At 60.1% G+C, this 111,111-nt stretch carries 107 protein-coding genes and 1 riboswitch (1 of these 108 cut by a window edge); of the genes, 42 read left to right on the top strand and 65 right to left on the bottom strand.

The annotated features are described in order from the left end of the window. Positions 1-47 precede the first annotated feature (47 nt). Complete coding sequence (locus G505_RS20215) at positions 48-854, top strand: alpha/beta fold hydrolase (protein ID WP_035384945.1); 807 nt, start codon at positions 48-50, stop codon at positions 852-854. Between the two features lie 90 nt (positions 855-944). Here G505_RS20215 and G505_RS0101340 read toward each other — a convergent pair whose 3' ends face one another. Continuing rightward, positions 945-2,687, bottom strand: coding sequence for a DUF885 domain-containing protein (locus tag G505_RS0101340; RefSeq protein ID WP_028107950.1), 1,743 nt, complete (start codon positions 2,685-2,687; stop codon positions 945-947). A gap of 156 nt (positions 2,688-2,843) precedes the next feature. On the opposite strand from G505_RS0101340, the gene add reads away from it, so the two are divergent. Continuing rightward, positions 2,844-3,845, top strand: coding sequence for an adenosine deaminase (gene add, locus G505_RS0101335; RefSeq protein WP_028107949.1), 1,002 nt, complete (start codon positions 2,844-2,846; stop codon positions 3,843-3,845). A 52-nt stretch (positions 3,846-3,897) separates the two neighbouring features. On the opposite strand, the gene hemN is transcribed toward add, so the two are convergent. The 5 genes from hemN to G505_RS0101310 form a co-directional block, all read right to left on the bottom strand. Beyond that, positions 3,898-5,313 (bottom strand): oxygen-independent coproporphyrinogen III oxidase, encoded by a 1,416-nt coding sequence (gene hemN / locus G505_RS0101330; RefSeq protein WP_084643709.1) that lies wholly within the window; start codon positions 5,311-5,313, stop codon positions 3,898-3,900. 309 nt (positions 5,314-5,622) lie between these two features. Next, positions 5,623-6,141: a Der GTPase-activating protein YihI gene (gene yihI / locus G505_RS0101325; RefSeq protein ID WP_028107947.1), complete on the bottom strand. Its 519-nt coding sequence runs from the start codon at positions 6,139-6,141 to the stop codon at positions 5,623-5,625. A 36-nt stretch (positions 6,142-6,177) separates the two neighbouring features. Continuing rightward, positions 6,178-6,813, bottom strand: a complete 636-nt coding sequence (locus G505_RS0101320) for a class I SAM-dependent methyltransferase (RefSeq protein ID WP_028107946.1) — start codon at positions 6,811-6,813, stop codon at positions 6,178-6,180. A 314-nt stretch (positions 6,814-7,127) separates the two neighbouring features. Continuing rightward, positions 7,128-7,283: a hypothetical protein gene (locus G505_RS22945; protein ID WP_157508951.1), complete on the bottom strand. Its 156-nt coding sequence runs from the start codon at positions 7,281-7,283 to the stop codon at positions 7,128-7,130. Between the two features lie 348 nt (positions 7,284-7,631). Beyond that, on the bottom strand, positions 7,632-8,261 hold the full coding sequence (locus tag G505_RS0101310) for a c-type cytochrome (RefSeq protein WP_028107945.1): 630 nt from the start codon (positions 8,259-8,261) through the stop codon (positions 7,632-7,634). A gap of 171 nt (positions 8,262-8,432) precedes the next feature. Between G505_RS0101310 and yihA the strand changes: the two genes are divergently transcribed. Further along, positions 8,433-9,059, top strand: a complete 627-nt coding sequence (gene yihA / locus G505_RS0101305; RefSeq protein ID WP_028107944.1) for a ribosome biogenesis GTP-binding protein YihA/YsxC — start codon at positions 8,433-8,435, stop codon at positions 9,057-9,059. Between the two features lie 776 nt (positions 9,060-9,835). Here the strand turns inward: yihA and polA are convergent. Further along, entirely contained in the window at positions 9,836-12,577 is a 2,742-nt protein-coding gene (polA, locus tag G505_RS0101300) for a DNA polymerase I (RefSeq protein WP_028107943.1), read from the bottom strand. 460 nt (positions 12,578-13,037) lie between these two features. On the opposite strand from polA, the gene elbB reads away from it, so the two are divergent. Further along, the gene (gene elbB, locus G505_RS0101295) at positions 13,038-13,694 is read left to right on the top strand and encodes an isoprenoid biosynthesis glyoxalase ElbB (protein ID WP_028107942.1); all 657 of its coding nucleotides are present in this window, start codon (positions 13,038-13,040) and stop codon (positions 13,692-13,694) included. Positions 13,695-13,863: 169 nt separating this feature from the next. On the opposite strand, the gene G505_RS0101290 is transcribed toward elbB, so the two are convergent. From G505_RS0101290 to G505_RS0101280, 3 genes are read right to left on the bottom strand one after another with little or no spacing between them, the layout of a single operon-like run. Beyond that, positions 13,864-14,295: a GNAT family N-acetyltransferase gene (locus G505_RS0101290; RefSeq protein WP_028107941.1), complete on the bottom strand. Its 432-nt coding sequence runs from the start codon at positions 14,293-14,295 to the stop codon at positions 13,864-13,866. A gap of 8 nt (positions 14,296-14,303) precedes the next feature. After that, positions 14,304-14,948: an HD domain-containing protein gene (locus tag G505_RS0101285; RefSeq protein WP_211219915.1), complete on the bottom strand. Its 645-nt coding sequence runs from the start codon at positions 14,946-14,948 to the stop codon at positions 14,304-14,306. Further along, the gene (locus G505_RS0101280) at positions 14,948-15,613 is read right to left on the bottom strand and encodes a 7-cyano-7-deazaguanine/7-aminomethyl-7-deazaguanine transporter (protein WP_028107939.1); all 666 of its coding nucleotides are present in this window, start codon (positions 15,611-15,613) and stop codon (positions 14,948-14,950) included. Before G505_RS0101280 ends, G505_RS0101285 begins: the two co-directional genes overlap by 1 nt. Before the next feature lie 239 nt (positions 15,614-15,852). Between G505_RS0101280 and moeA the strand changes: the two genes are divergently transcribed. Beyond that, positions 15,853-17,103: a molybdopterin molybdotransferase MoeA gene (gene moeA / locus G505_RS0101275; protein WP_028107938.1), complete on the top strand. Its 1,251-nt coding sequence runs from the start codon at positions 15,853-15,855 to the stop codon at positions 17,101-17,103. Then, entirely contained in the window at positions 17,103-17,849 is a 747-nt protein-coding gene (moeB, locus tag G505_RS0101270) for a molybdopterin-synthase adenylyltransferase MoeB (protein WP_028107937.1), read from the top strand. The genes moeA and moeB overlap by 1 nt, the downstream gene beginning before the upstream one ends. A gap of 60 nt (positions 17,850-17,909) precedes the next feature. Here the strand turns inward: moeB and G505_RS22620 are convergent, their stop codons facing one another. Both G505_RS22620 and G505_RS0101260 read right to left on the bottom strand, forming a co-directional pair. After that, the gene (locus G505_RS22620; RefSeq protein WP_028107936.1) at positions 17,910-18,077 is read right to left on the bottom strand and encodes a YqaE/Pmp3 family membrane protein; all 168 of its coding nucleotides are present in this window, start codon (positions 18,075-18,077) and stop codon (positions 17,910-17,912) included. Positions 18,078-18,119: 42 nt separating this feature from the next. Next, the gene (locus G505_RS0101260) at positions 18,120-18,782 is read right to left on the bottom strand and encodes a TIGR01621 family pseudouridine synthase (protein ID WP_245568314.1); all 663 of its coding nucleotides are present in this window, start codon (positions 18,780-18,782) and stop codon (positions 18,120-18,122) included. A 49-nt stretch (positions 18,783-18,831) separates the two neighbouring features. Here G505_RS0101260 and G505_RS0101255 point away from each other — a divergent pair, with 49 nt between their 5' ends. Further along, positions 18,832-19,185 (top strand): cupin domain-containing protein, encoded by a 354-nt coding sequence (locus G505_RS0101255; protein WP_211219914.1) that lies wholly within the window; start codon positions 18,832-18,834, stop codon positions 19,183-19,185. Continuing rightward, positions 19,178-19,570 (top strand): GFA family protein, encoded by a 393-nt coding sequence (locus G505_RS0101250; protein ID WP_028107933.1) that lies wholly within the window; start codon positions 19,178-19,180, stop codon positions 19,568-19,570. Before G505_RS0101255 ends, G505_RS0101250 begins: the two co-directional genes overlap by 8 nt. Here the strand turns inward: G505_RS0101250 and G505_RS20210 are convergent, their stop codons facing one another. From G505_RS20210 to moaA, 8 genes are all read right to left on the bottom strand, one after another. Continuing rightward, a complete protein-coding gene (locus tag G505_RS20210; protein WP_157508948.1) occupies positions 19,571-20,389 on the bottom strand; it encodes an ATP-binding cassette domain-containing protein in 819 nt (272 codons plus the stop codon). 2 nt (positions 20,390-20,391) lie between these two features. Beyond that, complete coding sequence (modB, locus tag G505_RS0101240) at positions 20,392-21,078, bottom strand: molybdate ABC transporter permease subunit (protein ID WP_028107932.1); 687 nt, start codon at positions 21,076-21,078, stop codon at positions 20,392-20,394. Further along, complete coding sequence (gene modA, locus G505_RS0101235; RefSeq protein ID WP_051215781.1) at positions 21,062-21,808, bottom strand: molybdate ABC transporter substrate-binding protein; 747 nt, start codon at positions 21,806-21,808, stop codon at positions 21,062-21,064. The genes modB and modA overlap by 17 nt, the downstream gene beginning before the upstream one ends. Then, positions 21,808-22,260, bottom strand: a complete 453-nt coding sequence (gene moaE / locus G505_RS0101230) for a molybdopterin synthase catalytic subunit MoaE (protein WP_028107930.1) — start codon at positions 22,258-22,260, stop codon at positions 21,808-21,810. Before moaE ends, modA begins: the two co-directional genes overlap by 1 nt. A gap of 2 nt (positions 22,261-22,262) precedes the next feature. Continuing rightward, entirely contained in the window at positions 22,263-22,511 is a 249-nt protein-coding gene (gene moaD / locus G505_RS0101225; RefSeq protein WP_028107929.1) for a molybdopterin synthase sulfur carrier subunit, read from the bottom strand. 1 nt (position 22,512) lies between these two features. Next, positions 22,513-22,998 (bottom strand): cyclic pyranopterin monophosphate synthase MoaC, encoded by a 486-nt coding sequence (moaC, locus tag G505_RS0101220; protein ID WP_028107928.1) that lies wholly within the window; start codon positions 22,996-22,998, stop codon positions 22,513-22,515. Then, positions 22,995-23,522 carry a molybdenum cofactor biosynthesis protein B gene (gene moaB / locus G505_RS0101215; RefSeq protein ID WP_028107927.1) on the bottom strand — a complete coding sequence of 176 codons (528 nt, stop codon included), beginning with the start codon at positions 23,520-23,522 and terminating at the stop codon, positions 22,995-22,997. The genes moaC and moaB overlap by 4 nt, the downstream gene beginning before the upstream one ends. 65 nt (positions 23,523-23,587) lie before the next feature. Then, on the bottom strand, positions 23,588-24,568 hold the full coding sequence (moaA, locus tag G505_RS0101210; RefSeq protein ID WP_028107926.1) for a GTP 3',8-cyclase MoaA: 981 nt from the start codon (positions 24,566-24,568) through the stop codon (positions 23,588-23,590). Continuing rightward, positions 24,557-24,690, bottom strand: a riboswitch (molybdenum cofactor riboswitch). (Overlaps the previous gene by 12 nt.) A gap of 210 nt (positions 24,691-24,900) precedes the next feature. Between moaA and G505_RS0101205 the strand changes: the two genes are divergently transcribed. Beyond that, entirely contained in the window at positions 24,901-26,532 is a 1,632-nt protein-coding gene (locus G505_RS0101205; protein ID WP_028107925.1) for an electron transfer flavoprotein-ubiquinone oxidoreductase, read from the top strand. A 48-nt stretch (positions 26,533-26,580) separates the two neighbouring features. On the opposite strand, the gene G505_RS22225 is transcribed toward G505_RS0101205, so the two are convergent. The 3 genes from G505_RS22225 to G505_RS0101190 all read right to left on the bottom strand — a co-directional run bounded on the left by G505_RS22225 (position 26,581) and on the right by G505_RS0101190 (position 29,955). Next, a complete protein-coding gene (locus G505_RS22225) occupies positions 26,581-27,633 on the bottom strand; it encodes a GGDEF domain-containing protein (protein WP_051215780.1) in 1,053 nt (350 codons plus the stop codon). Between the two features lie 4 nt (positions 27,634-27,637). Then, a complete protein-coding gene (locus tag G505_RS0101195; RefSeq protein ID WP_028107924.1) occupies positions 27,638-28,483 on the bottom strand; it encodes a PfkB family carbohydrate kinase in 846 nt (281 codons plus the stop codon). A gap of 137 nt (positions 28,484-28,620) precedes the next feature. Beyond that, positions 28,621-29,955, bottom strand: a complete 1,335-nt coding sequence (locus G505_RS0101190) for a coproporphyrinogen III oxidase family protein (RefSeq protein WP_028107923.1) — start codon at positions 29,953-29,955, stop codon at positions 28,621-28,623. Between the two features lie 306 nt (positions 29,956-30,261). Here G505_RS0101190 and G505_RS0101185 point away from each other — a divergent pair, with 306 nt between their 5' ends. Then, positions 30,262-30,822: a winged helix-turn-helix domain-containing protein gene (locus tag G505_RS0101185; RefSeq protein WP_084643707.1), complete on the top strand. Its 561-nt coding sequence runs from the start codon at positions 30,262-30,264 to the stop codon at positions 30,820-30,822. 88 nt (positions 30,823-30,910) lie between these two features. On the opposite strand, the gene G505_RS0101180 is transcribed toward G505_RS0101185, so the two are convergent. From G505_RS0101180 to G505_RS0101165, 4 genes are read right to left on the bottom strand one after another with little or no spacing between them, the layout of a single operon-like run. After that, complete coding sequence (locus tag G505_RS0101180; protein WP_028107921.1) at positions 30,911-31,891, bottom strand: formate dehydrogenase subunit gamma; 981 nt, start codon at positions 31,889-31,891, stop codon at positions 30,911-30,913. A gap of 44 nt (positions 31,892-31,935) precedes the next feature. Beyond that, positions 31,936-32,511, bottom strand: coding sequence for a formate dehydrogenase FDH3 subunit beta (fdh3B, locus tag G505_RS0101175; protein ID WP_028107920.1), 576 nt, complete (start codon positions 32,509-32,511; stop codon positions 31,936-31,938). 25 nt (positions 32,512-32,536) lie between these two features. After that, positions 32,537-35,401, bottom strand: a complete 2,865-nt coding sequence (locus G505_RS0101170; RefSeq protein ID WP_028107919.1) for a formate dehydrogenase subunit alpha — start codon at positions 35,399-35,401, stop codon at positions 32,537-32,539. Positions 35,402-35,419: 18 nt separating this feature from the next. After that, a complete protein-coding gene (locus G505_RS0101165) occupies positions 35,420-35,611 on the bottom strand; it encodes a twin-arginine translocation signal domain-containing protein (RefSeq protein ID WP_028107918.1) in 192 nt (63 codons plus the stop codon). 813 nt (positions 35,612-36,424) lie between these two features. On the opposite strand from G505_RS0101165, the gene G505_RS20200 reads away from it, so the two are divergent. Then, on the top strand, positions 36,425-36,727 hold the full coding sequence (locus G505_RS20200) for a DUF1496 domain-containing protein (RefSeq protein ID WP_051215779.1): 303 nt from the start codon (positions 36,425-36,427) through the stop codon (positions 36,725-36,727). Positions 36,728-36,748: 21 nt separating this feature from the next. On the opposite strand, the gene xerC is transcribed toward G505_RS20200, so the two are convergent. The 5 genes from xerC to lptM are packed head-to-tail and all read right to left on the bottom strand — an operon-like array spanning position 36,749 to position 40,554. Further along, on the bottom strand, positions 36,749-37,636 hold the full coding sequence (gene xerC / locus G505_RS0101150) for a tyrosine recombinase XerC (RefSeq protein ID WP_028107917.1): 888 nt from the start codon (positions 37,634-37,636) through the stop codon (positions 36,749-36,751). After that, positions 37,629-38,291, bottom strand: coding sequence for a DUF484 family protein (locus G505_RS0101145; RefSeq protein WP_051215778.1), 663 nt, complete (start codon positions 38,289-38,291; stop codon positions 37,629-37,631). The genes xerC and G505_RS0101145 overlap by 8 nt, the downstream gene beginning before the upstream one ends. Beyond that, complete coding sequence (dapF, locus tag G505_RS0101140) at positions 38,288-39,115, bottom strand: diaminopimelate epimerase (protein WP_028107915.1); 828 nt, start codon at positions 39,113-39,115, stop codon at positions 38,288-38,290. Before dapF ends, G505_RS0101145 begins: the two co-directional genes overlap by 4 nt. Before the next feature lie 35 nt (positions 39,116-39,150). After that, a complete protein-coding gene (gene lysA / locus G505_RS0101135; protein ID WP_028107914.1) occupies positions 39,151-40,395 on the bottom strand; it encodes a diaminopimelate decarboxylase in 1,245 nt (414 codons plus the stop codon). 9 nt (positions 40,396-40,404) lie between these two features. Next, positions 40,405-40,554 (bottom strand): LPS translocon maturation chaperone LptM, encoded by a 150-nt coding sequence (lptM, locus tag G505_RS22940; RefSeq protein ID WP_157508946.1) that lies wholly within the window; start codon positions 40,552-40,554, stop codon positions 40,405-40,407. 80 nt (positions 40,555-40,634) lie between these two features. Between lptM and cyaY the strand changes: the two genes are divergently transcribed. Then, positions 40,635-40,952, top strand: a complete 318-nt coding sequence (cyaY, locus tag G505_RS0101125; protein WP_028107913.1) for an iron donor protein CyaY — start codon at positions 40,635-40,637, stop codon at positions 40,950-40,952. Here the strand turns inward: cyaY and G505_RS0101120 are convergent. Further along, complete coding sequence (locus tag G505_RS0101120) at positions 40,949-41,590, bottom strand: flavin reductase family protein (RefSeq protein WP_035384944.1); 642 nt, start codon at positions 41,588-41,590, stop codon at positions 40,949-40,951. The two genes, cyaY and G505_RS0101120, sit on opposite strands and share 4 nt — an antisense overlap. Positions 41,591-41,644: 54 nt before the next feature. After that, on the bottom strand, positions 41,645-43,990 hold the full coding sequence (locus G505_RS20195) for a class I adenylate cyclase (RefSeq protein WP_051215777.1): 2,346 nt from the start codon (positions 43,988-43,990) through the stop codon (positions 41,645-41,647). Between the two features lie 223 nt (positions 43,991-44,213). Here G505_RS20195 and hemC point away from each other — a divergent pair, with 223 nt between their 5' ends. From hemC to G505_RS0101095, 4 genes are read left to right on the top strand one after another with little or no spacing between them, the layout of a single operon-like run. Then, positions 44,214-45,146, top strand: a complete 933-nt coding sequence (gene hemC, locus G505_RS0101110) for a hydroxymethylbilane synthase (RefSeq protein WP_028107911.1) — start codon at positions 44,214-44,216, stop codon at positions 45,144-45,146. Then, positions 45,146-45,871, top strand: a complete 726-nt coding sequence (locus tag G505_RS0101105; RefSeq protein WP_028107910.1) for a uroporphyrinogen-III synthase — start codon at positions 45,146-45,148, stop codon at positions 45,869-45,871. Before hemC ends, G505_RS0101105 begins: the two co-directional genes overlap by 1 nt. Next, a complete protein-coding gene (locus tag G505_RS0101100) occupies positions 45,871-47,199 on the top strand; it encodes a uroporphyrinogen-III C-methyltransferase (RefSeq protein ID WP_028107909.1) in 1,329 nt (442 codons plus the stop codon). Before G505_RS0101105 ends, G505_RS0101100 begins: the two co-directional genes overlap by 1 nt. Continuing rightward, positions 47,196-48,365 carry a heme biosynthesis HemY N-terminal domain-containing protein gene (locus G505_RS0101095; protein ID WP_028107908.1) on the top strand — a complete coding sequence of 390 codons (1,170 nt, stop codon included), beginning with the start codon at positions 47,196-47,198 and terminating at the stop codon, positions 48,363-48,365. The genes G505_RS0101100 and G505_RS0101095 overlap by 4 nt, the downstream gene beginning before the upstream one ends. 57 nt (positions 48,366-48,422) lie before the next feature. On the opposite strand, the gene rarD is transcribed toward G505_RS0101095, so the two are convergent. Together rarD and G505_RS0101085 are read right to left on the bottom strand one after the other, a co-directional pair. Then, the gene (gene rarD / locus G505_RS0101090; protein WP_028107907.1) at positions 48,423-49,316 is read right to left on the bottom strand and encodes an EamA family transporter RarD; all 894 of its coding nucleotides are present in this window, start codon (positions 49,314-49,316) and stop codon (positions 48,423-48,425) included. A gap of 65 nt (positions 49,317-49,381) precedes the next feature. Continuing rightward, the gene (locus tag G505_RS0101085) at positions 49,382-49,843 is read right to left on the bottom strand and encodes a thioesterase family protein (RefSeq protein WP_157508942.1); all 462 of its coding nucleotides are present in this window, start codon (positions 49,841-49,843) and stop codon (positions 49,382-49,384) included. A 151-nt stretch (positions 49,844-49,994) separates the two neighbouring features. Here G505_RS0101085 and recQ point away from each other — a divergent pair, with 151 nt between their 5' ends. Beyond that, complete coding sequence (gene recQ, locus G505_RS0101080) at positions 49,995-51,824, top strand: DNA helicase RecQ (RefSeq protein WP_028107905.1); 1,830 nt, start codon at positions 49,995-49,997, stop codon at positions 51,822-51,824. Here recQ and G505_RS0101075 read toward each other — a convergent pair. Next, positions 51,790-53,550, bottom strand: a complete 1,761-nt coding sequence (locus tag G505_RS0101075) for a tetratricopeptide repeat protein (protein ID WP_028107904.1) — start codon at positions 53,548-53,550, stop codon at positions 51,790-51,792. The genes recQ and G505_RS0101075 overlap by 35 nt on opposite strands. A 385-nt stretch (positions 53,551-53,935) precedes the next feature. Here G505_RS0101075 and leuA point away from each other — a divergent pair, with 385 nt between their 5' ends. The 5 genes from leuA (at position 53,936) to G505_RS0101050 (ending at position 60,264) form a co-directional block, all read left to right on the top strand. Then, the gene (gene leuA, locus G505_RS0101070) at positions 53,936-55,486 is read left to right on the top strand and encodes a 2-isopropylmalate synthase (protein WP_028107903.1); all 1,551 of its coding nucleotides are present in this window, start codon (positions 53,936-53,938) and stop codon (positions 55,484-55,486) included. Beyond that, positions 55,483-56,574 carry a 3-isopropylmalate dehydrogenase gene (gene leuB / locus G505_RS0101065; RefSeq protein WP_028107902.1) on the top strand — a complete coding sequence of 364 codons (1,092 nt, stop codon included), beginning with the start codon at positions 55,483-55,485 and terminating at the stop codon, positions 56,572-56,574. Before leuA ends, leuB begins: the two co-directional genes overlap by 4 nt. A gap of 9 nt (positions 56,575-56,583) precedes the next feature. Continuing rightward, a complete protein-coding gene (leuC, locus tag G505_RS0101060) occupies positions 56,584-57,981 on the top strand; it encodes a 3-isopropylmalate dehydratase large subunit (protein ID WP_028107901.1) in 1,398 nt (465 codons plus the stop codon). 9 nt (positions 57,982-57,990) lie between these two features. After that, positions 57,991-58,584 carry a 3-isopropylmalate dehydratase small subunit gene (gene leuD, locus G505_RS0101055; protein WP_028107900.1) on the top strand — a complete coding sequence of 198 codons (594 nt, stop codon included), beginning with the start codon at positions 57,991-57,993 and terminating at the stop codon, positions 58,582-58,584. Between the two features lie 411 nt (positions 58,585-58,995). Continuing rightward, complete coding sequence (locus G505_RS0101050) at positions 58,996-60,264, top strand: outer membrane protein transport protein (protein WP_028107899.1); 1,269 nt, start codon at positions 58,996-58,998, stop codon at positions 60,262-60,264. A 68-nt stretch (positions 60,265-60,332) separates the two neighbouring features. Here G505_RS0101050 and G505_RS0101045 read toward each other — a convergent pair whose 3' ends face one another. Then, positions 60,333-61,220, bottom strand: a complete 888-nt coding sequence (locus tag G505_RS0101045; RefSeq protein ID WP_028107898.1) for a LysR family transcriptional regulator ArgP — start codon at positions 61,218-61,220, stop codon at positions 60,333-60,335. A 109-nt stretch (positions 61,221-61,329) separates the two neighbouring features. Here G505_RS0101045 and G505_RS0101040 point away from each other — a divergent pair, with 109 nt between their 5' ends. Continuing rightward, the gene (locus tag G505_RS0101040; protein ID WP_028107897.1) at positions 61,330-61,932 is read left to right on the top strand and encodes a LysE/ArgO family amino acid transporter; all 603 of its coding nucleotides are present in this window, start codon (positions 61,330-61,332) and stop codon (positions 61,930-61,932) included. Positions 61,933-62,238: 306 nt separating this feature from the next. Further along, positions 62,239-63,261 (top strand): helix-turn-helix domain-containing protein, encoded by a 1,023-nt coding sequence (locus tag G505_RS0101030; RefSeq protein WP_051215800.1) that lies wholly within the window; start codon positions 62,239-62,241, stop codon positions 63,259-63,261. A 204-nt stretch (positions 63,262-63,465) separates the two neighbouring features. Here the strand turns inward: G505_RS0101030 and G505_RS0101025 are convergent, their stop codons facing one another. From G505_RS0101025 to G505_RS0101015, 3 genes are all read right to left on the bottom strand, one after another. Continuing rightward, a complete protein-coding gene (locus G505_RS0101025; protein WP_028107895.1) occupies positions 63,466-65,511 on the bottom strand; it encodes a S9 family peptidase in 2,046 nt (681 codons plus the stop codon). A 226-nt stretch (positions 65,512-65,737) separates the two neighbouring features. Next, positions 65,738-66,136 carry a nitrous oxide-stimulated promoter family protein gene (locus G505_RS0101020; protein ID WP_028107894.1) on the bottom strand — a complete coding sequence of 133 codons (399 nt, stop codon included), beginning with the start codon at positions 66,134-66,136 and terminating at the stop codon, positions 65,738-65,740. A 91-nt stretch (positions 66,137-66,227) separates the two neighbouring features. After that, the gene (locus G505_RS0101015) at positions 66,228-66,587 is read right to left on the bottom strand and encodes a DsrE/DsrF/TusD sulfur relay family protein (RefSeq protein WP_028107893.1); all 360 of its coding nucleotides are present in this window, start codon (positions 66,585-66,587) and stop codon (positions 66,228-66,230) included. Between the two features lie 59 nt (positions 66,588-66,646). Between G505_RS0101015 and G505_RS0101010 the strand changes: the two genes are divergently transcribed. The 5 genes from G505_RS0101010 to G505_RS0100990 all read left to right on the top strand — a co-directional run bounded on the left by G505_RS0101010 (position 66,647) and on the right by G505_RS0100990 (position 70,585). Continuing rightward, the gene (locus G505_RS0101010) at positions 66,647-68,065 is read left to right on the top strand and encodes a protein adenylyltransferase SelO (protein WP_245568313.1); all 1,419 of its coding nucleotides are present in this window, start codon (positions 66,647-66,649) and stop codon (positions 68,063-68,065) included. Beyond that, entirely contained in the window at positions 68,029-68,346 is a 318-nt protein-coding gene (locus G505_RS22220) for a DUF3630 family protein (RefSeq protein ID WP_051215776.1), read from the top strand. Before G505_RS0101010 ends, G505_RS22220 begins: the two co-directional genes overlap by 37 nt. Further along, positions 68,343-69,329 carry a serine/threonine protein kinase gene (locus G505_RS0101000; protein ID WP_028107891.1) on the top strand — a complete coding sequence of 329 codons (987 nt, stop codon included), beginning with the start codon at positions 68,343-68,345 and terminating at the stop codon, positions 69,327-69,329. The genes G505_RS22220 and G505_RS0101000 overlap by 4 nt, the downstream gene beginning before the upstream one ends. A 60-nt stretch (positions 69,330-69,389) precedes the next feature. Continuing rightward, a complete protein-coding gene (locus tag G505_RS0100995) occupies positions 69,390-70,001 on the top strand; it encodes a thiol:disulfide interchange protein DsbA/DsbL (protein ID WP_028107890.1) in 612 nt (203 codons plus the stop codon). A gap of 377 nt (positions 70,002-70,378) precedes the next feature. Further along, positions 70,379-70,585: a DUF1107 family protein gene (locus G505_RS0100990; RefSeq protein ID WP_028107889.1), complete on the top strand. Its 207-nt coding sequence runs from the start codon at positions 70,379-70,381 to the stop codon at positions 70,583-70,585. Between the two features lie 19 nt (positions 70,586-70,604). On the opposite strand, the gene G505_RS0100985 is transcribed toward G505_RS0100990, so the two are convergent. The 4 genes from G505_RS0100985 to G505_RS0100970 all read right to left on the bottom strand — a co-directional run bounded on the left by G505_RS0100985 (position 70,605) and on the right by G505_RS0100970 (position 75,045). After that, positions 70,605-70,865, bottom strand: a complete 261-nt coding sequence (locus tag G505_RS0100985; protein ID WP_028107888.1) for a cell division protein ZapB — start codon at positions 70,863-70,865, stop codon at positions 70,605-70,607. Positions 70,866-71,094: 229 nt separating this feature from the next. After that, complete coding sequence (locus G505_RS0100980) at positions 71,095-71,508, bottom strand: cytochrome c3 family protein (protein ID WP_245568312.1); 414 nt, start codon at positions 71,506-71,508, stop codon at positions 71,095-71,097. A 14-nt stretch (positions 71,509-71,522) separates the two neighbouring features. After that, positions 71,523-73,079, bottom strand: coding sequence for a flavocytochrome c (locus tag G505_RS0100975; protein WP_028107886.1), 1,557 nt, complete (start codon positions 73,077-73,079; stop codon positions 71,523-71,525). 319 nt (positions 73,080-73,398) lie between these two features. Beyond that, positions 73,399-75,045 carry an HAL/PAL/TAL family ammonia-lyase gene (locus tag G505_RS0100970; RefSeq protein WP_028107885.1) on the bottom strand — a complete coding sequence of 549 codons (1,647 nt, stop codon included), beginning with the start codon at positions 75,043-75,045 and terminating at the stop codon, positions 73,399-73,401. A 551-nt stretch (positions 75,046-75,596) separates the two neighbouring features. On the opposite strand from G505_RS0100970, the gene G505_RS0100965 reads away from it, so the two are divergent. Further along, entirely contained in the window at positions 75,597-77,132 is a 1,536-nt protein-coding gene (locus G505_RS0100965) for a sigma-54 interaction domain-containing protein (RefSeq protein WP_028107884.1), read from the top strand. Between the two features lie 130 nt (positions 77,133-77,262). On the opposite strand, the gene G505_RS0100960 is transcribed toward G505_RS0100965, so the two are convergent. The 9 genes from G505_RS0100960 to G505_RS0100920 form a co-directional block, all read right to left on the bottom strand. Further along, positions 77,263-78,396 (bottom strand): hypothetical protein, encoded by a 1,134-nt coding sequence (locus tag G505_RS0100960; protein WP_425402162.1) that lies wholly within the window; start codon positions 78,394-78,396, stop codon positions 77,263-77,265. A 175-nt stretch (positions 78,397-78,571) separates the two neighbouring features. Beyond that, on the bottom strand, positions 78,572-78,904 hold the full coding sequence (locus tag G505_RS0100955) for a DUF2956 domain-containing protein (protein ID WP_028107882.1): 333 nt from the start codon (positions 78,902-78,904) through the stop codon (positions 78,572-78,574). Positions 78,905-78,999: 95 nt separating this feature from the next. Further along, positions 79,000-81,198 carry an OmcA/MtrC family decaheme c-type cytochrome gene (locus G505_RS0100950; protein ID WP_051215775.1) on the bottom strand — a complete coding sequence of 733 codons (2,199 nt, stop codon included), beginning with the start codon at positions 81,196-81,198 and terminating at the stop codon, positions 79,000-79,002. An 89-nt stretch (positions 81,199-81,287) separates the two neighbouring features. After that, a complete protein-coding gene (locus G505_RS22935) occupies positions 81,288-81,491 on the bottom strand; it encodes a hypothetical protein (protein ID WP_157508941.1) in 204 nt (67 codons plus the stop codon). A 12-nt stretch (positions 81,492-81,503) separates the two neighbouring features. Beyond that, a complete protein-coding gene (locus G505_RS20185) occupies positions 81,504-82,229 on the bottom strand; it encodes a DNA-binding protein (RefSeq protein WP_035384943.1) in 726 nt (241 codons plus the stop codon). Continuing rightward, complete coding sequence (locus tag G505_RS0100935) at positions 82,226-82,765, bottom strand: hypothetical protein (RefSeq protein WP_028107880.1); 540 nt, start codon at positions 82,763-82,765, stop codon at positions 82,226-82,228. Before G505_RS0100935 ends, G505_RS20185 begins: the two co-directional genes overlap by 4 nt. Next, positions 82,698-83,393 carry a CbiQ family ECF transporter T component gene (locus G505_RS22215; RefSeq protein WP_051215774.1) on the bottom strand — a complete coding sequence of 232 codons (696 nt, stop codon included), beginning with the start codon at positions 83,391-83,393 and terminating at the stop codon, positions 82,698-82,700. The genes G505_RS0100935 and G505_RS22215 overlap by 68 nt, the downstream gene beginning before the upstream one ends. Further along, positions 83,380-84,678, bottom strand: a complete 1,299-nt coding sequence (locus G505_RS20175) for an ATP-binding cassette domain-containing protein (RefSeq protein WP_051215773.1) — start codon at positions 84,676-84,678, stop codon at positions 83,380-83,382. Before G505_RS20175 ends, G505_RS22215 begins: the two co-directional genes overlap by 14 nt. After that, on the bottom strand, positions 84,648-86,702 hold the full coding sequence (locus G505_RS0100920) for a TonB-dependent receptor (RefSeq protein ID WP_028107879.1): 2,055 nt from the start codon (positions 86,700-86,702) through the stop codon (positions 84,648-84,650). The genes G505_RS20175 and G505_RS0100920 overlap by 31 nt, the downstream gene beginning before the upstream one ends. A gap of 389 nt (positions 86,703-87,091) precedes the next feature. Here G505_RS0100920 and G505_RS0100915 point away from each other — a divergent pair, with 389 nt between their 5' ends. From G505_RS0100915 to ubiA, 5 genes are all read left to right on the top strand, one after another. Continuing rightward, positions 87,092-87,805, top strand: a complete 714-nt coding sequence (locus G505_RS0100915) for an HAD-IA family hydrolase (protein WP_028107878.1) — start codon at positions 87,092-87,094, stop codon at positions 87,803-87,805. 61 nt (positions 87,806-87,866) lie between these two features. Further along, positions 87,867-90,041 carry a DNA helicase II gene (uvrD, locus tag G505_RS0100910; RefSeq protein WP_035384942.1) on the top strand — a complete coding sequence of 725 codons (2,175 nt, stop codon included), beginning with the start codon at positions 87,867-87,869 and terminating at the stop codon, positions 90,039-90,041. A gap of 146 nt (positions 90,042-90,187) precedes the next feature. Beyond that, the gene (locus G505_RS0100905; protein ID WP_028107876.1) at positions 90,188-90,691 is read left to right on the top strand and encodes an aminoacyl-tRNA deacylase; all 504 of its coding nucleotides are present in this window, start codon (positions 90,188-90,190) and stop codon (positions 90,689-90,691) included. Positions 90,692-90,841: 150 nt separating this feature from the next. After that, complete coding sequence (locus G505_RS0100900) at positions 90,842-92,473, top strand: methyl-accepting chemotaxis protein (protein WP_028107875.1); 1,632 nt, start codon at positions 90,842-90,844, stop codon at positions 92,471-92,473. A gap of 74 nt (positions 92,474-92,547) precedes the next feature. Further along, positions 92,548-93,420 carry a 4-hydroxybenzoate octaprenyltransferase gene (gene ubiA, locus G505_RS0100895; protein WP_028107874.1) on the top strand — a complete coding sequence of 291 codons (873 nt, stop codon included), beginning with the start codon at positions 92,548-92,550 and terminating at the stop codon, positions 93,418-93,420. 72 nt (positions 93,421-93,492) lie between these two features. Here the strand turns inward: ubiA and fre are convergent, their stop codons facing one another. Together fre and ubiD are read right to left on the bottom strand one after the other, a co-directional pair. Further along, positions 93,493-94,188: an NAD(P)H-flavin reductase gene (fre, locus tag G505_RS0100890; RefSeq protein WP_028107873.1), complete on the bottom strand. Its 696-nt coding sequence runs from the start codon at positions 94,186-94,188 to the stop codon at positions 93,493-93,495. A gap of 101 nt (positions 94,189-94,289) precedes the next feature. Then, positions 94,290-95,756, bottom strand: a complete 1,467-nt coding sequence (ubiD, locus tag G505_RS0100885) for a 4-hydroxy-3-polyprenylbenzoate decarboxylase (protein WP_028107872.1) — start codon at positions 95,754-95,756, stop codon at positions 94,290-94,292. A gap of 124 nt (positions 95,757-95,880) precedes the next feature. Here ubiD and G505_RS0100880 point away from each other — a divergent pair, with 124 nt between their 5' ends. Both G505_RS0100880 and G505_RS0100875 read left to right on the top strand, forming a co-directional pair. Continuing rightward, positions 95,881-96,813, top strand: coding sequence for an SPFH domain-containing protein (locus G505_RS0100880; protein WP_051215772.1), 933 nt, complete (start codon positions 95,881-95,883; stop codon positions 96,811-96,813). Beyond that, entirely contained in the window at positions 96,810-97,268 is a 459-nt protein-coding gene (locus G505_RS0100875; RefSeq protein WP_028107870.1) for an NfeD family protein, read from the top strand. Before G505_RS0100880 ends, G505_RS0100875 begins: the two co-directional genes overlap by 4 nt. Before the next feature lie 586 nt (positions 97,269-97,854). Here the strand turns inward: G505_RS0100875 and G505_RS0100870 are convergent. Genes G505_RS0100870 through G505_RS0100850 form a run of 5 tightly spaced genes read right to left on the bottom strand, consistent with a single transcriptional unit; the run spans position 97,855 to position 100,486 of the window. Continuing rightward, positions 97,855-98,145, bottom strand: coding sequence for a cytochrome c3 family protein (locus tag G505_RS0100870; protein WP_084643701.1), 291 nt, complete (start codon positions 98,143-98,145; stop codon positions 97,855-97,857). Between the two features lie 26 nt (positions 98,146-98,171). Continuing rightward, positions 98,172-99,131, bottom strand: coding sequence for a cytochrome c nitrite reductase subunit NrfD (gene nrfD / locus G505_RS0100865; protein WP_035384941.1), 960 nt, complete (start codon positions 99,129-99,131; stop codon positions 98,172-98,174). Then, positions 99,131-99,796 carry a 4Fe-4S dicluster domain-containing protein gene (locus G505_RS0100860; RefSeq protein WP_028107867.1) on the bottom strand — a complete coding sequence of 222 codons (666 nt, stop codon included), beginning with the start codon at positions 99,794-99,796 and terminating at the stop codon, positions 99,131-99,133. Before G505_RS0100860 ends, nrfD begins: the two co-directional genes overlap by 1 nt. After that, entirely contained in the window at positions 99,793-100,260 is a 468-nt protein-coding gene (locus G505_RS0100855) for a cytochrome c3 family protein (protein ID WP_035384940.1), read from the bottom strand. Before G505_RS0100855 ends, G505_RS0100860 begins: the two co-directional genes overlap by 4 nt. A 46-nt stretch (positions 100,261-100,306) precedes the next feature. After that, on the bottom strand, positions 100,307-100,486 hold the full coding sequence (locus G505_RS0100850) for a hypothetical protein (protein WP_028107865.1): 180 nt from the start codon (positions 100,484-100,486) through the stop codon (positions 100,307-100,309). Positions 100,487-100,939: 453 nt separating this feature from the next. On the opposite strand from G505_RS0100850, the gene G505_RS0100845 reads away from it, so the two are divergent. Continuing rightward, positions 100,940-101,893 (top strand): LysR family transcriptional regulator, encoded by a 954-nt coding sequence (locus G505_RS0100845; protein WP_169628178.1) that lies wholly within the window; start codon positions 100,940-100,942, stop codon positions 101,891-101,893. A 57-nt stretch (positions 101,894-101,950) separates the two neighbouring features. Here G505_RS0100845 and rho read toward each other — a convergent pair whose 3' ends face one another. Next, a complete protein-coding gene (rho, locus tag G505_RS0100840; protein ID WP_028107863.1) occupies positions 101,951-103,216 on the bottom strand; it encodes a transcription termination factor Rho in 1,266 nt (421 codons plus the stop codon). 223 nt (positions 103,217-103,439) lie between these two features. Continuing rightward, positions 103,440-103,766 carry a thioredoxin TrxA gene (gene trxA, locus G505_RS0100835; RefSeq protein ID WP_028107862.1) on the bottom strand — a complete coding sequence of 109 codons (327 nt, stop codon included), beginning with the start codon at positions 103,764-103,766 and terminating at the stop codon, positions 103,440-103,442. A gap of 321 nt (positions 103,767-104,087) precedes the next feature. Between trxA and rhlB the strand changes: the two genes are divergently transcribed. From rhlB to G505_RS0100815, 4 genes are all read left to right on the top strand, one after another. Beyond that, positions 104,088-105,371, top strand: coding sequence for an ATP-dependent RNA helicase RhlB (gene rhlB / locus G505_RS0100830; RefSeq protein ID WP_028107861.1), 1,284 nt, complete (start codon positions 104,088-104,090; stop codon positions 105,369-105,371). Positions 105,372-105,444: 73 nt separating this feature from the next. Further along, positions 105,445-106,281, top strand: a complete 837-nt coding sequence (locus G505_RS0100825; RefSeq protein ID WP_245568310.1) for a Ppx/GppA phosphatase family protein — start codon at positions 105,445-105,447, stop codon at positions 106,279-106,281. Between the two features lie 169 nt (positions 106,282-106,450). Beyond that, positions 106,451-107,845 carry an L-cystine transporter gene (locus tag G505_RS0100820; protein WP_028107859.1) on the top strand — a complete coding sequence of 465 codons (1,395 nt, stop codon included), beginning with the start codon at positions 106,451-106,453 and terminating at the stop codon, positions 107,843-107,845. A gap of 60 nt (positions 107,846-107,905) precedes the next feature. Then, a complete protein-coding gene (locus G505_RS0100815) occupies positions 107,906-109,240 on the top strand; it encodes a CoA-disulfide reductase (RefSeq protein WP_028107858.1) in 1,335 nt (444 codons plus the stop codon). A 43-nt stretch (positions 109,241-109,283) separates the two neighbouring features. Here G505_RS0100815 and G505_RS0100810 read toward each other — a convergent pair whose 3' ends face one another. Together G505_RS0100810 and G505_RS20170 are read right to left on the bottom strand one after the other, a co-directional pair. Then, on the bottom strand, positions 109,284-109,646 hold the full coding sequence (locus G505_RS0100810) for a DUF3718 domain-containing protein (RefSeq protein WP_028107857.1): 363 nt from the start codon (positions 109,644-109,646) through the stop codon (positions 109,284-109,286). 299 nt (positions 109,647-109,945) lie between these two features. Beyond that, positions 109,946-111,111: the end of a hypothetical protein gene (locus G505_RS20170; protein WP_035384939.1), read on the bottom strand. Its footprint extends 1,480 nt past the window's final position; the window shows 1,166 of its 2,646 coding nt (coding positions 1,481-2,646); the start codon falls outside the window, past its right edge; it ends in the stop codon at positions 109,946-109,948.

The raw sequence follows: 111,111 nt of genomic DNA, 5'->3' as shown, positions 1-111,111 counted from the left end.
CTCTGGTAGGACCGCCCATTACACTGGGTATCTCACGGAGAGATCTCTTGAAGTTTGAACACTTTGGTCAGGGTAGCCCCGCCCTGGTCTTCAGCCATGCCAATGGCTTCCCCCCGGCAACCTATCGTCAGCTGTTTCAGGCCTGGGACGCGGCAGTGGAAGCCCCCCTGCTCAAGCCCCTGACCAGCCCGGTGGATGAGGCGGCCAGTGACATCTGGTGGCACATGGCCGAGGAGCTGGCCGATTGGTTGGAGGGTCAGCCCGAGCCCAGACTGCTGGCGGGCCACTCCATGGGGGCGGTGGTCAGCTGCCTGGCGGCGATGCGTTGCCCGCACAAGGTGGCGGGACTGGTGATGCTGGATCCTGTGTTCCTGCCAACCCGCTGGGTGGCGCCCATGCGGCTGATGCCCAAACGCTTCAAGGTAAAGCAGCCTCTGGTGGCCAAGACCCTGCGTCGCCCCCATCAGTTCGATGATCACCTTGGGGCCTTTCAGTTTCACCGGGGCAAGCGGGTGTTTTCCGGCATGAATGATGAGGCGCTCACCGATTACATCCATGCGGCGTTCGAGCCCAATGACCAGGGGGTGGCGCTGAGGTACAGCCGGGAGTGGGAAGCGCACATCTACCAGACGGCGCCCTGGATATGGCCCAGGCTGGGCAGGCTTAAGGTACCGACCCTGATCATCCGTGGGGCCAACAGCGATACGGTGACCCCGGGCAGTTGGGCGCGCATCGGCCGCCTCTGTCCCGACGCCAGCCGCATCGAACTGCCGGAGTGTGGTCACCTGCTGCCCATGGAGCGGCCGGAGGCGGTGGCGGCGGCCATTCGTCAGTGGCTGGATACCCTGGCGTAGCGAGTGTGACAACAGAAGAGGTGCCCCAGGGCACCTCTTGGGCTTTTAGTCCGTGCCGCTCCATAAACACTCGGCGAAGGTCAAGGTGCTTTAACCTTGCTGGCTGGCAATCCACTGGCGCACCAGTCGCTCCAGCTCAGCCAGGGGCACCGAGCCGTTGGCCAGTACCGCATCGTGGAAACCTCGGATATCGAAGCGGTCTCCCAGGGTCTGCTCCGCCTCATGCCGCAGACGCCACAGGGTCAGCTCGCCCATCTTGTAGGAGAGGGCCTGCCCCGGCCAGGAGATGTATCGGTCCACCTCTGTGGTGACGTTGTGCAGGGAGAGGGCGGTGTTACCGGCCATAAAGTCGATGGCCTGCTGGCGGCTCCAGCCCTTGGCGTGGATGCCGGTGTCCACCACCAGGCGGCTGGCACGCCACATCTCATAACTGAGACGGCCAAAGTCGGCATAGGCGTCCTCATAGTAACCCGCTTCCACCCCCAGCTTTTCCGAGTACAGCCCCCAGCCTTCGCCGAAGGCACTGATGTAGTGGTAGCGGCGCAGCGGGTGCACCTCGCCCAGTTCCCGGGTCAGGGAGATCTGCAGGTGATGGCCAGGCACTGCTTCATGCAGGGTGAGGGCGGGCAGGGCATAGAGGGGGCGCTTGTCCAGGGCGTAGGTGTTGACCCAGTAGTAGCCCGGCTGATGATCGCCGCTGGGACCGGAGTAGCGACCTGTGGTGTATTTGGGGGCGATCTCCACCGGTACCGCCATCACCCCGTAGGGAGTGCGCGGCAACTTGCCAAAGAACTGTGGCAGCATGGCGTCCGCCCTCTTGGCCAGCCAGGCCGCTTCCCGCAGAAGCTGCTCAGGTGTGTTGGCATAGAAGCGCGCATCGGTGCGCAGGAAGGCCAGGAACTCGGCAAAGTCCCCCTCGAACGCCAGCGCTTCGATGATCGTCTCCATCTCGGCGCGGATGCGGGCCACCTCCTCCAGCCCCAGCTGGTGAACCTCGTCCGGGGTCATGGGCAGGGTGATGAAGTGATTCACCCGGTTGGCGTAGTAGGCCTCCCCGTCGGGCAGCTCGCCGGCGGCGATGCTGGTGCGGGCGGCAGGCCGATACTCCTCAACAAAGAAGCTCAGGTAATCACGGTAGGCGGGCAGCACCTGCTCCCTGACCGCTTTGAGACCGGCGCGCGTCAGGGCCTGGGTGTCCGCTCGATCTTGGGGCAGGGTGGTGAAGGGCTGGTAGTAGAGACTTTCTTTGGCGTCGTCGGGCAGGTAGGCCTGGATGGAGCTCTCAAATCCCTCAAGTACCACCTGAGGCTGGGTGTAGCCCAGGCGTACCCCTTCGCGCATCCAGTGGATCTGCTGCTGAAACAGTTCAGGCAGGGCGGCCAACCGGGACAGGTAGGCCTGGGCCTGTTGGGTGGTGGCCAACGTCAGGCCGGCGGCGATGCCAGCCACCTCATTGTGAAAGCCGCCCTCGGCGGTCAGTGGCATCAGGTATTCGTGGAAGCGATAGCTGTCGGTGCGGTTCTCCAGGATCCCCACCAGAATCGACAGGTTGATCCTGCCCTCATCGCTGAGGGCGCCGGCATCGATGTTTCTGGCCTGATCCAGCAGGGCCAGGTTGGCGTCAAAGGCGCCCTGCAGTGCCTGGGGACTGTGATCGTCCAGTCTGGCCTGGGCATCGATGTCGCCAAAGTGAGCGGCCATCTGCGGAGAGCGTGCCAGCCGCTGCTGCCAGGCTTGCTCCATCAGGTCGATGACGGTGTCGTCGGCACTGGGAGGCTGGGTGGTGGCACAGCCGGTCAGCACCAGCAGGGCACCGATAAGCCAGTTTTTCATGATCCTGTCCCTTTGTTGAATTCTACTTTTTAATTATTCTGAGGCCGTGTTGACCTGTGCGCCGGCTTAGGGCGTCATAAACGGCGCCACAATTGTATACAATTCCCCCGGGTTTGTTGTTGGCAAATAACATCCCTTTACCAAAAAGAGAGACCCATGTTTGATCAAGGCATACTCCTGACCGACCTTCACCGCCATCTCGATGGCTCGGTGCGCCCCGAGACCGTGCTGGACCTGGCCCGTCAATTCAATGTGACCCTGCCCGCCTACGAGATGGAGGCGCTGCGCCCCTACCTGCAGGTGATCGACCGTTGTCCCTCGGTGGAGGCGTTGCTGGCCAAGCTGGATTATCAGGTGGCGGTGCTGGGGGATCTGGATGCGGTGAACCGGGTGGCCTATGAAAATGCCCTGGATCTTGCGGCCAATGGAGTGGACTACGGTGAGCTGAGGTTCTCTCCCGCTTACATGGCCGGACCCCACGGTTTGCCCCAGGAGGGGGTGGTGGAAGCGGTGATCGATGGCGTTGCCCGCGGTGCCCGGGACAGTGGCATCATGATCAACCTCATCGGCATCCTCTGTCGCGGCGACGGTGCCGAGGCCTGCCATCGTGAGCTGGATGCCATCCTCAGTCAGAAACAGCACTTCGTTGCCTGCGACCTGGCGGGTGATGAGGAGGGGTTCCCCGGGGACCTGTTTGTGGATCACTTCAAACGGGTGCGGGATGCCTACCTCAATGTCACCATTCACGCCGGTGAGCCCGGTCCGCCGTCCTCCATCTGGCAGGCGGTGACCGAGCTGGGGGCCACCCGCCTGGGGCATGCCACCACGGCGCCGGAGGATCCGCGTCTGCTGGCGTTTCTCAGGGAGAGAGGGATCGGCATCGAGTCCTGTCCCACCTCCAATGTCCACGCCAACTCGGTGGCGGATTATGAGGTGCACCCCATCCGCACCTTTGTGGAGCAGGGGCTGAAGGTGTGCCTGAATACTGACGACCCCGGCGTTTCCGCCAACTCCATCCCCTTCGAGTATCAGATGGCCAGAGAGCGCATTGGCCTGAGTGAAGCCCAGCTGCGCACCATTCAGCAGCACGGCGCCGAGCTGGCGTTTATCTCCGACAGCGACCGCAAGGCGCTGCTGCAGAAGAAGCAGGGTCGCTGACAGACAGCCAAAAAAAAGGTCGCCGCGGCGACCCTTTTTTATGCCTGGATGATCAGATCACCCGGGAGAACTGTTGCTGGCGGGCCTTGTCGCGCAGGTAGCGGTCGAAGCACATGCAGATGTTGCGGATCAGCAGGCGGCCCTGGCCGGTCACCTCGATGCGGTCCTCGCTCATGCGCACCAGATCATCTTCGATGAAGGGCTTGAGCAGCTTCTGGTCTTCTTCGAAGTACTGGTTGAAGTCGATGTTCCACTGCTTCTCGATGGCGCTCTTATCCAGCTGGAAGTGGCAGATTAGCTGCTTGATCACTTCGCGGCGGATGAAGTCATCGGTCTCCAGACCACAGCCCTTGATCATGGCGTGCTCGTTGGCATCCATCGCTTCGTAGTAGTCTTTCAGGTCCACGGCGTTCTGGGCGTAGGCCTTACCGATGTTGGAGATGGCGGACGCGCCCAGACCCAGCAGGTCGGCGTCGGGCTGGGTGGTGTAGCCCTGGAAGTTGCGGTGCAGTTGGCCGGCGTTCTGCAGGCGGGCCAGTTCATCTTCAGGCTTGGCGAAGTGATCCATGCCGATGAACTGGTAGCCGTAGCCCATCAGGGTGTTGATGGTGTTTTCCAGCAGCTTCAGCTTCTGATGCGGCGTCGGCATATCCTCCTCTTTCAGCTTGCGCTGGGCGGCGAAGCGATGAGGCAGGTGGGCATAGTTGAAGACACTGAGGCGATCCGGGTCCAGATCCTTTACCCGCTCCAGCGTCTTGGCGAAGCTCTCTGGGGTCTGATGGGGCAGGCCGTAGATCAGGTCGATGTTGGTGGAGGTGAAGCCCAGCTTGCGGGCGTGCTCGAGGAGGTCGAAGATGAACTGTTCATCCTGCTCGCGGTTGACCGCCACCTGCACCTCTTTGTTGAAATCCTGAACCCCAACGGAGATGCGGTTGAAGCCCACCTCTTTCAGCACTTCCAGAGTATCCAGTTCAATCTCGCGGGGATCCACCTCGATGGCGAACTCACCCTCGTCGGCGAAGTTGAACTTCTCCTTCAGCAGCTTGACCAGACGGCGGATCTGCTCGTGGTTGAGGAAGGTTGGCGTGCCGCCACCCCAGTGCATCTGGGTAACGCTGTACTCCTTGAACAGAGGCGCACGGGCGTTGATTTCACGCTCCAGGTAGTCCAGATACTGGTCCGCCTTATGGGCATGACGGGTGATGATCTTGTTGCAGCCGCAGTAGTAGCAGAGCTTGTGGCAGAAGGGGACGTGGATGTAGAGGGACAGGTTGCGCTTGTCCGAATCCTGAATCGCTTCCCGCAGGTGCTGGTCGGTGTAGTCCTTGTGGAACTCCACTGCGGTGGGGTATGAGGTGTAACGGGGGCCGCTGTAGTTATACTTCTCAATCAGGGCCTGGTTCCAGCTAATCTTATCCTGCACTGCATTCTCTCCTGCGGCATGGGTGAGCCGATGATATTGCGGCATCCCGAGGTCTGGTTGCGTTCCTGTGACTCAACGGGAGCATTATTTAATGTGCATTATGCACACTTTTAAGCGCCTTGCCTTTGATCCGTGACCCAAATTCACCCCGGGGGGCTGGTCTGGCCTATAAGGCTGTGCTGGGCGTGATGTTTTATAAACAACGGACCGGGCCAATGGTTCCCGGCCGGAACTCAGGAACGTGAGCTGGTCCACAGAGTGGAGCACAGTCCCTAAGGGTAGGGCAGTAATTGGTGGGGCGACAGGGGGAGCGCCCGGCGCAGGCCGGGCCCCTGGGGAGTACTCTTGGGGAGATTACTCTTTGTAGTCGTCCAGCAGATCACTGCCGGATTCGAAGCGGCTCATCAGGTCCTGCTCCGGCTGGGGAGCGGGCTGCTCTTCAGGCGCCTCCTCCAGTTCGATGCCCAGCTGGGTCATCAACTGTTCGATTCTGTCCAGCTTGGCGTCCAGCCACTGTTGGTCCTCGGCACTGAGCACCTCCTCCTGGTCCAGGCGATCCAGCAGGGCGTTAAGCCGGGGCAGGTTCTCCAGTTTCTCCAGCTCCTGCTCCGGAGAGAGGGGCTTGGCCGCTGGCGCCTCCTGTGCAGGGGGGGTCAGGGAGATGGGCTTCTTGCTGCCCAGGCGCGGGTCCATGGGATCCTGAGGCTGATCTGCCCGCTGTCTGGACTTGGCAGAGCCTTCGTTCTGGCGAGAGCCAGCGGCTTTACCCTTGGCGTTCCGGCGTTTGCCTTCGTGACCTGCCCCTTTTTCGGTGCGGGTCTGTTGCCGGGGTCCGTGAACATTAATCTTGCGGGATTTCTTCTGTCTCGTCATCGTTTGCCTCCAGAGTGGGCGGCAGGTTATACCAGATTATGCCGCTTTTTGCAGCAGTACGACGTCATTACCGATAAATTCCACCGTCAGGCTGTCCCTCTGGGCCAGAAACTCGAAGGTGGTGCGGCTGAAAAAGCTGACATGGGTGGGGTCGTTCTTGTAGTGCCAGTTGGCAAACGCCTGCCTGTCCTTCACCAGCTTGGTCATCAGCGCCAGGATGCCGCCGGGACGCACCAGCTCCAGCAGCAGCTGCCACTCCCGTCCGGGGCGGTAGAAGTGCTCGATGGCTTCGGTGCAGGTGACAAAGTCATAATTGCTTCTCAGCGGCGCCCTGTCCGGGTGGAAATAGGGGTCGTAGATGGCCATGGCGTGTCCCGCCTCCTCCAGCATCAGTGACAGGGTCGGTCCCGGGCCGCAACCAAAATCCAGCCCCTGGCTGCCGGGCGCCAGCCTCTGCATCAGCGGCTGTGCCAATCGGGAGAGGAAGCGGCGGTATCCCTGGTCTAATGGGTCATTCTGATGTTGATCGTACTGATGCTTCTCCGCCGAGGGGGGCAGCAGGGCGTTGGGGTCGGCAAACACCAGCTCACACCTGGTGCATTGGAAGTAGTGACGTTTCTTGTCCTGATGATAGTGCTGAGTCTGATGGTGCTGACAGAGGGGGCAGTGCATAGGGTCCCGAAACCTCGAAGGAGCCACTGGGGCGTGTTGATTTTTTTTGTGACGAACCTCGGCGAAGAAGCAACCGCGCCGAGTCCACCGGCCCATTATAAAAGGAACGTTTGTTGCTGGGAACCTGGGGGCGCGGGAAATAAAAAAGGCAGCAGAGTCTCCTCTGCTGCCAGGTAATGGGGTGTCTTAAGACACTCACTCATTCGGGTATTCAGGCAATCCTTACCTGCGATGTGACTTTCCCGGTCTAGATCCGTCTTCTTTTTACTGCTTCCGTGCGGCTTTTTTCGTTTTCGGCCTATCCTGGCGCTTTATTATTCTTCCTGAAGGTTTTCCTTAACAAGGCTAATGTCATCGTCCTGATGACAAGCATCTTCCTGACGTAATACAACCATCCGTGTTGAACTGAGATGCTGGTCCTTCTGCTCGAGCTCTCCGGCTCGTTTCCTCCTGAAGAGTTTCCGTTCCATCACCCATCTCCTTGGGTGCTGTCCCTTTTTTTTCGGTGACGCTCCGGCCGCCGAGTTCCTCTCCTTTGGATGCCCCATACTCTACTTAATTTGAGCTGGATCGCAACTTTTTTTGCAGTTTTGTTACCGTCGCTCGCGATTGTTAACAGTGCAATTGCTTGATGACAAAAGGTTTGAGGAGGATTTTGCAGTGAAAAAGACTTAAATCTCTCAATGTCGCAATGGCAAATCTCTTACAAGAAGAATCGTGCAGGGGGGATGCGCCTTCTGTGATCGAGATCCTCAAACCGCAGATGTTAAAAAGGCGAGCCACTGGCTCGCCTCTTACTCTGGTGAAGCTATCCCGGCCTATTTCAGGCTGGAGATGTACTGGCTCAGCAGGCTGATGTCCTCGTCACGCAGGTTCTTGGCTACGCCGGTCATCATGCCGTTGAGATCGTTGGCACGGGCACCGCTGCGGAACTTCTCCAGTTGGGCCTTGATGTAGTCCGGGTGTTGACCCGCCAGGCTGGGGTAACCGGCCAGGTTCATCCCTTCCCCATTGGGACCGTGGCAGGCCGCACAGGCGGTAATCTGACGCTGTGCGTCACCCCCCATATACAGCTTTTCGCCTTTGGCCTGGGTATCTGCGTCCACCTGAGTGCCGGCGGAGATCGCCTGGGAGGCATAGAAAGCGGAGACATCCGCCATCTGCTCGTCATTCAGGGTCATGACCATTCCGGCCATAATGGGATCGTTTCGGCCCTCTTTGCCGCCGCTCATGGCACCCTGCTTGAATTCTTTCAACTGCTTGAGCAGGTAGCCCTGATGCTGGCCAGCCAGTTTGGGGTACATGGGGACCATGCTGTTCCCGTCCATGCCGTGGCAGGCAAGACAGGTGGTGGTGGCAACTTGCTGCCCTTTGGCTTCATCTCCCTGGGCCTGAACAGTACCGCTGAAAGCGGCGAGCACAGAAAGTGTTAGTGCTAATTTTTTCATGGTGTTCCAACTTTTATTTGCGTGGCTCGTTCTTTCCCTGTCCAGCCTCGCCCCGTGATAGACTATTGGGGAGGCTCGCAGAACGCATTTTACACTAATTTGTCGTTAGATCTAAAAAATTGGCGTAATGTGACCCAGAGCACCCATGTAAATCATCAATGGAGATCCTAAGTGAGCGATACCGCCATCGATTTTCGCCGCGCCAAGTACATGCTCAGCGCCCCTGACATCAGTTTTCTGCCGCCAGATACCGGGATCGAGGTTGCGTTTGCGGGCCGCTCCAATGCGGGAAAATCCTCTGCCCTCAATACGATGACCGACCAGAAAGGTTTGGCTAAGACCTCCAAGACCCCGGGTCGTACCCAGATGATCAACCTGTTTGAGGTGGGGGACGATCGTCGTCTCGTGGACCTGCCCGGTTATGGCTTTGCCCAGGTTCCCCTGGAGATGAAGAAGAAGTGGCAGAAGGCTCTGGCTGAGTACCTGGAGAAGCGCCGCTGTCTGCGCGGGGTGGTGGTGATGATGGATTGTCGTCACCCTCTGAAGGATCTGGACGCCAACATGATCCGTTGGTCCGTGGCGGCGGAGCTGCCGGTTCTGGTGTTGCTGACCAAGGCGGATAAATTAAAGCAGGCGGTTAAACAGAAAACCCTGAGAGACGTAAAGTCCGCCCTGGAAGAGTTCGGTGGCGAGATCAAGGTACAGCTGTTCTCTTCTCTGAAGGGAACCGGTCGCGGCGAAGCCATCGCCCACATCGGTCGTTGGCTGGATCCCCAGGATGAGGTGGTGGCCGAGTAAGGCAGACCAGTTGCACGAAGGGCGCCCAGGGGGCGCCTTTTTCGTTCAGGCACCCGGAAAAGAAAAAGCCGGTGACGAATGATCATCACCGGCGTGTAAAAAGCTTAATTGGGGAGAAGCTTTTTCAACGATAACAAGACGAGAGTCGCCCGGACTCGGATTCCGGGGGACGACCCTATGAACGCATCATAACTCTTCGGCAACAAAAACTAAAGCATTTGCTCTAATCCGGATTGTGCGAAAAGTGTTCGGTGAATTTCGTAACTTGATGAAAGTTTTCAGACATAGAAAAGAAAAAACCCCGGTGACAAGTGTCACCGGGGCGCCATAAATTTTGGCTGATCGCTGAGAGCGATCGAATAAGGTTTGTTAAGATAGAACATCTTACCTCTGTACCCTACAGACGAAAGCATAGCCAACCAGGTTGCTTTATAAAAGCGAATTCGGTCCTAGATGAGAAATTTTGTGATCTTGATCGCCAAAAAGCTACGCGTTCTGCGCTTTTTGATCCAATAACTACATAAAGTCTCATTATCCCTCTATTTACCTGCTTGGTTCCTTACCGCAATAAGTCATCAAACTGTGATCTGCGATCCACCTGGAGATCTTTGGAGTGGATCCAACAGATCGAACGGCGGTGTTCTTTGTGGTTCGGTCGGTCTGCCCGGGTGAAAGTTCACTTACAACCCAGGGGCAAAGAAAAGGGGAGCGAATCGCTCCCCTCAGGTGGGGTCATGGCGCCCGGGTTAAAATCAGCCCGCCAGGATTGCTGAGCCCTAGTGGGCCTGGTCCCAGTTGTCGCCGATGCCGGCTTCGGCGATCAGCGGCACATCCAGTTGTGCTGCGTCGGCCATCAGGTCACGCAGAGCCTGGCTGTGGGTCTCGGCCTGCTCCTGTTTCACTTCAAACACCAGTTCATCGTGCACCTGCATCAGCATGCGAATCTCATCCTTCTCCTGTTTGGACAGGTAGTCGGACACTTTGATCATCGCCCGCTTGATGATGTCGGCGGCACTGCCCTGCATGGGGGCGTTGATGGCGGTACGTTCTGCGGCCTGCTGGCGCATCTTATTACGGGCGTTGATGTCCGGCAGGTGCAGACGGCGGCCAAACAGGGTTTCCACATACTGATCGTCATGGGCCTGTTTGCGGGTGTCCTCCATGTAGCGCTTCACACCGGGGTAACGCTCGAAGTAGATGTCGATGTAGTGCTGGGCTTCCCCTCTGGGAATGTGCAGCTGTTTGGCCAGTCCGAAAGCGGACATGCCATAGATCAGGCCGAAGTTGACCGCCTTGGCCCGGCGACGCTGCTCGGTGGTGACCTCATCGAAGCTCACTCCAAACACCTCGGCGGCGGTGGCCCGGTGGACATCCTTACCCTGGGCAAAAGCCTCCAGCAGCCCCTTGTCCTGAGAGAGGTGAGCCATGATCCTCAGTTCAATCTGGGAGTAGTCGATGGCCAGCAGCTTGTAGCCGTCCGGGGCGATAAAGGCCTGACGAATGCGCCGCCCCTGTTCGCTGCGGATGGGGATGTTCTGCAGGTTGGGATCGGAGCTGGAGAGACGTCCGGTGGCGGTCACTGCCTGATGGTAGGAGGTGTGCACCCGGCCACTGGGCTGCACCAGCAGGGGCAGCTTGTCGGTATAGGTGCTCTTCAGCTTGGCCAGGCTTCGATGCTCCAGAATCAGTTTGGGCAGCTCATAGTCCAGGGCCAGGTCCTGAAGCACCTCTTCGGCGGTGGAGGGGGCGCCCTTGGGGGTTTTCTTCAGCACGGGATAGCCCAGCTTCTCAAACAGAATATGTTGCAGCTGCTTGGTGGAGGAGAGGTTGAAACTCTCGCCGGCCAGATCGTGAGCCTGCTGCTCCAGGGCATCGAGCACATTGGCGATTTCGGTGGATTGCTGGTGCAGCAGATCCGTGTCCAGCAGCACACCCTGGCGCTCGATACTGGAAAGGATAGGCACCAGGGGCATCTCGATGTCGCGGAACACCTTGTGGCAGCCCTCCAGCTCCTGAAGCCTCGGCAGCAGATGCTGGTGCAGTTGCAGGGTGATGACCGCGTCCTCGGCGGCGTAGGGGGCGGCTTCCTCCAGAGGGATCTGGTTGAAGGTTTTCTGCTTGGCCCCTTTGCCAGCGATATCCTCGAAGTGAACCGTCTTGTGGCTCAGGTATTTGAGAGCCAGGTCATCCATATTGTGCTTACCCGCGGTGGAGTTGAAGCAGTAGGACTCCAGCATGGTGTCAAACTCGACCCCCTGCAGCCTGATGCCATAACGAGCCAGGACCGACATGTCGTACTTAAGGTTCTGGCCGACCTTCTTGCGGGAGGCGTCTTCCAGCAGAGGCTTGAATCTGGTCAGTACCGCGTCTCTGTCCAGCTGCTGCGGGGCACCTTCGTAGTCATGGGCCAGAGGCAGATAGGCGCCCAGCTTGGTGTCCACAGCAAAGCTCAGGCCCACCAGTTCCGCCTCCATGTAGTTGAGGGAGGTGGTCTCGGTATCCAGGGCAAACAGCTCCGCCTGTTGCAGTTTGTCCAGCCACTGATCCAACTGGCCCTGGGTCAGAATGGTTTCGTGTTCGAACTCGCAGGCTTTGGCGGTGCCGCCATCCGCCTCTTCGGCAGTGTCGGACTTGTCCCCATCCAGCACCTCACCCAGCCAGCGACGGAACTCCATCTCTCCGTAGAGCTTTATCAGGGCATCGCGGTCCGGGGCGATGACCTTGAGATCGGCCATCGCCTGGTTCAGGGGAACGTCCAGCTTGATGGTTGCCAGCTGATAACTGAGGAAGGCTTCCTTCTCGTTGTCGCGCAGCTTCTTAGGCATGGTTTTGGCACCGCGGAAGCCCAGCGTCGCCACCGCATCCGGATCACCATAGATGGCGTCCAGTCCGCCGATCCCCTGGAGCATGGCCAGGGCGGTCTTCTCACCCACGCCGGGCAGCCCCGGGATGTTGTCGACCTTATCCCCCATCATCGCCAGCAGGTCGATGATCAGCTCAGGCCCCACACCGAACTTATTCACCACCCCTTCCGGATCCATCACGGTGTCGGTCATGGTGTTGATCAGGGTAATGTTGTCGGTAACAAGCTGAGCCATATCCTTGTCACCGGTGCTGATCACCACTTTATGACCCGCCTCTTCCGCCTGCTTGGCCAGAGTGCCGATGACGTCGTCGGCTTCCACCCCTTCCACCACCAGCAGCGGCAGCCCCATGGCGCGGATGATCTCATGCACGGGCTGAATCTGACTGCGCAGGTCATCGGGCATGGGGGGGCGGTGTGCCTTATAGTCGGGGTAGAGGTCATCCCGGAAGGTTCTACCTTTGGCATCGAACACCACCACCATGTGGCTGGGGTTGAATTGACGGATCAGGCTGCGCAGCATGTTGACTACGCCGTAGACCGCGCCTGTGGGCTCTCCCTTGGAGTTGGTCAGGTGTGGTGGCGCATGATAGGCGCGGTAAAGGTAGGAGGAGCCGTCGACGAGGATCAGGGGATTTTCGGGAAGCTGGGCCATGTGGATGTTTTACTGTTGAAAGTGATGGCTAAGCATGCCACGAGTGCCCGGAATTCGCTAGGGTGAAGGTGATTTTCCACAGAGTTGTCCACAGGATATAAGGACGCACAGAGATGTGGATAACTCTGTGTGTTTCTGCAGAATGCGCGGGATCGCATTAAAATTCGATCGAGATCAAAGACTTGGTGATAGATCAATAAAATCAATTGGTTATCTGAATGATCTTTGGCGATCCTGGCCAAAGATCCCACAAAACCCGTATTGTGGATATTGCTATTCGAAACAGGTTTAGCGGAGGATACACTGGAGGGCGTAAGTAACAGCGGCAATGCCATCCGACATCTGGCTGATTAAGTTAGCACAAAAAATCGCCGTGTATAGAGATCGTCGTTAACAACTTTGCAATATTTGGCTATATAAAATTAAATTTTTAGTCTCATGAGTAATAAGGAAAGAAACCATGAAGAGGATTGCGGTACTGCTCAGTGGCTCTGGTGTGTTTGATGGCTCGGAGATACACGAATCTGTCCTGGCCTTGCTGGCCATTCAGGAGAAGGGAGCGTCTTATCAGTGCTTTGCTCCCGACAGGCCTCAACTGCATGTGGTGAACCACCTCACCGGCGAGGTGGCAGAACAGGAGAGTCGCAACTGCCTGGTTGAGGCCGCCCGCATTGCCCGGGGGGAGGTGTTGCCCCTCAGCGATCTCCATGCAGCGGATTACGATGCCCTGGTGGTGCCTGGAGGCTTCGGTGCCGCCAAGAATCTGTGTGATTTTGCCCTGTCAGGCAGTGAGTGTCAGGTCAGTGATGATGTGATGGCGGTGGCCCTGGCGTTTGCCCAGGCGGGTAAGCCCTGTGGTTATCTTTGCATTGCGCCGATGATGTTGCCCCGCATCTATGGCGAGGGGGTGCAGGGCACCATAGGGAACGACCATGAGACCGCGGTCGCGTTCAACGCCATGGGCGGTGAGCACAGGGAGTGTGCGGTGGAGGAGATCCATGTGGATGAGCGCCACAAGGTGGTGACCACACCGGCTTACATGCTGGCCAAAAGCCTGCCTGAGGCCGCGGCGGGGATACGAGCCCTGGTTTCTCAGGTGATAGCGCTCTGTGATTAGGCCAATGTGGGCCCACATAAAAAATGGGCCGGCAACTGAGTTGCCGGCCTAAAACCGTGTGAGCAATGCTGTGAGCTAAAACAACCACCTTAACTATCAGGGGGCTAAAGTTGGAACGCAGTTAAATAACAACTATTCTCATTTGCATTGCAAGTGCCTTGGACACTTTTTATAAACTTTTTTCCAGCAGGATGCGGTAGTCCAGGGGGGTGTTGCTGGCTTTCTGCATATCCACCAGGTGATAGCCCTTGCCCAGCAGCATCCGCAGCATCTCTGGGTAGCGGTTGCGACTCTTCACCGTGATCAGTTTATAACCCTGTTCCTTTGCCCAGCTTTCCTGTGCCCGCAGCAGAGTTTTGGCCACACCCTGTCCCCGGAATTGGGGAAGCACCGCGCCCAGCCAGGAGTAGAACTGCTGCTCATCCAGGGCATAGCCCACCTTGAAGCCAGCGGCCTGGCCTTCCACCTCGGCGATCTGAATGAGGTGGGGAACCTCGCCCAGACGCTGATCGTACTCCTCTCTGGGGTAGGGAGTATCCAGCTCGGGGACCTGCTCCACCAGAGCCATCACTTCATCAATTGTGCCTTCACGCCAGTTCATAGGGTCTCTCACTCAGGTAATTCAGATTGCAGTTGTTGGATAAAACCTTCCATCCAGCGCCAGCGACGTTCGCCTTCTTGGCGTCCCGCATCGGTTTTCAGCTGGCCAGCCAGGTGCTGAAGCTTAACGTAGAAGTGGTCCAGGCAGTAGGTTTTGTCGTCATACTCTCTGGCGTCGGCGAAGGGATCGCCGCCGTGATACAGGGTACTCTGCCACTGGCCACCCAGCATCAGACAGCGGGCGGTGCCGATGGCGCCCAGGGCATCCAGGCGATCCGCATCCTGCAGTACCCGGGCTTCCAGGGTGTTGGTCTCTAGCCCGGCACTCCAGCTGTGGCTGGCGATGGCATGGTGGATGGCGTCCAGCAACTCGGCGGGGTAGTCGTGCTGTGCCAGCCAGGCGACCGCCGCATCGGCGCTCAGGGTCGAAGCCTGGCTGCGACGGGGATCGCGCTTGTCGATACTGACGCAATCGTGCAGCAGGGCCGCCGGCAGCAGGATGTCCGGATTGGCGCCCTCCTGCTGGCCCAGGCGTCCGGCCGTGGTGTAGACCCGGAGGATATGGTCCAGATCATGAGCGGCATCGCTCTGATGGGTGGTGAGCCAGTCCAGGCCCAGCTGCTTCAGTGATTCAGTGAAATGCCGCGGTGTCATCAGGCAAAGTGTCTCTCAGTGGTGGCGGACGACATCAGGATGCGGTCCGACAGGAATCTCAGCAGAACGCCATAGGCGGGCAGGAAGAGCCCAAGGCTGATCAGCAGCTTGAAGCCATAATCCACGCTGGCGATCTCCGGCCAGTGTTCTGCCATAAAGGGGTTGGAGCTGGCATAGAATGCCACTGAAAAGAACACCAGGGTATCGATCAGGTTCCCAAAAATAGTGGAAGCTGCCGGGGCCACCCACCAGGCGTTCATCTGACGCAGCCGGGCAAACACCTTGATGTCCATCAGCTGCCCCAAAAGATAGGCAGCAAAACTGGCGAAGGCGATGCGGCCGACGAAGGTGTTGAATTCGTGCAGCCCTTTGGCGCCCTGGAACTGGCCCTCGAAGAACAGCACCGACACCAGGTAGGAGGCCAGCAGAGCCGGCATCATGGCGCCAAAGATGATGCGCCGTGCCGGGGCTGCACCAAAGATGCGTACGGTCAGATCCGTGGCCAGGTAGACAAAGGGAAAGCTGAAGGCACCCCAGGTGGTGTGTTGGCCAAAGATTTGAAAGGGGAGCTGAACCAGGTAGTTACTGGCAGTGATCACCACAATATGAAAGCTGATCAGAATGATCAGGGCGCGTTTAACCTGCGCAGGGGTCAGTTGCAACATCGAGTGTACCTTTTTGGTAAGCGGGGTGAGGGAACCCGGGAAATTGTGAAATGCCCGGTCGTTGACCGGGGGGCGCAGATTATATCTGGGCGGGGGCAAAATACAAGGCCATGGCTGAGGGTTTTGACGCCGATGTCCGCACATTTTTGCATCAGCGCAGGTGAATATACCCGACTGGATCAATAGGTTTATCTGGGGCCCGGTGGCATAATGGTCGCCACTATGGCTCAAGAGGCAAGATGATGGCACAGCAGGACTGTTGCAGCCAGCCGGGGCTGATGCTTCCGGCCGAGGCACTGGAAAAGATGTACGCCGCCTGCGCTCCCCTGAACCGGGTGGAGGAGGTGGCTCTGGAAGAGGCGGTAGGCCGGGTGTTGGCGGAGGATATCTGCTCCCTGATCGATCTGCCCGCGTTCGATAACTCCTCCATGGACGGCTACGCCGTCCGCGCCGCCGAGGTGGTGGAGGGCCAACCCCTGACCATCGCTGGCAAAGCCTTTGCCGGTATCCCCTTCGACGGCGAGATTCCCGCAGGTGCCTGTGTGCGCATCATGACGGGGGCGCCGCTGCCTGCGCAGATGGACGCCATCATCATGCAGGAGGAGGCCAACGCCGAGGGCGACAGTGTCAGCTTTAACGTGGAGGTGTCTCCGGGCTTTTTCGTCCGTCACCGTGGCAGTGAACTGACCCAGGGGCAGAAGGTGCTGGATGCCGGTACCCGGGTGGGCGCCGCCGAGATCGGTGTGCTGGCCACAGCGGGCCATGGTCGGGTCAGGGTGCAGACGCCCATCAAGGTGGCGTTGTTTTCCACTGGTGACGAGCTGGTGCCTCCGGGCCAGCCGCTCGAGGCGGGTCAGATCTACGACTCCAACCGCCACGCCCTGCGGACCATGCTGACCGAGATGGGCGCCGAGGTGATCGATCTGGGGGTGATCCCCGATGATCTTGAGTTGGTGCGTGACGCCTTCCGCCGCGGCGATGAACTGGCCGACGTGGTGGTCACCTCCGGCGGTGTCTCCGTGGGAGAAGCGGATTACATCAAGGTGGTGCTGGATGAGATGGGCAGCATCAACTTCTGGAAGCTGGCGATCAAGCCGGGCAAGCCGTTCGCCTTCGGTAAGCTGCCCAACTCCTGGTTCTGTGGATTGCCCGGTAACCCGGTCTCCTCCATGGTGACCTGCTATCAACTGGTGCAGCCCTTCTTCAAGCATCTGGGCGGTGAACATCGTCACCAGCCTCTGACGCTGAATGCCACCCTGACCAACGCCATCCGTAAGAAGCCGGGTCGTCAGGAGTATCAGCGTGGCGTGCTCAGCCGCAATCAGCAGGGCCAACTCGAGGTCGCCACCACGGGCGCACAGGGGTCAGACATGACCACCTCCATGAGCCGGGCCAACTGCTTTATCGTCCTGTCCCGGGACGCCGGCGGTCAGGAGCCCGGTGTCCAGGTCACGGTGGAACCCTTCAACCAGGTTCTGGGAGGTCTGTAATGGAGATCCTGTCCGATAAGGAGTTGATGCGTTACAACCGCCAGATCGTCATTCCGGCGTTTGACATCGACGGCCAGGAAGCGCTGAAGCAGGCGCGGGTGCTGGTTATCGGGGTTGGTGGTCTGGGCTGCGGTGCCGCCCAGTACCTGGCGGCGGCCGGAGTCGGCCACCTGACCCTGGTGGACTTCGATGAGGTGGAGGGCCACAACCTGCAGCGACAGATCCTGCATACCGATGCCCGGGTGGGGATGAACAAGGCGGAGTCCGCCAAGGCGGCCATCGCCGAGCTCAACCACTATGTGGAGGTGGCGGTGATCACCGAGCGATTGGAAGATGAGGCCCTGACGGCTCAGGTGGCGGATCATACTCTGGTGCTGGACTGCACCGACAACCTGGATACCCGCAATCAGCTGAATCGAGTCTGCTATGGGGCCAAGGTGCCCCTGGTCTCCGGGGCTGCCATCCGCATGGAGGGGTTGGTGACCGTGCTCAATTACGCCGAGGACCAGCCCTGTTACCACTGCTTCTCAGCCATGTTCGGTGACCAACAGCTCAGCTGCGTCGAGAGCGGCATTCTCTCCCCCGTGGTGGGACTGATCTCCAGCATACAGGCCACCGAGGCGATCAAACAGATCTCCGGCATGGGCAAGCCCCTGCATGGCCGCATGTTGATGGTGGATGCCATGACCATGCAGTTCCGGGAGATGAAAGTGCCCAAGATGCCCGGCTGCAGCGTCTGCGGTTAAGCGGGACGTCAGTGAAGAGGAGGGCCAGCGGGCCCTCTTTTTGGTTCTTACCTGCGATGATTAGCCGCGGTTGACCACCCACAGGGCGTGGAGGATGCCCGGGAGGTAGAACAACAGGCACAGCAGGATGTTGATCAGCAGCGGGCCACCCATTCCCCGGTGCAGGAATACCGCCACAGGCGGCAGCAGAATGGCGATGAGGCTGAGGAGGAGCTTGTCTTTATCCATCAGTTTTCCTTAGCGTTATTCTTATTCTCAGTATAACGCCATTTACAGAGGAGAGTGTGCCTGCCACTGGCGAACGGCTGCCTGAACCTGGGGCGACAGGTAGTGCTCTCCCCGCTCGGGCAGGCCGCAGAAGTGATGCTGCTCTCCGCGAAACTCGAACGCCAGGCTCAGGGCGTGCAGATAGGTGCGATCTGCATCGCTGCCGCCGTAGAGCCGGTCTCCCAGGATGGGTGCACCCAGGCTCTTGAGGCTGACGCGAATCTGGTGGGTCTTGCCACTCAGGGGGCGCAGCAGGTAGAGGCGCATTCCCTCGCCGAGGCCGGTACTGACAAACTGGGTACTGGCCTGACCTCCTTCCCCCTCCCGGGCCAGTTTCCAGGCCCCCCGCCTGGCTTTGACGATATGCCCCTTGACCCACCCCTGTTTCTTCTTGGGCTTGCTGTCCGACAGGGCCAAGTATCGCTTTTCCATGCTATGTTCGGCAAAGGCGCGGCTGAGTTCGGCGGCAGCCTCTGATGAGCGGGCCAGCAGCAATACCCCGGACGTGGGGGTGTCCAGCCGGTGGACCGGGTAGAGCTTCTGCCCAAGCTGTGCTTCCAGCTGCACCACCAGTCCGGGCTGACCATCCTGGCTGTGGAAGTGCACCCCTTCGGGCTTGTTGATCACCACAAAGTGTGGCTGTTGGCAGAGAACTGGAATCATCATCGGCGAGGCGTTTACTGGGAATGGCGGCAGTGTACGGAGGATGTGCGGGATGAGCAAGGTGATGTGTCGTGACAATGCGGAGCACTACCTCTGGAGCAATGACTGCCAGGGTTGGCATCTGGTTCGCAGTGACCAACTGAGCGTCATCGAGGAGGAGGTGCCCCCGGGAGGCGCTGAGGTCGGTCATCACCATGGCGTGGCCCGCCAGTTTTTCTATCTGCTGGCGGGGGAGGCGACTCTGGTGGTGGAGGGGGAGCCGGTGATTCTGGTTGCGGGTCAGGGATATGAGGTGGCCCCTGGAGTGCACCACAGATTTGAAAACCGCTCCTGTGAGCCGGTGCGGTTTCTGGTGATCTCCAGCCCGCCGGCCCAGGGAGACAGAGTGGAGGAGAGTGATGGATAGAGAAGCCAGTTGCAGCTGCGGCCAGTTGAGGCTGGAGGTTCGCGGTGAGCCCATCAGGGTATCGGTGTGTCACTGCCGGGCCTGCCAGCGCCGCACCGGCAGTGTATTTGGGGCCCAGGCCAGGTTTTCAGAGAGCCAGGTGGTGCAGCATGGAGAGGCGGCGGTCTATGAGCGTCAGGGGGACAGCGGCAACGGAGTGCATTGTGGCTTTTGTCCCCGCTGTGGGTCCACGATAACCCTCAGGCTGGAAGGGTTGGACGACATGGTGGTGGTGCCCGTGGGCGCGTTTGCTGACAGTGAGTTTCCTGCCCCCGGGGTCAGTGTCTACGAGGCCAGGATCCATCCCTGGGTCAGCCTCATTGGCGAGTTGACCCACCTGGATTGATCACTTGGTCGAGGCGCTGCGCAGCCAGCGGGGCTCAGACACCAGTCCCACCACCTGGCCCGCTTCCAATTCCGGGGCGTGCTCTGCCAGGGTCAGGGTGAGCTGGCGGGTTTCGGGGTCATAGTGCGCCACTTCGGCGTGGCCTCGACGCTTGGGCAGCCGTTGACCCACTTCGTCCGTGGGGCCGACGGCATCGATGCAGCCATGACCCATCAGGATCAATGGATCGCACAGGCTCAGGGTTTCAGAGACCGAGTGGCTGATGTAGACCATGGGGAAGGGGGTGGCACTGTCATTGAGAAATCCCATCAGGTGCTGACGGCTGGCAAAGTCCAGGGCGGCCAAAGGCTCATCCAGTAGCAGGATCTTCGGGGCTGCCATCAGCGCCCGGGCGATGGCTACCCGCTGCCTTTGTCCCGCGGAGAGCGACGGGGCGGGCTTGTCCATCAGATCGCGGATGCCACAGCCATCGATCACCTTCTGCAGGGGAATCACCTTATCTTTGGCTTGGCTCTTGGCCAGTTCCAGGTTGCCACGTACCGTCAGGTGAGGGAACAGGCGGCTGTCCTGAAACACCATGCCGATGCGGCGCTGTTCCGGCGGCAGGAAGATCCCCTGGTCACTGTCCTGAAGCACCCGGCCATCGAGTTCGATGCGGCCGCTGAGTTCCCGGTTGAGGCCGGCAATGGCCCTGAGCAGGGTGGTCTTGCCGACGCCTGAAGGGCCGAACAGGCCGGTGATCCCCTCCATCTGCAGATCGCACTTGGCGTTGAACTGAAATTGGCCGAGTTGGCCGTGCAGGTCAAAACTGAGAAGCATGGTTACCAGTACCCCCAACGGCGTTCATTCTGTTGCAGGAAGCCATAGATAAACACCAGCAGTGCCATGGACAGGGCCAGCAGGCCTCCGGCCAGCATATGGGCCTGGTCATAGGCCAGGGCTTCTACGTGTTCAAACAGGGCGATGGAGATCACCTGGGTTTCCCCTGGAATGTTGCCGCCAATCATCAGCACCACACCAAACTCGCCCAGGGTATGGGCAAAGCCCAGCATGGCGGCCAGCAGGAAGCTGCGCTTGGTCATGGGGAACACCACATAATGAAATCGCTTCCATCGTCCCATCCCCAGGGTGGCGGCGGCTTCCAGCTCGCCGGTCCCCATGGTCACAAACCCCGACTGCAGAGGCTGAACCACGAAGGGCAGGGAATAGATCATCGAGCCTATCACCAGGCCGGCGAAGGAGAACGCCAGGGAGTGACCAAACACCCCCTCGAACATGGATCCCATGGCGTACTGAGGGGAGAAGGCCAGCAACAGGTAGAACCCCAACACCGTGGGGGGCAGCACCAGCGGCAGGGCCACCACGGCTTCCACCATGGGGCGAAGCCTGGATCGGCTGTGAGCCAGCCACCAGGCCAGCGGCGGGCACACCAGAATCAGGCAGAGCGTGGTGATTGCCGCCAGTTTAAAGGTGACCCACAGGGCCTCGAGGTCAGCGCTTGGCAACATGGGCGCTTACCTGATAGCCAGCCTCGGTCAGCAGTTGCTGCTGTTGATTGAGGTAGTCCAGCAACTGCTGGGCCAGTTGTGGGTTGGTGGTGCGCTTGAGCACCACGGCCTGCTGCTTTAGGGGGGCATAGTAGTGTTCGGGGACCACCCAGTAGTGGCTGGCGTCCACCCCGGCGCTGCGCAGCTGGGACAGGGCCACCAGACCCGCCTGAACGTTGCCGCTGTCCACGTACTGATAGGCTTGCAGGATGTTGCTGCCGGTCACCAGTTTGCCCTTGAACTGTTTCACCAGGTCCAGCCGGCTGAGCACCTGTTGTGCCGCGGCGCCGTAGGGCGCCAGCCTGGGGTTGGCGATGGCCAGCTTCTTTTGCCATTGAGTCAGGCTTTGCTCGCTGGGTTGACCTTGTCGTTGCCAGTAGGCCAGCTGACCGATGGCGTAGGTAACCCGGCTGCCGGGAAGGATCTTCTGCTCCTTCTCCAGAAGTTGAGGGCGTCGGCTGTCGGCGGCCAGGAACAGATCGAAAGGCGCGCCGTGCTGGATCTGGGTATAGAGGGCGCCGGTGGCGCCGGAAGAGATGCGCACCCTGTGGCCGGTTTCCGCTTCGAAGCGCTCGGCCACCTGGGTCAGTGTATGGGCGAAGTTGGCGGCCACCGCCACCTTGAGTTCGTCGGCGGCAACATGAAAGGTCGCCGCCATCATCAGGGCAACCGCCAAGATTCGCGTCATCATTACTGCTCCTCGCGCCACATCTCGGCGGCCTGTTGATCGGAGTCCTTGGCGTCCACCCACTGGGCTTGGTCCTCGGTCACCTCCTTCTTCCAGAACGGGGCCCGGGTTTTCAGGAAATCGATCAGGTATTCGCAGGCGGCGAAGGCAGCTTTGCGATGGGCGCTGGAGACGCCGATAAAGACGATCTGGTCGGAGAGATCCAGAGGGCCAACCCGGTGGATGATGGTCACCTGATCCAGGGGCCAGCGCTCGCGGGCCTCCTGCTCAATCTGGGTCAGCACCGCTTGCGTCATGCCCGGATAGTGCTCCAGTACCATCCGGGTGACGCCATGGTGATCACCAAAATCTCGCACCTTGCCGACGAAGGTGACCACGGCGCCACAGGCGGGGTTGTCCGCCAGTTTGGCGTACTCTTCGCCCACGTTGAAATCTTCGGTCTGCACCCGATTCATCACTAGCCTCCGGTTACCGGTGGGAAGAAGGCCACTTCATCGCCGTCTTCGAGCTCTACCTGCCATTGGCTCAGGGTCTGGTTGACCGCGACCAGCAGATTGTCGGACCCCAGAGCCTGCTGCCACTTGTCGCCCTGAGCCGCCAGGAAGGTACGCAGACTGTTGGTGGTCATGGCGTGTTGATATTCCAGCTCAATCTGGTCGACGCCAATCACTTCGCGAACCTGCGCGAAAAACAAAACCTTAATCATCTTATGCCTCATCAATCTTAAAGTGACCGGACTTGCCGCCGCGCTTTTCAAGCAGCTTGACCCCGTCGATGATCATGTCTTTCTGTACCGCTTTGCACATGTCGTAGATGGTCAGGGCCGCCACGGAGGCGGCGGTCAGGGCTTCCATCTCTACGCCGGTCTGACCGGCCAGTTTGCACAGGCTGCGGATGCGCACCAGGTCGTTTTCAGGCTCCGGCAGGATATCCAACTCCACCTTGGTCAGCATCAGGGGGTGACACAGGGGGATCAGGTTGGAGGTCTGCTTGGCGGCCATGATGCCAGCCACCCGGGCGGTGGCGAACACATCACCCTTGTGGTGACGGCCCTCGACGATCATCGCCAGGGTTTCTGCTGCCATACGCACCACCGCTTCTGCCCGGGCTTCCCGCTCGGTGACGCTCTTCTCGGTCACGTCCACCATGTGGGCTTCGCCCTTGGGGTTGATGTGGGTAAACTCGCTCATCACTCAGCCTCAACGGGTTTCAGGTGGGTGACGAAGTTGCAGGGCTTGTGGGTGCTGTCCAGCTGCTCAACCAGGATCTTGTTCCAACCGGTGCGACAGGCGCCGGTGGAGCCTGGCAGGCAGAAGATGGCGGTGCGGTTGGCCATGCCGCCGATGGCACGGGACTGCACAGTGCTGGTGCCCAGTTCGGTGAAGGTGATGTGGCGGAACAGCTCACCAAAGCCTTCGATCTGCTTATCAAACAGGGGAGAGACCGCTTCAGGGGTGGAGTCACGCTCGGTGAAGCCGGTGCCGCCGGTGGTGATGATCACCTGGACGTTGTCAGACGCGATCCACTCGGAGAGGACGGCACGAATGTGGTATTTGTCATCCTTGATGATGCGGCGGTCTGCCAGCTTGTGGCCTGCAGCCAGCAGGGAATCCTCCAGGAATTGCCCGGACTTGTCAGTGTCGAAGCTGCGGGTGTCGGACAGAGTCAGAACCGCGATATTCAGAGGTACGAAATTGGCTTGTGAAAGGTGTCCCATAATGGTGTCTCTCGCTTAATTATCAGGGTCTTGGCCCTTGAGCATCAATCCTTGGTGTATTCGGGTCAACCGCCAATGGAGGCCAGGTGCTGGGTTACCCCGGTCAGGCCTTCGTGCAGTTGATGGGTTGCCCCCTTGAGCCTGAGTTGCTCATGGAGGCGGGCAATGAGTTCGGGCTGGTGATCGTCGTGGCCCAGGAGATCCCTCAGTTCGATGCCGCACTCGGTGAAAAGACACAGGTGCAGTTTGCCGATGGAGGAGACCCGCAGTCGGTTGCAGGTGGCACAGAAATCCTTGGCGTAGGGCATGATCAGGCCGATACGTCCGGCGAAATCCGGGTGACTGAAGTTGAGCGCCGGGCCGTCGTCCGGGCCGCGGGGATCTTCGGTCCACCCCTGGGACAGCAGTTGCTGTTTGATCACCTGGCCGGAGATATGGTGTTTCTGGAAGTAATCCTGTCCCAGCCCGGTTTCCATCAGTTCGATAAAGCGGATGTCCACCCGGCGGTGACGGATATATTCGAGGAACTGGGGCAGTTGCTGAGCGTTGAGGTCCTTGAGCAGAACCACGTTGATCTTCACCCGCCGATAACCGGTCTCAAGGGCGGCTTCGATGCCATCGAGCACCAGCTGTTGGCGGCCGTCGCCGGTGATTTGCCGGAACAGGCCCTCGTCCATGCTGTCCAGGGACACGTTGATCTGGCTCAGACCGAGATCGAACCAGCGCTGGGCATTGGCGGCAAGGCGGTAGCCGTTGGTGGTGGTGGCCACGGTATTGACCCCGGGGGTATTGGCCGCCAGTTCGATGACGTCGTTGAAGTCCTTACGCATGGTGGGCTCGCCACCGGTGATGCGGATCTTGCGGGTGCCCACCTGGGCAAAGGCGGTCACAACCCGGCGGATCTCATCCAGGGTCAGGAAGCGGGGTTTTCCGTCGGGACGGTAGCCGTCAGGCAGGCAGTACTGACACTTGAAGTTGCAAGCGTCGGTAATGGACAGACGAAGATAGTGAAATTCCCGCCCAAAGCGGTCGTTTAGCTGTGTCATGTGTCACCTTTCCAAACACGGGAGGTAGCTCGATTTCTCGCAGCTACCCTGGTGGCAGATTTGCCACGGCCTGGGAACCATATGGTCACTTAGGTCGTCCAGGCTCGGTCACAATTTTTTGTAAGTGTAATCCAAGCTCCCCTTATTCAACAACGTGGATTGATCACACTTCGGTGTTCAGTTGGAACTGTTTTTCTCGAATCTGGCTCGTTTTTCATCAACTGGTAGGATTTGCTGTTGGCGGTTTTTCAGTCAAACAATCGTTTAATTTGCCGTCTTTTGCAGTAAGCTAGGCGGGTTAGGGAGATAGATAACGACAAAGGACTAACAGGATGGAACGCGAATCAATGGAATTTGACGTGGTCGTTGTTGGCGCCGGACCCTCCGGGCTGGCCAGCGCGATCCGCCTTAAACAGCTCAATGCCGATCTGGCCGTCTGCGTGGTGGAGAAGGGGGCAGAAGTGGGTGCCCACATCCTCTCCGGGGCGGTATTCGAACCCAGGGCTCTGGAGGAGCTGCTGCCTGACTGGCGCGATAAGGGCGCGCCTGTGACCACAGAAGTCATCGGGGATGACATCTACCTGCTCAACGCCGATTCTGCCCGACAGCTGCCGGGCTCTCTGGTGCCCAAGACCATGCACAACCATGGCAACTACATCATCAGCGTAGGCAACCTGTGCCGCTGGCTGGCGGAGCAGGCGGAAGCCCTGGGGGTGGAGATCTACCCAGGTTTTGCCGCCGCCGACATGCTGGAGGAGGAGGGGATCGTCAAGGGGGTCCTCACCGGAGACATGGGGGTCGGTGCCGACGGTGAGCCCAAAGACAGCTATATGCCTGGCATGGAGCTTCGAGCCAAATACACCCTGCTCAGTGAGGGCTGCCGTGGTCACCTGGGCAAGCAGGCCATTGCCCGCTATCAGCTGGATGCCGGGGTGGACCCCCAACACTATGGCATCGGCTTCAAGGAGATCTGGGAGGTGCCCGCCGAGCAGCATCAGCCGGGCAAGGTGGTGCACACCGCTGGCTGGCCTTTGGATGGGGAGGGCAGTGGAGGCGGTTACCTCTATCACGCGGACAACAACGAGATCTGGGTTGGTCTGATCATTGATCTCAACTACACCAACCCCAACCTCTCTCCGTTTGAGGAGTTTCAGCGCTACAAGACCCACCCGGTAATTGCCCAGTACCTGCAAGGGGGAGAGCGAACCAGTTACGGTGCTCGGGCCATCACCAAAGGTGGCCTCAATGCCCTGCCCAGGCAGCACTTCCCCGGCGGGCTGCTGATCGGCTGTGACGCCGGTACCCTCAACTTCTCCAAGATCAAAGGCACTCATACCGCCATGAAGTCCGGCATGCTGGCGGCCGAGGCCGTGGCCGAAGCCCTGGCGGGTGGCGACGCCGGCGGAGGCGATCTGGCCGATTACGGAGAGAAATTCAGGGACTCCTGGCTCTATGAGGAGCTGTATGCGTCCCGCAACTTTGGCCCGGCCCTGCACAAATACGGTTCCCTGATGGGCGGTGCGTTCAACTATCTGGATCAGAACTGGTTTGGTGGCAAGCTGCCGCTGACTCTGCATGACACCAAGGTGGATCATCAGGGGATGGAGCCGGTGGCGCAGGCCAAGGCGATCGACTACCCCAAGCCGGATGGGAAGCTCAGCTTCGACCGCCTGAGTTCGGTGTATCTGTCGAACACCTTCCACGAGGAGGATCAGCCCTGTCATCTCAAGCTGACCGACGCGGAGATCCCAATTCAGGTGAACCTCAGCCAGTTCGATGAGCCGGCTCAGCGCTACTGCCCAGCCGGTGTGTATGAGGTGGTGGAAGAGGAGGGGCAGCAGAGGTTCGTCATCAACGGCCAAAACTGCATCCACTGTAAGACCTGTGACATCAAGGATCCCAGTCAGAACATCACCTGGGTGGTGCCAGAGGGGGGGGCAGGGCCCAACTACCCCAACATGTAGTTCCCTGACAACCGATACGCCAAGGCCCGCAACTGCGGGCCTCATTTTTCAGGCCAGTATGTAACGGTTCCTGCCCTGAGCCTTGGCCTGCTTCAGGGCGGCTCTGGCTTCCTGAAGCAGGGAGTGGTGATCCTGGCCCGGTTTCCACTGGGCCACACCGGCGCTCAAGGTCAGCCTGGGGCTGATGGGGGAGTGATCGTGGGGCAGATCGGCCTCGATCAGCTCCTTGCGGACCTGTTGCAGCAGACGTTTGCCACCGGTTTTGTCGGTGGCGGGCAGCAGGATGGCAAACTCGCCCCCCCGGTAACGGGCGATCACATCGGTCTGGCGGCGGCTGCAGTGGAGCATCAGCTTGGCCAGGGAGACCAGGGTTTCGTCACCGGCTTCGTCACCGTAGTGGCGATTGAAGGCGGTGAAGTAATCGATGTCCAGCATCACCAGGGTAAGGGGATTGTGGGTGCGTCGATTTTCCGCCACCAGCTCTTTGAGTCTCTGCTCCAGCAGGCTTCGATTGGCGATGCCGGTCAGCTGGTCCACCCGGCTGCTGCGATCCAGTTGGTGTTGCAGCTGGGCACAGCGGTGCTGGTGTTTTCGATTCTCCTCAAAGCCACGGTTGAGCACCGTCAGGATGGCGAAGCTGAGCAGCAGGCCGGCGCCCAGCAGCACCATCGCCTGGGCCAGGTTGGTGGTATTCAGTTGTCCCAGGGCCGGCACCAGAGCGATGGGCAGGGGGAGGTGGAGGGTCCAGAACGCCAGTCGGCTGGGGTACAGGCTCACGCTGGCGGCCAGTAATAACAGCAGTAGGGTGGCCACCAGCAAAGGAGAGGAGAGGCTGCCGCTGGTGAAGGATTGCCACAGATGCAGGGTGACCAGCGAGCCTGCGGCCAGGGTGTAGAGGGGAAACAGCTTCGCCAGCGGACGTTGGGGCAGATGCGGTTGCAGGGCCCAGAGCACCCCCATGCCGAACGGGGCCAGCCATATCAGGTAGTGGCTGGAGGAGGTCAGGGTCTGCACTGCTCCTTGTGCCAATCCAATGAAGAGCAGTGCCAGCAGCAACCGGCGGTGGCTGTGGAACAACACTTGTCTGGGTTGGGGTGACATAGGCTCATCCTTGAGAGTGTTTTAGATAACTCCTTAATTTCTCAGAGGGGATTGAGCTGGCGCTCTGCAGGGCAAAGCTGGCCCATCGGGCACCCTGCTCCATCGCCTTGGTCAGCTCCTGACCTCTCAACAGGCCGTCCATCAAGCCTGCTGCATAGCTGTCACCGGCTCCCGTGGTGTCCACCACCTGAGTCGGAAAGGCCGCCACTGAGAAACAACCATCCTCAGTATAGGCGATGGCGCCCTGTTCGCCCTGGGTGACGATAAAGGCCTTCAGGCTGGGGCCGGCGATCTCTCTGCCAAAGCCCCAGGGGTCGTTGACCTGATGGGGGGCCAGGTCGTCCACCGAGGTGATCAGATAGTGGCAGGGACGGCGGCTGAGATCCTTGGGCAACTGGGCGAACACCAGGCCAAGATCCAGGGCCTGGTGCATCAGCTGCGGCAGGCCTTCGGCGGTGAGGTTGACATAGAGGGCGTCCAGGGGGCCGTTGAGACTGGGGGGCAGCAGCAGCCGTGGCCGGTTGGGTCGCAGTATGGTGCGCTCGCCATTGGGTTCCATCAGCAGTTGCAGGGGTTGGGTCGGGCCTGGGTGGCGGTGCACCTGGTTGCACTCGAGTCCCAGTCCCTTGGCCTGATCCAGCAGCCACTCACCCAGCGGGTCGTCACCCACCTGGCTGAGCAGCGTCACCCGGTGTCCGGCCCAGGCCAGGGCGGTGCCGGTATTGGCGGCGCCGCCACCGATGCGGCGACCCAGGTCTTCGTAATGGATGCGAGCGCCGGTACTCAGGGGACGACTCAGACGCAGAATCTGGTCACAATTCAGGTTGGCGATGATGGATATTTGGGCCATGAGGATGTGGCTTCGGGTTTGTGTCAGTCCGAATACTATACCAATGCCCGTTGGCTACTGCACCGAGTTGGTGCCAACAATGGTGGTAAAGATACAAAAAAAGGGGCGGAAGTCCGCCCCTTTCTGTCTCTGTGCCGTCACATATCCCTGGCGCTCAGGGGGCGGCGCAGCTCGGCCCGGACATTGTCCATGCCGGCGTAGAAATTCTTCATCATCAGCACGCCCATCATCAGGCCGTTGGGGGTGGCCTGCAGCTTATCGGGATCCTGCGGGTCCTCAATCAGGCCGCCGGTCATCTTCATGAAGGCCATCTCCTTGGTCAGGCCGCCCCACAGGCTCTTGCCAAAGTTGTCCTTGAAGTAGGACTTGGAGAGGCGCCCGCCAAACAGGTTGAGCAGGAAGCGATACTGCATCACCGCCTTGGGGGTGTAGTACTTGGAGGACTCCACACCCATGCGGCCGGCTTCGATCTTCTCCTGATACTTACGCAGGGAGAAGCTGTTTACGTACAGGGTGTCGTGAAGGAAGCTGAAGCTGCCGGAGCCCACACCCAGGTAATCGTCGTAGTTGACCACATATTCGTCGAAGCTCTGGTCGGCGCGTTTACCGAAGGACCAGGCGGTCATCTGGTCGTAATGACCGTTCAGGGCATTGAGGATCAGCTCATAATCCCGGGCGATGTCCTGAGTCGGGTTGGCCAGGTTCCCCTTGGCGCTCTTGCGGGTCTGGTGGGTCACCATCAGCGGGTAGGTGGTGATCTGAGTGGGCCCAAGGCGCACCAGGGTGTCCATATCTTTCTGCAGGATCTCCTGGTTCTGGCCGGCAAAGCCAAAAATCATGTCGACGCTGAGAATCGGGAAGTTCTCTTTCGCCCGGGCCAGCTTTTCGTAGATCACCTCGGGCTCACCAAACTTTTCCAGGCGGTCGGTGCGGGCCAGGATATCCCGGTCAAAGCTCTGAACGCCGACGGAGAGTCTGTCCACCAGGCCGTGCAGTTGGGTGAACTCCATGGAGGTCAGGTGCAGGGGATCGGACTCGCAGGAGACCTGTTTGATGGAGGGGAACAGGGTGCGGGCGTGCTCAATGGTTTTCGCCAGCTCATCCACCAGCACCGTGGTGGTGCCGCCGCCAATGTAGAGCTCTTCGAAGTCGTACCCCAGGGCCTTGGCCATCTCCATCTCTTTGCGCAGAGACTTGAAGTAGGCACGGGCCTTGTCCTCCTTGAACAGGAAGCGGTGGAAGGTACAGAAGCTGCACAGGGTGTGACAGAAGGGGACATGGGCATAGAGCATGTACTTCTTGCCGGGCTGTGGGCCGGGCATGGTGTCACAGGCCTGGGTGTCCAGACAGAGGTGGCGCTCGGTGTAGTACTCCATCACCCGCTCCAGGCTGTTGAGCATCCAGCTGGGTGTGGTGATCTTGGCCGTCTCACGAATGGCGGCGTTGTTTAGGGCGCGTTCTGCAAGAGACATGTTAGCTTCCCGGACTGCATTTGGATGAGGCCACAGTGTAGAAGAGGGGCAAATCGCCGTCTGTGAGCAAAGACTGAAACTTTGTACACCTAATCGGCCAAAAGTGCAGAACTGTGATCCATTCCACTTCACTTTGCTCCCCAAGCTGTGATGGTGGCCACACACGGGGATCGATATTTGGACAGTTTCCCCAAGGGGCAGAGGATTACGCTGATGTAAGCCGGTTCCTACAGAGTTTTCATCCAGTTTCAGGTCACCATTAGCTAGCCTTATGGGAGGATCACTGACGTCGCTGGGAGGCCATGGATGGCACAGATGCAATGGATTGTTGGGGAATTTCTGTATCTTAGCTCTGGCAGGAGGCTTAGGGGGCCGAGCGGTCGCTGGGAACAACTCAGCCCCAAAGCGGCTCAGGTGCTGGAGGTGTTTCTGGCCCATCCGGGAGAGCTGCTCAGCTACACCGCCCTGATGAAGCTGGCCTGGGGCGGGCGGGTGGTCACCGAGTGTGCCGTGCGCCGGGCGGTAACCGAGATCCGCAAGGGGTTTGGTGATGATTTCAGGGCGCCCAGATACCTGGAAACCCGGCAGAGCCAGGGATACCTCTGGTTGATGACGCCGTTGTCGGCTCAAGGTGAGGGCGGGCAGGCACCGAGGGAGAGCGTGCTGCTGCCCGGCATTGCCGGCATCACCTTTGCCGTCCTGCTGTTGTGGGCCTGGCAGGGGCAGTCGCCGACCGAGGCGGCAGGACTGGCGGAAGCCGCAGAGCGTCAGGGGTGGCCCAGGTTCAGCGAGCCTCGTCAGGTGGCCGGGCCTGCGTCAGTGTGTCAACCGGTGGCCAGGGTCACGCAGCCGCCGCTGCGCTATTAGGGAGTCACTGGACGCCGCTTGTGAAAATGCTGCAGATAAAAAACCCCGGCGCGATGCCGGGGTTTTTCTTCGGTAGACGGTTTGGGAGTTAAGACTTGTACTGCAAAGTGCCGTCAGCCTGTATCTCGTCATACCATACATTGTGGTGCTGCTTGGCCCAGTTCTCATCACAGTAACCGGACACCATGCACTCCATGCCACCCTCGGACATCACCGTCGCCATGAAGATGTGGACGATGGAGAAGGCGCAGAGGATGATGGCGGACGCGCCGTGGGCGATGATCGCCAGCAGGCTCAGGGTGCGGCTGGGCTCCACATATTGCGGGAACAGCAGCACGATGCCGGACAGGGAGATCACCAGGCCGAAGGCGGCGAAGGTCCAGAACCACAGTTTTTCACCGGCGTTGGCGAAGCCAGCGTCCGGGTGTTTGCCCTTGAAGGGACCGAAGTTGATGTAGCCGCCCACCACCAGGAACCAGTCCAGGTCATATTTGGCGGGGATCTGGTTTTTGGCCCACAACAGGGTCATCAGCAACCAGCCAGCCATAAAGGGGAACGCCATCACGTCGTGCACCGGCTTGACCAGCGCCATCATGGAGGCGAAGGCGCCCTGGCCCAGTACCGGCTCCACAAAGAACCGGCCGGCCAGCAGCATCAGCCCGGTGAGGATCAGCATCAGGCAGGGCACCGCACCCAGCCAGTGGATCGCCACATCCCGCTTGGACCAGCGGAACACCATCTTGCCGGAGAAGCCGTGGTGCAGCTTGGAGATGCCGTTGACCATGATGAACAGGATGAACACGCCGATCATGCCAAACAGTGCCAGCATCAGGCCGGGGGCCAGGATGTCACTGCGCAGGGGCAGAATGCGCGGATCATAGCTGTTGATCGGCTGGCCGTGGAACTCGCTCTGGGAGGTGGTGTAGCCGGTGGCGCCCTCCTTGAGGGCCTGCCACACCACTTCCGACTGGCTGGCGGCCTGGGCAGAGGCGTCCGCCGCTTCCGCCAGGGCCAGACCGGGCAGCAGCAGGGCGGCCATGACCAGCAGCGTCTTGAACATATGCTTCATATGAATGCTCCTAAGGAGCGGGGAGTGGCCTCCCCGCTTCGAGGTTACTTGTTCCAGACGCCGCGCTTCATGCCACGCTGGGCGACGCGCTCACGGTAGATGTCGGAGACCATCTGGGCGTCACCACCCAGCAGCGCCTTGGTGGAGCACAGCTCGGCACACATCGGCAGTTTGCCTTCCGCCAGGCGGTTGGCACCGTAGAGCTCGCGCTCCTTGGCACTGCCCGCTTCGGTGTCTGGGCCACCGGCGCAGAAGGTGCACTTGTCCATCTTGCCCTTGGAGCCAAATACCGCCTTCTTGGGGAACTGGGGTGCGCCGAAAGGACAGGCGTACAGGCAGTAGCCACAGCCGATACAGCGCTCTTTGTCGTGCAGGACGATGCCATCGTCGGTCTTGGTGAACACGTTCACCGGGCAGACCGCCATGCAGGGTGCATCGGCACAGTGCATGCAGGCCACCGACAGGGAGGCTTCGTTGCGCTCACCGTCGTTGATGGTGACCACGCGACGACGGCTGACACCCCACTCCAGGGCACTGTCGTTCTCGTTCTTACAAGCGGTGACACAGCCGTTGCATTCGATGCAGCGCTGGGTGTCACACATAAATTTCATAGTTGCCATTTTGGCTTATCTCCTACCTTGAACCTTACGCTTTCTCGATCTGACACAGGGAGGACTTGGTCTCCTGCATCTGGGTGATCGGGTCATAGCCATAGGTCAGAGCGGTGTTGGCGGATTCGCCGACGATGTAAGGCTTGGTGCCCTCTGGGTAGACCAGCTGTTCGTTGTGCATGACACCGGCGAAGTGGTAAGGCATCCAGGTTACGCCCTGCTTGACTCGTGGGGTCACCAGCGCCTTCACCTTGATGCGGGCGCCTTCGGCACCTTCCACCCAGACGTCGTCCCAGTTCTGCAGGCCACGGTCGGCGGCGTCGGCAGGGTTGATCTCGATGAACATCTCCTGCTGCAGCTCGGCCAGCCACGGGTTGGAACGGGACTCTTCACCGCCACCTTCGTATTCCACCAGTCGGCCGGAGGTCATCACCAGCGGGTAACGCTTATCCAGGTTGTCGCTGATCACCTTGTCCTGAATGGACTTGTACAGGGTGGGCAGACGATGCACCTGCATGTCGTTGTAGGTGGGGTACTGAGCGATCAGGTCCCGGCGAGGGGTATACAGGGGCTCACGGTGTACCGGCATCGGGTCGGGGAAGGTCCACACTTTACAGCGGGCCTTGGCGTTACCGAAGGGGATGCAGCCGTGCTTCATCGCCACCCGGTGGATACCGCCGGACAGATCGGTCTTCCAGTTACGGCCTTCTGCTTCCGCTTTCTCTTCGGCGGTCAGCTCGTCCCACCAACCCAGTTGCTTGAGCATCTTGTCGGTGAACTCGGGGTAACCGTCGCCCAGGTCACAGCCCAGGGAGGCGGAGCCTTCGGCCAGCAGGTTTTCACCCTCGTAGGAGACGCCGAAACGGGCACGGAAGTTACCGCCGCCCTGCAGCACGTGCTTGGAGGTGTCGTACAGGATGTGGGTACCAGGGTGCTTCTGCTCTGGGGTACCCCAGCAAGGCCATGGCAGGCCATAGGTTTCACCCTTGGCTGGGCCACCCAGGGCTTGCAGGTTCTCGTGGGAGAAGGTGCCCCAGTTGTTGGTGTGCTGCTTGATGCGCTCGGGAGACTGGCCGGACATACCGATGGTCAGCATGCCGCGGTTGATCTCGCGGGTCACGTCCTCGATCACCGGCATGTCATTCTTCACCTGCATGCGCTTGGTGAACTGCTCGGCGAAGCCCAGTTTCTTGGCCAGACGGTACATGATCTCCAGGTCAGGCTTGGACTCAAACAGGGGCTCGACCACCTGCTGACGCCACTGTACGGAGCGGCCGGAGTTGGACAGGGAGCCTTCGGTCTCGAACTGAGAGCAGGCGGGCAGCAGGTAAACGCCATCCTTACGGCGGTGCATCACACCGGCCATGGTTGGGTAGGGGTCGACCACAACGACGGTGTCCATCTTATCCAGGGCATCACGCACTTCGCGGCCACGGGTTTCGGTGTTGACGGACTGACCCCAGAAGAAGGCCATGCGGATGTTGTCTTTCTGGCCCAGCTTGTTCTTGTCTTCCAGAACGCCGTCGTGCCAGCGGGAGCAGGGCATGCCAGGGGTGGTCATGGGCACCTTGCCCAGGTACTCGCCCTGGTCGAAGCGGCCTTTCACCCAGTCAAACTCCAGATCCCACACATGGCTCCAGTGCTTCCAGGCACCGGTGGACAGGCCATAGTAGCCGGGCAGGGTGTCGAACAGCAGGCCCAGATCGGTGGCGCCCTGCACGTTGTCGTGGCCACGGAAGATGTTGGTGCCGCCGCCGGTTTTGCCCATGTTGCCCAGGGCCAGCTGCAGCAGGCAGTAGGCACGGGTGTTGGCGTTACCCACGGTGTGCTGGGTACCACCCATACACCAGACCACGGAGCCGGGACGGTTTTCCGCCATCAGTTTGGCGGCCTGGTACACCAGATCACCGTCGATGCCACAGACGCGGGCCACCTCTTCCAGGGGCCACTTGGCGGCTTCCTTACGGATGTCTTCCATGCCCCAGACGCGCTGGTCGATGAAGGTCTGATCCTGCCAGCCGTTGTCAAAGATGACGTTCAGCATGCCGTAGATGAAGGGGATGTCGGTACCGGGGCGGATGCCAACGTGCAGATCAGAATGGGCAGCCGTACGGGAGAAACGTGGGTCAACAACGATGATTTTGGCGTTGTTGCGTTCTTTGGCGGTGAGGATGTGCTGCATGGAAACCGGGTGGGCTTCTGCAGGGTTGGCACCGATAAAGAAGATGGCGTTCGCGTGACGGATGTCATTGAAGGAGTTGGTCATCGCACCGTAGCCCCAGGTGTTGGCAACACCGGCTACTGTGGTGGAGTGACAGATACGGGCGGAGTGGTCAACGTTGTTGGTGCCCCACATGGCCGCAAATTTGCGGTACATGTAACAGCCTTCGTTGGAGAACTTGGCACTGCCCATAAAGTAGATGGAGTCCGGACCGGATTCGGCGCGGATCTTCAGCATCTGGCTGCCCACCTCTTCGATGGCCTGCTCCCAGGAGAGCTTTTTCCACTTGCCGCCTTCCAGCTTCATGGGGTATTTCACCCGCAGCTTGGAGTGGCCGTGCTCGCGCAGTGCGGCCCCCTTGGCGCAGTGACCGCCACGGTTGAAGGGGTGATCGAAGGCTGGCTCCTGGCCGGTCCAGACACCGTTCTGAACTTCGGCGTAGACACCACAGCCCACGGCACAGGCGGAGCAGATGGTGCGCTTCACTTCGATGGGGGCGCTGGGATCGACGTGATGGTCAGAGGCGCTGGCCTTGCGGATCATGCCGGTGCCCAGCATGGAGGCGGCGGCGATACCACCGGTGGTGACACCGGCGTTCTTCAGGAACTGACGGCGGTCGAGGCCCAGTCCTTTGTTGGCTTCTGCCTTAACCTTGGCAGAGGTGCGGGTAAGTTGCATCAGAGAAACTCTCCTGGATTACTGGCCGCGCAGGCTGGCGTAGTAGCGGCGGATATGATCGGTTTCCTGGTAGCCTTGGACAGCTTCCTGGGGGCGACCGGTCTCTGCCTTGGAGGGGGCAGCAACGGTGGCGAGGCCGGCGGCGGCGGGAGCCATGGCCAGGGCCTTGAGCAGACCGCGTCGGGTCGACTTGGCGTGATCTTGTGTCATCGTCTTCTCTCGAATCTGGTGTGACAAAAGGGCGTAGTGCCTTTTTTAAACAGTTGTTTGTAGGGCGAGTTAAGGCCATCTAAATGGCTGGCCGGATTGTCCATGGAGAACCCGGGGAAAAACGTGAACTGAAACGGGTTTCCTCGGAGGGGGAGAGAGAAATCGAACGGTTATTTGACCTGAATCGTCTTGTTAAGCCTGCTTTAACAGTGGTTTCACGGAATCATGACCGAAAATTGAAACAAATAAGCATTTTGCCTAATGCTTTGTTGAGCTTTGTCACTGAAAGCCCCCTTAATTACTGCGTGTTGGGACAGTTTGTCCCTGTGGTGGATTGTTTAGTGATCAGCCTGTTTTTCTATGTCAGCCTGGCAGACTCTCGGTCGTAACAGGGTTGTTAAAATTGGCTTTTACCGTTTTTGCATCACTTTTGAGTCTTGAGTCTCGAAAACTAAGGCGCTATAAGCAAAAACAGTGACAGGGGCCGAAATGCTTTTAAAAGTGTGACGGTTTTCAACTAATGGGGCTTTCATTGATCTCGATCAATGGGGTTTCTCACAGATTCGCTACTCTGCTCACGCTGAATTTTTGTTCCCGAACATGATTCTTTTTGTGAACCCAGTGGAGTGCGACATGCGACAGGCTCGCTTACCTCATCTTTATGTGCTGATCTTCGGTGTGCTGTTGGCACTGACCCCTTTCGTGATCAATGCCTTTATGATGATCTCCGGCAATCTGGTCTGATTCCCCTCTTGATTCCCGGTCCCGGTTCGATAGTCTGAGGAGCATGGAAGCCTCCCTGGAGCCAGGACAATGTCTTTGAAATCCCCCGCAGTTTTTCTCCCTTTGATCCTTATTGCTACCGGCGTTTCTGCCCAGGCAGACCCGGTCGTCATTGCTCAGCCTCAGCAACTGCAGTCGGTTTGCTGGTTTGAGGGGCGCGAGTATTCCCAAGGTGCCCGCATCGAGATGGTGGGTAAGAGGGTGCTCTGTGGACCCAGGGACCCCTATATGCCCGATGGCCCCCTGGTGTGGCTGTCATTGGATGAGCAGGGCAGCCCCATCTATCCCGAGCCGCCCCGCCCCGACAGCAAGATCACCATCAATAAGGGATAGCCGTCCCCGTCTGGCGGCGAGTCAGCGCTTCTTGGCCCTGGGGTGCGCCTGGTCGTAGACCTCGGCCAGGTGTTGGAAATCCAGGTGGGTGTAGACCTGGGTGGTGCTGAGGTTGGCGTGGCCGAGCAGCTCCTGTACCGCCCTCAGATCGCCGGAGGACTCCAGCATGTGGGTGGCGAAGGCGTGTCGCAGTTTGTGAGGGTGGACCCTGGCACCCACCGTTTGCTCCATACCCCATTTCGACAGCCTCGCCTGCACCGAACGGTGGCTGATGCGCCGGCCCCGGCTGGAGAGAAACAGCGCCTGACCCTCGGCGTCGGTGGGCTGGGGGCGAACGTTCAGCCACGCCTCCAGGCTGGCGATGGCCGTGGCCGTGACCGGCAGCAGCCGGGTTTTGCCCCCTTTACCCGTCACCCGCACCTGCTTCTCCTTAACATCCAGATCCCCCAGGTCCAGGGAGACCAGCTCAGCCAGCCGCAGGCCGCTGGAGTAGAGCAGTTCCATCATCGCCAGGTCGCGAACCACCAGAGGATCCTGGCCCTCCAGACTGAGCAGCTGGTCCATCTGGTCCACATCCAGATTCTTCGGCAGGGGTTTGCCCTGCTTGGGCGCGGAGAGATGCTTGGCAGGATTGTGGTCCAGCTCGCCACAGAGCACCATAAACTCCCCCAGCTGACGCAGGGCGGATAGGGTCAGGGCCAGGGAGCGCGGAGAGAGTCCCTGGCGGTGCAGCTTGGCCAGCAGGGCCTGCAGTTGCTCCAGGGTGACCTGATGCCACTGCACCATCCCCAGCTGTTGGAGCAGGGGCTGGCAGCGGCGGAGTTCCCGCAAATAGTTGCGGCAGGTGTGGGGAGAGTACTGGCGCTCGCTGCGCAGATAGCGCTCGAAGCGGGCGACGGTGTCAGCCATGGCGCAGCTGGGGGATCTTATAGGCCAGCAACTGACGGATCTGATCCAGCATCATGGTGTCCATGTCCGGGGAGAAGTGGCTGGGATCGTTGGAGGCGATGGCCAGCAGGGCCACCGGAGTGCCGCGGTCGCCGATGCACACCAGAGCCACAGAACCGTTGTCCTGGGCCACCAGCGGGTTCTGCTCCTGGGCGGGCAGTCGCCCCAGGTAGTAGCCGTGCTCGTTGAGGCGTCGGCGCAGGATCAGATTCAGCTCAGGCTGATCGAACTGACCGGTACTGTCAGTGACTGCCAGGCGCACCTTGGCAAATCGGAAGCGGCTCTTGAAACTGTCCACCAGAACCCGGTTGATCTCCTCCAGACTTTCCGTCTCCAGCAGATCGAAAAACAGCTGATTGTAGAAGCGGTAGATATCTTCGTTGCGGGAGGCCACGGAGAGCAGGGAGGTGATCTCCTCCTCCAGTTGGGAGACCCGTGAGCGCAGGTTTTGCTGCTGATGCTCAATCAGGGAGACGGTGCCCCGCTCGGTATGAGGGATGCGCAGGCTGAGCAGCAGCTCTGGATGACGGATGAAGAAGTCCGAGTTCTCCAACAGGTACTCTTTGACCATGTCGGTACTCAAGGCTTTCAGGCTGTCACTGTAGTCGTGCTTCATAATCCAATTTGACCATCGTAGACGTGTACGGCTGGCCCGGTCATCTCCACTGCCTTACCCTGGCCTGGCCACTCAATGTGTAAGGTACCACCTGGAAGGTCTACGCGCACCTTCTCTCCCAGCAACCCCTGGTGCTGGCCTATAACGGCGGCGGCACAAGCACCGGTGCCACAGGCCAGGGTTTCGCCTGCGCCACGCTCATACACCCGCAGGCGGATGTGGCGCTCCGAAAGAACCTGCATGAAGCCGACATTGACCCCCTTGGCAAAGCGTTCATGACTGCTGAGGCTGCGGCCGATGCCCTCGACGTCGGCCGTATCCAGGTCATCCACTTTGAGGACGCAGTGGGGGTTGCCCATGGAAACTGCACCGCAGAGGTGTACCGCATCATCGGTCTGCAGCAGGTAGGTTTTCTCCACCTTGTTGGCCCTGAAGGGCAGAGAGCCGGGTTCGAAGTTGGGGGTGCCCATGTTGACCGTCACCTGATTCTCCTGACCCAGGCGCAGCGCCAGAGAGCCCGCCTTGGTGCTGACCCCGATCTGATCCTTGTTGGTCAGTCCCTTCATCTTTACGAAGCGGGCGAAACAGCGGGCGCCGTTGCCGCAGTTTTCCACTTCACTGCCGTCGGCGTTGAAGATGCGGTAGTGGAAATCCTGCTCGGGATCATAGGGGGGTTCCACCAGCAGCAGTTGATCGAAACCCACGCCAAAATGCCTGTCTCCCAGACGGCGGATCTGTTCCGGCGAGAGATAGAGGTTCTGGGTGACCGCATCGATCACCATGAAGTCGTTGCCCAACCCCTGCATTTTGGAGAAGTGAATCAAGAGGCTACCCCTGTTGAATCTGAATTTTGACTAGTTTACGGCAGCAGATGCTCACCTTGCCACAATTGATTCAGGGTTTCTCGCTCCCGAATCAGATGAGTCTGGTCACCATCGGCCATCACCTCGGCGATGCGGGGCCGACTGTTGTAGTTGGAGGCCATGGTAAATCCGTAGGCGCCGGCACTGCGCACCGCCAGCAGATCTCCCTGTTCCACCGTCAGCTGGCGCTCCTTGCCCAGGAAATCCCCGGTTTCACACACCGGGCCCACCACATCGTAGTGGCGGGGTTCCCCCTCCCTGGGGGTGACCGGGATGATCTTCTGCCAGGCACTGTAGAGGCTGGGACGCAGCAAATCGTTCATGGCGGCATCCACCACGGCGAAGTCCCGCTCCTCACCCTGCTTCAGATACTCGATGCGGGTGACCAGGATGCCGGCGTTGGCCATGATGGCCCGGCCGGGTTCGAAGATCAGGGTCAGTCGGCGCCCCTTCAGGCACTGCAGCAGCGCCTGGGCATACTGGTCCGGGTGGGGCGGCGTCTCATCGTCATAGGTGACACCCAGGCCTCCGCCCACATCCAGATGCTGAAGGTGGATTCCCTGCTGTTCCAGTTGTTCAATCAGCCCCAGCAGGCGTTCCAGGGCGGCCAGAAAGGGGGGCAGGCTGGTGAGCTGCGAGCCGATGTGGCAGTCCAGCCCCTTGATCTCCACATGGGAGAGGCTGGCGGCGTGGCGATAGCTTGCCAGGGCGCGGGCCATGGGGATGCCGAATTTGTTCTCTTTCAGGCCGGTGGAGATGTAGGGATGGGTATTGGCGTCCACATCCGGGTTGATCCTCAGGGAGATGGGGGCGATCACGTCCATCTCCCGGGCCACCAGGTTGAGCCGCTCCAGCTCAGCCTCCGATTCGACGTTGAAACAGTGGATCCCCACCGACAGTGCCTGGCGCATCTCATCGGCGGACTTACCCACCCCAGAAAACACCACCTTGGCGGGGTCGCCCCCGGCTTCCAACACCCGGGCAAGCTCGCCGCCGGAAACGATGTCGAAACCGCTGCCGAGGCGGGCCAGCAGGTTGAGTACCGCCAGGTTGGAGTTGGCCTTGACCGCGTAGCAGATCAGGTGAGGGTGTGCTCCCACGGCCCGATCGAAGGCATGCCAGTGCCGCTCCAGGGTGGCCCGTGAGTAGAGGTAGAAGGGGGTACCGATGCGCCCGGCCAGTTCCGCGACCGAGACGGCTTCAGCCATCAGGGTTCCCTGTTGATAACTGAAGTGGTCCATGATGTGCCCTTACTGTTCCTGTGTCGCCTGCGACGGCTGCTGTTGAGTGTCAGCCGGTGGCGGGTTGACCTGCTCCTGCTGGGGCAGCTCGAGGGGGCCTTTCTGGCCACAGGCACAGAGCAGCATTCCCAGTATCAGTGCGGTGGAGAGTCGAGACATGGAAAACAAATGACCTTGTTGAGTTAGCCATCTATAATCGCATCCCATGTGCCAAATGCAACCGAATAGAGAACGAGATTATGGCTATGGACCAAAGTCGCTTCCACGAGCTGGCTGACGAGATTCTGGAACACATTGTGGAGCGCATCGACGACTCCGAGCTGGAGCTGGATTATGAGCAGGCCGGCAACGTGCTCGATCTCGAGTGCATCGATGGCAGTCACATCGTCCTGAATAAACAGGAAGCGATGTCTCAGCTGTGGCTGGCCACCAAATTTGGCGGCTACCGTTTCGATTTCCGCGAAGGGGACTGGATCGAGGAGCGAGGCGGTCAGGAGCTGCTGACCTTCCTCAGTGACGCCGTGGCCAAGCAGGGTGACGAGCAGATCCGCTTCTAACTCTCTAGAGACAACGGCGGCTGGCCAGTTTTTGCGTAGGCCAGCCGTCCGAGACTTTCTCCTTTGTGGTAGTGGTCCAGGCCACTGACCGCCACGGTGTCCAGGCGCTCCAGGTGCAGATGACCATCGTCGGCCAGGGCTGCCTTGTCCAGCCAGACTTCCACGACTCGCGCCGAGATCATCAGGGTGTCATTCTCTTCGAGGTGCCTCACCCTGACCAACTCCATCCCCATGCTCAGCCGGCTTTCCGCCACATAGGGGGCGATCAGTCGATCCCCGAACCTTGGGGTCAGCCCCACGGCGTCGAACTCGGACTGCTCCCTGGGGTAGCGGGCGGAGCTCTGGTGAGCCTGACGATGAATGTTTTTATGCACCTGGTTGATGGTGAAACACCCGGTCGCCTGAATGTTCTCCAGGCTGTGCCGGGGAGCGGAGTGGGGCCGCAAGATCAGCCCCATCAGCGGCGGGTTTGCTCCCAGGTGAAACAGCGAGCTGACGATGGCCAGGTTGGTCAGTTCTTGGGGGCTGATACTGCCGATCAGGTTGGCACTCTTATAGCCGGACAGGCTGTTGACGAACTGGGCCCGGTAGCGCTGAGTCATCTTCTCCAGGGTGGTTTCGTCAATTCGTGAAAGCATGGGCGACCTCCGGTGGGTTACCCCCCCTCTTTACGGCGCCCGTCACCTTTCAGATCACTCCTGGTTGTGGACCAGCTCAGACTCCGCCAGGGGCAATACCGTCAGTTCTCCCTGGCAACGTTTCAGCCGATAGAACTGAGGCAGGTTGAAACTGCCTCCTCCGAAGCGACCCTCGCGCTTGAACACGTAGAGCTCGCTGATGCTGTCGATGAGGGCACTGAGCTGGCCAACGGAGTGGAAAAAGCGTTGCAACACGTTGTTTTCGTCGAGCAGGTAGACATCCAGGCCCTGCTCCCGCTCGCGGACGAAGTACTGGCGCATCCCCTTACGGGCGTGTTGACGGAGAATCTCCGGTGCGCTGGCATAGGGGTCTTCTCCCAGGTCTGGTTGGGGCAGCGTCTGAAGTTCGCCATCCACCAGTGGAGCCGGCAGTGTCGGCAGTTCGTCGGCGGGACGCCAGTGCATGCCATGGCTGGAGAACAGCAGTCCGAACCTCTTCTCTCCCAGAGTCAGCGGCAGCACCTGAAGGGCTTCGGCCCGGCTCTGCTGGCGCAGACGGCAACACTGGTGCACCAGGAAACTGAGCCTGTCTTCCAGTTGCGCATTGGCACGCTGTCCCACAGAGATCACTCGAATCTCGGGAAGGTGTTCATTGGAGATGCCGGTCAGCAGCTGCTCCAGCATCCGCAGCAGCCCCCCCTCTCCGTCAAACTGGTGGTAGTGCAGCTCTCCCCAGCTGTTGCGCGTTATCAGCTCCAGAGAGCCCGCCAGGGAGCGGCGGGGGCGGCCGGTGGAGAGCACCCGGTTACCACGCAGGTCCAGCATCAGCTCAGAGCCGTGCCAGCGGCTGCTGGGATCCTGTTCCAGATTGACCACCAGGGTAACCTCATCCAGGTGCCAGGGTTGTTGCAGGGCGTCCAGGTCCGCCCGTTCAGGACGATGCAGGGCCGGGGTGAGCCGGCGCGCCAGCCTGGTCAGGGTCTTGTCGACACTGCCCTCGCCAAGGTGGAAGCGGTGCACCCTGGTGTGCTCTTCCACCATCCCGTTGGCGGCAGCCCAGGCGATGCAGGCCAGTCTGCTTCTGTGGTGGAACAGGGGGCTCTCGCCAAACAGCTGGCGTTTGTCCGCCGGCTGACGATACAGATACCAGGTGCCGCCCTGGGCGTCATCGGAGTCCACCTGTAGTAGGGTCAGATTCTGCTCCGCCAGGGAGTGGCTCCACAGGGGGTTGAGGCGAATCAATTTGTCCGGTTCAGACTCGAACTGGGTATAGAGTTTGCGGGTGAGAATGCCCATGTCCTGAATCTGCAGCTGCCGTGGCAGGCGCTGGCGGCTGGCGAACGCGGTCAGGCGCTGATAGCTGGTTAACATCAGCTGTTGCAGCTGATGGTTGAACCAGCGTACCTGACCGGCATGCCAATGTTCCGCCTGATCAAGCGATTCGATCAGCAGAGGCGTCCATTGCCAATCCCGGGTGAGGTTGTTCATCAACTCGCCGCGCCACTGATCGGTCAGTCTCGGGTCGTGGCACTTCAGGTAGAAGCAGCGCTGAGCCAGGGAGAGTCTGCTGGTCTCCTGTTGGCGCTTGAGGAATCCCTCGATGCGCTCGTAGAGCATCAGATAGGGGTCTGCTTGCTGAGGCGTCTGGCCAGCTTTCAGTCGATACCAGAGTTGATCCCTCAGGATGCGCTGATCCGGGTAGTCGGCCACATAGGCCTCCAGCAGCAGCACCTTGAGAACCGATTTATGGGGGCGGGAGATCCCTTTGAACAGCTGCCACAGGGCGGCACCGAAGAATTCGGCCGCAGGCAGGTGCTGGATCTCGCCCAGGCTCAGCAGGCCCGGATCGTTTTGCGGCGCCCCGGGCCACCAGGCGATGGGTAACCCCGCCAGGCGCACCTGGGTCCGGTAGAACTCCTCAAGCAGCAGCCAATGCTGGGCACTGCCGCTGTGCTCCTTGTCCAGGCAGCGTTGACAGGGGATGCCAAACTGACAGGGGTTGATCACAAACAGGTGGGTTTCCAGCCCCTGTTCCGTGGCCCAGCGGCTCAACCAGTCTGCTTTGCGCTGCAGGGTGGCCACCTCCTCCTTGGGCATATTGCTGTCATGGATGAGCCACAGGTCGACGTCGGAGCTGCGGGTCTGACCCAGGCTGCCACAACTGCCCATGGCATAGAGTCCAAGCAGGGGGCCGGGTTGGCCTGAAGGCAGTGAGCCCATGGGGGGGGTGACGAAGCCCTCGGCCGCATCGGGACACCCCTCGGGTCCGCCGTCCTGCAGTGCCTGAACCACCTTGTCCAGCACCTGACGTTGGGGCAGGGTCAGCCAGCCAAGAAACTGGCTCAATCTGGACTGGTTAAGGGCGTTGCTCAGGGCAAGATCGGAGTCGTAGGCGTTCAATCGGCTCTCACAGAAAATCACAAAACTGTGATCATGATAACACTTTGTGGGCAAGGAGGAGAAACCGTGAAAAGGATCAATTTTCCGGAACTCCGGCGGGGAAATAGAGGTCTGACAGGCGCAGTAGCTTTTATGCCCGGCGAAATGCTGGCAACATGAGCGCAATTTTTGACGGTTTCGGCCCGTTGCTGAGCCGGTGATTAGTTTGAGGATACCGAGAGTTATGGCACGCAAAGAGATTCGTATCGCCACCCGCAAGAGTCCCCTGGCCATGTGGCAGGCGGAGTTTGTTAAGGCTGAGCTGGAGAAAGCACACCCCGGGCTGGAGGTGATCCTGCTGCCGATGTCCACCAAGGGTGACAAGATTCTCGACACTCCCCTGGCCAAGGTTGGCGGCAAGGGTCTGTTCGTCAAGGAGCTGGAGGTGGCCATGTTGGAAGGACGCGCCGACATCGCCGTTCACTCCATGAAGGACGTGCCCGTCGACTTCCCTGAGGGCCTGGGCCTGACCACCATCTGCGAGCGTGAAGATCCTCGCGATGCCTTCGTATCAAACAACTACCAGAGCCTGGAAGAGCTGCCTCAGGGGGCCGTTGTCGGTACCTCCAGCCTGCGTCGTCAGTGCCAACTGCGTGAACTGCGTCCGGACCTGGAGATTCGCGACCTGCGTGGCAACGTCAACACCCGACTGTCCAAGCTGGACGCCGGTGACTATGACGCCATCATCCTGGCGGCTGCTGGTCTGAAGCGTCTTGAGTTCGAACACCGCATCACCGGCTTCATCGAGAGCGAGCAGTCTCTGCCTGCCAATGGTCAGGGTGCCGTGGGCATCGAAGCCCGCCTGGGAGATGCCGAGCTGCTGGAGCTGCTGTCCGTACTGGAGCACCCCCAAACCCGCGCCCGGGTCATTGCCGAGCGTGCGATGAACACTCGTCTGGAAGGCGGCTGCCAGGTGCCGATCGGTGCCTATGCCGAGCTCGAAGGCGATGAGCTTTGGCTCCGTGGCCTGGTCGGCAAGCCTGACGGCAGCCTGCTGCTGCGCGACGAAGTTCGCGGCAACAAGGAGAACGCCGAGGCCCTGGGCATCGAACTGGCAGACAAGCTGCTGGATGCCGGTGCCGGCGTCATCCTGAAAGAGGTGTACGGGGAGGCCTGATGCACATATTGCTGACCCGCCCAGCGGGTCGCAACGAGCCGCTGGCAGGGAAGCTGGCGGCGGTGGGGTGGCAGGCCAGCTGCTGCCCCATGGTGGAGATTGTTGCCGAACCTTCGCCGCAACCCTCTCCCCTGGCTTGTGCCGACGCCGCGTTCTTTGTCTCCGCCAATGCGGTGAATCACGCCGCTCCTCTGGTGGGCTCCTGGCCGAAGATCACCTATCTGGCCGTTGGTGGCGCCACCGCCGCCGCCCTGCGTGCCCAGGGGCTGGCCCCGCTCACCGCTCCCGCCGACAACGAAACCACCGAAGGGATCTGGACCCTGCCTGTGATGGCGCAGGTTGCCGGGAAGCGCTTCGTTATCGTGCGGGGCAATGGCGGACGGGAGGCGATGGCTAACCGGTTGAATCGAGAGGGGGCACAGGTGTGCTACTGGCAGGTTTATCGTCGACAACTGCCTAAATTAAATGGATTAGATCTTGCGCAAAGCTGGCAACGGGACGGCGTAAACGCCATACTGGCTACCAGTGTCGAAATTCTGCATAACCTCTTTACCCTGCTGCCGGAACACCAGCATGGCTGGTTGACCCAGCAGTTGTGGCTGGTGCCCGTGGAACGGGTGGCCGATGCGGCCCGAAAACTGGGTTGTCATCATACCCTGGTCACCGGCGGTGCAGGAGATGACGCTATCCTTGAGTCGATAGCCAACTGGAAGAACCGTCAGTAATGGATAAGAAGCCCAAAGATCCTCGCTCTCCCAGCGCCCAACCTGCCGAACAGGATCCATCCACTCTCAATGAGCCCACTTCCGTTGAGGCCGACAAAGAGCCGGTGGACAAGCCCGCAGCCCGTGCTGCGACCAAGGGCCGTGGCCGTGCCGCCAAGGCACCGGCCAAGGCGCCCGCCGAGAGCCCGGCCTCTGCGACCAAGGTAGAGACAGACTCGGTAGAGTCCAAGCCCGAGACGAAATCCCAGGCCAATCCCAAACCTAAGCCGAAAACTCAGCCTGAGACCAAGGCGGTGCAAGCTGTTTCATCTCCTTCAGAAGAGCGTCCCCGTGAGAGTGGAGGCCAGGGCCCGGCGTTGATGGTGGCCGTTGTGGCGTTGCTGATTGCTGCCGCCGCCGTGGGATACACCGTATGGCAGGGGCAGCAGCGTCAGACCCAATTGATGCAGTCTCAATCTCTGTCGGGCAAGCTGGATGAGTTGCGCAGCCGAATGGGGGCGGAGCGAAACCAGTTGGAGCAGCGCCTGGTGGAGCAGGACCGACAGCAGCAGGAGCTGGTGAAGCAGGTCACCGGGCTTCAGGGCGAACTGGCCAAAGCCAGGGAGCGTCAGCCCAGAGACTGGTTGTTGGCCGAGTCCGACTATCTGGTGCAGATGGCGGCCCGAAAGTTATGGCTCGAACAGGATGTGGCCACCGCCGTCGCCCTGCTCAAAGATGCCGACCGGCGCCTGAACCTGATGAGGGATGAAGCCCTGACCCCGGTGCGCCAGGCACTGCGGGATGACATCACCGCACTGCAGGGACTGCCCAGGCAGGATCTGGCCGGGGTCGCGCTGACCATCGAATCTCTGATTACCTCTGTGGATCGCTGGCTGCTGAACCGGGTTGAGCTGCCGGATCTGGCCCAGACCGAGGTGAGCGATTCCCCCAGTGACTCAGTGAGCGACTGGAAAAGCAACCTGGCCAAGAGCTGGAACGCCCTGGTGGATGATTTCATCACCATTCGTCGCCGTCAGGGCGAGCTGCAGCCTCTGTTGGCGCCAGAGCAGGAGTGGTACCTGAGGGAGCACCTCAAAGGCAAGCTGATGCAGGCCCAACTGGCGCTCTACCACGGCCACACCGATGCCTATCGCAAGGCGTTGTCCACTGCGGCGGATTGGGTGGAGACCTACTTCAAGCGGGATGACGCCACCATCGAAGCGGCGCTCACCAGCCTGGGTGAGTTGCAGCGCACGGAACTGGGCAGTCGTCTGCCCGACTCCCTGGCGAGCCAGCCGTTGCTGGAGGCTCTGGTTCAGGACAGGCTGGGGCGGGAGAACAAGGGATGATTAGGCTGCTGATCTATACCCTGATCGTTCTCGCCGGCGCCATCGCCGGCCCCAAGCTGGTTGAGAACAAAGGGTATCTGCTGGTTGCCATCGGCGAATACACTATCGAGACCTCTGTGGTGGCGGCGGTATTGCTGCTGCTGGTGGGGTTTGCCCTGCTGCAACTGATCGAATGGTTGCTGGTTAAGCTGCTTCGAACCGCCGGCCTGACCCGCTCTCTGCCCAGACGCTGGCGTCAGCGTAAGTCTCGTAAGTTTACCCTGGAGGGGGCGCTGGCCCTGGCCGAGGAGAACTGGTCCAAGGCGGAGCAGACCATGGCCAAGGGGGCCGATGCGGGCGAATTGCCTCTGGTGAACTACCTGGCCGCCGCCCGGGCCGCCCATCACCAGGGACACAGTGAGCAGGTGGAAGCCTTCCTCTCCCAGGCACAGAGCTTTGCCGGCAGTGAAGCCGCGGTGAATATCGCGCGCATCCGCTACCTGATTCAGGACGGGGAGCTGGCCAGTGCAAGGCAATGTCTGGAGTCACTCTCTGCCAGTCTGAGAAACAGGCCCACGGTGCTGAAGCTGGCTCATGAGCTGTTCCTGCGTCAGCGGGACTGGGATGCCGTGGCCAGAATCGCCCCGGCACTGACCAAACATAAGGTGCTGGACGCGGAGACCCTGGAGCAACTGCCGGTACAGATCGAGAGCGGCGCTCTGGAGGCCTGCCATACCCTGGAGGCGCTCAATGAGCGCTGGCAACAACTGCCCAAGCGGCGACGCCGTCAGGATCCCCTGGTGGAGAGTTATGTTCAGGGACTGATTCGTTTCCAGCAGCCTACCGAGGCGCGCAAGGCGCTGCTGACGCAATTGAACAAGAAGGCGCCTCAGGCGACCCTTCTGGAGCTGTTGCCCCTGTGCAGTGAGGATGCCGGCGAGTCGCTGGTGCACCTGCTGGAGCGCGACTACAGTGCCCCACAGATGCCGGACTATTGGGATTGTCTGGCCAACCTGAGTCGTCAGAGCCGTCAGTACAAGCAGGCGAAGCTGTATCAGCGCAAAGCGATTGAGCTGGCGCCCACCCGCTATCGCTACTCGCAGTTGGCCGAGCTGCAGGAGCAGCTGGGCGAACACCGGGGGGCGCTGGAGAGCTATCGCAAACTGGCGGATCCCGAGCTGGTCTAGACTTGGCAACCATCCATAAATCAAAGAAAAGCCCGCATTCTGCGGGCTTTTCTTTGATCAGGCGGTAACCGCTTTGGCGCGGGAGCGGCGCCAGAGATCCAGGGTGAACATCAGCAGGGCTGCCCAGATAAAGCAGAAGGTGGTCAGCATCGCCGGTTCCAGGGTTTCCCCATAGAGGGTGGTGGCCAGAACGAACATCAGGCTGGGGCCGATGTACTGGAACAGGCCAAGCATATAGAAGGGAATTCTCACTGCGGCGGCGGCAAAGGCCAGCAGCGGCAAGGTAGTGACCACCCCGGCGGCCAGGATCAGCAGGTTCAGATGCAGACCGTTGCTGGTCAGATCGGCGGTGGGGCTGTCCAGTTGCCACCAGAACAGCAGTGCCACCGGCAGCATCAGGCTGGTTTCCACAAACAGGCCGGTCACCGACTGAAGTGCCACCTTCTTGCGCAGCAACCCGTACAGGCCGAAGCTGACGGCCAGAGCCAGAGAGATCCAGGGTAGGGAGCCAAACTGAATCAGTTCCACCGCCACCCCGATGACGGCCAGGCCAACAGCGGCTAACTGCATCTTGGGAAGGCGCTCTCCCAGGAACAGCATCCCCAGACCCACATTGACCAGAGGGTTGATGAAGTAGCCCAGGCTGGCCTCCAGCATGCGTCCGGAGTTCACCGCCCAAATGAAGATCAGCCAGTTTCCCGCCACCAGTATGGCGGTGGCCACCAGGGTCCAGAGTTGCTTGGGGTTGCGCAGAAGTTGTCGGACCGCACCCAACTGTCCGGTGAAGGCCACCAGTAAAGCCATCAGGGCGAAGGACCAGATCACCCGGTGCATCAGGATCTCCGTGGCGGGAACCGCGGCAATGGCTTTGAAGTAGAGCGGGGCGAATCCCCACATGGAGTAGGCCATCAGGGCGAAGATGACGCCCTGACGCATTTCCTGGTTTTGCATGGCGGACCTGAATCTGGAAAAGGGTGAATCCCCAAAGCGGGGCGATATTATGCACCCATCAAGCCCTAACCCACAAGATAGGTTCCGGTGCCGAAGGCGATATGGCTGCCCTTTTCATTGTGCAGCTCCATCCGGGCCACGGCCACCTTGTTGCCCGCACGAATGACCGTGCCTGAGGCCACAAAAAGTGCGCCCCGGCCGGGGCGAAGATAATCCACGCGAAGATCGATGGTGCCCAGGTTTTTCAGCCTCCTGGCCAGAAGCTCCTCGGGCCAGCTGTCTCGGGTCTTGAGGACGGCACTGAACGCCGTCAGCCCGCCAACTACGTCCAACAGGGTGGCGGTCACGCCCCCGTGGAGGATCTGCTGGGCCGGGTTACCCACCAGTTCGGGTCGCATCGGCAGCTGCAGCTCGATGGCGCCGTCCCGTTGCTGATGCAGTTCGATGCCCATCAGCTGATGGAAGGGTAACCGGTTGGCAAACAGATCCCTGAGATACTCCAGCGCCTGGGCCTGGGTCAGTTCCATGTTGATTTCTCCTGCTCTTCCTGAACACGCCCTATAATTCCTGCTCGGTTATCAAAGCACCATCTGTTGACAGACACAACTGCCAGTGGGTGGCAGACAGAGGGCGCCAGTTGCATTACAATGGCGGCCCTTTTATCCCGTGCCGAGCCCCATGGACATCACCCTGAGCCCAGAAGATCGCGACGTCAGCGCCGCGCCTGCCTTGCAGTTGCTGCAACAGGTGTTTGGGTACCGTGGGTTTCGCCCGGGCCAGCAGCAGGTGGTGGAGCAGCTCTGTGCTGGCCGGGATGCCCTGGTGATCATGCCCACCGGCGGTGGAAAGAGCCTCTGTTACCAACTGCCGGCGCTGTTACTTCCCGGTGTGACCGTGGTGATCTCTCCCCTGCTGTCACTGATGAAAGACCAGGTGGATGCGCTGCGCCAGTTGGGTGTCGGGGCGGTTGCCCTGAACTCCAGCCTGAGTCGGGAGGAGTGGCTGGCCAGCCTGGCCGCGATTCGTGATGGCCAGATCAAGCTGGTCTATCTCTCCCCAGAACGCCTGTTGGCGCCGGATATGATGGCCAGGCTGCGGGAATGGCCCCTGTCACTGATTGCTGTGGATGAAGCTCACTGCATCAGCCAGTGGGGGCATGATTTTCGTCCCGAGTACGCCCGCCTGGGCGAGGTGAAATCCGGCTTCCCTTCGGTGCCCATGGTAGCCCTGACCGCCACCGCCGACCAAGCCACCCGCAGGGACATCCTGCGACAGCTCGGCCTCACTCAGCCTCATCAGCATCTGGCCAGCTTCGACCGACCCAATATCCGTTACAGCGTGATGGATAAACTGAGCCCCTTCTCCCAGCTGAAAACCTTTCTGCAACAGCAGAAGGGCAATGCTGGCATCATCTATTGCGGCAGCCGTCGCCGGGTGGAGGAGGTGGCCGACAAGCTGCGCAAGGAAGGGGTGGCCGCCGAGGCCTACCACGCGGGTTTGGAGTCCGGGCTGCGTCACCAGGTGCAGGACGCTTTCCTGAGGGAGAAGATCGACATCGTGGTGGCCACCGTGGCCTTTGGCATGGGGATCAACAAATCCAATGTGCGATTCGTGGTGCACTGGGATCTGCCGAAATCGATCGAGAGCTACTATCAGGAGACAGGCCGTGCCGGCCGGGATGGCCTGGAGGCGGAAGCCCTGATGCTGTTTGATCCGGGCGACATCGCCCGGGTGCGCCAGCTGCTGGAGAGCGGAGAGCGGGAACCCAACCCGGTGGAGATCCACAAACTCAACGCCATGGCCGCCTTTGCTGAGGCGCAGACCTGCCGCCGCCAGGTTCTGCTCAACTACTTTGACGAGCCCGCTCATCAGGCCTGTGGCAACTGTGATATCTGCCTGGATCCGCCCAAACGCTACGATGCCACCGAGGAAGCCCGTAAGGCCCTGAGTTGCATCTATCGGGTCAATCAGAGGTTTGGCATGGGGCATGTGATCGAGGTACTCAGGGGCAGCAAGGGCCATGCGGTGGTGGAGCGGGGGCACGATAAGCTCTCAACCTGGGGAATCGGCTCAGAGCGGTCCAGTGATCACTGGTTGTCGGTGCTGCGGCAACTGGTTCACCACGGGCTGGTGAATCAGGACATCACCCGCTCCATGGCCTTGACGCTGAATGCGGCTGCCCGGGCGGTGCTCAAGGGCGAGCAGAGCCTGGAGTTGGCGGAGCCTAGAGTGGTGCTGGCCAAGCCCAAGCGGGGACGCAGTCGTCTGCTGCCACAGAACTACGACAGGCGGTTGTTTGCCAGGCTGAAAACCTTGCGAAGGGAGTTGGCCGACGAGGCCGGCATCCCGCCCTACCAGGTTTTCTCAGACGCGACCCTGGCCGAGATGGCCAGCGAAATGCCCACCACCGAGTGGGCGTTATTGAGGGTCAACGGTGTGGGGGCCAAGAAGCTGGAGCGTTATGGTGAGGCCTTCATCGACGCCATTGTGGCTTATCTGGACGAATGACGTTTTCCGACAGCATCAGGCTGTGCTGAATCTGATTGCACTCCAGTCTGGCCAGCAGTGAGTCCGCCTGATCCAGAGGGTGGGTCCGGGCCACCCCGGTAGAGATGTTGCTGTGACCCGCTTCCGCCAGGTTGCGGCTGAGACGGTATCTGAGTCTTTCCGCTTCCGCCTCGTTGGCGTCCACCAGCAGAATCAGCAGCTGTCGATCGCCACACTCAATCATCAAGTCGTTGATTCTAATGTCCTTGTTTCGGATTCGTTTGCGCAGCTTGTCGCTAAGCCCACTGCCCTCCCAGACAAATTTCACCACCGGGAGAGTCCTGTCGGTACTGGCCAGTGCCCGCTCCAGTCGGGTGCGCCAATCCAGGTGGTCATCGTTGTCAGGCAGGGAGGGGATCTGCTTGCTGCTGGTGAGTCGGAACAGCAGCCAGATAAGCCATAGCAGCAGGCTGAGGGAGGCCACCACCTGCCACACCATCAGCTGGTTGTGCAGTTTGAAGTAGGATGAGGACTGGGTGGCCAGCTGTGCCCGGTTGCGATCGATCTTTTGATCTAATTGTACTTTTTGCTGGAGCAGAGCTTCTTTGCGCAGATTTTCCTGTTGATCTGCATAGGCGTCGTGATACCTGAGTTGAAGCTTATAGGCACGTTGATAATTGCCCTGTAGAGCCTCTCCCTGAGACTCGATCCAGTCGAGTTCGGTCAAGACTCTGGCATCCTGCTCCAGTGTGAAGCGCTCTCTGGCAAGTTTCAGTTGGTAGTTAGCTTCTTCAAATCTCTCTAGATGAAAAGCTGCTTCGGCAAGGAAAGAACGTGCTCTGGCCTGGCGTTCATCCATGGCCAGGTCACTGAACATGCCCAGTGCCAGGTTGGCGTAGTTATAGGCGTCGGAGTAACGCTCCAATTTCAGGGAGAGCTTGGAAAAGAGCAGGTTGAATCTGGCTTGGGCCAACTCATCCATAGTCGGGACCAGTTTTTCCAGCTGCTCCATTCGTGCTCTGGCATCCTGATATCGCTCTTGCTGCATCAGAGTGAACGTATGGTTTACCTGAATGATCCAGCTCAAGGTTGAGCCCTGAGGAGCTTGTTGTATGGCTTGTTCAAACAGGGCGTCGCTTCTCAGTGAGTCACCCAGATAGTAGTAGGTTCGAGCTAGAGAGTAGGAGATAAGGGCAGGATGGGGTTGATAGATAGGCATCCTGTCGTGAGTGCTCTCCATCCACGTCAATGCTTGATGGAGGTCATCCAAGGCGGCTTCCAGATCCCCTTGGTCAGCGTAGATGTCGGCCCGCCTCATCAGGCTGAGGCCCATGGCATGGCCAGCCCCTGCACCGTGGATAGCCTTGTTGATGGTTTCCAGGGCTTGATCGTATTTACCCAGCATCATCAGGTTATTGGCTTCACAGGCATTCATGTAAGCAATCAACTGAGGTTTCTTGAGTTTCTCGGCAACCGCGAGTCCGCTGTTTATCGCCTGTTGAGCTTCAGACAGAGATTGATTACTGATGGCGGCTTCGCACCTCAATACATGCCAGCGCATCTGTTGCAGTGGGGTTGCAGTGAGAACTCGCGCGCCCAGTCTGTCCAGTTTGGCGTAGGCCCCAGGCGTAGATAGTTGCACCTCGAGAGTCAGTTCATCGAGGCGTTGGCTGAGGTCATAGGCTGCTGCCTGAGGGCAGTTCAAAATCAGCAGCAGCCAGAGGGTTATCCTTAACAGTGCGGGCATCAGGCCAGTATCTTGGGGTCAGAAGGGGTATAGGATAAGACCTCTGTTAAGGCGGGGTAAAGGAGAAGCAAGATAGAGGCTGATCCAGGTCGCACAATAACCACTGCTGACTGCATAAAAATCACCTTGGAGTGATTGTGTATTCAGGGGTTGACATCCCCTCCGGGTTGCGGTCATAGTTAGGTCACTTCGTAACCACGAAAAAAGAATCCATTTATGTACAACGTTTTTCAGTCCAACCTACTAATTAGCCTAACCCTAGCAGGACGCTGCGCGGGCGGCTTGGTCGTGGACTGAAAACGGTACGACTCGAGCATTAGAACCCGCGCTGTATGCGCGGGTTTTTTTATGCCCGCGCTCAGGGCCAGGTCGTCATGGAGGCAATATGAGTGAACGGGTAATCCTGTTTGATACTACGTTGAGGGACGGTGAGCAGGCGCTGGCAGCCAGCTTGTCGGTAAATGAGAAGTTGCAGATTGCCCGCGCTCTGGAACGCATGGGGATCGACATCATCGAGGCGGGCTTTCCTGTCTCCTCTCCGGGCGATTTCGAGTCGGTCAGGCAGATCGCCGCCACCATCAAGGACAGCCGTATCTGTGCCCTGTCCCGGGCGGTGAAGGGCGACATCGATGCCGCTGCCGAATCCCTCAAGGTGGCGGATCAGTTCCGTATCCACACCTTTATCTCCACGTCGGACATCCATGTGCAGAGTAAGTTGCGCCGGGATTTCTCCCAGGTGGAGGAGATGGCGGTGGAGGCGGTGCGTTACGCCCGTCGCTTCACTGACGATGTGGAGTTCTCCTGTGAGGATGCCGGCCGGACCCCCATCGACAATTTGTGCCGCATGGTGGAGTCCGCCATCCGTGCCGGTGCCTCGACGGTCAATATTCCCGATACCGTGGGCTACACCACTCCGACCGAGTTCGGCGGCATCATCCGTACCCTGTTTGAGCGGGTTCCCAACATCGATCAGGCGGTGATCTCCGTCCACTGTCACGACGATCTGGGTTTGTCGGTGGCCAACTCCATCGCCGCCGTCGAAGCCGGCGCCCGCCAGGTGGAGGGCACCATCAATGGCATTGGAGAGCGTGCCGGTAACGCTGCCCTTGAGGAGGTGATCATGATCCTCAAGACCCGGGCGGCCCGATTCGGGTTGGAGGTGGGCGCTAACCCTCAGGAGATCCACCGGGTCAGTCAGGCCATCAGTCGCTTGTGCAATATGCCAATTCAGTCCAACAAGGCGATCGTCGGCGCGAATGCCTTCAGCCACAGCTCCGGCATCCATCAGGATGGGGTACTCAAGAGTCAGAACACCTACGAGATCATGACCCCGGAGTCCATCGGCCTGGGGCGCAACAACCTCAACCTGACCTCCCGATCCGGTCGTCATGTCATCCGCCATCGCATGTCGGAGATGGGCTACACCGATGCTGAGTATGACCTGGATACTTTGTATGAACGCTTCCTGGCCCTGGCGGACAAGAAGGGCCAGGTGTTTGATTACGATCTGGAGGCGTTGCTGTTCTTCGAAAATCAGCGCGAAGATGAGGAGCATTACCGCATCAACCAATTGAACGTTCAGGCGGGCAGCAGCCACTTCGCCACCGCCTCCGTCGAGATGCAGATTGGCGAGGATACGGTGACCGAGGCGGCTACCGGCAACGGTCCGGTGGACTCCGCCTACAAGGCGATCGCCCGGGCCACAGGACGCCAGCTGGCGATCAAGAGCTACCACATTGGCGCAGAAGGAGGCGGCCACGATGCCCTGGGCAGGGTGGACATTACCGCCGAGTGCGAAGGGCGTACCTTCCATGGCATGGGGTTGTCCACCGACATCATTGAGTCCTCGGCCATCGCCCTGATTCGGGTCTACAACCTGATCCATCGCCAGCAACAGATTGAGAAGAAGAAGCAGCAGATTTTGGAGGAAGCATGAGCAGGCAGTATCCCGTAGCAGTATTGGCCGGGGACGGCATCGGTCCCGAAGTGATGGCCGAGGCGATGAAAGTGTTGACGGTCGCCGGGGCGCGGTTCGGCTTTGAGCTGGAGACCACCCACTGTGACATCGGCGGTGCCGCCATCGACAATCACGGCAAGGCCTTGCCCGAGCAGACCCTGGCGGCCTGCGAGCAGGCCCAGGCGATCCTCTTTGGGTCCGTCGGCGGTCCCAAGTGGGAGGGATTGCCCCCCAGCGAGCAGCCAGAGCGCGCCTCTCTGCTGCCTCTGCGCGGCCACTTTGGCCTGTTTTGCAATCTGAGGCCGGCTCAGATCCACCCGGGCCTGGAGGCGCTCTCTCCCCTGAGGGCGGACATCAGTGCCCAGGGGATGGATCTGCTGGTGGTGCGTGAGCTCACCGGTGGCATCTACTTTGGCGAGCCCAAAGGGCGTCGAGGGGAAGGGGATCAGGAGACCGCCTTCGACACCATGACCTACAGCCGCCATGAGATTCGCCGCATTGCCCGCCTGGCCTTCGAGTCGGCCCGCAAGCGCCGTGGCAAGGTGGCCTCTGTGGACAAGGCCAATGTGCTGACCTGCTCGGTGATGTGGCGGGAGGAGGTCAACGCCGTTGCCGAAGACTTCCCCGATGTGGCGCTGGAGCACATCTATATCGATAACGCCGCCATGCAGTTGCTGCGTCGCCCCTTCGACTTCGACGTCATGCTCTGCTCTAACCTGTTTGGTGACATCCTCTCCGACGAAGCGGCGATGATCACCGGCTCCATGGGCCTGTTGCCCTCCGCCAGCCTCAACGAGTCCGGCTTTGGTCTCTACGAGCCCGCCGGCGGCAGCGCCCCGGACATCGCCGGTATGGGCATCGCCAATCCGGTGGCCCAGATCCTCTCGGCCTCGTTGATGCTGCGCCACAGTCTTGGGGAAGCGGAAGCCGCCGATGCCATTGATGCCGCCGTGGCCAGGGTGTTGTCCGAAGGACGCTTTACCGCCGAGTTGCTGCCCGAGGAGCGTCGCGACCAGGCCCTGACCACCGCACAAATGGGCGATGCCATCGCCGCCTACATCGCTTAAGGAGACGACATGGCACAGACCCTCTATGACAAGATCTGGCACAGTCACACCATCGAGGTGCCGGCCGAAGAGACGCCGCTGCTCTACATCGATCGCCACCTGGTCCATGAGGTGACCTCACCCCAGGCCTTCGACGGCCTGCGACAGGCGGGGCGCAAGGTCAGGGCGGTCGGCCGTACCCTGGCCACCATGGATCACAATACCTCCACCCGCACCCGTTCCATCGAGGCTCTGCCCCCTCTGGCGCGCACTCAGGTGGAAACTCTGCAGCGAAACTGCCAAGAGTTCGGCATCACTCTGTATGACATTCACCATCAAAATCAGGGGATTGTCCATGTGATGGGGCCGGAGCAGGGCTTTACCCTGCCGGGCACCACCATCGTTTGCGGCGACTCCCACACCGCCACCCATGGCGCCTTTGGTGCCCTGGCCTTCGGCATCGGCACCTCTGAGGTGGAGCATGTGCTGGCCACCCAGACCCTGAGGCAGCGTCGGGCCAAAACCATGCGCATCGAGGTGCGGGGCAAGGTGGCGGCGGGTATTACCGCCAAGGACATCGTACTGGCGATCATCGGTCGGGTTGGCCATGGTGGCGGCACCGGCTATGTGGTGGAGTTCTGTGGTGAGGCGATTCGCGATCTCTCCATGGAGGGGCGGATGACCGTGTGCAACATGGCCATCGAATTGGGGGCCAAGGCGGGGCTGGTGGCCCCGGACCAGACGACCTTCGATTATCTTGAGGGGCGCCCCATGGCGCCTCAGGGAGAGGCCTGGGAGCAGGCGGTGGCGTTTTGGCAAAGCCTGCACAGCGATGCCGGCGCCCGCTTCGATGCCGAGGTGGTGTTGCAGGCCAATGAGATCGCTCCCCAGGTCACCTGGGGCACCAATCCGGGTCAGGTGATCGCCATCGATCAGCCGGTGCCCGCACCGGACAGCTTCGATGAGTTGGTCAGTCGCTCCGCCGCCGAGAAGGCATTGGCCTACATGGACCTGCAGCCCGGCACTCCGTTGACCCAGGTGGCGATCAACAAGGTGTTCATCGGTTCCTGCACCAACTCCCGCATCGAGGACCTGCGTGCGGCCGCCGCCATGGTCGAGGGAAAGCGGGTGGCCTCTGGTGTGGATGCCATCGTGGTGCCAGGCTCCGGCCTGGTGAAGGCGCAGGCTGAGGCGGAAGGCCTGGATAAGGTCTTCGTTGCGGCCGGGTTCGAGTGGCGCCTGCCGGGTTGCTCCATGTGCCTGGGAATGAATGATGACAGGCTGGAGCAGGGGGATCGCTGCGCTTCCACCTCCAACCGTAACTTCGAGGGTCGCCAGGGCAGAGGCAGTCGTACCCACCTGGTCAGCCCGGCCATGGCCGCCGCCGCGGCGGTCGCCGGTCATTTCGTCGACATCCGCGACCTCTAGGAGAAGCCCATGCAAGCATTTACTCAACACTCTGGGGTGGCCGCGGTACTCAATCGTGCCAACATCGATACCGACCAGATCATCCCTAAGCAGTTCCTGGCCAAGGTGACTCGCGAAGGATTCGGCGTCCACCTGTTTCATGACTGGCGCTATCTGGACCATGAGGGCACCCAGCCCAACCCGGAGTTCGTACTGAATCGGCAGCCGGGCAGTGGTGCCAGTGTGCTGCTGGCGGGAGAGAACTTCGGCTGCGGCTCCAGCCGGGAACACGCTCCCTGGGCACTGGCGGACTTTGGGCTGAGGGCGATCATCGCCCCCAGCTTCGCGGACATCTTCTATCAGAACGCCATCAACAATGGCTTGCTGCCCATCACCCTGCCTCAACCGCAGGTGGAGGCGTTGATGGAGGCCTGTTCAGAGCATCCGGTGACGATCGATTTGGAGGCGTGTCAGGTCTGCTGTGGTGAGCACCGCTTCAGCTTTGAGATCGACGCCGATGCCAGGCACAACCTGCTCAATGGTCTGGACGCCATTGGCCTGACGCTGGCCCATGATGGGGCCATTGCCGACCATGAAGCCCACCTGCCCGCCTGGAGACAGTGATCGGTTGTACGCTGAAAATGGTGACTTTTAACAGCTCCGACCAGTGTAAATCCTTTTTTGTCAATGAGTTAAATGGGCGAGCCTAATGGTTCAAAGTCTGCCAGTGAGATCCACTGGCTGACTTTGTTTTTTTGAGCCTGCATGGCCAAACTTTTCATTGGTGTTTATGTGACTGATATTAATGATTTTATTTGTTTCGGCGATCGGGTTTTTCATCTGAGTTAGGGTACAGCTGTATACCCCTGTGCGCCGAAAGTCCCGAATGGCAGGGTGTTGTCTCGATTGATCATCCGCGTTTTGCCAGTGAACCAGGGTTTTTATGCTTTTCTCACTGGAGTAATTGCACTATTTTTTCCTCCCCCTAATATGGCGGCGACTAATAATATCCACACCGAAGATTTTGGGGAAAGTATGAAGATTCGTGTAGTTGCTGCCCTGGTGGCTGGCGCCCTCGCCGGCCAGGTTCATGCCGCCGGTTTCCAATTGGCTGAGTATTCCGCCACTGGCCTGGGTCGTGCTTTCGCCGGCGAAGCCGCCATCGCCGACAACGCCTCCGCCCAGGGGCGCAATGCCGCCCTGCTGATGCAGCTGGAGGGTCAGCAGGTCTCCGCAGGTCTCATCTATGTGGATCCCAATATCGATGTGGAAGGTACCACCTCCATTCCGGCCGCGGGCTTCTCCACCTCAGCCAACGCCGATGATGTTGCGCCGGCACAGTGGGTCCCCAACTTCTACTACAGCAACCGTCTCAGTGATGACTGGGCCATCGGCCTGGCCCTGACCTCCAACTACGGTTTTGCCACCGAACTGCCCGACACCCATGAAGCGGCGATCTTTGGTTCTGACACCCAGATCACCACGGTGGAGCTGGCGCCCAACGTGGCGTACAAGCTGAGCGATACCCTGGCCGTGGGCCTGGGCCTGCGCATCGTCTACGGTGACGGCAAAGTTGAAGGTACGGTGCCGAACTGGGGCCCTAACTTCGGCCTGCCCGCCGGGGCCAAGCTGAAATCCGTTGAGGGTGACGGTGTCGACTGGGGCTACCAGCTGGGCATGACCTGGGAGCCGGCCAAGGGTCATCGCATCGGCCTGGCTTACCACTCAGAGGTGGAACTCAAGCTGGAGGGCGACGCCGAGGGCCTGGCCTTCGGGATGATGCCCGGCCAGAGCAAAGAGGGCAGCCTCAAGCTGCCTCTGCCCGCCTTCGCCGAGCTGTCCAGCGTGCATCAGCTGACCGAAGCCCTGTCCGTTCACGGCTCCATCAACTGGACCGATTGGAGCGCCTTCGAAGAGTTGGTGGTGGATTTCCCGGGTGAGCCGTCCAATCTGCTGAAGGAGGAGAACTTCAAGGACAATTGGCGTGTTGCCCTGGGGGCCACCTACCAGCTGGACAGCCAATGGCTGGTGCGTGGCGGTGTTGCCCTGGATAAGACTGCGGTAGACGACGAGCACCGCACCCTGAGCATCCCGGACTCCGATCGTCTGTGGTTCTCCTTTGGCGCCGGCTATCAGGCGTCCAAGGATCTGACCCTGGATATGTCTCTGACCTACATCAAGTCTCATGGCGATGCCCCCATCACCGAGAGCGTAGCCCTGAGCGAGCAGGCGGTTGCCGTCTACGAAGGAGAGATCTCCGGTGACGTATGGCTGGCCGGTGTGCAGGCCACCTACCGCTTCTAAGCGGATTGACACCGAGACAATGGGGGCCTGAAGGCCCCTTTTTTTATGTCTGCTGTCGGTTTTGGTGTCTATTGAATCAGCCGCTGTTTCCCCACTGCGCTGAGAACCTGACCCACGGTCTCCATCACCGGGCTCTGCAGACGCCAGCTGTGCCAGTAGAGGGGGACATCAATGTGGGCATCGGACAACAGCCGGAGCTTTCCCCGTGACAGCGCTTCCTCGACCTGAAGCTCTGGCAATAACGCATACCCCATATGAAGCAGCACCGCATCCACAAACCCCTGAGAGGAGGGAAGCTGGTGATGGGGAGGTCGGCCAGCGACCTGGGGGTGGTGGCGGGCGAAGAAGCGGTTAAGCAGTTCATCGTCCCGGCCGTAGGTGAGGGTTGGACAGGCGATCAGAGCCTCTTCGGTGACACCTTCGGTGAAATGCGTTTCGGCGAAGGCGGGCGTCGCCATCAACCGATAACGCAGGGCCCCCAGTCGGTGAGAGCGACACCCCTGTACGGCTCGGGCGTGGGAGGCGATACAGCCCGCCACCTCGCCGCCACGCAAGCGCTCCAGAGTCAGTTCCTCATCCTCCACCGTCAGTTGGGCGAGTACGCCATGCTTCTGGTACAGCTGCGCCAATGCCGGGGTCAGCCAGGTGGCCAAGCTGTCGGCATTGACTGCCAGGCGAACCGGGGTGTGACTGTCATCCTGCTCCTCGGTCAGGCTGGCGGCCAAAGTGGACTCCATCATCACAACCTGCTGTTGATGGCGCATCAGTGCCAGGCCAGCTTGCGTGGGGCGTATGGGGTGGGCCCGCACCAGTAAGGGTTGACCCAGGCGCTGTTCCAGCAGCTTGACCCGCTGAGAGACCGCTGACTGGGTCAGGCCCAACTCCTTGGCGGCATGATCAAAGCTTCCCAGGCGGGCGACCGACGCCATCGCTTCCAGCAGTTTGTAATCCAGCATTTGTTAATTAGCTCCGCTAATATTTGATTAGCACTATTAATTTTTGTTAATTATCTCTCCAGCCTACAATCCCAGCCAACGAGTCACAAGCAGTTCAGGAAAGTGGAAGATGGTATCGGCATACATCAATGGTTTGGGAGTTGGGGCAGGGTTGATCATGGCCATCGGTGCCCAGGGCGCCTTTGTGCTCAGTCAGGCGTTGAAGCGTCAGTATCATCTGATGGTGGCCCTGACCTGCACCCTGCTGGATGTGGTGCTTATCGGTCTGGGGGTGGCCGGTGTTGGTGCGCTGATCACCGATACCCCACAGCTGATGGCACTGACCCAGTATGGCGGTGCGCTCTTCCTGCTGTGGTTTGGTTTTTGCTCTTTGCGCCGTGCCCTCAGCGGCCAGCAGGGGATGCAGGCCGGTGAGGCCCTGGCCAGTCGCCGTAAAGTCCTGGGCACCACCCTGGCGGTGACCCTGCTTAACCCCCATGTCTACCTGGATGCTCTGGTGCTGCTCGGCTCCATCGGTGCCCAGTTTGGTGAGGCTCGCTGGTCCTTCTATGCGGGCACGGTGACCGCTTCCACCCTGTGGTTTGTGGGCCTCAGCCTAGGAGCGGCCAAGCTGGCACCGGTGCTCTCCTCCCCCAAGGTGTGGCGTGTCATCGACCTGTTGGTGTGGGCGCTGATGTGGTCCATTGCGGTGAAGCTGCTATTGGGCTCCTGAGGTGGAGACCCATCGGGAAAATGCACCCAGAAGGGTGCAATGGCGACCTGACATCATCAAAGGGGGAAAGCGGGTTGTTGGAGCATATCTATGCGTTTCCTCTCCAACAGCAAGCCGGCACTGCTGCTCTATTCCACCGATCACTACAGCCTGTCCGATACCTTTAAATTTGGCTTCACCATGCTGATGATCGGCTGAATTAACAGTGTGTTACTCGGAGAAACCTGGTTCAAATGGTTGGGCTACACTCCCAATGGCGTTTTCTGGTAACCTCGAACTCACTTGCAACAAATCAGTGGCACTTCCGTGACCAGAAAAAGCAGTGGCGACATTCGAAGCAAGCTGGCTCTGCTGCAGCTTGCGAAGGAACTGGGCAGCATCAGCCGTGCCTGTGACATCATGGGTTACAGCCGGGACAGTTACTACCGCTTTAAGCGTCAGTATGAGAAGGCGGGAGAGCAGGGTCTCAAAAACCTTTCCCGAAAGAAGCCGGCAATGAAGAACCGGGTCTCCCCGGAAGTGGAGTCCCAGGTGATTGATATTGCACTGGATTACCCCAATTATGGTCAGGCCAGGGCCGCTGAACTGCTCACCGCCCGGGGATGCACCATCTCCCCGTCTGGGGTACGTGCCATCTGGGTCCGCCACAACCTGGAAACCAAGAAGAATCGGCTGCTGGCTTTGCAGAACGCCCTGGACCAGCGCAAAGAGCTGGACTCCGACGCTCGCCGTAAAGCGGAAGCGCTCGATGAGCTGAAGCAGGATCAGATGGGGGGGGAGTGCCGCTACCCGGGGGAAGTGTGCGTACAGGATACCTTCAAGCTGGGGGAGATTGGTGGTCTGGGCATGCTGTATCAGCACAGCTTCATCGATGCCTACAGCCAGTATGCTCATGCCTGGATCAGCACCAGCAACGACTCCGCCGCCGCCAGCGACTTCCTGCTGAATCGGGTGGCCCCTTGGTATCGCCAGCACAGCCTGCCCATTACCAACCTGTTGACCGACAAGGGCGCTGAGTTTTTCGGCGGCAAAAGTGTGCCTTACCAGGAGGCGATCGCCGAACTGGGGTGCAACCACATCCATATGCGAGCCTACAACGGCCCTGTCGTTAACGGCCTGGGTGCCCGATTCCATACCTTGATCTGGAATGAGCTTTACGAGCCCCTGTTCAAGGCGCAGAGGTATGAAGAGCTGGTGCCGCTCCAGCAGAAGCTGGATGAGTGGCTGGCCAGATACAATCAGCAATTTGCCGTGGCCGGGCGATACACCCTGGGTAAAACCCCCTCCGAGACCCTGGCGGTCAGCCGTCACCTCATCCCCAATACCTGAAACGGAATGCCCGGTTGGCGACGTCTGAGCCTTTTCGCCTCTGACCAGCTCACATCGGGCGGTCTCCAGATGCAGTGGCCTGCCGGGACTGTCTGGCCTCAACCGGCCAGCGGCGGATGAGTGCACAGCGTTCTGCTGCGTCAATCCGAGATTCAGAGTACAAAAAAGGGGAGCCAACAGGCTCCCCAGTTTTTAAAAGATCAGTTATTTCTGCTCTTTGCCCAGCACATGGTGCTCGAACCAGGCCAGATCCCAACTCATCTTGGTCTTGCGGTGGGAGTACTTGCTCAGGCCGTGGCCTTCACCTGGGTAGATCACCAGCTCGGTGGGCACATTCAGGTAATGGCGCAGGGTGCGGTACAGACCTTTAGCGTGAGGCGCGGGCACCCGTTCGTCGTTCTCACCCATGTGGATCAGGGTGGGCGTGCGGATGTTGCCGGCGTGGCTCAGGCTGGAACCATGGGTGTAGGCGTCAGGCTTCTCCCAGGGCAGCCCTTCCATGTAGTTGAGCACGTGGCCCGGGGTGTCCTCCAGCAACCACTGCAGGCGCTGATCGAATACGCCGGCACCGGAGCTGGCCGCCTTGTAGCGGGTGTTGGTGCTGATCAGGGCGTTGGTCAGGTAGCCGCCATTACTCCAGCCCATTACCGCCAGTTTGTCACCGTCGGCGATCCCCTCTTTGATCAGGGCGTCCACACCGGCCTCGATGTCTTTCACTTCGATGTCGTGCTCGTTGCCGATAAGATCCACCAGGAACTTGTCACCGTAGCCGGTGGAGCCTCGGTAATTGGGTGAGAGCAGTGCCCAGCCCTTGGCTGCGAAGGTGGCGCGCCCGTAGGAGCGGTGCGCCAGGGCGTAGGGGGTAGCGGCGGTCGGGCCGCCGTGGATCTGCACCACCAGAGGCAGAGGGCCGTCAGCTTTTTTGTAGCCCGGAGGCAGCTCCAGAATCCCCTCGACGGTGCTGCCATCGGGGGCGGTCCACTGGTAGCGGCTGATCTGAGGCAGCTTCCAGTCGTCGGCCTGGGGGTTGATGTTGGTCACCCGGTGCGGGGTCTTGCCCACTTTGCCCTGGTACAGGTCATAGAAGTGGTCCAGGGCGTTGTTGCTCATCACCATGGTCTTGCCGCGGCCATCGAAGGCGTAGCTGCCAACCACATAGTCACCCCTGGTCAGGGTGCGGGTCTTGCCCTGTTTGCCGTCGTCGATGTCGGTACAGAACAGCTTGACCGAGCCCTGTTCGGCCCCGCGGTAGCACAGCTCGTCGGATCCGGGCAGCCACTGGCTGTCGCTGCCGTTGAGGGTGGCTTTGCCGGGCCGCTTCATGTCCAGCTGCCACTCCACTTTCATCTCATCATCCAGCTGGGCGATGAACATCTGACCCGGGTGGCCATCGAAGTCGATGCGCCAGGCCAGCTTGTCACCATCCGGGCTCCACTTGGGGTGCATTAGCCAGCCGTATGGAGAGGGAGCCTGCTCACGCCAGGCGCTGTCCTCCAGGACAACGTTGCTGCCCTTGGCGATGTCATACACTTCTACGCTGGACCAGCCCTCGAGGAAGATCAGCTCGTTGTCTGTGGTGGTGACCCGGGCCAGACGCTTGCCGTCGGCGCTGATGTCGAAGTCCCACACCACCTTATCGTCGTCCAGCACCAGTTCCTGGCGGAAATTCTGCAGGTCCAGCTTGTAGAGAGGGTTTACCTTGACGGTGCCGTGGCCGTAGTCCGGTCCCTTATTGGCACTGCGGTGCGCGGTGAAGGCGTCCTGTTCGGTATGGTCACGAACTCCGGTGAACCACAGCTGGCCGCCCGCCAGTTCGAAGTGGCGCACGCCCTTGACTTCGCGGGTCAGAGGGACCGCTTCGCCACCGGCCAGAGGCATGCGGAACACCTGGGACTTACCGTTGTAGGGAGGTTGCTTACCCTCGCCGCGTTTCTCCGCCCTCAGGAAGTAGAGGTACTTGCCGGCTGCGTCGATCCGCGGCTGAGACTCGCGCTCGGGAGTGAAGGTGAGGCGCTCGGGCATCTGGCTGCCCAGCTGCACCCGCCACAGGTCGTTGAGGCTTTTGTCGGCCGCTTCGTCCCAGTAGCTCTGGACCCAGACCGCCTGCTTGCCATCGGCACTCAGCTGCACCTGGCTCATGCCGTCGATGGTGAAAAAGTCGTCCAGGGTGATGTCGTGGTGACGCTCGGCCAGGGCGGGTTGGGCAAACAGGGCCGCCGCGATTGCCGCGGGGAGCCATCCTCTCTTCATGGGTCGTGTCCTTGTTGTGATTGTTGCCGTTGAGCTTACCCAAATCTGTCGCCTCAGAGTAGGGGCGACAGGGGGATTTTTGCTTAAGGATTAAAGAGTCAGGGCGACCCTATGCGTGCCCCGGTGAAAGGCTGATGCATTCACGTTGGGTTGATGACGCCGATCAGTGCTCGGCAGCGGGCTGGGTGCTTTGGGCAAAAAGGCGCCGTGTGGCGCCCTTTTCGTATCATGGCTGCAGCGGCCTGGGGCGACTGCGTCGACGGCGGTTGGCTTGCATGGGGGGCCGCTCAGGCACGGGCCGGCGGCTGTCGGCAATGTGCTGGATGGCGGCCACCGGGTGGCGCAGGATCATCCGCGGGCCGGCGTAGCGCATGATCACCCTGGCCTGCTGGCGTTGGGCGGGCTTGTAGCAGTGGATGGGGCAGTGACCACAGGTGGGCTTTTCTGCGCCATAGGGACAGCGGTCCAGTTTCTTTTCGGCGTAGGCCAGCAGCTCGCCGCACTCGGGACACAGGCCGGATTGCGGCGAGCTGTCGCTGCAGTTGCGCCGGCAATAGAGGCGGGTCATCTTGGCCATGGTCTGGTATTCACGGGCCAGCCGCCCGGTCAGAAACTCGCTTTTCATCCAATACCCCGGTTCATTGCTCAGGTATGGTGGTATCTTAAAAAAGCATCGACAATGCCTCTACAGCCTTGGGTCAGATTTGCGAAGGGGATCAAATATGGATCACCTTGTCGCTGTCCAGGGTCCACTGGCTCAGCTCCACCAGGGTGGCGATCTTCACCCCGGGTATCAGTCGCTCTTCGGAGATGCCACGGGCTTCGACGCAGGTTTTGCACAGGCTGACCGGTACGCCCTGGGCCATCAGCAGCTCCAGCATCTGCCCGATGTGGTAGCTGAGATCCGGGGTGTTCTGGCCAGACAGGGCGGCGCCCACGGCGTCGGACATCAGGAACAGGCGTTGTTGAATCGGGGTGTCGGCGTGTTCCTGCAGGGCCAGGGCGATGCGCAGGGCGTTGTAGAGTTTTTCGGAGCCGTAGGGGCTGTCGTGGGCCACCATCAGGATAGAGGTCATGATCATTCCAGTTGGGAAAACAGATCTCGCTATTGTGACAGAGGGATAAGGGAGAAAGTGTGCTGAAGCTAACACCGGGAATCAATCAGGCGGTGGCGGGACTGGCCGAGGAGGTCCAGCCGGTTCCCTTGGCAAACCCGACCTTGCTCGGATGGAGTGAGCCGATGGCAACCACCCTGGGGCTGGGCGAATGCAGCGAGTCACTGTTGCGACAGCTCAATGGCGAGGGGCCTTTTCCGTTGGCGCCTACCGCCCAGGTCTATTCCGGCCATCAGTTTGGTGGCTACACCCCAAGACTGGGGGATGGCCGGGGTTGCCACCTTGGGGAACTCAATGGCTGGGAGCTGTTCCTCAAGGGCAGTGGCCCCACCCCCTATTCAAGGGGAGGGGACGGGAGAGCGGTGATCCGCTCGGCGGTGCGGGAGTTTCTCGCCAGTGAAGCCCTGCACCACCTGGGGATCGCCACCTCCCGGGCCCTGGCGGTGCTGGCCTCAGATACGCCGGTGTTCCGCGAGCAGCCGGAGCGGGGGGCCATTACCGTCAGGGTCACGCCCAGCCATTTGCGGTTCGGGCACTTCGAGTACTTCCGTCACAGTCAGCAGCCTAAACAGCTTCAGGCGCTGCTCGATTACGCTCTGGGGCGCTACTTCCCTCGGTGCCGCCAGCAGCAGGATCCCGTGGCAGCCCTGTTTCTCGAGGTCACCGGCCGAACCGCCGAAACCATCGCCGACTGGCAGGCGGCGGGTTTTGCCCACGGAGTGCTGAACAGCGATAATATGTCCCTGCTCGGGGAGACCTTCGATTATGGCCCCTTTGCCTTTATGGACCGTTGCGATCCCGGCTTCGTCTGCAACCATTCGGATCATTATGGCCGTTACGCCTTCGACCAGCAGCCAGGCATCGGCTGGTGGAATCTGCAGCGCCTGGCTCTGGCCCTGAGTGACCACCTGGACAGCGAGGTGATGACACTGGCTCTGGAGCTGTATCAGAACCGGCTGACGGCCCGTTACCTGTGGCGTATGGAAACCAGGCTGGGGCTGGAGGGCGACGGTGATCTTCAGCCCAGACTGGACAGGATTGCTGGCCTGGTGGGGATGATGCAAAGGAGTGGGGTGGATTACCACACCACCCTGAGGCTGTTTGCCCGACTGGATCCCCAGCGAGAGGGGGGCGAATTGCAGGCCCGCCTTGGCGCCGATGGCTCCTGGCAGCCATGGTGGCAGCAGTACCAGCAAGCCCTCTCCTTCGGTGGGCTCGAGGCCTGGCAACAGGGCCGAGCCGCAGCCAACCCGGCGGTGGTGTTGCGCACCCACCTGGCTCAACAGGCGATCGAGGCGGCCGAGCGGAATGACGCCGGGCCGTTAATGGAGTTGCATCGGGCCCTGTGTCATCCCTATGATGACCATCCCGAGACGCCCCACTACACCGAGGATCCCCCTTCATGGGCCAGCAGCATCACCCTCTCCTGCTCCAGTTAGGCCGCGCTCACTTCGATGCCGGCGCGGGGCAACTGAGCTGGCAGACCAGCCTGGCCGAGTCGGGCCTGACTGAGCTGGTCGCGCAGTTGGCACGGGCCCTGGATTGTCGCCTCGGCGATCATCAGTGGGGGGCGGATCGTCACTGCTGGTCCCTGGAGTTTGAAGGGGCCCGGCTACGGCTTCAGTATGAGGTCTTGTGCGACAGTCTCTGGTTGGAGGCGGAACGCCCTGAAGAGGCGGATGTCGTCGCCTTCCTGGCGCAACTTTGGAATCAACAATGACCCAAGCCCAATTTGATTTTCACTCCCTGGGACCGGACTGCATCCTCAATGCGGTGGAATCCATGGGGATCTACCCCGAGACCGGCTTGCTGCCGCTGAACAGCTATGAGAACCGGGTCTACCAGTTCCGGGCGGAGGATGGTCGTCGTTACGTGGTCAAGTTCTATCGGCCTCAGCGCTGGACCCAGGCGGCGATCCTGGAGGAGCACGCTTTTTCCCATGAGCTGGCCGAGGCCGAGGTGCCGGTGGCCGCCCCATTGCGCATCGATGGCGAGACCCTGTTCGAGCATCAGGGGTACCGCTTTGCCCTGTGGGACAGCATAGGTGGCCGGGAGTTTGAGGTGGACAACCTGGAGCAACTGGAGCAGGTGGGACAGTTTCTTGGCCGGTTGCACCAAGTGGCCAGGGGGGGCAAGTTTGCCCACAGGGCGCCACTGAACATCGACACCCATGGCCATCAGCCTCGTCAGGTGCTGGAGAACCAGGCGCAGCTGCCGGCTCACATCGAGACCGCCTTCTTTACCGTGCTGGATCAGGTGCTGGAACAGGTAACCCAGGCCCCCTGGGACCAGGCTCAGCAGCGGCTTCATGGGGACATGCACCCTGGCAACATTCTTTGGACCCCCGATGGCCCGGGCTTTGTGGACCTGGATGATGCCCGAACCGGTCCGGCGGTACAGGACCTGTGGATGATGCTCTCAGGCGAGCGCAGTCAAAGGGTGATGCAGTTGGACATTTTGCTGGAGGGATACGAAACTTTTTGCGACTTCAACCACTCAGAGTTACAGCTGGTGGAGCCACTGCGGGCGCTGAGGATGATCCACTACCTCTCCTGGTTAACCCTGAGATGGAGCGATCCGGCCTTCCCCCGCAATTTTCCCTGGTTCGGCACCGGCCGATTCTGGGAGGAGCAGGTGCTGGCGCTCAAGGAGCAGCTGGCGGCCCTGCAGGAGCCGGCGCTGTCACTGACTCCGGGCTATTAGTTTGCCCTGGGCTGTGGCACAGTAGTTGCCAATTTAACCCTTTGATTCAGAGTAGAGATTATGAAGAAACTATTCGCTATCCTCTTCGCCCTGGTGCTGGCCCCCATGGCCATGGCCGCCCAGTTTGAAGAGGGGACCCACTACAAGGTGGTCAGCCAGGCCAAGGTACAGGGCCAGCCTACGGTGACCGAGTTTTTCTCCTTCTACTGCCCCCACTGTTTCACCTTCGAGAAGGTGCACCTGCCCAACCTGAAGAAGGGGTTGGATGAGGGGATCAAGTTTGAGCAGAAGCACGTCGATTTCATCGGCGGCCCCATGGGGGTGGAGATGACCAAGGCGCTGGCGGTAATGCAGACCCTCAAGGTGGGGGACCAGGTGAAGACTCCCCTGTTCTCCGCCATTCACGATGCCCGTAAGCAGTTTTCCACCGGTGCCGATGTGAAGCAGTTGTTTGTGGACAACGGCGTTGATGGCGACAAGTACGATAAAGCGATGAACAGCTTTATGGTGAACGCCAAGGTGAAGAAGTGGAAGAAGGAGCAGATCGACTCCGGTATCCGTGGTGTGCCTGCGTTGATCGTCAACGGCAAGTATCAGGTTGAGATGGGCAGTCTGGAGAGTGCCGAGCAGCTCAGCGAGCTGGTTAACTACCTGGCCAAGTTGCAGGACTGAGTCCCAGCCTGACCGGTTTGAGGGGGCGCCTTAGGGTGCCCTTTTTGTTAACGGGTGCTACTGCATAATGTATACACATATCGATAACAAAAAAAAGATCGGTGAATCACCGATCTAAAAGGCGGAACCGACCCCACGACCTCTCAGCCCCATACCCCTCGAGGTGCAGTACTGACTGCCGGTGTCCGCGGTTAGGAACACTGCGTCAAGCAAGGTAACAAAGTTGCAACATCTTGCCAAATGCGTAACCGTCAAATTATCGCTACGGATCCCTTTGGGCTAATCTGATCGCAGTACGTTGTATTGCGTATAAAACCAAATACAATTGCCGCGGTCTGATAGTTTGCGTCAGTCAGAATATAACAAGGAATTTGACGGTGAGAATTTTCCCAATCTACGCACCAAGGATGATCGCTAAGCATGCCAGGGTGTTCAGGGATGGAGTGGTGCTGGTGAAGCACATAGGTCGGCTGGAGTTTAAAGCGGGGCGGTTCATCATGCCCAGACACTCGCTGCCTAAGGTGAGAGATGTGATCAACGAATTGAACGGACTGCTGCAGCCAGAACCCGCAGCAGCCGGATAGGGGCTTAGGGCGCGATGTTCTAAGCCAGCTCGCTCAGTCCCGGAGCGGGCTGATTGCTGTCATCGGCCTGGGACAGGCGATTCAACAGGCCTTCTGCCTTGCTGTTCCAGGTTTGCAACTGCTGCTCCAGTTCGCGGTTGCGTGCTTCCAACTCTGCTGCCTTCTCTGCCATCTCCTGGGCACGGGCGCGCTCCTCCTCCAGCTCCATCTGCTGAAGTTCAATGGTCTCAAGCGCACTCTGGACGCGAGACTCCAATTTATCTAATAGATCTAAGCTCATAAGACTTTACTGCATAAGGGGTTGAACAGAGTCCGATTCTAGCAGTGCCCGGGGCACTGATCACGGTATTTCGCCCCTCTCCCTTGCCTTTAGTGGCCGGATCTGCTGGTTATGGAGCGCCCGGTTGCCGGAATCGGCCAAAATTCCCTCAACTGATAAAAAATGCCCACACAGGTGGGCATTGGCGGTGAGATGATGATGAAACCTGAGGGGGCATCCTGCCCCGGGGTTACTTGCGCTTGAGCTCGGGGTATTTGAACTCGTGGCAGTTGTTACAGTACACCTCGGTCTTCTTGTGCTGGGCGTGGCAGTAGACACAGCTCAGATCCTGACCATAGTGCAGGCTGTCATGGGGATTGGGTTCGTAGGCGGCGCCGTGACCCGGGCGTTCGGTCTCCTCGGCAAGGTCTTCTTTGCTGCCGTGGCAGGTGAGGCAGGCGTCCTCATCCGGGATGGTGTAGGGCTTGCTGTCACCGTGGCAACTGCTGCACTCCACGTTGCCTTTGTCGTCGCTGAAGATCTCCTTGTGATAGGACTTCAGCGGCATCTTGGCGGCCATGGCGGGCAGTGACAGGCCGACGGTGGCGGCCATCAACAGGGCGGCCAGGGAGGGGATGGCTTTGATCATGGTTGCTGTTTTCATGGATTGGATGCTCCTCAGGCCAGCTTCAGGGAAACGGCGTCTGCCTTGACGGCGCTGCGGGCGGCATTACGGCCGGTGACCACCCCTTCGGCAACGGCGCAGGCACCCAGTCGGGAGGCACCGTGGATGCCACCGGTGGCTTCACCGGCGGCGAACAGGCCAGGAATCGGCTTGTCAGAGATCAGGTGCAGCACCTGAGAGTGGGTGTTTACCCGGACGCCGCCCATGCAGTAGTGCACCTTGGGCCACATGCGCACCGCGTACCAGGGACCTTCGGTCAGCTCGAACGCCTTCATCAAGGGACGGCCAAACTGCTTGTCCTCGCCGTCGCGCACATACTGGTTCCACTGAGCCACCTGGGCTTTCAGTTTCTCCGCCGGGATGCCGTAGAGGCCAGCCAGTTCATCCAGGGTATCCGCCTTCTTGATCACATCGTATTTCAGGCCCCACTCCAGGGTCTGAGCCTTGGCCGCGCCCTTCTCATTGGTAAAACCGACGGGGTAGACCGGCTGACCCTGCTGGTCACGGCGGGTCATGATCGCTTCCGCCCGGGCCTTACGGTCGGCCAGTTCATTGAAAAAGCGCTCGCCGGTGCGAACGTCCACCACAATACCGTTCTGGTAGGTGGCGGCGGTATTGAACTGGGAAGCGGTACCGAAGCCCTTCTCATCGGGTGAAGACCAGGGGCCCAGCTGGATCTGGTCCAGGTGGATGGGGTTGGCACCGATCAGCATCATCTGCTTGAGGGCGTCGGCGTTGGCACCAGGGTGGTTGGTGGAGTCCAGCTCCGAGGTGAGCCTGGGCTGCTGCATCTGGCGGAAGGGGATGTCCCGGCCGAAACCACCGGTGGCCATGATCACCCCTTGGCGGGCGCCCAGCAGTTTGTCATTGCCGGTGCGCTCCTTGGGGAAAAAGTAACCGCTCTTGACCTTCACCCCGATCACCCGGTGCTGCTCATCCTGGACGAAGGCGATCAGCTTGCTCTGCTTGTACATGGTCACGCCCGCCTTCTTCGCCGCGGCGATAAGGGGACGAATGATGCCGGCACCGGAGCTCTCCCTGGTCTGCAGCACCCGCGGGACGGAGTGACCACCGAAGTGCTGGACGAAGGGTTTCCACACGGTGCCGTAGCTCTCCAGCCAGCGGGCGGATTCGGCGGTACCGTCGCACACCAGTTTCAGCATCTCGGCATCGTTCATGCCGCGACCGGACTTGAGCATGTCGGACACCATCAGCTCCACGCTGTCTTCGATGCCGGATTTGGCCTGGAGGCCGGAGCCAGCGACGGCCATGGCACCACCGTTGATGGTGGAGTTGCCGCCAAACACCGGCATCTTATCGATGACCAGCACCTTGGCACCCTCTTCGGCGGCCTGGACGGCGGCAGACATGCCGGCAAAGCCGGAACCGACCACGATGATGTCGAAGATCTCGTCGAACTTGGGGCTGGGGGAGGGGGTGGCGGCGGCGCTGGGGCCGGCAATCATCATACCGCCCACGCCGGCGGCCAGGGCGGCACCCTGCTTCAGCAGCGCCCGGCGGGAGGGGTTGGTGTTGTGTTGGTGACTCATAGTTAATTCTCCAGTGCACCTTGGCATAGTGATGCCTGAACACTGCAGCGGCCGTGCCACCCTGGCCTGGAGCGGGGAAAAGGCCCGGATTCATGAGCCGCCCCACAAAAGCACGAAATGTCGGCTTGACCAGTTACGAAATATGGTGATTCGTTACGAGTTATTGGAGTGATTTTCGTAAGGCATGGGCAAAACGGGAAGGTTTCTTTTCTATTGCGGGCGGTCGTTTGCGATGGCGGTCTGCAGATTACGACATTTGGTAAATGCGGGGTGCGCAAAAGCCGGCCCTGGGGCCGGCTTTTCAAGGGTGAGACAACCCTTAGTAGGCTTTCACAAACTCGGACGAGGCCTGGAAGTCAGGAGTGTAAGGGCGATCCTTATCCACGAACTTAACCAGCTTGCGGTACTCCTTGTACATCTTGCCGGTGTCTTTACCCAGCTTCAGCTTGGGGTTACCCATCTTACGCAGGTCAATGGCCTGGGCAGAGTGGAACAGCTCAAGGCCGAAGATGTAGCTCATGTTGTCGGCAATCTGAATCAGATTGTCGGACGCCAGCTTCAGGTTGGTGAAGGTGTCTTCGATGTTACCGGCGATGGCCACACCTTCGAAGCTGACAGGCTGAGCCAGTTGTTTGTTGCGTACGTGCAGATCCACGTATGCCTTCTGGACCGCACCGAAGGCGTGACCCATGTTACCTGGCGCAGTCAGGAAGCGGGGCAGGTGGGTGAAGTGGTCGTCAGACAGTCGGGTGGTGCGCATCACCGAGTTGTGAGACACCTGGGTCATGGCCACACTTAGCTGCTGTACCGCCATGGCGACGGGCAGAGGGTTGAAGTTGGTGGTGGGGAACACACCGCCCTTGCCGTCGATCAGGTACTTGGCCACCTGAGGCTTGTTGACGTACTCCTTGCCTGGGTTCAGAACCACGGCAGGGTTATCGTCGGAGGCGTTGATGTGAATGCTCAGCATCTTCTCCAGCTCGTCTGCCGCCTTTTCCGCCATGGCAAAGGTGTAGCCGGAGGTACGGAAGGAGAGCGGATCCTGCAGAGGGCGATCCTTGTTCAGCTCCCACAGGTAGGAACCGTCCAGCGTGTTCAGGATGGTGTCGGCAGTGGCCTGAACATAGGGGAAAGGACGCACGTCGTTGGTCTGAGGCAGGAAGGGGGCAACGTTACCGTTCAGACCTTCCAGAGACAGACCAAACAGGGTGGGTGCCACGTCCAGAACCTGCTCGGAGTCCTTCAGGGCCTGCATGGCGTAGGCGGTTGCGAATGAGTTGTTGGACAGGATGGAAAGGGCGTCCTTACCGATGGGGGACAGAGGCTCGATGCCCGCCTTCTTCATCGCCTTGGAGGAGCTCATGCGCTCGCCCTTGTAGTACACGTCCCACTCACCCAGCATCGCCAGGCCTACGTGAGAGGCCATCAGGATGTCCGCTTCGCCAACGGTGCCCTTGGAGGGAACCACGGGAACGATGTCGTTATCCAGGTAGGCTTCATAGAGATCGGCAACCACAGGTTGTACGCCGGTCTGACCGTGCAGCAGGGTGTTCAGGCGGACCACCATGCCCAGGCGAACCAGCTCGGCCGGCATGGGCTCACCTAGGGCGGCGGAGTGGGCGCGCAGGGCGTTGTACTGGAATTCACGAGATGCCTTCAGAGCTTCTTCGGTCATTTCGCCGGAAGCGTCAAACAGCTTGTGGTCCTTGTTCAGGCCCACACCTACGGTCAGACCGTAAACGGGCTTGCCCAGGCGTGCGGCGGTCATCAGGGTGTCGAAGGCTTTGTCCAGACGCTTGTGGGCTTTCTTGGCGATGTCCACGTTGGCGTCGCCTTTGGCGATGGCCCACGCCTGATCAAGGGTCATGTCGAAACCGTTCAGGGCGATGGTATCCTTGGCCAGGGCGCTGCCGGCGCTCAGGCTAAGGGCAAGGGCAAGTGCGACTTTACTCGTTACAGCTTTCACTTCACTATCTCCAGCTTATCTATTGTTAGTCTGCGAAGGACAGGGGGTTTCCCTCGTCTCTTGCCCTGTGGTTGCAGCTAGTGTGCCAGCCGTGCCAAAGGGGGGGTTTGGCCGCAGAACTATGATCGGCGGCTCCAAGCTACGATATATCGTACATTCATTTACTGGATATCGTGGTTATCTACGAAATCTAACCAAGGGCTTCTTTGGGTTGAGAGTGTGGCATCGTCACACTAAAGGAATAAGCTGTCTCGGTCTAAGGATGTGAACAATATCAAAAAAATCGTACTTTGTGGGCTCAGGCCCAGAAAAAAGAAATTGTGATCTAAAGCGTATTTTAAACTGGGTTAATAAGATAATAAATGCAAAAAATAGCGGTGTATAAAATGGAAATTAAGCCGATGCTTAATTAAGAGATTATAAAAATGATAGCGGGGCTTCATTTTTTAAAATTCCCTATATAGCTAAATATAAATACATGACCTGACCCCCGGTTTGCCCTGAGGCTGTGACTTACCATTACGAGACTTCGTAACTGCCTGAGCGTTTCCATGTCTTCCGAACTGCGCTTTTTCTATGAGGTGACCCAGCGGCTGTCTGGCAGCCTTCAGCTGGAGTGCTCCCTCCAATCCTGCCTGGAGTACCTGGCGGACCACATCCCGGTGGATGGCATCTACATCAACATCTTTGTGGCGGAGAGCCAGGAGATTCAGATGCTGGCTCACGCCAATGCCGGCGGCGGACAATTGCTGGATCGGCGCATCGCCCTGACACCCGAGATGTGTGAGGGACTGACGAATCGGGAGCGTCCGCCCATCCGCATCCTCAACGCCATCGAGCAGGACAGCGTGACCCATCATGTGTTGTCTCAGCTGATTCCGGATGCCAAATCGGTGATGTTGCTGCGGATGCGCTGCGACGATTTTCACCTCGGGGTGGTGGGTCTCTACTCCAGGGAGGAGCACAGCTTCCGACCTCGACATGGGGATCTGCTGCAGTCGCTGCATCAGCCCTTTGCCATGGTCACCGCCTTCAACCTGCAGGGACGTAACCTGCTGGCGGAGAAGGCGCAGCTGGAGGCGGAGAATCGCAGCCTGCGCCGCACCATGGACAGCCGGGATGAGGTGATCGGCGCCCACGCCGGACTCAAACAGGTGATGGAGCAGGTGGAGGCGATTGCGCCGCTGGACAGCACCGTGCTGATTCAGGGGGAGACCGGCAGTGGCAAAGAGGTGATTGCCAACGCCATCCACGTACGCTCGGCCCGGGCGGGACGCCCCTTTGTGAAGGTCAACTGTGGTGCCATCCCCGACAGCCTGATCGATTCCGAACTCTTTGGTTATGAGAAGGGCGCCTTTACTGGCGCCGAGAAGCGCAAGCAGGGTTACTTCGAGCAGGCCAATGGCGGCACCATCTTCCTGGATGAGCTGGGTGAACTGCCCCTGTCTGCCCAGGTTCGCCTGCTGAGGGTGCTGCAGAGTCGCACCATAGTCCGGGTTGGCGGGGTGGAGCCGGTGGAGCTGGATATCCGGGTGGTGGCCGCTACCCACAGGGATCTGCAACAGATGGTCAGGGCCGGTGGCTTCCGGGAAGATCTCTGGTACCGACTCAATGTGTTCCCCATCGCCATCCCTGCCTTGCGTCAGCGCCGGGGTGATGTGCCGCTGTTGGTGCATCATCTGCTGGAGCAGTTTCGGGTGCGCTTCAAGCTGGAGCGGCTCCCCAGCATTGCGCCCGAGCAGTTGTCGCGGCTGCAGAACTACGACTGGCCGGGCAATGTGCGAGAGCTGGTGAATGCGGTGGAGCGGGCGATGATCCAGTCCAGGGGCGGGCCACTGCAGTTCGATTTTCTGGCGCCGGGCAAGCATGACCAGGTGCCCATCGCCTCTGGTGGCGAGACCGTGGTGATCGATCCCAGCCGCGCCGGGGATCACCTGGTGCCGCTGGACACCATGACCGCCAAGTACATCGAGCATGCCCTGCGCCTGACCGGGGGTAAGATTCACGGGCCGGGGGGCGCCGCCGAGCGGCTGGAGGTCCACCCCAATACCCTGCGCAGCAGGATGAAGAAGCTGGGATTGATGTAGAGAATCAGAAACGGAAAAAGCCGGGCAGTTGCCCGGCTTTTTTATGCGACCCGTTTGTGGATTCCATAAAAAAGCCACCGCGCGACGCGGTGGCAAAAGGGTCAGGAAAAATTGAACAGGGGAGAACGGGTTAGAAGTAGTAACCGAAGTTGATGTTGATACGCTGGTCCCAGCCATCGCCGGCCTGAGGCAGGCCTACGTGGTCATCCATCTTGGTGGAGAAGGTCATGTTCTTACCTTGGATGAAGTCGGCCATGATGTAGACAGGACCGGCGGAGATGGCGGCACCGGTGACGTTCTGGAAGCTGTCGTCGAAGCTGGCGTCGTCGGTATCCGGGGTCAGCATGCCGAAGTCGTTGTAGAACTTGATGCTGCCGAAGCTGGTGGGGATGGTCTTGGCGATGTTGAAGGAGTAGATCTGGGCCTTGGACGCCACTTCGTACTGCCAGCCAGCGCCACCCAGACCAATCTTGTTGTTGTCCATGCCTTCTGGGTTCTCGGCATCGAACTCATACTGCATCGCCTGAAGCTGCAGGTTCCAGCCCTGGTAGCTGGCGTCCATGTGCAGGGCCACGGCGTAGCGGTCGCCGTTCTTCTCGGTCTTGGTGTTGTAGATCTGGCCGTACTCCAGGGAGTAACCGGCTTTGACGGTCAGCTCGCCGCTGCTGTGCTTGTACACCTGGCGCAGGTTCAGCTGGTTGGTTTCCTGGTTGTTGTACTCGGTGCCGTTGACTACGCCGTTGTAGATGTCGGGAGCGTAGGCCTTGTTGTCACCGGAGTTGTACTCGCCATTCTTGTAGAAACCAAACTCTGTGGTCAGGTTACCGCTGTGGTGAATCGCCTTGGCGCCCACATCGAATTCATCCTCGAAGCCCAGGTAGTAGGGCAGGCCGAACCACCAGCTGTTGGAGATGAAACCGGGGTTACCGAAGGGGGTCTTGTTCACACCCAGCTGGAACTGCAGGTCGTCGTTCATCTGGTAGTAGCCGTAGCCCCACTTGATGAAGTGCTTGCCGGAGGCGAAGCGATATTCGCTGGAGAGGCCCCACTTTCCGTGAGTGCCGTCAAATTTCAGGGTCAGAACGTCGAAATTAAAATCGCCGCCCTTGTCTTTTTGCTGGTCATCGTAAAAACGAAGGCCGTAATTAACGCGAACGGAACCACCGATATTCATTCCATCTTCTGCCGCGGCATTCATCGCGAACATGGAGGAGAACAGAGCGGAGATCACCAAGGCGGATTGGGTCAAACGCATGGGCATCATCATATTTACCTATAGAGTGTTTTTTGTTGTGGTAAATAGAGAGCAGGGGGCGTGCCAAGAGAGAAAATACCCGTTTAGGGATGGGATTGTTTGAATTATGAAAGGAATTGACGAAATATGGTGATGCAGGTGTCACCATATTTCGTAATTGCAACGATATTTCAACGCCACAGAATCAGACCATCAGCAGGTAGGCGAGGAATCCGGCCCAGCTGAGCCCCAGCAGAATCCAGGGCAGGCTCGGTGAGCTGGCGTCAGCGGACCCAGTTTGCGCCACCGTTTGTGGTTCGGCGTCGGCCTTGGCCCTGACCTGCTTCTTCTTCAGCTTGTCCCGCTCGCGGGCTTTGGCCTTCTCGCGTTTCTTGTACTCGGCGATCCCCTTCTCGATCCCCTTGGCGATGAGTCGGGTCTGCTCTTTGGTCTGTCCCGGCTTCTGGGTGGCCCGGGCGATCTTCTCTGCTTCCGCCACCACCTGGGGAGAGGGGGTGTGTTGATCTTTCTTGCTCATGGGAACTCTGTCGTGATGCTGGAAGGGCAGTGTAACCTTGCCAGCGGGACAAAGAAACAGGGCCCCAACCGGGGCCCTGTGGGGTGAGGTCCAGGTTAGTGACCGTGGACCATGTCGATGCCAACGGTCTTGCCCTCTGCGTGGCAGGTGGCGCAGCTTTCTACCGGCAGGTTGGGGCTGGAGTCCGGATTGCTGTCCACTGTGGCTCCCATACTCTCGAAGTGAGCCATGGCGGCTTCATCCGCGTGGGCATGGCAACTGCGGCAACTGGCTGCAACCGGTGTGATGTACTGGTCGGCGCCGATGGCGATGGCGCGTTTGCCTGAGGTCAGGCCACCGTCGGCGGCAAACAGCGGCTGGCCGGGTGTATGGCAGGCACCGCAGTCGTTGATGGCGCTGGGATAACCTTGCAGTTCCACATCGCCATCGAGGTAGACACCGTGGGCCTCTTCGTTGTCCCAGGCGCCGCTGTGGTAACGGTGTACCACGGTCACCAGATCCCGGTTGGCATAAGTCAGTCCAGGCACGGCGCTGAAGCTGCCATCGTCGTTGATCAGGTTAACCCCAGGGTGGAAAGAGCCGGCCCAGGTGCTGTTGTGGCAATGCATGCACTGGGTGAACTCGGTGGCGCCGTGGGTACCTTTCACATGGGTCAGGTTTTCGTGGCAGGTATTGCAGTTGGCCTCGGTGACCGTGACCCGTTCGGGCTGGCTGTGGCGAGCCAGGGTAGGATCGCCGCCATCCAGATTGAAGTAGGCCACAGGCGCCAGGTTGGCGTAGCCGGTGCCGTCCGCCTCACAAGGCATGGCCATGCCTGCCTCCCCACAGAACTGCACTTCGGCGGTCACATAGACGGTTCCGACAAGAGAGGTGTCGGCCAGATCCCTGGCTACCGTCAGCACGCCCCCGGTCAGGCTCACCCGGTCACCATGGATATCCAGGGTGGTGTTGCGGGTGACCACGCCGTCGCTGGCCACATTGCCCAGAAGAATGCCTCGGCCGGTGTTGGTCATATAGGGGGTAAAGTCGAAGCCGTCTGCGGCCGGGGCGCCATTGAAGCTGAGGTTGGCGGTGACCGTCAGGGTGCTCAGGCCATCGTCCACGCCGTTGTCGCTGACCGTGGCAGAGGTGAACTCAAACGCCATCCCCGGGGTGGCCGCCATCATGGCACGGCGCATCGGCATATGGCTGTCCGCCACTGTGCCAGGCAGACCCGGCCCGGCAGGAGGCGCGTCGGCCCCATGACAGGTATCGCATCCCCGATCAGTGCCGACGGCGGTGATGTGGTTGGCGGCCGCTTCACTGGTGTGACAGGCCTGGCACGCCTGTCCCCAGATATTGGCCTGCCAGCTGTCCATCTCACCGTGACAGTGCTGACACTGGAACAGCTCTGCCGGGTAGCCGACGGTGTCAAACCCTTCCAGGGCGCCCGCATGGATGCCGTGAATCATCGGGGCAAAGTCGGCACCACCCAGAGCCGGGGTATGGCAGGCGACGCACTGCTCCACCTTCTGGTAGTTGCCGTGGCGTGACACATAGGCGAATCGTTCGTCCCCTTCCGGATACCCCTCCAGGGCGCCATGACACTGGATGCAGGCGGCGTTGGCGACGCTGTCCTTGACCGAAATGGCGTCTTCCCCGGTGGCGGGAATGAAGTCCTTGGGCTCGGACATCACCTTGTCCTCGACCCCTTCACCGTTGCTGTCCACCAGGTCATAGGCGCGGATCACCACCCGATGCAGGGCGTTGGCGTCGCCATCGGCCAGGATCACCGGGGCGTTGCCATCGTGGCTCCAGCTGCCGGTGTAGCGACCCGGATTGTCCGGATCTTCCACAAGGGTACAGGCATTGACCTCGTTACCCCTGGAGGTTGCGGTGCCGGTTGGAGTACAGAACATGGAGCTGCCAAACTCGTTGGCCTGGGTATGGCTGATCCACTGCACCGGCGCGCCGCTGTCGCTGCTGTTGCCGGCCTGATTCATCACATAGAGGGCGATGCGGGACAGGCCCACCAGGGGCACGGATTCACCACGCTCGTTCTTGCCGGAGGCGGAAAAGGCCAGGGCAAAGGGGTCGGCGCCGGTGACGGTGATGCTTTCCAGGGTCAGGGTGACATCGGAAGCCAGTTCAGCGCCCCGGGTGAAGCCGTCACTGGGTAGCCCAGGATCCCCGGGAGGACCGGGAGGACCTTCTGGTCCTGGGGCACCGTCTGCGCCATCGTCGCCATCACAGGCGCCCAGCATCAAGGAAGAACCCACCAGCAGGGCGAGTCCCAAGCGATTCCAACTGCTCATCATTACTCTCCTTTTTGTCCTTATAGGGAGGTGCTCCTAAAAGGTAGTTGAGCTTGGTTCGCCTCGACAGGAAAAAACCATAAAAAAGTTCAGGAGAATAATGTCTTACTGTTTTGGTCGGGTACTTGGTTCGTCGATGTGTCCGGGTGACGGCACAGGTAACCGCTGGGCAGCCAGCGGCGGTAGGCACAATTGACGCAGGAGCGAAGCTGGTCATCCACCTGCTCATCCTCATCGTCCGGGTGAAATCTCTGGCATTGCCGCGCCCTGAATCGGCTCTTCTCCAATTTCATAGTGTGGGTTCCTCAGTAACTGTGTAGGTGACGCTTCTGGGCGTTGACCCACCGCTGATCATCACGGGACACCAGCAGGGTCATGCGGTGATTGAGCAGTACCGCCTTGAGCTTGCCCTCCAGATTCACCTGCTCTGTTGGGGACAGAGGCTCGTGGCTGAGAGACAGCACCTGATCCAGCGAGGTCTCCCTGAGCAGTTGGGCTACGGTAAAGCGCTCCCCCTCTCCCGGAGCCTCGAACTGCCCCTTGAAGCGGCCGTCGCTGCCGCCGAGTCTGAGCCCGAGCCCAGCCAGGGCACCGATGATGCCGTCGCCGGTTCCCCCATGTTCGGACAGCAGGGCGCCACAGCGTTCGGCCATCTCATAAGCCTGTTCCTTGGTGAGGACCTCGCGTTTGGCCCGGCAACCAAAGTCGACCAGGGCCCGACGGCAGGCACCGTCTTCCCCCTGAAACAGGCAGAGGCCGGGGTCGGAACCGGCCGCCGACTCCCGGTTCAGATGATCGATGGCCAGCTCCCGAATGGCCGCCAGGGGGCCGGGCTGACTGATGGAAAAGCACATGGCGCTGTTGTGGGAGGTGTAGGGGATTGACTCGTGAACATAGAGTTGATGGCGGGTGACGGCGCTGCACTCCCCCAGCCCCAGTTGCTGGATGCGGGTGGCCAGTTCCTCTGCCAGTTCGCCGGTACCCTTGGTGCCGATCTGGTCTGTGTCGTCGATGCAAAGATAGAGGGTCATTGTGGGTGTCTCCTGGGTGAGAGCAGTTGATGGTGCGCCAGCAGCGACATCAGCGGGGGCACCGCCAGGGCGCCAAGCAGGCTGAACAAGCAGCCCCCCAGCCCCTTCCAGGCCAACTGGGCGGCGATCACCGAGGCATCGGCGCCGGCGAGATAGAGTTCCACGCCGCCCTTGAGCAACCAGGCGGTCAGACCGGCAAGGGCCACCAGCAGCGCCTGGATACGAAACCAGGGGGCCCTGGGAAGCAACAGCAGCGCAGCTTCCATGGCCAGGGCGGGCAGGGCAAATTTCAGCACCACCAGGGGGCCCCCTTTGCCGACGCCCAACACCAGGGCCAGCAGGCCGGCCATCAGGCCACAGTAGAGAACACTGCCCCTGACCGGCACCAGCCCCCGGGCCAGAAGCAGGGTCAGCACCAGCAGAAACATGGAGTGGCCGGCCAACCCCAGCTTCAGACGCAGCAGGGACTTAAGGCCCACCATCAGCAGTGCCAGGGCACCGAGAAGTATGGCGTCGGCCAGGGGCAGTTTGGTCATGGTGTGTCTCCATCGGGAAGTGGGTCAGGGGGGCATCCGGGCGATAACCCCGGGCCTGAAGGGCGGTCGCCTGCTGCTGAGAGAGGCGAATCATGCGAATCAGCAGAGGCAGCAGCACCAGCTTGATCAGCGCCTGCCAGGCCTTGGGGTGCCAGAACTGATTTGGGGCCAGGGGGTGTCCTCGCAGTCGCTGCAGTTGATAGAGTTCTCTGGCCTCACGGGTCAGCCTGGGCAGCAGGCTCAGGGTGGTGGAGAGGATGAGTGCCTGATGGCTGCCCAGGATACCCCTCAAGCCGCGGACGACCTGATGAGACTGGGTGCTGAGGAAAAACCACAGTCCGGGCAGCAGCATCAGCATCATTCGGCCCCAGATCAGGCCGGCGGCCGTCAACCCCGAGGGGCCAAACCTGAGCAGATAGAGCAGACCGATCACCGTCCCCTGAATCAGGGCGAGGTATCTGAGTTGCCACAAGGCGCCACTGCCGCCAGGGCATCGCACTATGGCCCAGAGAAGCAGTAACGTCATGGGGAGCAGTAACCCAGGCGGCCCCAGCAGCACCAGTGAGGTGGCCAGGGGGGTCACCACCAGCTTGAAGCGGGTCTGGGCGACGGGGTCAGAGAGCAACAAGCCGGTTCTCCTGGATCTGCCACTGGTGAACGTCAGTCTCAAGGGGGTGATGACTGGTGATGACCGCACTCCCTCCGGCCGCGACCCGTCGCTGCAGCGCCAACCACAGACGTTGGCGGCTGTCGTCATCCAGGCCGGCGAAGGGGTCATCCAGGATCAACAAGTCCGGTTCCAGGCAGAGTTGCGCGGCGATGGCCACCAGGTGCTGCTGGCCGTAGGAGAGGGTCTGGGGAGAGCGCTGGGACAGATGATCCAGCCCCAGTTGCTCCAACTCGGACTGGATGCGCAGATTCGCCTGCGCCTCGGTCAGGCCCTGAAGGCTGAGGCCCAGAGCCAGTTCGTCAATCACGGTCCGGGCGCTGAGTTGATGGGAGGGAGACTGACACACCAGTGCCAGCCGGCAATTGCTGCGCACCTCTATGGCGTCGGGGCGGGCGCCGCCCAGGCCGACAATGGCCCGAGCCAGGGTGGTTTTGCCTGTGCCGTTGGCCCCGCTGATGATCGCCGCTTCTCCCTGTGCCAGAGAGAGGTCGGAGAGCGACAGCCGGCGCTCGGCCAGGGGCAGAGAGCCCTTGAGGCGCAGGCGCCACTGCCCCGGTGCCTGGCTGGGCCAGGGCGGTATCGAGGAATGGGCTACAGGAGCAGAGCTCAATCCCTCTCGGGCCAGGGTCAGAGTACGGTCACACAGATCCTCGTAGGGAGCGTGGCAGTGGTCGCAGATCACCAGGGCCACCCCCCGTCGTTTGAGGTCCAGCAGCAGAGGCTTGAGAGAGCGAAAGCCCTGCTCATCCAGTTGCCCCCAGGGTTCGTCCAGCAGCAACAGTTGCGGATGAGCCACCAGCTGACAGGCCAGCAGCAGCCGATACTGCTGGCCCTGGGAGAGGGCTCGGCAAGGGTGCGTGAAGGGCAGGTTAAGACCGACCTTGTCCAGTGCCTGACGGACCCTGGCCGCCATGGCATCAGGTGCCATGCCCAGGGTTTCCAGCCACAGAGCCACCTCCGGGCCGATCATCTCCCGCACCAGCTGCAGGTCAGGGTCCTGCATCACCAGGGCGGCTCTGCCTTCCATCCTGATCTGGCCGGTATCCGCCGGCAGCAGCCCGGCCATCAACTGCAGCAGGCTGCTCTTACCGATGCCGGTATCCCCCCGGATCAGCAGTGCCTCACCGGGGGCGAGGCACAGATCCAGGGGGGGCCAGAGCGGTACCCCCATGCGTTTCAGGGTGACCCCGGACAGGGTCAGAAGGGCCTGGGTCAGAAGCTGCCCCTCAGGCTGATCATCCATTGACGACCCGCCGCCGGCAGATCTTCGCTCTGCTCATACTCCTGGTCCAGCAGGTTGGTGGCGGTCAGTTGCCAGGAGAGCCCATCCCAGGGAAGGGGCTGACTCAGGCTGAGATCCACCAGGCTGTAGTCCTCGACGTCCACGGGGCCATTGGTGTCGTAGTAGACCTGATCCATCACCCGCTGGGCGTCCAGACGCGCCTTGAATGCCCAGGGCAGCCTCGCCAGCAAGCTGACCTTGACCATGTGAGACGGACGGTTCTGCAACTGCTCTCGGTTCTGGTCGTCTTCGCCGCGGTTTTCCGCGTCCAGGTAGCTGTAGCTGAGATCGATATCCAGGTCATCCAGGCTGCGGTTGCTCAGCAGCAGATCGGCACCGCGGAAGCGGTATTCGGCATAGTTGCGATACACATCCTCCATATCTTTCTCGATGTAGTCGTCCACATCGGTGTGATAGAGGGAGAGCTGCCAACTGGTGGCGGCGGTCAATTGCTGGCTGATGCCCACCTCAAACTGAACCGTGGTCTCCGGGGTCAGATCCGGGTTGGCACCGCTGCCTTCGTAGAGGTTACGCAGGGTGGGGAAGCGCACTTTTCTATTGGCGGAACCGAACAGCCTGGTGTCCTGATCAATCAGGTAGTAACCGGAGGCCAGGGCGGAGTAGCGGTTCTTCTCCTCCAGATCGCTGCGATGCCAGCCGGCGGAAAGGGTGGCGCCGTAGTTGCCGTCGGCCAGCCACTGGTACTCCATCACCAGGCTGGTGAGGTTCTGGCTTTCGTCCAATTGGGTGATGCTGGGTTGAACGCTGCCGCCGCCAGTGCCGCCGCCAGTGCCACCGCCAGTATCGCCACCAGTACCGCCACCGGTACCGCCACCAGTACCGCCACCTGAGCCATTCCCGCCAGCCAGGGCGGGCGCGCTCTTGTTGCTGCTTGCGGAGCTGGCCAGTTTGGTGACCGTGCCTTGGTACTGCTGGTTCTCCAGAATGGCCGCAGTGGTCAGCAAGTGGTGGTCGCCCTGCAGCAGCCACTGCAGGTTGACCCCCTGGTTGACCGCCTTGGAATCACTGGTCTGCTTCAGATCCTGATAGTCGGCGTCGTTAAAGCGATTCTCCAGCTTATCCTGCCAGTTGTAGTAAGCGAAGCCACGAAGGCCGCCCATCACACCCAGGCGATGGGAGAAGGTCAACTGGACTCCACCCTTCTCCAGATCGTCCACCCGCTCATACTTCACCTTGCTGTCCGCCAATCGACCGATGCGGGCAGGCTTGCCCCACTCGGCCTCTTCATATTCGGCGGTCAGGCCGAGGCGGGTATCATCGCTTAGCTGCCAGTGGCCACTGCCGTAGAGGCTGTTACTGCGATTGTCGCTGTTGTCTCTCAGGCCACCCTCCTCTGCTGGTGCAGGCTGAAAGTCATCGGGCAGTGGAAAGCCGTCCTGACCGTGACCCGAATAGGAGAGCAGCAGATCACCCTGTTTGCCCTCTGTGGCCACCGCGGCCCCCGCCTGCCAACGGTCATCATTGCCCAGACCTGCCTGAGCGGAGAGGGCTTGCTGATCGCCACCGGTACGGGTGATCACATTGATAACCCCGGCGTTGCCGCCGGTGCCATACAGCAGGGAGCCGGCGCCCATGGAAACCTGGATCTCCTGGATGCGGTCGGCCGGGATCAAGCTGGGATCAAACTGGCCGTCATAGCTGGAGTTGGCCGGTACACCATTGACCAACAGCAGCACATGACGGGTCTTGAAGCCGCGCATATCCACCCTGGGCCGCCCTTCGCCGCCGGTGCGGACGTAGACGCCAGGCAGGGTCGCCAGGGCCTGATCCAGGGTTATCACCCCCTGATTCAGTAACTGTTGCTGATCAATGCTGAAACTGGTGGTGGCCAGTTGCTGAGGAGCCGGGGCATCACCGGAGACAACGATCACCTCCTGGACATTGAAGAACTGATCAGACTGAGCCGTGGCGAGAGGGGAGCACAGGCCAAGGGCGATGGCCCAGGACAGGGGTTGTAACCGCATAGTGAGTGGATTCCTGACAAGAGAAGCGAGACCGAATTGGCTTATTTTTTCAGCCGGGTTCACGGTTTTTCAATCGCGCCCTCTTTGCTCTTAGAGTTGGATCAACACCAAATGCCCCAAAAGGAAATGGATGACCTAAAATGACAGCGCTTCGTGGACATAATGTCCCAGTATGGACGATGTGACTGACCTTTTGTCTCAGGGTCAAAAAAAACGGGGGCCCGAAGGCACCCCGGCTAAGGATGAAATGATGAAACTGAAAGGACAGTCACCCTATAAGACCGAGCAGGGGACCTGGACATTTCACGGTTTCCGCATTTTTTTCTGTTGGGCCGCCGGCTGGGCCGGAGTATTCTGGTGCCTCGAGTCCGTTCAGCCGCTGGAGTCTCATGAAGTTTTATCGCCGCCTCTGTCCCATCGAAGCCTTGAGTTTTGATCTGGATGACACCCTGTATAACAACAAGCCGGTTCTGCTGGCGGCGGAATCCCGGCTGATGGCCTGGCTGGGACACCATTTCCATGCGAAGGCGGAAGATAGCGCTTGGTGGCGTGAACAGAAGCGCCTGATGCTGATCGAGGCGCCAGAATTGAGGCATGACACCACCAAGTTGCGGCATCGCACCCTGGAAACGGGGCTCAAGGCCCTGGGGGCTCAGCAGTGCGAAGCCGAGGAACTGGCGGATGGGGCCATGGCCAACTTCCTGGAGTGGCGCTCCGAGATCGCCTTGGCGCCGGAGGTTAAGCGGACATTGGCGACTCTGGCCCAGCGCCGCCCTCTGGTGGCCATCACCAATGGCAACGCCAGCCTGGCGCGCTTCTGGCCGGATGCGCCGTTTCAGTTCAGCGTCCATGCCGGCCCCGATGGCCGCATGAAACCGGACAAAGAGCTGTTCCTAACCAGCCTGGCGCGCCTGGATATCGAGCCTGCCGCTCTGCTGCACATCGGCGATCACCCCAGGGCGGACATTCAGGGCGCAAACCGGGTTGGGTGTCAGAGTGGCTGGCTGACGCCTCCCTATGGTCAAGCGCCCAGGCCCATGGGGCGCAGTCTGCCGACCTTCAGCTTCAGCCAACTGGAGCAGCTGTTGCAATTGCCCCTTTGAGTACTGGTTAAATATTCAGTGTTTTTTGGTATAGTGCCTTTTTTGTCCCCGGAGCCCCATCATGACTGCAGCACACTCTCACCCCCTCCTCGATTCGCTCAATGATAAGCAGCGGGCGGCGGTGGAGTCGGCGCCGGGCTCCCTGTTGGTGCTGGCTGGGGCCGGAAGCGGTAAAACCCGGGTTCTGACCCACCGCATCGCCTGGTTACTCAATGATCAGGGCGAGAGCCCCTTCGCCATCCTGGCGGTGACCTTCACCAACAAGGCGGCGGCGGAGATGCGCGGCCGGATTGAGTCCCTGGTGGGGGGGCCCATGAACCGCATGTGGATTGGCACCTTCCACGGCCTGGCCCATCGACTGCTCAGGGCCCATCATCAGGAAGCCGGGTTGCCGGAAGGGTTCCAGATTCTGGACGCCGATGACCAGTACCGGATGATCCGCCGCATTCTCAAAAGCCTGGACCTGGATGAGAAGCGTTGGCCGCCCCGCCAGGCGATGGGCTACATCAACGCCAAGAAGGATGAGGGGCTGCGTCCCAGGCACATCGATGCCAGCCATCACCCCATGGAGCAGACCCTGCTGCGCATCTATACCACTTATCAGGACGCCTGCGATCGGGCCGGCCTGGTGGATTTTGCCGAGCTGTTGCTGCGAGCCCATGAGTTGTGGCTGAACCACCCCCATATCCTGGCGCACTACCAGGGGCGTTTCCGTCATCTGCTGGTGGATGAGTTCCAGGACACCAACGCCATTCAGTACGCCTGGATTCGCCTGTTGGCCGGCAACACCACCAACGTGATGATCGTCGGCGACGACGACCAGTCCATCTACGGTTGGCGAGGCGCTAAGGTGGAGAACCTATCCAAGTTTCTGGATGACTTCCCCGGCTCCCAGGTGATCCGCCTGGAGCAGAACTACCGCTCTACCGCCAACATCCTGTCGGCTTCCAACACTTTGATCGCCAACAACGCCGAGCGCATGGGCAAGGAGTTGTGGACCGAAGGGCGGGACGGCGATCTGATCTCGGTGTTCCAGGCGTTCAATGAGCTGGAGGAAGCGCGCTTTATTGTCAGTCGCATCCGTCAGCACCTGGAGCAGGGCGGGGCCCTCTCCGATTGTGCCGTGCTCTATCGTTCCAACGCCCAGTCGCGGGTACTGGAGGAGGCACTGCTGCATCAGCAGGTGGCCTACCGTATCTACGGCGGGCTGCGCTTCTTCGAGCGTCAGGAGATCAAGGACGCCCTGGCCTATATGCGTCTGGTGGCCAACCGGGGGGATGATGCCGCCTTCGAGCGGGTGGTCAATACTCCGGCGCGAGGCATTGGCGATCGCACCCTGGACATACTCCGAACCACCGCCCGTCAGCACGGACTCTCCCTGTGGCGCGCCTGTCAGCAGCTGCTCAACGAAAAAGCCCTCTCCGGGCGGGCAGCCAACGCGGTTCGTGGCTTCATGTCTCTGGTGGAGGAGCTGGAGGATGAGACCGACGATCTCAGCCTGAAATTGGCGACCGATCATGTGATTCAGCACTCCGGACTGAAGAGCATGTATGAGCAGGAGAAGGGGGAGAAGGGGCAGGCCCGGGTGGAAAACTTGCAGGAACTGGTGACCGCCGCCGGCACCTTCGAGAAACCGGAGGAAGCGGATGAGATGAGCGATCTCAACGCCTTCCTGGCCCATGCCGCCCTGGAGGCGGGGGAGAATCAGGCCAGCGACAGTGAGGATGCGGTGCAGATGATGACCCTGCACTCCGCCAAGGGTCTGGAGTTTCCCCTGGTGTTCATCTGCGGTGTCGAAGAGGGGATGTTCCCCAGCCAGAAGGCCGTAGAGGAGGGGGACCGCCTCGAAGAGGAGCGTCGCCTCTGCTACGTCGGCATGACCCGGGCCATGGAGAAACTCTACCTTACCTATGCAGAAAGCCGTCGTATCTATGGTCGGGAGACCTTTGCCAAGGCGTCCCGCTTCCTCAGTGAGATCCCGGAGCAGTATCTGGAGCAGATCCGCCCTCAGACTCAGGTGACTCAGGCCAAGGCGGTCAATCGCTTCAGCCGTACCCAGGAGAGCTTCGACAACACCGGATTAAAACTGGGGCAACGGGTCAAGCACCCCAAGTTCGGCGACGGGGTGATCATCAACTATGAAGGGACCGGTCCTCAGAGTCGGGTGCAGGTGGCGTTCGATGGCCAGGGGATCAAATGGCTGGTGGTGGCTTACGCCAGGCTGCAACCCGTCTAATGGTTCTTCGGGGTCGGTGCCCGAACCGACGACCCAAGCCGGCGACCGCGCCGCCAATCCACACAAAGTGGGCGCAAAACTGCGCCCTCAGGGCCCACACCCCCTACACTTAAACTGAGGCTCTTTCTTGGTGAGGAGGATGGGAAATGGGCATTGCTATCAGCGTCAGTGAATACCTGAATCAGAACGGCATCCCTTTCAAGGTGGTGTCACACCCCTACACCGAGTCAGCCCTGCAGTCCGCCATCAGCGCCGGCATTCCCAAGCAGCAGGTGGCCAAGGCAGTGATGCTGGAAGATCATGAGGGACGCCACTTGATGGCGGTGCTCCCCGCCGATCGCCGCATTCGCCTCAAGCGCCTGGGAGAGCTCATGGAGCGGGAGTTCAGTCTGATGGAGGAGGTGGAAGCGGCTCGCAGCTTCCCCGATTGCCAGTTCGGTGCCCTGCCGGCCCTAGGTCAGGCCTACAACCTGCCGGTGGTGGTGGATGATGCCCTGTCGGATCAGGACAGGGTCTACTTCGAGGCCGGGGATCATCAGTTGCTGGTGCAGTTGGACAAGCAGGGTTTTGACAAGGTGATGCGCAAAGACCGCCATGGTCGCTTCAGTGTGCAGCCGACTCTGGATTATGGCCAGCGGCGCTGGCTGTAGGCGAGCGGATTACTTGCTCTGCTGAGCCCGATGGATAGTGAACTGGGGGCGGGGATCTCGTCGAAGTTGTTACAGTCGTGATCCAGATCAGTACCCCACCTTGAGAAGCGTGTATTTTGCGGTTACACGTCTCTCAAGGAAGAAGTTAAAGTGCTGTTACTGAAGCGAATTTCTATCAGCAAGAAGCTGTGGCTTCTGGTCATCCTCTCCATTATTGCCACCCTGTGGCTGCTTATCTTTTCCGCCAACCTCCTTAAAAGTCGCATCAACGATGCTACGGATCAGGCCCTCAGGGGGCACCTGGATCAGGCGCACTCTCTGGTGACCTTCTACCAGAGTCAGGCGGCAACCCTGGGAGAGGAACAGGCCAAGGCTCAGGCGCTGGCGGCCCTGACCCAGCTCAGGTTTGAGGGTAAGCACTATTTCTGGGTGCTGGGTACCGATGGCAAATTGTTGGCCCACCCCTATAAGACCGACGCTCTGGGTCAGGACATCACCGGTGAGACCGACCTCAATGGGTCCCCCTTCTGGCAGGAGATGGTCAACCTGGGTCGAAGCCAGGGACAGGGCTTCCTGACCTACTACCTCAAGGGCAGCGACGGTAAGCCGGTGGAGAAAACCGGCTACGTTGTGCGGGATGATGATTGGAACTGGGTGATCGGTGCCGGCATCGAGCACGCCAATGGTCAGGCGTTGTTCTGGGACCTGGTGATCAGACTGATCTGGGTGTCGCTGATCGCCACAGCCGTCACCCAGTTGGTGAGCCACTTCGTCCGGCGGGACATTGCGACCGCCATCCATGAGCTGGAGGTGGCCTGTGATGCCATGGCCGACGGCGATCTGGGGGACAAAGACAGCCATCTGCATGATCGCAGGGACGAGCTGGGTCATCTGGCCCAGGCCCTGGGTAAGATGCGCCAGTCCCTGGTGACCGTGCTCTCCGAAGTGAAGCGCACTGCCACCGATGCTCAGAAGCAGGCCCTGGCCCTGGCCGACTCAGCCCAGGCCAGCCGTCACTCCATTACCGAGCAACAGTCTCAGCTGCAGCAGGTGGCTACCGCGGTCAATGAGATGAGCCACACCATTGGCGACGTGGCCAACAATGCCGAACAGACCGCCACCACCACTCATGCCGCCAGCGACAGCAGTGAACAGGGTCAGCAGCGGATGCATCAGGCCGAGGAGCGGATCAATGAACTGGCGGCCAGTGTGAGTGCCAGTGCCGATCGCATCCGCGAACTGCACCAGGGGGTGCAGGCGATCGGCGAGATCACCGATGTGATCAACGGCATCTCCGAACAGACCAACTTGCTGGCCCTTAATGCCGCCATCGAGGCGGCCCGGGCCGGAGAGCAGGGCCGGGGCTTCGCCGTGGTGGCCGACGAGGTGCGCGGCCTGGCAGCCCGAACCCGGGAGTCCACCTCCCAGGTGCAGAGCACCATCGAAACCCTGCAGAGGGGCGCCATGGTGTCTGTGGAAGCCATGGGCAGCTGTACTACCCTGGCCAGCGACAGTGCGGCTGAAAGCAAGGCGATGGCCCTGGAACTGCAGCAGGTGGTGAGCCGCATCCGAGATGCCAATGATCGTGCTGGCCAGATTGCCACGGCCTCCGAACAGCAGAGCGCCGTGGCCGAAGAGATCAACCAGAATCTGATTCGCGCCAACGAGTCGGGCAGTGAGGTAGAGATGCAGGCTCAGCAGGTGGCCAGACAGAGTCAGGCCCTGTTGGACCACGCCGCATCCTTGCAGAATCAACTGCAGAGATTCAGCTTCAGCGGTTAGCAAGCCACTGTAAAATCTGATCTGGATCACGCATAATGGCCGCAGTTGAACTCTTAAGAGACCGTGCACGGATGATGCTAGCTGTTATGCGTGATCGCCTGGGCCCCTATGTGAGGTTGGCCCGGCTGGATCGCCCTATAGGAACCTTCCTGCTGCTTTGGCCCACCCTGTCAGCCATCTGGCTGGCGGCCCACGACGGCGCGCCGGAAACCCGGGTCCTGCTGGTGTTCTTCATCGGTGTCTGGCTGACCCGCGCCAACGGCTGCATCATTAACGATTACGCCGATCGGGATCTCGACGGGCATGTGGAGCGCACCAAGGGGCGCCCCCTGGCCAGTGGTGAGTTGCAAGCCTGGGAGGCACTGGCACTCTTTGTGGTGCTGGGACTTATCTGTTTCTCCCTGGTGCTGACCCTCAATACCCTCACCATCATGATGAGCTTTGTGGGGATCGCCCTGACGGTGATCTACCCCTTCACCAAGCGTTTTTTCCCCGGCCCCCAGATGGTGCTGGGGGTGGTGTGGAGCTGGTCCATTCCCATGGCCTTCGCCGCCCAGACCGGTGCCGTGCCTGTGGAAGCCTGGATCATGTTCCTGGCCCACTGGTGCTGGACTGTGGCCTACGACACCATGTATGGCATGGTGGATAAGGAGGATGACCTCAAGGTGGGCATTCGCTCCACCGCCATCTGGTTCGGCCGTTGGGACAAGCGCATCATCGCCCTGCTGCAGATGGTCTGTCTTGGCCTGCTGATCAGCCTGGGTGTTCGCCTGGGACTGGCCTGGCCATACTATGTCGGCATGGTCGCCATGGCGTCGCTCTTCCTCTATCAGCAGAGGCTGATTCGCCATCGGGATCGGGCGCTGTGCTTCAAGGCGTTTCTCAATAACAACTGGGCGGGGCTGGCGCTGTTTACCGGTGTGGTCGCCAGTTACGCCATCAGCTGATGGCGGACGCTCTGTCCCATAACAAAACACCGCCAGTTGGCGGTGTTTTTTTATGGTTAGTGGTGCAAAGCACTACTTCATAAAGGCGTAGGCATCGCCATAGAGGTGGGCTTCATCCACCCCATGCTGGCGGAACGCCTCCCGGGCGGCCCCGGCCATCTCGAAGCGGCCGGCGATGTAGATGTCGTACTCGCCCAACCCGATAAAGTCACTGCAGATGGCGTCGATCACCGTACCCTGACGCGCGCCCTCTTGGGCTTGGTCAAACACAGGCACGAAAGTGAGGTGGGGCAGCTGCTTTGCCCAGGCGCTGGCTTTGTCTTCCAGGTACATGGCCTGCCGGTCACGACACCCCCAGTAGAGGAAGGTGGTGGTGGTGTCACCCTTGGCAATCAGGGTGTCCATGATGGCGTTGATGTAGGAGAAACCGGTACCGCCGGCCACCAGCAGGCGGGGGCGGTCACTCTCCTGACGCAGGTAAGCGTCGCCAAAGGGCAGTTCGACATCGATGCTGTCGCTCTCATTGAGGCGCTCGATCACCTGCATGGCGTAGCTCTCGGCGACCGAAGCGCCGATGTGCAGCTCCAGCTGACTGCCGTCCACCGGGCTGGACGCGATGGAGAAGGGGCGCTTGTCCTCTTCGCCCATGACCACAGTCAGGTACTGACCGGCCTGGAATTGGACAGGATGTTCTGGGGTGAGAATGACCTTGAAAACGGTATCGCACAGGGGGGTCACCGAGGCGATGTTACAGCTGATCCTTTGCATTGAGTTCTCATTCTTATTCCGGTTTGCGCCGCATTGTAGCGCGAACGCCAACCCTGGGGCCAGTCATGCCCCAGGGCGGCAGCAGGATATTTCCGATGGGGCTAATCGATACCCAGAGCTGACCAGCGCTCATCCACCCGGCGCTTGATCTCTTCGTCCATGACAATGGGCTCGCCCCATTCACGGTCGGTTTCTCCCGGCCACTTGTTGGTGGCATCGATGCCCATCTTGGAGCCGAGTCCTGCCACCGGCGAGGCAAAATCCAGATAGTCGATGGGGGTGTTGTCCACCACCAGGGTATCCCGGGTGGGATCCACTCGGGTGGTCAGTGCCCAGATGACGTCGTTCCAATCCCGGGCATTGACGTCGTCGTCGCAGATGATGATGAACTTGGTGTACATAAACTGGCGCAGGAAGCTCCAGGCTCCCATCATCACCCGCTTGGCGTGGCCAGGATACTGTTTCTTAATGGTGATCACCGCCATCCGGTAGCTGCACCCCTCGGGAGGGAGGTAGAAATCCTCAATCTCCGGGTACTGCTTCTTGAGAATGGGCACAAACACCTCGTTCAGGGCGACCCCCAGCATGGCGGGCTCATCCGGCGGACGGCCGGTATAGGTGCTGTGGTAGATGGCGTCTTTGCGCATGGTGATGTGGGTGACGGTGAACACCGGGAAGCGCTCCACCTCGTTGTAGTAACCCGTATGGTCGCCATAGGGGCCCTCATCCGCTTCCTCACCCGGCTCCAGATAGCCTTCGAGGATGATCTCGCTGTGGGCGGGGACGTCCAGGTCATTGCTGACGGATTTGATCACCTCGGTGCGCTCGCCTCGGAGCAGCCCGGCGAAGGCATACTCGCTCATGGCGTCGGGCACTGGGGTTACCGCCCCGAGGATGGTCACAGGATCGGAGCCCAGGGCCACGGACACCGGGTAGCGCTCGCCCGGGTGCTTTTCCTGGAAATCCTTGTAGTCCAGTGCACCGCCGCGGTGGGCCAACCAGCGCATGATCAGCTTGTTCTTGCCCAGCAACTGCTGGCGATAGATCCCCAGGTTCTGGCGTTTCTGGTTGGGACCCTTGGTGATGGTGAGGCCCCAGGTGACCAGAGGTGCCACGTCGCCGGGCCAGCAATGCTGGATAGGCAGCTGGGTCAGATCCACATCGTCGCCGCTGATCACCACCTGCTGACACGGCGCCTTGGAGACTCGTTTCGGGGGCATGTTCAGCGCTTGCTTGAACATCGGCACCTTGGAGATGGCGTCCTTGAAGCCAGAGGGGACCTCGGGTTCCTTGAGGAAGGCCAGCAGCTCGCCGACCTCCCGCAGGGCGCTGCTGTCTTCCCGCCCCAGGGCCATGGCCACCCGTTTCGGCGTGCCAAACAGGTTGGCCAGTACCGGCATCTGCTTGCCTTTGACGTTTTCAAACAGCAGCGCGGGACCGCCGTTGCGCAGCACCCGGTCGCTGATCTCGGTCATCTCCAGGTGAGGATCCACCTGTTCGGTCACCCGTTTGAGCTCCCCCTCTTGTTCGAGGTGGTTGATGAACTCTCGTATATCCCTGAATTTCATGCGATAGTCTCTACATTACTGACTGCAATCATTCCCGAAAGTGGTCATGACATCATTGCCGGACAGTATACTGTCCCAGGCACCGGCTGTCGCCGCCTTCAACCCATTGAGATAAGGAAGAGAGATGGACATAGGTCTTCTAATCGAGCTGCTGGGTCCCAGCATCATCTTCGTGGTCTTCGCCCTGGTGGCGGTGTTCACCGCGGTTAAGATCGTGCCCCAGGGCCATGAGTGGAACGTCGAGCGCTTCGGCCGCTACACCACCTCCCTGAAGCCCGGCCTGCATCTGATCGTCCCCTTTGTCGACCAGATTAATAATAAGGTCAACATGATGGAGCGGGTGCTGGATATCCCCAGTCAGGTGGTGATCAGCAAAGATAACGCCAACGTGACTGTGGATGGGGTGACCTTCATCCAGGTGGTGGATGCGGCCCGCGCCTCCTACGAGGTGAACGACCTGGAGAACGCCATCCAGAACCTGGCGATGACCAACCTGCGTACCGTGCTGGGCTCCATGGAGTTGGATGAGATGCTCTCCCGCCGGGACGAGATCAACGATCGTCTGCTGGCGGTGGTGGATGCGGCCACTCAGCCCTGGGGTGTCAAGGTGACCCGTATCGAGATCAAGGACATCGCCCCGCCGCGAGAGCTGATCGAGGCGATGAACGCCCAACTGAAGGCGGACCGCTCCAAGCGGGCCGAGATCCTGGAGGCGGAAGGGGTGAAGCAGTCGGCCATCCTCAAGGCGGACGGTGAGAAGCAGGCGGCGGTACTGCGCGCGGAGGGCGAGCGTCAGGCGGCCTTCCTCGAGGCGGAAGCCCGCGAACGTCAGGCCGAAGCGGAAGCCAACGCCACCACCACGGTGTCCAATGCCATCGCCCAGGGTGACCTGAATGCCATCAACTACTTCATCGCCCAGAAGTACACTGAGGCCCTCTCCAACATCGGTACTGCCGACTCCAGTAAGCTGGTGCTGCTGCCCATGGAGGGCAGCAACCTGGCGGGCTCCGTTGCCGGCATTACCCAGCTGATTGAGACTGTGAGGAAGCAGTCGTGATAGATCTCTTTCTCTCCATGAACGCCACCTACTGGCTGATCCTGGGGCTGGTGTTGCTGACTCTGGAGTTGCTCGGTTCCGGGGGCTATCTGCTATGGATAGGCGGGGCGGCCATGGCCACCAGTGTGGTGGCTCGCCTCAGTGACATCAAGGCGGAGAACCAATGGGTGCTGTTTGCGACTCTGTCGGTACTCTTTACCCTGGCCTGGTACCTGTACCAGCGTCGCCGGGATAAGCTGGGGCGTGATCGAAGTGGTCTCAACCAGAGGGCCAAATCTCTGGTGGGCAGCCAGTGTGTGGTGATGACCCAGGTGAGCGCTCAAGAGGGGCGGGTGAAACTGGGGGACAGCAGCTGGTTGGCTTGCTCTGAGAGTGGCGACACCCTGGAGCCCGGAGTCAGGGTGCAGGTGGTTCGGGTGGAAGGCACCAAGCTGGTGGTTTCTGCCTTGGATTGAGTGACTCACCACTGCAAGTCATGAAAGCCCGGAGGGAGCAGTAATCTGCTCCCTTTATATTTTCTGCGCATCCGACTGCCAGAAAAAAGGCCTAGAGTGTTTGGTCTAATTGCGGCGGGGCGGGCTGCAGTTGTCGGTTGTTCATTTTTACCCTTTCATATGCATCTTTCATATCGTACCCCGTCGTCAGAGAGTATTCTCGCCGCGGGTGAGCGGGCACTGTCATGGGCTGTTCGTTTTGAGTCGATGCCCGGATACAACAAAAAAGGTGTCGGGCGGCCTGCAAGTCAACACTAACCCTGGATTGATGATGATTTGTGCTTTTTTAGCATGGTGGAATTTACATTATTGCAAGGCTTTAATGTGATATTCAGAATTTCGTCCATTTTGGAGTTGGTTGATTTATTTTGATTATTTTGCGGGACTTTAATATTCGCCCGCGGCTTGTTTCGTTATTGTCGCCATTGGTTCAACCAAGAGAATAAAAAAGGGCCACCCAAGGGTGGCCAAAAAAAGATGAGAGTCTCGAAAGACAGAGCCATCCTGGCTCAGTTGGGGATCCATCGGGGCCCCAGCCCCGGTGTTGCTACTGGTGGCAGTTCTCGCAGCTTTCGCTGGCGGCGGCCTCTTCATGGACCTGGTGGCAGTCGGCGCACTCCAGGTTTCCCTGGTGGGCCTGGTGAGTCTCCCCTTCGAGATCCGCCAGGCCGCCATGGCACTGGATGCAGGCCGCGTTTTCATGGGCCAGATCGCTGCTGGGAACACCGTCGGCGTGGCAGCTTTCGCAGCCGGACATGTCACTGTGCATGTCTGCTAGAGGTTGAGCCGCCAGGGGTAAGGCCAGGCACGCGGCCAACAGCACGAGTTTCGCTTTCATCATCATTTCCCTTATTGGTTGTTGCGTCAGGCCACGGTCATCTGGCCGGCATAGAGTACGAAATGGCGCAGGGCAAACACCCCGACCAGGGTCAGCAGGCAGCTGGTGACCACTATGGCGTTGCTCTGCTTGATCCGTTCTGGCAACCAGCGATTGAGGGCGGCGGGTACCAGCATGCCGCCCACCACCACCAGGCCCCAGAAGATGGCGGACCAGAACCCTCCTCCCAGTGCTACCTTGGCCGCCACCAGGCTCTGTCCTCCGGCGAACGCCAGTCCTATGAAGAAGGCGAACAGCAGGAAGGCTTCGGTGATCACCACGGGGGTTTCCAGGTGATGCACATAGTGGATGTCCTCGTCGGTCGGCTTGTGCTTGAACAGTGCCAGGCTCATCAGGATGGACGCCCCTATCCCGGAGGAGACCCCGGACACCAGAAACAGGATGGGCAGTATCGGATTGTTGAGCATGGGATAGCCCTTGAGGGCGGACAGCAGGAATCCGGTGTAGGCGCCCAGAATGATTGCCAGCAGCGCCAGGGTGTTCTCTATGGGGCGAGCCTGGCGGCAGAGCCAGTTGACCAACTTAACGAACCTGGGGAGCGCCACATCCAGCTTCTGCAGGGGGCCGGCAAAGGCGATCAGCAGCCACACCAGCAGCACGCCGATGTAGAGAGAGGCGGCGATCACCCCAAGGCTCATCACCGAGGTGGGGTTGTAGAACACCATGATCTTCCAGAACTCCAGGGGCTTGGTCAGGTCCAGCACCAGCAGCATCAGGCCGACCATGATCGCCAGGGGGCCGACGGCAGCGGCGCCCTGAACAATGCCGCTGTGGTGTGCCGGCAAGCCTTTGTTTTCCAGTTTACGCTTGGTGAGAATGCCCACCAGGGTGGCGCCGGCAGAGACGCCGGCCAGGAACAGGTAGATGGCGATGGGCCAGTGCCACACCAAGGTGTCGAAGTGCAGTACGCTGTCTAGGTTGCTCATCATAGGACTCCCGGCTTCTGACTGGGGATGCGGAACAGTTTGGGGTTGGTGCCCAGATCCAGCTTGTCGCGGACGGTGCGAGCATTGCGCAGTACCGAGACCAGCTCGCTGTTGCGATCGTTGAGGTCACCAAAGGTCAATGCGCCGGTAGGGCAGGCTTCTACGCAGGCGGGCAACTTACCCTGAGCGAGATTGGTCTTGCGGCAGAAGTCGCACTTGTCGGCGGCTTTGGTCACCGGGTTGATAAAGCGAATCCGGTAGGGGCAGGCGGCCAGGCAGTACTGGCACCCTACGCACTTGAACGGATCCACATCCACAATGCCTGTGGCTTCGTCGCGGAAGGCGGCGCCAGTCGGGCAGACGCTGATGCAGGGGGCGTCCTGACAGTGCTGGCAGCTCTCCCGAGTGAAGACGTAGTAGGGTTGATCTTCCTTGTGATAGGGACCGTCGATGTTCAGCTTAAGGCGGCTGACGCCGTCGGGCACCTGGTTTACCTCGCGGCAGGCCTGCTCACAGGCGCGACAACCGATGCACTTGGTCTCATCGTGGATCAGCGCCAGGTTCTTGCCCTGGACTGCGGATTCACCAGCGTTGCTGATGCCCACCGCCGCCGCGGCAGCGCACAGGGCGGAACAGCCCAGAAAGTCTCGTCTGGTCAGGCTCATAGTGACTCCTTAGCCTTGCGGGCGCCGTGACAGTCCACACACAGCTGGGTGCGCTGGGTTTCGCCGATGCCGCGGATGGGATCCTGGCCTGGATGCAACTGGTGGCAGGCAGCACAACTCAGTACCTTCTGATGGACATCATGGGTCCAGTCACCAGCCCTCAGCTTGCCCGGTTTATGGCAGCGGGCGCATCGCTGATTCTGCACCAGGACATCAGTAACGCTGTCCGGGCCAAAGGTGATCACTGGGGTTTTGTTCTTGGGATGCTGTCCCTTGTCGCCATGGCAGCTGGTGCAGGCCAGCCCCTTGCTGCCGATGGAGGCATGGACTCCCTCCATGGTGCCATTGCGCTTATGACAGCGCAGGCATTGAGCGGATGGGTCCTCTGCTGCCTGGGCCAGGGGCTGCGCCCCAAGCATCAGGGCGCAGCTGACCAGGATCGAAATCAGGCATCGATCTCTCATAATTTCCTCCGGGGAGAGCGGGAGCCCTTGCGGGCGCCCAGGGTGTTCAGTGTTGGTGGTTGATGTGGCGGGGGGCAGGGCTTTTCACCTCCCGCTTCCGTCCTTGTGTCAGATATTCATACATGCCGACAACAATCGCAGAGGCGATGTAGGGCAGGGCAACGAACAGAACGAAGAACAGGAACAGATAAGGTATAACGACAGTTAAGAAAGTACCGAAGCTCATAATATCCTCCTGGATTTAAAAAGGGCGTTTCCCTTTCTTGGTTATTATTATCTCCACTTAAATAATAGAAATTATTTGATTGCGATCAAAATAAATCGCGCAAACAAATAAAACTGACCCATTATTTGATCTAGAAAATATTTCCATTATTGGGAAAAGAGTTCTGCGAAAATCGGATAATTACATAGTTGTCTTTCGGTTTCCTGGCTTTCTATATGTGAATAAGTGCAATAGCCCATTATGATAATCGTAATTCTAGCTGGAAACGGCTTTTTAAAGCAGTTCTCGGCCAGTCAAATGCATTTAGTGAAAGACCCGGTTTCACAAATCGGATAACAGGATTATAAAACTCCAAATTTAAAACTTTAATTATGTGGCGCGATGTAGGTAATTAATGCTATTTTAAATTTAAGCTTTTTTTGCAAGGGGCTAACCATGTCTGAAGAAAATGGAATGGATAAACTGTGTGAGTTAACCCTGTTTAATATTCTGGTGTTTGTTCGACTCTACGGCACCTTGAACTCCCAGGCGGTGGCCAAGCACCTGCAGGTACCGCCTTCCAAAGTCAGCCGCGCCCTGGCCTCCCTGCGTCAGAGCATCGGTGACCCGCTGTTCATTCGTCGCCAGTACGGTTTCGAAGCCACCCCGGTGGCTACCCGCATCTTTCCCGAGATGGAACAGTTGCTGAAGCATGCCAAGGCACTGTCGAGGCAGCTGCACCCTGTGGAGCAGGAGAAGCTCAAAGTGGTGCTCAGCGTACCGGCGCCTCTGCGTGCGGGATTAACCCAACACCTGAACTACAGCTGCCATGAACATCAGGCCAGCATCGATGTGGTGACCCGCACCTGGGGAGCCGGTGTCCTCGAAGACATGGAGCGCAACCAGGTGGACATCGGAGTGTTCTGTTCTGCCCAAGGCTATCCCAAGATGGGCAGTGAACTGGTGGCGGAGAACCAGGCCAGTTATCTGGTGGGGTGCGCCGGCCATGATATCTGGCACGAAGCGCCGCTGACCCTGGATGCCCTGATGAGCTACCCCCAGGTGGTGACTGAGATGACCGAGGTGAATTCCAAGGAGGACATGTTGCAGCGCACCGCCAGGGCCCTGGGGCAGGACCTGGTGTTGGAGGCGCGGGTAAACAGTCTGGCTGAGCTGGTGGAGATGGTGGCAGACTCACCAAACCTGTCGGTGGTCTGTGGCAGCCAGGCCGTGGGCTTTTTGCGCTCAGTACATGGCATCCGGGTTCAGCGGTTGCCGGAAGAGGTGCGCAGGGTGGTGGTCAAGCACAACTTTGGTGAACACATGCCAGGGTTCCATATGTTGCAGAGGCCGGGTCATCAGGCACCTGCCTGGCTGGTGGAGGCGGTACGCCAATTTGTCCGGGATGCCGCCGAGATGAGGGACTGACCCGGGATCAACACGCAAAAAAGGCCGCATCAGCGGCCTTTTTCATTGCGGGTCTGTTTAACCCTTGGAGCGCTTCATGGCGGTGAAGAATTCGTCGTTGGTCTTGGTCATGGCCAGACGGTCGATGAGGAACTCCATCGCTTCCACCTCCTGCATGGGGTGGAGGATCTTACGCAGGATCCACATCTTCTGCAGCTCTTCCTGACTGGTCAGCAGCTCCTCACGGCGGGTGCCGGAGCGGTTGAAGTCGATGGCAGGGAAGACGCGCTTCTCGGCGATCTTGCGAGACAGGTGCAGTTCCATGTTACCTGTGCCCTTGAACTCTTCGTAGATCACTTCGTCCATCTTGGAACCGGTGTCGATCAGGGCCGTGGCGATGATGGTCAGGCTGCCGCCCTCTTCCACGTTACGGGCCGCACCGAAGAACCGCTTGGGACGGTGCAGGGCGTTGGCGTCCACACCACCGGTGAGTACCTTACCGGAGGAGGGGATGACGGTGTTGTAGGCGCGGGCCAGACGGGTGATGGAGTCCAGCAGGATCACCACATCCTTCTTGTGCTCGACCAGGCGCTTGGCTTTCTCGATCACCATCTCGGCCACCTGGACGTGGCGGGAAGCGGGCTCGTCGAAGGTGGAGGCAACAACCTCACCCTTGACCAGACGCTGCATCTCGGTCACCTCTTCGGGACGCTCATCGATCAGCAGTACGATCAGTTCACAGTCCGGGTGGTTGTAGGCGATGGACTGGGCGATGTTCTGCAGCAGCAGAGTCTTACCGGCCTTGGGCGGTGCCACAATCAGACCACGCTGACCTTTGCCTATGGGGCTGGCCAGATCCAGAACCCGGGCGGTGATGTCTTCGGTGGAGCCATTGCCTCGCTCCATGCGCAGACGATCGTTGGCATGCAGTGGGGTCAGGTTTTCGAAGAGAATCTTGTTGCGGGAGTTTTCCGGGCGGTCATAGTTGACCTGGTTGACCTTAAGCAGAGCGAAGTAACGCTCGCCCTCTTTCGGGGGCCGAATCTTACCGGCAATGGTGTCACCGGTACGCAGGTTGAAGCGGCGAATCTGGCTGGGGGAGACATAGATGTCGTCCGGACCGGCCAGGAAGGAGGCGTCGGCGCTGCGCAAGAAACCAAAACCGTCCTGGAGGATCTCCAGAACGCCACCGCCGAAGATGTCCTCGCCGCTCTTGGCGTGGGCTTTGAGTACGGCGAACAGGATATCTTGCTTCCTGGCGCGAGCCATGTTTTCCAGGCCCATGGACTCAGCCAAGGCGACGAGCTCGGAAATGGGTTTCTGCTTAAGTTCAGATAAATTCATGGAAGGGTCTTTGTGGTTGTTTGCGTGTGGCTGATGCCCACGCTTTCATTACAAATTATTTGAAATTTTAAGGGAGTGCCCGAGGGCAGGAGCCGAATCAGGCAGGCAAGTGTTGGCTAATAAACTAGCACTAAAGGAAAAAGGCGTCCAGTATCCCAAAGGGATTTTACGGCTTTGTGAGAAGGGAGGGGCAAACCCAGGCCGAAGCCTGGGTTGGATCCCATTACAGATGAGAGTCGATGAATTCTTTCAGCTGGGTCTTGGAGGCCGCGCCAACCTTGGTGCCGGCCAGCTCGCCGTTCTTGAACAGCAGCAGGGTAGGGATGCCGCGGATGCCGAATTTCGCCGGGGTGGCGTTGTTCTGGTCCACGTTCACCTTACCGATGACGATCTGCTCGCCATACTCTTCCGCCAGTTCATCCAGGACCGGGGCGATCATCTTGCAGGGACCACACCACTCAGCCCAAAAGTCTACCAGTACAGGCTTGCTGGACTGCAGTACGTCAGCGTCAAAGCTGTCATCGGTCAGCTGTACAATCTTATCGCTCATTGTTTACTCCGTTTAGTGATAGCTCGGTTCGGAGCCATGGTTGCGATCTTGGGCTCCTTGCCTTGGCTTTCAAGCCTCCGGCGGCTAAAAAAGTGCGTAAATCTTCACCGGGGCACTGTTTGTGTCGGTTTCTGCTGGGATTTCTTCCCTGCCACAGAAATTGTGCGTGTCGGTGGCGTTTACACAGACAGGCTCCGTTTCTGGGCATTTCCTCTTCAGACCGGACCTCGGAGGATCGAGTTTCGGACAGGGCAACAGAATCGGTAATATTTGACTGGATCACGTTTTCTAATGCAAGCGCATCCGGTATGCTTTCCAACCATGAGCAAAACACACTTGACTGACACCCGTTTCACCGACCTGCCACTCGCCAAAGAAGTGGCCGATGCTCTGGTGGAAACCGGGTTTACCCACTGTACGCCGATTCAGGCGCTCTCCCTTCCTATCGTGCTGGGCGGCAAGGACATTGCCGGTCAAGCTCAAACCGGAACCGGAAAGACTCTGGCCTTTTTGGCGGCGACCTTTCATGAACTGATGACTCGCCCTGTGCCTGAACAGCACGACGGTAAGAGTCCCCGTGCCATCGTGATGGCTCCTACCCGGGAACTGGCCATCCAGATCCACAAGGATGCGGAGCCCCTGGCCAAGAGCACCGGCCTGAAGATGGGCCTGGTCTATGGCGGCGAAGGTTACGATGCCCAGCGCAATCAGCTGCAGGCGGGCACCGATATTCTTATCGGTACCACCGGCCGGCTGATCGATTACCTCAAGCAGGGGGTCTACAACCTCAATGCCATTCAGGTGATGGTGCTGGATGAGGCGGACCGGATGTTCGATCTCGGCTTCATCCGCGACATCCGCTACATCTTCCGCCGTATGCCGCCTGCGGCAGAGCGTCGTAACATGCTGTTCTCCGCCACCCTCTCCTTCAAGGTGAAAGAGCTGGCCTATGAACACATGAACGATCCTGTGCACGTCGAGGTGGAGCCGGAGCAGAAGACCGCCAAGCGCATCAAGGAGGAGTTGTTCTACCCCTCCAATCGAGAGAAGATGCCGCTGCTGCTGACCCTCATCGAGGAGGAGTGGCCCGACAAGGCGATCGTCTTTGCCAACACCAAGCACCGCTGTGAAGACATTCATGGCTGGATGGAGGCCGATGGCCACCGCGTTGGCCTGCTGACCGGTGATGTGCCCCAGAAGAAGCGCCTGCGCATCCTGGAGCAGTTCAAAGGCGGCCAGCTGGATTTCCTGGTGGCCACCGATGTGGCGGCCCGTGGCCTGCATATCTCGGACGTGACTCACGTATTCAACTACGATCTGCCCGATGACTGCGAAGACTATGTGCACCGCATCGGCCGTACCGGTCGTGCCGGGGCCGAAGGCTCCTCCATCAGCTTTGCCTGTGAAGAGTATGCCCTGAACCTGCCGGACATCGAGGCCTACATCGGTCACTCCATTCCGGTGACCAGTTATGACCCAGAGGCGCTGCTGAGCGATCTCAAGCGGCCTCAGCGGATTCAGCGCCATCGTCGCACCAACACCGGCGGCAAGCGTCCCGGCGGACGTGACCGCTCCTCCGGTCAGCGTCGACATGACAAGCGTTAGTACCAGCAACGGCGGCCTTTTGGCCGCCGTTACTCTAGGGTCAAACAGTTTCAACCTGCTCCTGGCCGAACCCGTGCCAGGTTCTCTTCCCCGCATCATCGCCAAGCATAAACGCAAGGTTCGTCTGGCCGAAGGGATGGACGAGCAGGGCCTCTCACCCGAAGCCCAGGCACGGGGCCTGGACTGCCTCGCCTGGTTCGGTGAGATTCTGGCCCAGGCTCAGCCTGCACAGGTGGCGGTCCTGGCCACCGCCGCCCTGCGCGGCGCCGCCAATGGCGCAAGCTTTTGCGAGCGGGCCAGACCCCTGCTGGGCTACGCCATCCAGGTGATCTCCGGTGAACAGGAGGCGGAGCTTATCTACGCCGGTATGCGTGCTTCCACCCCGATCAACGGGGAAGCCCTGGTGATCGACATCGGCGGCGCCAGCACCGAACTGGTGGTGGGGGACGAGGCGCAGATCCACTATAAGCACTCCTTCGACCTGGGCTGCGTCCTCTACACCCAGGGGTATTTCTCCGGCGAGATCAACGAGGCCGCCTTCGAAGCGGCAAGGGCGGCCGTGCAGACCCGTCTGGCAGAAGAACTGCCCCGGCTGAAGGCACAGCGTTGGCAACACTGCCTCGGCGTCTCAGGTACGGTTCGGGCCCTGTTTGAGCTGGCCGACGTGCAGGGGCGCACCATCGACGCTCTGACGCTGAGGTATCTGCGCCAGGTGCGTCAGGATCTGTGCCAGGACAGCGAAGCGTTGTTGGCGCAACTGGATAAGGAGCGGCGCATCCCCTTCGCTGCCGGCGTGGCCATCTTGCTGGCCCTGTTCGAGCTTCTGGAGATTGATGCCCTGAGCCTGGCGGGCGGTGCCCTGCGGGAGGGGGTGTTGCACCGGTTGCAGGGTGCCCTGGGTTCTTATTAACTTTTACTTATATGCAATGCTTTTTGGTGATAAAGCCGGGCTTTTGGCCTCGGGTATCCTGTACTAACGCTCGGAATAAATCCCTCGATTTCCGGGTCTGAATAACAACATTGCACCAATTTTTTTCACATTTAGCAGAGAGAGCCCCGCCGGGGCGAGGTAAAAGAGTATGAGTCTACTGGTGGTCGCCAACCTGTTGGTGATGTTGACCCTGTTGTGGATGCTGTACCGCATGCAGCAGAAGCACATTAAGTTTACCCACAGGGTATTTGCCGGTTTGGGCCTGGGTGTCGCCTTCGGCCTGCTGTTGCAGCTGGTCTACGGTGTGGACTCTCCGGAGCTGGCAACCTCCATCGACTACTTCAACATCGTCGGTAAGGGCTATGTCCAGCTATTGAAGATGATCGTCATGCCGCTGGTGATGGTGTCCATCATCAGTGCCATCCTCAAGCTCAAGGATGCCGAGGCCCTGGGGCGAATCAGCGGCCTGACCATCGGGGTGTTGCTGGTCACCGTGGCCATCGCCGGCCTTATCGGTTTCTTCGTTGCCAACCTGTTTGGTCTGACAGCGGAAGGGCTGACTCAGGGAGCCCGGGAGGCGGATCGTGCTGCCTACCTGATGTCCCGTGAGGGCGCGGCCACCGGTATCTCCATCGCCAATACCCTGGTCAACCTGATTCCCGCCAACCCCTTCCTGGATATGACCGGGGCCAGGGATACCTCCATCATCTCGGTGGTGATCTTCTCCGCCTTCGTCGGGGTGGCCGGTTTGGGCCTCCACCGCAAGCAGCCACAAGTGGCAGAGCGCTTTGACCGTTTGGTGGAAGTGGCCTATGCGGTGGTGATGCGAATTGTTACCCTGGTTCTGAGGCTGACCCCCTATGGGGTAATGGCGCTGATGACCAAGGTACTGGCCACCAGCCAGTTCGCCGACATCTTCAACCTGATCAACTTTGTGGCGGCCTCCTACCTGGCACTGGGACTGATGTTCCTGGTGCACCTGGGACTGATCACCTTCTTCGGCGGCAACCCGCTCACCTTCGTGCGTAAGGTGCTGCCGGTACTCTCCTTCGCTTTCACCAGCCGTACCAGTGCCGGTACCATACCGCTGAACATCCAGACTCAGACCCAGAGGCTGGGGATCCCGGATGGCATCGCCAATCTGGCGGCCTCTTTCGGGGCCACCATCGGCCAGAACGGCTGCGCCGGCATCTATCCTGCCATGCTGGTGGCGATGATCGCCCCCACCGTGGGTATCGACCCCATGACGCCGACCTTTATCGCCACCCTGATCGCCACCATAGTGGTGGGGTCTTTCGGTGTGGCCGGTGTGGGAGGGGGGGCGACCTTCGCGGCGCTGATCGTCCTGACCGCACTGGATCTGCCTGTGGCCCTGGCGGGTCTGCTGATCTCCATCGAGCCGCTGATCGACATGGGTCGGACCGCGCTGAACGTGAACGGTGCCATGACCGCCGGTTTTGTTACCAGCCGGGTCTTGGGTCAGACCGACATGTCGGTGTATAACTCTGAGCAGGAACTGGACGTGGATCTGGAATCGGCCTGAGCCGCCAAACACTAATCCAAGGCCGCCCCGAGGCGGCCTTTTATTTGGAAGATGCAGAGTATGAAGATAGTCATCGTCGGCGCCGAAGCCGCCGGAATGAGCGCCGCCGCCAAGGCCAGGCGCACCGACCGCGAGGCGGAAATCATCGTTTTCGAACAGTCTCAGGTGGTCTCCTTCGGCGCCTGCGGCCTGCCTTACTACATCGGTGACAGCTTCGATGACAGTGGTTTTATGGCGGAGCGCAGCGTCGAGCAGTTCCGCGATTCCGGCATCGATCTGCGCGTCGGTCACCGGGTCGAACGAGTGGATATGGCCAAACGCACCCTATTGGTCACCGACCTGGACAAGGGCCGCAGCTTTCCTCAACCCTTCGATAAGCTGATGATCGCCACCGGCGCCTCGCCTGTGGCGCCGCCCATAGATGGTCTGGGGCTGGATAGGGTGTTTTTCCTTAAGACCCTGGAGGATGGGCTGACCATCAAACCGTTGCTGCAGTCACCGGACATCCGCGATGTGGTGGTGATCGGCGCCGGCTACATCGGCCTGGAGGTGGCCGAGGCACTGGTGCATCAGGGCAAGCGGGTGCGGCTGATAGAACGCGCCCAGCGGGTACTCAGCGAATCCTTTGACGCCGAGATCAGCGAGCTGATGGAGGCGGAGCTGGTCCGCCAAGGCGTGCAGCTGCACCTGAACGAGTCGGTGACCTCTCTTGAAGGGGAGGGACAGGTTCGCCAGGTGGTATCGAATCTGGGGCAGTATCCGGCGGACCTGGTGATCCTGGCGACCGGGGTGAAGCCCACCACCGAGTTTCTGGCCGACACCGGCATCGATCGCCTGGCCAACGGCGCCATCGTTATCGATCCCCAGGGACGCACCAGCCTGCCCGGCGTCTATGCGGCAGGGGACTGCGCCACCGTGCCTCACCGAGTCAGTGGCCGCCCCGCTTATCTGCCGTTGGCCACCAGTGCCAACAAGCTGGGGAGGATGATTGGTGAGAACCTCTGTGGCGGGGAGAAGCGGTTCCCCGGAACCCTGGGCAGTGCCGGAGTCAAGGTACTGGGGGTGGAGGCGGGTCGTACCGGCCTGAGTGAGCAGGAGGCCCAGGTTCAGGGGCTGGCCTACAGCACCGTGGTGATCAACGATAAGAACACCACCAACTACGTACCCGATCAGCGTGACCTGAGGGTGAAGTTGGTGTACGGCACCGAAGATAAGCGCCTGCTGGGGGGCCAGGTGGCCGGCGGGCCAGGAGCGGTATTGCGGGTGGATGCGCTGGCCGCCGCCATCGTTGGCGGCCTGACCACACAAGATCTGGGGATGCTGGATCTGGTTTATGCGCCCCCCTTTGCCCGAACCTGGGATGCCCTCAATGTGGCGGGCAATGTGGCCAGATAAAGCCTGACCTGAACAGGGAGCCAGCCGGCTCCCTTTTTTGGCGCTAGTGCCCCTCTATCCGGACCTGTCCGGCCATGGCGGTCAGGTCGGTGATCTCCACCTCCTGCTTGATGGTGTCCCGGCTGAACTTGGCCAGGTGCTTGGCCATTCTGGGGTCCTCATTGTACTGGGCGGCAAACACGGCAACCGGGATATCGTTGCACTTCAGCTCCCGGGAGACCTGCATCAGGCGGTAACCTGAATGGTTCAGAGTGCGGTCCATCGAGCGCCAGCTCTCGGTGACGGCGGTCAAACAGAGCCGGGTTTCAGCCCTGTCATCGGCGGCGATAAATTGAGTCTCCTGGGCCACGGCGGTGCCCAGGGCGCCCAGGGCCAGCAGGCCGGTCATCAACAGTGCTTTCATCATCCAGTGTCCTTCTGTGGGTGGGTTTAACCACACCTTGGCAGAGTGACGGGGAAAAGCTGTTAGCAGATGATGAACAGTTGTAACCGCCTTAGACTGCTCATATGGGGAGTTCAGGGCGGGGGCGATGGGTTTCAGCGAGTTAGCTGCCGGGAGCCTGACAGGCTGCTTAAGGTCGCTTACAGCTGGACACAGTTTGACATCAACGGCGGTTCAATTGGCCGTGGGCTGCTGCCAAAGGAGGTTGTGCCTGCGCCAGAGAGTGAGACAGGGGCGGCTCAGGCCGCCCCTTGGTGAGGGAGTTAGCGAATCGGGGTAAACAGGAAGCTGTCCAGAGACTCCAACTCGGCGGTGCCATCTTCGGCAACGGCAAAGCTTCGGGTCAGAACCCGCTCGGTCCCTTCACTGCCAAACCAGTAGAGATGGTGGCGTTGCGGTGAGGCTTCGCCATTGGGACCAATGGGACTCAGCTCCAGACCGGAGTCGGTCAGGTACCACACCATCTCGAAGGCGGTGGGGGCGCTGGGATCCTCGTCCGGGCATTGGGTCAGATCGACCCAGCCAAAACCCTGCTGGTCGGTAGCCACACCATTGAGGTGCAGATCCAGTACACAGCTGTCCTCGCCTGTGGCCGACAGCCTCAGGTCCAGAGGCGCTTCCAGTCCCTCCAGAGAGAACGGACGCACCAGGCTCATGCTGTATTCGCGGACCTGGCCCTCGTCCTTTTCGCTCACCTTCATCACGTCGCCGCCCAGGCCCTCCGCAGGCAGCTGAATCAGTACCCAGTCATTTTCGCCAAACTGCATCAGCAGCTGGTGTTGAGCGTCGATGAGCCAACTGCCGGTCAGAATGTCGGTGTTCTCACCGGTGGAGTCCATCTCCTCCAGCCATACCTGGACACGCCCCTGTGGCATAAAGTGAATCAGAGCCTCGAAGTCGGTGTCCTTGGCCAGATAGCGATTGCCGGCAAGGGCTGCCATGGCGGTCTCATCGGCCACCAGTTCAGGGGTGGTAGGATCTTCACCGGGCTCAATGCCGTCATCCGGCTCCTGACCGTCGTCAGGCTGGAAGCCACACTCTTCGGCATCTTCCACTTCGCGCAGTTCCGGAGTGCCGAGGTTGGCCAGGAAGGCGTCCATGGCCACCTGGTTGAAGCCCCATTGATCGCTGCGGGTCAGGCCCTCTCCGAGAACAAAGCCGTGGCGCACGGCGCCCTCGTACTCGGTCAGCAGGGGTTGCGCGCGGCGGCGATGGGTGAAGGAGTGGCCCCACTCAGGCAGGTTCAGTACCAGACCCATGGGGGTTTTGCTCCAGCTGGCGTCGGCGTTTTCCTTCAGTTCTGGCGCTCCGCAGCCGCTGTCATCACATTCGCGATGCTCAACCACATACAGCTGCACCTTACCCTGGCTTTCCTCAATGGCGCCATAGAGGGCAACCGCCAGGCTGGTGTCATGGTCACCGCCGATGT

The sequence above is a fragment of the Ferrimonas futtsuensis DSM 18154 genome (assembly GCF_000422645.1).
In the GTDB taxonomy this organism is placed as follows: Bacteria; Pseudomonadota; Gammaproteobacteria; order Enterobacterales; family Shewanellaceae; genus Ferrimonas; species Ferrimonas futtsuensis.
The sequence above is the reverse complement of the archived record's forward strand: the minus strand, read 5'-3'. Positions and strand labels throughout refer to the sequence as shown.

What these genes read in the sequence shown, in the direction of transcription:
- G505_RS0101340 (WP_028107950.1), bottom strand. Translation starts at nt 2,687, where the DNA reads ATGAAAAACTGGCTTATCGGTGCCCTGCTGGTGCTGACCGGCTGTGCC.
- add (WP_028107949.1), top strand. Translation starts at nt 2,844, where the DNA reads ATGTTTGATCAAGGCATACTCCTGACCGACCTTCACCGCCATCTCGAT.
- hemN (WP_084643709.1), bottom strand. Translation starts at nt 5,313, where the DNA reads ATGCCGCAATATCATCGGCTCACCCATGCCGCAGGAGAGAATGCAGTG.
- yihI (WP_028107947.1), bottom strand. Translation starts at nt 6,141, where the DNA reads ATGACGAGACAGAAGAAATCCCGCAAGATTAATGTTCACGGACCCCGG.
- G505_RS0101320 (WP_028107946.1), bottom strand. Translation starts at nt 6,813, where the DNA reads ATGCACTGCCCCCTCTGTCAGCACCATCAGACTCAGCACTATCATCAG.
- G505_RS22945 (WP_157508951.1), bottom strand. Translation starts at nt 7,283, where the DNA reads ATGGAACGGAAACTCTTCAGGAGGAAACGAGCCGGAGAGCTCGAGCAG.
- G505_RS0101310 (WP_028107945.1), bottom strand. Translation starts at nt 8,261, where the DNA reads ATGAAAAAATTAGCACTAACACTTTCTGTGCTCGCCGCTTTCAGCGGT.
- polA (WP_028107943.1), bottom strand. Translation starts at nt 12,577, where the DNA reads ATGGCCCAGCTTCCCGAAAATCCCCTGATCCTCGTCGACGGCTCCTCC.
- elbB (WP_028107942.1), top strand. Translation starts at nt 13,038, where the DNA reads ATGAAGAGGATTGCGGTACTGCTCAGTGGCTCTGGTGTGTTTGATGGC.
- G505_RS0101290 (WP_028107941.1), bottom strand. Translation starts at nt 14,295, where the DNA reads ATGAACTGGCGTGAAGGCACAATTGATGAAGTGATGGCTCTGGTGGAG.
- G505_RS0101285 (WP_211219915.1), bottom strand. Translation starts at nt 14,948, where the DNA reads ATGACACCGCGGCATTTCACTGAATCACTGAAGCAGCTGGGCCTGGAC.
- G505_RS0101280 (WP_028107939.1), bottom strand. Translation starts at nt 15,613, where the DNA reads ATGTTGCAACTGACCCCTGCGCAGGTTAAACGCGCCCTGATCATTCTG.
- moeA (WP_028107938.1), top strand. Translation starts at nt 15,853, where the DNA reads ATGATGGCACAGCAGGACTGTTGCAGCCAGCCGGGGCTGATGCTTCCG.
- moeB (WP_028107937.1), top strand. Translation starts at nt 17,103, where the DNA reads ATGGAGATCCTGTCCGATAAGGAGTTGATGCGTTACAACCGCCAGATC.
- G505_RS22620 (WP_028107936.1), bottom strand. Translation starts at nt 18,077, where the DNA reads ATGGATAAAGACAAGCTCCTCCTCAGCCTCATCGCCATTCTGCTGCCG.
- G505_RS0101260 (WP_245568314.1), bottom strand. Translation starts at nt 18,782, where the DNA reads ATGATGATTCCAGTTCTCTGCCAACAGCCACACTTTGTGGTGATCAAC.
- G505_RS0101255 (WP_211219914.1), top strand. Translation starts at nt 18,832, where the DNA reads ATGAGCAAGGTGATGTGTCGTGACAATGCGGAGCACTACCTCTGGAGC.
- G505_RS0101250 (WP_028107933.1), top strand. Translation starts at nt 19,178, where the DNA reads ATGGATAGAGAAGCCAGTTGCAGCTGCGGCCAGTTGAGGCTGGAGGTT.
- G505_RS20210 (WP_157508948.1), bottom strand. Translation starts at nt 20,389, where the DNA reads ATGCTTCTCAGTTTTGACCTGCACGGCCAACTCGGCCAATTTCAGTTC.
- modB (WP_028107932.1), bottom strand. Translation starts at nt 21,078, where the DNA reads ATGTTGCCAAGCGCTGACCTCGAGGCCCTGTGGGTCACCTTTAAACTG.
- modA (WP_051215781.1), bottom strand. Translation starts at nt 21,808, where the DNA reads ATGATGACGCGAATCTTGGCGGTTGCCCTGATGATGGCGGCGACCTTT.
- moaE (WP_028107930.1), bottom strand. Translation starts at nt 22,260, where the DNA reads ATGAATCGGGTGCAGACCGAAGATTTCAACGTGGGCGAAGAGTACGCC.
- moaD (WP_028107929.1), bottom strand. Translation starts at nt 22,511, where the DNA reads ATGATTAAGGTTTTGTTTTTCGCGCAGGTTCGCGAAGTGATTGGCGTC.
- moaB (WP_028107927.1), bottom strand. Translation starts at nt 23,522, where the DNA reads ATGGGACACCTTTCACAAGCCAATTTCGTACCTCTGAATATCGCGGTT.
- moaA (WP_028107926.1), bottom strand. Translation starts at nt 24,568, where the DNA reads ATGACACAGCTAAACGACCGCTTTGGGCGGGAATTTCACTATCTTCGT.
- G505_RS0101205 (WP_028107925.1), top strand. Translation starts at nt 24,901, where the DNA reads ATGGAACGCGAATCAATGGAATTTGACGTGGTCGTTGTTGGCGCCGGA.
- G505_RS22225 (WP_051215780.1), bottom strand. Translation starts at nt 27,633, where the DNA reads ATGTCACCCCAACCCAGACAAGTGTTGTTCCACAGCCACCGCCGGTTG.
- G505_RS0101195 (WP_028107924.1), bottom strand. Translation starts at nt 28,483, where the DNA reads ATGGCCCAAATATCCATCATCGCCAACCTGAATTGTGACCAGATTCTG.
- G505_RS0101190 (WP_028107923.1), bottom strand. Translation starts at nt 29,955, where the DNA reads ATGTCTCTTGCAGAACGCGCCCTAAACAACGCCGCCATTCGTGAGACG.
- G505_RS0101185 (WP_084643707.1), top strand. Translation starts at nt 30,262, where the DNA reads ATGGCACAGATGCAATGGATTGTTGGGGAATTTCTGTATCTTAGCTCT.
- G505_RS0101180 (WP_028107921.1), bottom strand. Translation starts at nt 31,891, where the DNA reads ATGAAGCATATGTTCAAGACGCTGCTGGTCATGGCCGCCCTGCTGCTG.
- fdh3B (WP_028107920.1), bottom strand. Translation starts at nt 32,511, where the DNA reads ATGGCAACTATGAAATTTATGTGTGACACCCAGCGCTGCATCGAATGC.
- G505_RS0101170 (WP_028107919.1), bottom strand. Translation starts at nt 35,401, where the DNA reads ATGCAACTTACCCGCACCTCTGCCAAGGTTAAGGCAGAAGCCAACAAA.
- G505_RS0101165 (WP_028107918.1), bottom strand. Translation starts at nt 35,611, where the DNA reads ATGACACAAGATCACGCCAAGTCGACCCGACGCGGTCTGCTCAAGGCC.
- G505_RS20200 (WP_051215779.1), top strand. Translation starts at nt 36,425, where the DNA reads ATGTCTTTGAAATCCCCCGCAGTTTTTCTCCCTTTGATCCTTATTGCT.
- xerC (WP_028107917.1), bottom strand. Translation starts at nt 37,636, where the DNA reads ATGGCTGACACCGTCGCCCGCTTCGAGCGCTATCTGCGCAGCGAGCGC.
- G505_RS0101145 (WP_051215778.1), bottom strand. Translation starts at nt 38,291, where the DNA reads ATGAAGCACGACTACAGTGACAGCCTGAAAGCCTTGAGTACCGACATG.
- lysA (WP_028107914.1), bottom strand. Translation starts at nt 40,395, where the DNA reads ATGGACCACTTCAGTTATCAACAGGGAACCCTGATGGCTGAAGCCGTC.
- lptM (WP_157508946.1), bottom strand. Translation starts at nt 40,554, where the DNA reads ATGTCTCGACTCTCCACCGCACTGATACTGGGAATGCTGCTCTGTGCC.
- cyaY (WP_028107913.1), top strand. Translation starts at nt 40,635, where the DNA reads ATGGCTATGGACCAAAGTCGCTTCCACGAGCTGGCTGACGAGATTCTG.
- G505_RS0101120 (WP_035384944.1), bottom strand. Translation starts at nt 41,590, where the DNA reads ATGCTTTCACGAATTGACGAAACCACCCTGGAGAAGATGACTCAGCGC.
- hemC (WP_028107911.1), top strand. Translation starts at nt 44,214, where the DNA reads ATGGCACGCAAAGAGATTCGTATCGCCACCCGCAAGAGTCCCCTGGCC.
- G505_RS0101105 (WP_028107910.1), top strand. Translation starts at nt 45,146, where the DNA reads ATGCACATATTGCTGACCCGCCCAGCGGGTCGCAACGAGCCGCTGGCA.
- G505_RS0101100 (WP_028107909.1), top strand. Translation starts at nt 45,871, where the DNA reads ATGGATAAGAAGCCCAAAGATCCTCGCTCTCCCAGCGCCCAACCTGCC.
- G505_RS0101095 (WP_028107908.1), top strand. Translation starts at nt 47,196, where the DNA reads ATGATTAGGCTGCTGATCTATACCCTGATCGTTCTCGCCGGCGCCATC.
- rarD (WP_028107907.1), bottom strand. Translation starts at nt 49,316, where the DNA reads ATGCAAAACCAGGAAATGCGTCAGGGCGTCATCTTCGCCCTGATGGCC.
- G505_RS0101085 (WP_157508942.1), bottom strand. Translation starts at nt 49,843, where the DNA reads ATGGAACTGACCCAGGCCCAGGCGCTGGAGTATCTCAGGGATCTGTTT.
- recQ (WP_028107905.1), top strand. Translation starts at nt 49,995, where the DNA reads ATGGACATCACCCTGAGCCCAGAAGATCGCGACGTCAGCGCCGCGCCT.
- G505_RS0101075 (WP_028107904.1), bottom strand. Translation starts at nt 53,550, where the DNA reads ATGCCCGCACTGTTAAGGATAACCCTCTGGCTGCTGCTGATTTTGAAC.
- leuA (WP_028107903.1), top strand. Translation starts at nt 53,936, where the DNA reads ATGAGTGAACGGGTAATCCTGTTTGATACTACGTTGAGGGACGGTGAG.
- leuB (WP_028107902.1), top strand. Translation starts at nt 55,483, where the DNA reads ATGAGCAGGCAGTATCCCGTAGCAGTATTGGCCGGGGACGGCATCGGT.
- leuC (WP_028107901.1), top strand. Translation starts at nt 56,584, where the DNA reads ATGGCACAGACCCTCTATGACAAGATCTGGCACAGTCACACCATCGAG.
- leuD (WP_028107900.1), top strand. Translation starts at nt 57,991, where the DNA reads ATGCAAGCATTTACTCAACACTCTGGGGTGGCCGCGGTACTCAATCGT.
- G505_RS0101050 (WP_028107899.1), top strand. Translation starts at nt 58,996, where the DNA reads ATGAAGATTCGTGTAGTTGCTGCCCTGGTGGCTGGCGCCCTCGCCGGC.
- G505_RS0101045 (WP_028107898.1), bottom strand. Translation starts at nt 61,220, where the DNA reads ATGCTGGATTACAAACTGCTGGAAGCGATGGCGTCGGTCGCCCGCCTG.
- G505_RS0101040 (WP_028107897.1), top strand. Translation starts at nt 61,330, where the DNA reads ATGGTATCGGCATACATCAATGGTTTGGGAGTTGGGGCAGGGTTGATC.
- G505_RS0101025 (WP_028107895.1), bottom strand. Translation starts at nt 65,511, where the DNA reads ATGAAGAGAGGATGGCTCCCCGCGGCAATCGCGGCGGCCCTGTTTGCC.
- G505_RS0101020 (WP_028107894.1), bottom strand. Translation starts at nt 66,136, where the DNA reads ATGAAAAGCGAGTTTCTGACCGGGCGGCTGGCCCGTGAATACCAGACC.
- G505_RS0101015 (WP_028107893.1), bottom strand. Translation starts at nt 66,587, where the DNA reads ATGACCTCTATCCTGATGGTGGCCCACGACAGCCCCTACGGCTCCGAA.
- G505_RS22220 (WP_051215776.1), top strand. Translation starts at nt 68,029, where the DNA reads ATGGGCCAGCAGCATCACCCTCTCCTGCTCCAGTTAGGCCGCGCTCAC.
- G505_RS0101000 (WP_028107891.1), top strand. Translation starts at nt 68,343, where the DNA reads ATGACCCAAGCCCAATTTGATTTTCACTCCCTGGGACCGGACTGCATC.
- G505_RS0100995 (WP_028107890.1), top strand. Translation starts at nt 69,390, where the DNA reads ATGAAGAAACTATTCGCTATCCTCTTCGCCCTGGTGCTGGCCCCCATG.
- G505_RS0100985 (WP_028107888.1), bottom strand. Translation starts at nt 70,865, where the DNA reads ATGAGCTTAGATCTATTAGATAAATTGGAGTCTCGCGTCCAGAGTGCG.
- G505_RS0100980 (WP_245568312.1), bottom strand. Translation starts at nt 71,508, where the DNA reads ATGAAAACAGCAACCATGATCAAAGCCATCCCCTCCCTGGCCGCCCTG.
- G505_RS0100975 (WP_028107886.1), bottom strand. Translation starts at nt 73,079, where the DNA reads ATGAGTCACCAACACAACACCAACCCCTCCCGCCGGGCGCTGCTGAAG.
- G505_RS0100965 (WP_028107884.1), top strand. Translation starts at nt 75,597, where the DNA reads ATGTCTTCCGAACTGCGCTTTTTCTATGAGGTGACCCAGCGGCTGTCT.
- G505_RS0100960 (WP_425402162.1), bottom strand. Translation starts at nt 78,396, where the DNA reads ATGATGCCCATGCGTTTGACCCAATCCGCCTTGGTGATCTCCGCTCTG.
- G505_RS0100955 (WP_028107882.1), bottom strand. Translation starts at nt 78,904, where the DNA reads ATGAGCAAGAAAGATCAACACACCCCCTCTCCCCAGGTGGTGGCGGAA.
- G505_RS0100950 (WP_051215775.1), bottom strand. Translation starts at nt 81,198, where the DNA reads ATGAGCAGTTGGAATCGCTTGGGACTCGCCCTGCTGGTGGGTTCTTCC.
- G505_RS22935 (WP_157508941.1), bottom strand. Translation starts at nt 81,491, where the DNA reads ATGAAATTGGAGAAGAGCCGATTCAGGGCGCGGCAATGCCAGAGATTT.
- G505_RS20185 (WP_035384943.1), bottom strand. Translation starts at nt 82,229, where the DNA reads ATGACCCTCTATCTTTGCATCGACGACACAGACCAGATCGGCACCAAG.
- G505_RS0100935 (WP_028107880.1), bottom strand. Translation starts at nt 82,765, where the DNA reads ATGACCAAACTGCCCCTGGCCGACGCCATACTTCTCGGTGCCCTGGCA.
- G505_RS20175 (WP_051215773.1), bottom strand. Translation starts at nt 84,678, where the DNA reads ATGGATGATCAGCCTGAGGGGCAGCTTCTGACCCAGGCCCTTCTGACC.
- G505_RS0100920 (WP_028107879.1), bottom strand. Translation starts at nt 86,702, where the DNA reads ATGCGGTTACAACCCCTGTCCTGGGCCATCGCCCTTGGCCTGTGCTCC.
- G505_RS0100915 (WP_028107878.1), top strand. Translation starts at nt 87,092, where the DNA reads ATGAAGTTTTATCGCCGCCTCTGTCCCATCGAAGCCTTGAGTTTTGAT.
- uvrD (WP_035384942.1), top strand. Translation starts at nt 87,867, where the DNA reads ATGACTGCAGCACACTCTCACCCCCTCCTCGATTCGCTCAATGATAAG.
- G505_RS0100905 (WP_028107876.1), top strand. Translation starts at nt 90,188, where the DNA reads ATGGGCATTGCTATCAGCGTCAGTGAATACCTGAATCAGAACGGCATC.
- ubiA (WP_028107874.1), top strand. Translation starts at nt 92,548, where the DNA reads ATGCTAGCTGTTATGCGTGATCGCCTGGGCCCCTATGTGAGGTTGGCC.
- fre (WP_028107873.1), bottom strand. Translation starts at nt 94,188, where the DNA reads ATGCAAAGGATCAGCTGTAACATCGCCTCGGTGACCCCCCTGTGCGAT.
- ubiD (WP_028107872.1), bottom strand. Translation starts at nt 95,756, where the DNA reads ATGAAATTCAGGGATATACGAGAGTTCATCAACCACCTCGAACAAGAG.
- G505_RS0100880 (WP_051215772.1), top strand. Translation starts at nt 95,881, where the DNA reads ATGGACATAGGTCTTCTAATCGAGCTGCTGGGTCCCAGCATCATCTTC.
- G505_RS0100870 (WP_084643701.1), bottom strand. Translation starts at nt 98,145, where the DNA reads ATGAAAGCGAAACTCGTGCTGTTGGCCGCGTGCCTGGCCTTACCCCTG.
- nrfD (WP_035384941.1), bottom strand. Translation starts at nt 99,131, where the DNA reads ATGAGCAACCTAGACAGCGTACTGCACTTCGACACCTTGGTGTGGCAC.
- G505_RS0100860 (WP_028107867.1), bottom strand. Translation starts at nt 99,796, where the DNA reads ATGAGCCTGACCAGACGAGACTTTCTGGGCTGTTCCGCCCTGTGCGCT.
- G505_RS0100855 (WP_035384940.1), bottom strand. Translation starts at nt 100,260, where the DNA reads ATGAGAGATCGATGCCTGATTTCGATCCTGGTCAGCTGCGCCCTGATG.
- G505_RS0100850 (WP_028107865.1), bottom strand. Translation starts at nt 100,486, where the DNA reads ATGAGCTTCGGTACTTTCTTAACTGTCGTTATACCTTATCTGTTCCTG.
- G505_RS0100845 (WP_169628178.1), top strand. Translation starts at nt 100,940, where the DNA reads ATGGATAAACTGTGTGAGTTAACCCTGTTTAATATTCTGGTGTTTGTT.
- rho (WP_028107863.1), bottom strand. Translation starts at nt 103,216, where the DNA reads ATGAATTTATCTGAACTTAAGCAGAAACCCATTTCCGAGCTCGTCGCC.
- trxA (WP_028107862.1), bottom strand. Translation starts at nt 103,766, where the DNA reads ATGAGCGATAAGATTGTACAGCTGACCGATGACAGCTTTGACGCTGAC.
- rhlB (WP_028107861.1), top strand. Translation starts at nt 104,088, where the DNA reads ATGAGCAAAACACACTTGACTGACACCCGTTTCACCGACCTGCCACTC.
- G505_RS0100820 (WP_028107859.1), top strand. Translation starts at nt 106,451, where the DNA reads ATGAGTCTACTGGTGGTCGCCAACCTGTTGGTGATGTTGACCCTGTTG.
- G505_RS0100815 (WP_028107858.1), top strand. Translation starts at nt 107,906, where the DNA reads ATGAAGATAGTCATCGTCGGCGCCGAAGCCGCCGGAATGAGCGCCGCC.
- G505_RS0100810 (WP_028107857.1), bottom strand. Translation starts at nt 109,646, where the DNA reads ATGATGAAAGCACTGTTGATGACCGGCCTGCTGGCCCTGGGCGCCCTG.